Annotated in this window: 118 protein-coding genes and 5 tRNA genes (2 of these 123 cut by a window edge); 40 read left to right on the forward strand and 83 right to left on the reverse strand. The window is 63.1% G+C overall.

What is annotated here, in order from left to right:
* The 10 genes from B0E51_RS12110 to dnaE form a co-directional block, all read left to right on the forward strand.
* Positions 1-503, forward strand: the 3' portion of a protein-coding gene (locus B0E51_RS12110) for a 1-deoxy-D-xylulose-5-phosphate reductoisomerase (protein WP_077445160.1). It extends 673 nt beyond the left edge of the window; only the last 503 of its 1,176 coding nucleotides appear in the window; its start codon lies beyond the left edge, outside the window; it ends in the stop codon at positions 501-503.
* A gap of 36 nt (positions 504-539) precedes the next feature.
* Complete coding sequence (gene rseP, locus B0E51_RS12115; RefSeq protein ID WP_077445161.1) at positions 540-1,886, forward strand: RIP metalloprotease RseP; 1,347 nt, start codon at positions 540-542, stop codon at positions 1,884-1,886.
* Between the two features lie 201 nt (positions 1,887-2,087).
* Positions 2,088-4,505: an outer membrane protein assembly factor BamA gene (gene bamA, locus B0E51_RS12120; protein ID WP_077445162.1), complete on the forward strand. Its 2,418-nt coding sequence runs from the start codon at positions 2,088-2,090 to the stop codon at positions 4,503-4,505.
* Between the two features lie 127 nt (positions 4,506-4,632).
* Entirely contained in the window at positions 4,633-5,679 is a 1,047-nt protein-coding gene (gene lpxD, locus B0E51_RS12125; RefSeq protein ID WP_077445269.1) for a UDP-3-O-(3-hydroxymyristoyl)glucosamine N-acyltransferase, read from the forward strand.
* A complete protein-coding gene (gene fabZ / locus B0E51_RS12130; RefSeq protein ID WP_077445163.1) occupies positions 5,672-6,145 on the forward strand; it encodes a 3-hydroxyacyl-ACP dehydratase FabZ in 474 nt (157 codons plus the stop codon). Before lpxD ends, fabZ begins: the two co-directional genes overlap by 8 nt.
* Positions 6,142-6,915 (forward strand): acyl-ACP--UDP-N-acetylglucosamine O-acyltransferase, encoded by a 774-nt coding sequence (lpxA, locus tag B0E51_RS12135; protein ID WP_077445164.1) that lies wholly within the window; start codon positions 6,142-6,144, stop codon positions 6,913-6,915. The genes fabZ and lpxA overlap by 4 nt, the downstream gene beginning before the upstream one ends.
* Before the next feature lie 59 nt (positions 6,916-6,974).
* The gene (lpxB, locus tag B0E51_RS12140; RefSeq protein WP_077445165.1) at positions 6,975-8,192 is read left to right on the forward strand and encodes a lipid-A-disaccharide synthase; all 1,218 of its coding nucleotides are present in this window, start codon (positions 6,975-6,977) and stop codon (positions 8,190-8,192) included.
* Positions 8,182-8,844, forward strand: a complete 663-nt coding sequence (gene rnhB, locus B0E51_RS12145) for a ribonuclease HII (protein WP_077445270.1) — start codon at positions 8,182-8,184, stop codon at positions 8,842-8,844. Before lpxB ends, rnhB begins: the two co-directional genes overlap by 11 nt.
* 535 nt (positions 8,845-9,379) lie before the next feature.
* A complete protein-coding gene (locus tag B0E51_RS12150) occupies positions 9,380-9,925 on the forward strand; it encodes a TlpA disulfide reductase family protein (protein ID WP_077445166.1) in 546 nt (181 codons plus the stop codon).
* Positions 9,926-10,051: 126 nt separating this feature from the next.
* A complete protein-coding gene (gene dnaE / locus B0E51_RS12155) occupies positions 10,052-13,591 on the forward strand; it encodes a DNA polymerase III subunit alpha (RefSeq protein ID WP_077445167.1) in 3,540 nt (1,179 codons plus the stop codon).
* Between the two features lie 125 nt (positions 13,592-13,716).
* Here dnaE and B0E51_RS12160 read toward each other — a convergent pair whose 3' ends face one another.
* A complete protein-coding gene (locus B0E51_RS12160; RefSeq protein WP_077445168.1) occupies positions 13,717-14,094 on the reverse strand; it encodes a YajD family HNH nuclease in 378 nt (125 codons plus the stop codon).
* 161 nt (positions 14,095-14,255) lie between these two features.
* On the opposite strand from B0E51_RS12160, the gene B0E51_RS12165 reads away from it, so the two are divergent.
* From B0E51_RS12165 to B0E51_RS12185, 5 genes are all read left to right on the forward strand, one after another.
* A complete protein-coding gene (locus B0E51_RS12165) occupies positions 14,256-15,212 on the forward strand; it encodes an acetyl-CoA carboxylase carboxyltransferase subunit alpha (protein ID WP_077445169.1) in 957 nt (318 codons plus the stop codon).
* Positions 15,213-15,292: 80 nt separating this feature from the next.
* The gene (locus tag B0E51_RS12170; protein WP_077445170.1) at positions 15,293-16,033 is read left to right on the forward strand and encodes an NYN domain-containing protein; all 741 of its coding nucleotides are present in this window, start codon (positions 15,293-15,295) and stop codon (positions 16,031-16,033) included.
* A gap of 10 nt (positions 16,034-16,043) precedes the next feature.
* Positions 16,044-17,345: a tRNA lysidine(34) synthetase TilS gene (tilS, locus tag B0E51_RS12175; RefSeq protein ID WP_077445171.1), complete on the forward strand. Its 1,302-nt coding sequence runs from the start codon at positions 16,044-16,046 to the stop codon at positions 17,343-17,345.
* Between the two features lie 77 nt (positions 17,346-17,422).
* A complete protein-coding gene (locus B0E51_RS12180) occupies positions 17,423-17,680 on the forward strand; it encodes an exodeoxyribonuclease VII small subunit (RefSeq protein ID WP_077445172.1) in 258 nt (85 codons plus the stop codon).
* On the forward strand, positions 17,664-18,563 hold the full coding sequence (locus B0E51_RS12185) for a farnesyl diphosphate synthase (RefSeq protein WP_077445173.1): 900 nt from the start codon (positions 17,664-17,666) through the stop codon (positions 18,561-18,563). The genes B0E51_RS12180 and B0E51_RS12185 overlap by 17 nt, the downstream gene beginning before the upstream one ends.
* 65 nt (positions 18,564-18,628) lie before the next feature.
* On the opposite strand, the gene B0E51_RS12190 is transcribed toward B0E51_RS12185, so the two are convergent.
* Both B0E51_RS12190 and pmbA read right to left on the reverse strand, forming a co-directional pair.
* Positions 18,629-19,066, reverse strand: a complete 438-nt coding sequence (locus B0E51_RS12190; RefSeq protein WP_077445174.1) for a DUF4870 domain-containing protein — start codon at positions 19,064-19,066, stop codon at positions 18,629-18,631.
* Between the two features lie 114 nt (positions 19,067-19,180).
* The gene (gene pmbA, locus B0E51_RS12195; protein WP_077445175.1) at positions 19,181-20,548 is read right to left on the reverse strand and encodes a metalloprotease PmbA; all 1,368 of its coding nucleotides are present in this window, start codon (positions 20,546-20,548) and stop codon (positions 19,181-19,183) included.
* Positions 20,549-20,653: 105 nt separating this feature from the next.
* Between pmbA and B0E51_RS12200 the strand changes: the two genes are divergently transcribed.
* The 3 genes from B0E51_RS12200 to B0E51_RS12210 all read left to right on the forward strand — a co-directional run bounded on the left by B0E51_RS12200 (position 20,654) and on the right by B0E51_RS12210 (position 22,952).
* Positions 20,654-20,896 carry a DUF1653 domain-containing protein gene (locus B0E51_RS12200; RefSeq protein ID WP_077445176.1) on the forward strand — a complete coding sequence of 81 codons (243 nt, stop codon included), beginning with the start codon at positions 20,654-20,656 and terminating at the stop codon, positions 20,894-20,896.
* A 29-nt stretch (positions 20,897-20,925) separates the two neighbouring features.
* Positions 20,926-21,480, forward strand: a complete 555-nt coding sequence (gene yjgA / locus B0E51_RS12205) for a ribosome biogenesis factor YjgA (RefSeq protein WP_077445177.1) — start codon at positions 20,926-20,928, stop codon at positions 21,478-21,480.
* Between the two features lie 419 nt (positions 21,481-21,899).
* Positions 21,900-22,952, forward strand: a complete 1,053-nt coding sequence (locus B0E51_RS12210; RefSeq protein WP_254424511.1) for an alpha/beta hydrolase — start codon at positions 21,900-21,902, stop codon at positions 22,950-22,952.
* Between the two features lie 330 nt (positions 22,953-23,282).
* On the opposite strand, the gene tldD is transcribed toward B0E51_RS12210, so the two are convergent.
* Positions 23,283-24,722: a metalloprotease TldD gene (gene tldD, locus B0E51_RS12215; protein WP_077445179.1), complete on the reverse strand. Its 1,440-nt coding sequence runs from the start codon at positions 24,720-24,722 to the stop codon at positions 23,283-23,285.
* A 134-nt stretch (positions 24,723-24,856) separates the two neighbouring features.
* Between tldD and B0E51_RS12220 the strand changes: the two genes are divergently transcribed.
* On the forward strand, positions 24,857-26,056 hold the full coding sequence (locus B0E51_RS12220) for a sterol desaturase family protein (RefSeq protein ID WP_077445180.1): 1,200 nt from the start codon (positions 24,857-24,859) through the stop codon (positions 26,054-26,056).
* An 11-nt stretch (positions 26,057-26,067) separates the two neighbouring features.
* Here the strand turns inward: B0E51_RS12220 and B0E51_RS12225 are convergent, their stop codons facing one another.
* Both B0E51_RS12225 and rng read right to left on the reverse strand, forming a co-directional pair.
* Positions 26,068-29,967 carry a YhdP family protein gene (locus tag B0E51_RS12225; protein ID WP_168172636.1) on the reverse strand — a complete coding sequence of 1,300 codons (3,900 nt, stop codon included), beginning with the start codon at positions 29,965-29,967 and terminating at the stop codon, positions 26,068-26,070.
* Positions 29,968-29,994: 27 nt separating this feature from the next.
* Positions 29,995-31,482 carry a ribonuclease G gene (gene rng, locus B0E51_RS12230; RefSeq protein WP_077445271.1) on the reverse strand — a complete coding sequence of 496 codons (1,488 nt, stop codon included), beginning with the start codon at positions 31,480-31,482 and terminating at the stop codon, positions 29,995-29,997.
* 219 nt (positions 31,483-31,701) lie between these two features.
* Here rng and B0E51_RS12235 point away from each other — a divergent pair, with 219 nt between their 5' ends.
* Complete coding sequence (locus tag B0E51_RS12235; protein WP_077445182.1) at positions 31,702-32,424, forward strand: ATP-binding protein; 723 nt, start codon at positions 31,702-31,704, stop codon at positions 32,422-32,424.
* Positions 32,408-32,917 (forward strand): mismatch-specific DNA-glycosylase, encoded by a 510-nt coding sequence (locus tag B0E51_RS12240; RefSeq protein ID WP_174570658.1) that lies wholly within the window; start codon positions 32,408-32,410, stop codon positions 32,915-32,917. The genes B0E51_RS12235 and B0E51_RS12240 overlap by 17 nt, the downstream gene beginning before the upstream one ends.
* A 43-nt stretch (positions 32,918-32,960) precedes the next feature.
* On the opposite strand, the gene B0E51_RS12245 is transcribed toward B0E51_RS12240, so the two are convergent.
* Both B0E51_RS12245 and B0E51_RS12250 read right to left on the reverse strand, forming a co-directional pair.
* Positions 32,961-34,250, reverse strand: a complete 1,290-nt coding sequence (locus B0E51_RS12245; protein WP_077445184.1) for a cytochrome c — start codon at positions 34,248-34,250, stop codon at positions 32,961-32,963.
* On the reverse strand, positions 34,247-34,966 hold the full coding sequence (locus B0E51_RS12250; RefSeq protein ID WP_254424512.1) for a c-type cytochrome: 720 nt from the start codon (positions 34,964-34,966) through the stop codon (positions 34,247-34,249). Before B0E51_RS12250 ends, B0E51_RS12245 begins: the two co-directional genes overlap by 4 nt.
* 130 nt (positions 34,967-35,096) lie before the next feature.
* Here B0E51_RS12250 and B0E51_RS12255 point away from each other — a divergent pair, with 130 nt between their 5' ends.
* Positions 35,097-36,707 (forward strand): amidase, encoded by a 1,611-nt coding sequence (locus B0E51_RS12255; RefSeq protein ID WP_077445186.1) that lies wholly within the window; start codon positions 35,097-35,099, stop codon positions 36,705-36,707.
* Between the two features lie 153 nt (positions 36,708-36,860).
* Entirely contained in the window at positions 36,861-37,742 is an 882-nt protein-coding gene (gene bla, locus B0E51_RS12260) for a subclass B3 metallo-beta-lactamase (RefSeq protein WP_077445187.1), read from the forward strand.
* Positions 37,743-37,776: 34 nt separating this feature from the next.
* On the opposite strand, the gene B0E51_RS12265 is transcribed toward bla, so the two are convergent.
* The 56 genes from B0E51_RS12265 to B0E51_RS12540 all read right to left on the reverse strand — a co-directional run bounded on the left by B0E51_RS12265 (position 37,777) and on the right by B0E51_RS12540 (position 81,478).
* Positions 37,777-39,147 carry a 3-deoxy-7-phosphoheptulonate synthase class II gene (locus B0E51_RS12265; RefSeq protein ID WP_077445272.1) on the reverse strand — a complete coding sequence of 457 codons (1,371 nt, stop codon included), beginning with the start codon at positions 39,145-39,147 and terminating at the stop codon, positions 37,777-37,779.
* 29 nt (positions 39,148-39,176) lie between these two features.
* Positions 39,177-39,680, reverse strand: a complete 504-nt coding sequence (locus B0E51_RS12270) for a disulfide bond formation protein B (RefSeq protein ID WP_077445188.1) — start codon at positions 39,678-39,680, stop codon at positions 39,177-39,179.
* Positions 39,681-39,866: 186 nt separating this feature from the next.
* Positions 39,867-40,250 carry a 50S ribosomal protein L17 gene (rplQ, locus tag B0E51_RS12275; protein WP_077442351.1) on the reverse strand — a complete coding sequence of 128 codons (384 nt, stop codon included), beginning with the start codon at positions 40,248-40,250 and terminating at the stop codon, positions 39,867-39,869.
* Positions 40,251-40,560: 310 nt separating this feature from the next.
* Positions 40,561-41,559, reverse strand: coding sequence for a DNA-directed RNA polymerase subunit alpha (rpoA, locus tag B0E51_RS12280; protein WP_056714883.1), 999 nt, complete (start codon positions 41,557-41,559; stop codon positions 40,561-40,563).
* A gap of 15 nt (positions 41,560-41,574) precedes the next feature.
* A complete protein-coding gene (rpsD, locus tag B0E51_RS12285) occupies positions 41,575-42,201 on the reverse strand; it encodes a 30S ribosomal protein S4 (RefSeq protein WP_077445189.1) in 627 nt (208 codons plus the stop codon).
* Between the two features lie 11 nt (positions 42,202-42,212).
* Positions 42,213-42,599, reverse strand: a complete 387-nt coding sequence (gene rpsK, locus B0E51_RS12290) for a 30S ribosomal protein S11 (protein ID WP_007513384.1) — start codon at positions 42,597-42,599, stop codon at positions 42,213-42,215.
* A gap of 12 nt (positions 42,600-42,611) precedes the next feature.
* Entirely contained in the window at positions 42,612-42,968 is a 357-nt protein-coding gene (rpsM, locus tag B0E51_RS12295; RefSeq protein WP_077445190.1) for a 30S ribosomal protein S13, read from the reverse strand.
* Positions 42,969-43,095: 127 nt separating this feature from the next.
* The gene (gene secY / locus B0E51_RS12300) at positions 43,096-44,418 is read right to left on the reverse strand and encodes a preprotein translocase subunit SecY (RefSeq protein ID WP_077445191.1); all 1,323 of its coding nucleotides are present in this window, start codon (positions 44,416-44,418) and stop codon (positions 43,096-43,098) included.
* Positions 44,419-44,422: 4 nt separating this feature from the next.
* Complete coding sequence (gene rplO, locus B0E51_RS12305) at positions 44,423-44,854, reverse strand: 50S ribosomal protein L15 (protein ID WP_077445192.1); 432 nt, start codon at positions 44,852-44,854, stop codon at positions 44,423-44,425.
* A gap of 5 nt (positions 44,855-44,859) precedes the next feature.
* Positions 44,860-45,060: a 50S ribosomal protein L30 gene (gene rpmD / locus B0E51_RS12310; RefSeq protein WP_068095376.1), complete on the reverse strand. Its 201-nt coding sequence runs from the start codon at positions 45,058-45,060 to the stop codon at positions 44,860-44,862.
* Positions 45,053-45,562, reverse strand: a complete 510-nt coding sequence (rpsE, locus tag B0E51_RS12315) for a 30S ribosomal protein S5 (protein ID WP_077442651.1) — start codon at positions 45,560-45,562, stop codon at positions 45,053-45,055. Before rpsE ends, rpmD begins: the two co-directional genes overlap by 8 nt.
* Positions 45,563-45,672: 110 nt before the next feature.
* Complete coding sequence (rplR, locus tag B0E51_RS12320; RefSeq protein ID WP_174570662.1) at positions 45,673-46,032, reverse strand: 50S ribosomal protein L18; 360 nt, start codon at positions 46,030-46,032, stop codon at positions 45,673-45,675.
* Between the two features lie 87 nt (positions 46,033-46,119).
* Positions 46,120-46,647, reverse strand: a complete 528-nt coding sequence (rplF, locus tag B0E51_RS12325; RefSeq protein WP_077445194.1) for a 50S ribosomal protein L6 — start codon at positions 46,645-46,647, stop codon at positions 46,120-46,122.
* Positions 46,648-46,658: 11 nt separating this feature from the next.
* Complete coding sequence (rpsH, locus tag B0E51_RS12330) at positions 46,659-47,054, reverse strand: 30S ribosomal protein S8 (RefSeq protein WP_077445195.1); 396 nt, start codon at positions 47,052-47,054, stop codon at positions 46,659-46,661.
* A 221-nt stretch (positions 47,055-47,275) separates the two neighbouring features.
* The gene (gene rpsN, locus B0E51_RS12335) at positions 47,276-47,581 is read right to left on the reverse strand and encodes a 30S ribosomal protein S14 (RefSeq protein ID WP_077445196.1); all 306 of its coding nucleotides are present in this window, start codon (positions 47,579-47,581) and stop codon (positions 47,276-47,278) included.
* A 14-nt stretch (positions 47,582-47,595) separates the two neighbouring features.
* Positions 47,596-48,138 carry a 50S ribosomal protein L5 gene (gene rplE / locus B0E51_RS12340; protein WP_174570664.1) on the reverse strand — a complete coding sequence of 181 codons (543 nt, stop codon included), beginning with the start codon at positions 48,136-48,138 and terminating at the stop codon, positions 47,596-47,598.
* Between the two features lie 8 nt (positions 48,139-48,146).
* A complete protein-coding gene (gene rplX / locus B0E51_RS12345; protein ID WP_056386827.1) occupies positions 48,147-48,461 on the reverse strand; it encodes a 50S ribosomal protein L24 in 315 nt (104 codons plus the stop codon).
* A gap of 13 nt (positions 48,462-48,474) precedes the next feature.
* Positions 48,475-48,843, reverse strand: coding sequence for a 50S ribosomal protein L14 (gene rplN, locus B0E51_RS12350; RefSeq protein WP_007513359.1), 369 nt, complete (start codon positions 48,841-48,843; stop codon positions 48,475-48,477).
* 14 nt (positions 48,844-48,857) lie between these two features.
* A complete protein-coding gene (rpsQ, locus tag B0E51_RS12355) occupies positions 48,858-49,133 on the reverse strand; it encodes a 30S ribosomal protein S17 (RefSeq protein WP_077445198.1) in 276 nt (91 codons plus the stop codon).
* A gap of 12 nt (positions 49,134-49,145) precedes the next feature.
* Complete coding sequence (rpmC, locus tag B0E51_RS12360) at positions 49,146-49,331, reverse strand: 50S ribosomal protein L29 (RefSeq protein WP_077445199.1); 186 nt, start codon at positions 49,329-49,331, stop codon at positions 49,146-49,148.
* The gene (gene rplP / locus B0E51_RS12365) at positions 49,331-49,744 is read right to left on the reverse strand and encodes a 50S ribosomal protein L16 (RefSeq protein WP_056386829.1); all 414 of its coding nucleotides are present in this window, start codon (positions 49,742-49,744) and stop codon (positions 49,331-49,333) included. The genes rpmC and rplP overlap by 1 nt, the downstream gene beginning before the upstream one ends.
* Before the next feature lie 11 nt (positions 49,745-49,755).
* A complete protein-coding gene (rpsC, locus tag B0E51_RS12370; protein ID WP_077445200.1) occupies positions 49,756-50,511 on the reverse strand; it encodes a 30S ribosomal protein S3 in 756 nt (251 codons plus the stop codon).
* A 15-nt stretch (positions 50,512-50,526) separates the two neighbouring features.
* Positions 50,527-50,862 (reverse strand): 50S ribosomal protein L22, encoded by a 336-nt coding sequence (rplV, locus tag B0E51_RS12375; protein WP_077445201.1) that lies wholly within the window; start codon positions 50,860-50,862, stop codon positions 50,527-50,529.
* Entirely contained in the window at positions 50,862-51,134 is a 273-nt protein-coding gene (rpsS, locus tag B0E51_RS12380; RefSeq protein ID WP_007082178.1) for a 30S ribosomal protein S19, read from the reverse strand. The genes rplV and rpsS overlap by 1 nt, the downstream gene beginning before the upstream one ends.
* Positions 51,135-51,146: 12 nt before the next feature.
* The gene (gene rplB / locus B0E51_RS12385; protein WP_077445202.1) at positions 51,147-51,971 is read right to left on the reverse strand and encodes a 50S ribosomal protein L2; all 825 of its coding nucleotides are present in this window, start codon (positions 51,969-51,971) and stop codon (positions 51,147-51,149) included.
* Between the two features lie 17 nt (positions 51,972-51,988).
* A complete protein-coding gene (rplW, locus tag B0E51_RS12390; protein WP_077445203.1) occupies positions 51,989-52,282 on the reverse strand; it encodes a 50S ribosomal protein L23 in 294 nt (97 codons plus the stop codon).
* Positions 52,279-52,881 carry a 50S ribosomal protein L4 gene (gene rplD / locus B0E51_RS12395; protein ID WP_077445204.1) on the reverse strand — a complete coding sequence of 201 codons (603 nt, stop codon included), beginning with the start codon at positions 52,879-52,881 and terminating at the stop codon, positions 52,279-52,281. The genes rplW and rplD overlap by 4 nt, the downstream gene beginning before the upstream one ends.
* An 11-nt stretch (positions 52,882-52,892) precedes the next feature.
* On the reverse strand, positions 52,893-53,534 hold the full coding sequence (rplC, locus tag B0E51_RS12400; protein ID WP_077442333.1) for a 50S ribosomal protein L3: 642 nt from the start codon (positions 53,532-53,534) through the stop codon (positions 52,893-52,895).
* A 20-nt stretch (positions 53,535-53,554) separates the two neighbouring features.
* Positions 53,555-53,866 carry a 30S ribosomal protein S10 gene (rpsJ, locus tag B0E51_RS12405; protein ID WP_068095401.1) on the reverse strand — a complete coding sequence of 104 codons (312 nt, stop codon included), beginning with the start codon at positions 53,864-53,866 and terminating at the stop codon, positions 53,555-53,557.
* A gap of 454 nt (positions 53,867-54,320) precedes the next feature.
* A complete protein-coding gene (tuf, locus tag B0E51_RS12410) occupies positions 54,321-55,511 on the reverse strand; it encodes an elongation factor Tu (protein ID WP_077445205.1) in 1,191 nt (396 codons plus the stop codon).
* A gap of 49 nt (positions 55,512-55,560) precedes the next feature.
* Positions 55,561-57,678, reverse strand: a complete 2,118-nt coding sequence (gene fusA / locus B0E51_RS12415) for an elongation factor G (RefSeq protein ID WP_077445206.1) — start codon at positions 57,676-57,678, stop codon at positions 55,561-55,563.
* Positions 57,679-57,748: 70 nt separating this feature from the next.
* Entirely contained in the window at positions 57,749-58,216 is a 468-nt protein-coding gene (gene rpsG / locus B0E51_RS12420) for a 30S ribosomal protein S7 (RefSeq protein WP_072757771.1), read from the reverse strand.
* Positions 58,217-58,228: 12 nt separating this feature from the next.
* Positions 58,229-58,603, reverse strand: a complete 375-nt coding sequence (rpsL, locus tag B0E51_RS12425; protein WP_056386848.1) for a 30S ribosomal protein S12 — start codon at positions 58,601-58,603, stop codon at positions 58,229-58,231.
* A 177-nt stretch (positions 58,604-58,780) separates the two neighbouring features.
* Positions 58,781-62,995 carry a DNA-directed RNA polymerase subunit beta' gene (rpoC, locus tag B0E51_RS12430; RefSeq protein ID WP_077445207.1) on the reverse strand — a complete coding sequence of 1,405 codons (4,215 nt, stop codon included), beginning with the start codon at positions 62,993-62,995 and terminating at the stop codon, positions 58,781-58,783.
* A gap of 26 nt (positions 62,996-63,021) precedes the next feature.
* On the reverse strand, positions 63,022-67,185 hold the full coding sequence (gene rpoB, locus B0E51_RS12435; protein WP_174570665.1) for a DNA-directed RNA polymerase subunit beta: 4,164 nt from the start codon (positions 67,183-67,185) through the stop codon (positions 63,022-63,024).
* 235 nt (positions 67,186-67,420) lie between these two features.
* Complete coding sequence (gene rplL, locus B0E51_RS12440) at positions 67,421-67,789, reverse strand: 50S ribosomal protein L7/L12 (RefSeq protein ID WP_077445208.1); 369 nt, start codon at positions 67,787-67,789, stop codon at positions 67,421-67,423.
* 45 nt (positions 67,790-67,834) lie between these two features.
* Positions 67,835-68,368 (reverse strand): 50S ribosomal protein L10, encoded by a 534-nt coding sequence (rplJ, locus tag B0E51_RS12445; protein ID WP_077445209.1) that lies wholly within the window; start codon positions 68,366-68,368, stop codon positions 67,835-67,837.
* A 342-nt stretch (positions 68,369-68,710) separates the two neighbouring features.
* Complete coding sequence (rplA, locus tag B0E51_RS12450; RefSeq protein WP_077445210.1) at positions 68,711-69,418, reverse strand: 50S ribosomal protein L1; 708 nt, start codon at positions 69,416-69,418, stop codon at positions 68,711-68,713.
* A 3-nt stretch (positions 69,419-69,421) separates the two neighbouring features.
* The gene (rplK, locus tag B0E51_RS12455) at positions 69,422-69,850 is read right to left on the reverse strand and encodes a 50S ribosomal protein L11 (protein ID WP_077445274.1); all 429 of its coding nucleotides are present in this window, start codon (positions 69,848-69,850) and stop codon (positions 69,422-69,424) included.
* A 197-nt stretch (positions 69,851-70,047) separates the two neighbouring features.
* Entirely contained in the window at positions 70,048-70,608 is a 561-nt protein-coding gene (gene nusG, locus B0E51_RS12460) for a transcription termination/antitermination protein NusG (protein ID WP_077445275.1), read from the reverse strand.
* Between the two features lie 7 nt (positions 70,609-70,615).
* Positions 70,616-71,011 (reverse strand): preprotein translocase subunit SecE, encoded by a 396-nt coding sequence (gene secE / locus B0E51_RS12465; RefSeq protein ID WP_077445211.1) that lies wholly within the window; start codon positions 71,009-71,011, stop codon positions 70,616-70,618.
* An 81-nt stretch (positions 71,012-71,092) separates the two neighbouring features.
* Positions 71,093-71,168: transfer RNA gene (locus tag B0E51_RS12470), tRNA-Trp, on the reverse strand.
* A 93-nt stretch (positions 71,169-71,261) separates the two neighbouring features.
* Positions 71,262-72,452 (reverse strand): elongation factor Tu, encoded by a 1,191-nt coding sequence (gene tuf / locus B0E51_RS12475; RefSeq protein ID WP_077445205.1) that lies wholly within the window; start codon positions 72,450-72,452, stop codon positions 71,262-71,264.
* A 78-nt stretch (positions 72,453-72,530) separates the two neighbouring features.
* Positions 72,531-72,606, reverse strand: a tRNA-Thr gene (locus B0E51_RS12480).
* A gap of 23 nt (positions 72,607-72,629) precedes the next feature.
* A tRNA-Gly gene (locus B0E51_RS12485) sits at positions 72,630-72,703 on the reverse strand.
* An 18-nt stretch (positions 72,704-72,721) separates the two neighbouring features.
* Positions 72,722-72,807 (reverse strand) — tRNA-Tyr (locus B0E51_RS12490).
* Between the two features lie 103 nt (positions 72,808-72,910).
* Complete coding sequence (locus B0E51_RS12495; RefSeq protein ID WP_077445212.1) at positions 72,911-73,399, reverse strand: acyl-CoA thioesterase; 489 nt, start codon at positions 73,397-73,399, stop codon at positions 72,911-72,913.
* 30 nt (positions 73,400-73,429) lie between these two features.
* A complete protein-coding gene (locus B0E51_RS12500) occupies positions 73,430-73,936 on the reverse strand; it encodes a GNAT family N-acetyltransferase (protein ID WP_077445213.1) in 507 nt (168 codons plus the stop codon).
* Between the two features lie 99 nt (positions 73,937-74,035).
* The gene (gene ychF / locus B0E51_RS12505; protein WP_077445214.1) at positions 74,036-75,124 is read right to left on the reverse strand and encodes a redox-regulated ATPase YchF; all 1,089 of its coding nucleotides are present in this window, start codon (positions 75,122-75,124) and stop codon (positions 74,036-74,038) included.
* A gap of 82 nt (positions 75,125-75,206) precedes the next feature.
* Complete coding sequence (pth, locus tag B0E51_RS12510; protein WP_077445215.1) at positions 75,207-75,800, reverse strand: aminoacyl-tRNA hydrolase; 594 nt, start codon at positions 75,798-75,800, stop codon at positions 75,207-75,209.
* Positions 75,801-75,852: 52 nt separating this feature from the next.
* Positions 75,853-76,509, reverse strand: coding sequence for a 50S ribosomal protein L25/general stress protein Ctc (locus B0E51_RS12515; RefSeq protein WP_077445216.1), 657 nt, complete (start codon positions 76,507-76,509; stop codon positions 75,853-75,855).
* A 145-nt stretch (positions 76,510-76,654) separates the two neighbouring features.
* Positions 76,655-77,596, reverse strand: coding sequence for a ribose-phosphate diphosphokinase (locus B0E51_RS12520; protein WP_174570668.1), 942 nt, complete (start codon positions 77,594-77,596; stop codon positions 76,655-76,657).
* 51 nt (positions 77,597-77,647) lie between these two features.
* Positions 77,648-77,724: transfer RNA gene (locus B0E51_RS12525), tRNA-Gln, on the reverse strand.
* Between the two features lie 75 nt (positions 77,725-77,799).
* Positions 77,800-79,182, reverse strand: coding sequence for a 4-(cytidine 5'-diphospho)-2-C-methyl-D-erythritol kinase (gene ispE, locus B0E51_RS12530; protein WP_077445217.1), 1,383 nt, complete (start codon positions 79,180-79,182; stop codon positions 77,800-77,802).
* An 8-nt stretch (positions 79,183-79,190) separates the two neighbouring features.
* Positions 79,191-79,796, reverse strand: coding sequence for a lipoprotein insertase outer membrane protein LolB (gene lolB, locus B0E51_RS12535; protein WP_077445218.1), 606 nt, complete (start codon positions 79,794-79,796; stop codon positions 79,191-79,193).
* Positions 79,793-81,478 carry a tetratricopeptide repeat protein gene (locus B0E51_RS12540; RefSeq protein WP_077445277.1) on the reverse strand — a complete coding sequence of 562 codons (1,686 nt, stop codon included), beginning with the start codon at positions 81,476-81,478 and terminating at the stop codon, positions 79,793-79,795. Before B0E51_RS12540 ends, lolB begins: the two co-directional genes overlap by 4 nt.
* Positions 81,479-81,639: 161 nt before the next feature.
* Between B0E51_RS12540 and hemA the strand changes: the two genes are divergently transcribed.
* From hemA to ppk2, 3 genes are all read left to right on the forward strand, one after another.
* A complete protein-coding gene (hemA, locus tag B0E51_RS12545; protein ID WP_077445219.1) occupies positions 81,640-82,953 on the forward strand; it encodes a glutamyl-tRNA reductase in 1,314 nt (437 codons plus the stop codon).
* A 102-nt stretch (positions 82,954-83,055) separates the two neighbouring features.
* Positions 83,056-84,135 carry a peptide chain release factor 1 gene (gene prfA / locus B0E51_RS12550; protein WP_077445220.1) on the forward strand — a complete coding sequence of 360 codons (1,080 nt, stop codon included), beginning with the start codon at positions 83,056-83,058 and terminating at the stop codon, positions 84,133-84,135.
* Positions 84,136-84,243: 108 nt separating this feature from the next.
* Entirely contained in the window at positions 84,244-85,008 is a 765-nt protein-coding gene (gene ppk2, locus B0E51_RS12555) for a polyphosphate kinase 2 (protein ID WP_077445221.1), read from the forward strand.
* A 3-nt stretch (positions 85,009-85,011) separates the two neighbouring features.
* Here the strand turns inward: ppk2 and B0E51_RS12560 are convergent, their stop codons facing one another.
* The 3 genes from B0E51_RS12560 to B0E51_RS12570 are packed head-to-tail and all read right to left on the reverse strand — an operon-like array spanning position 85,012 to position 87,013.
* Positions 85,012-85,278 (reverse strand): acylphosphatase, encoded by a 267-nt coding sequence (locus B0E51_RS12560; protein WP_077445222.1) that lies wholly within the window; start codon positions 85,276-85,278, stop codon positions 85,012-85,014.
* Positions 85,278-85,751 carry a TlpA disulfide reductase family protein gene (locus B0E51_RS12565; RefSeq protein WP_077445223.1) on the reverse strand — a complete coding sequence of 158 codons (474 nt, stop codon included), beginning with the start codon at positions 85,749-85,751 and terminating at the stop codon, positions 85,278-85,280. Before B0E51_RS12565 ends, B0E51_RS12560 begins: the two co-directional genes overlap by 1 nt.
* Entirely contained in the window at positions 85,748-87,013 is a 1,266-nt protein-coding gene (locus B0E51_RS12570; RefSeq protein ID WP_077445224.1) for a YihY family inner membrane protein, read from the reverse strand. The genes B0E51_RS12565 and B0E51_RS12570 overlap by 4 nt, the downstream gene beginning before the upstream one ends.
* A 100-nt stretch (positions 87,014-87,113) precedes the next feature.
* On the opposite strand from B0E51_RS12570, the gene wrbA reads away from it, so the two are divergent.
* From wrbA to B0E51_RS12585, 3 genes are read left to right on the forward strand one after another with little or no spacing between them, the layout of a single operon-like run.
* A complete protein-coding gene (gene wrbA / locus B0E51_RS12575) occupies positions 87,114-87,710 on the forward strand; it encodes an NAD(P)H:quinone oxidoreductase (protein ID WP_077445225.1) in 597 nt (198 codons plus the stop codon).
* Entirely contained in the window at positions 87,707-88,078 is a 372-nt protein-coding gene (locus B0E51_RS12580) for a DUF2069 domain-containing protein (protein WP_077445226.1), read from the forward strand. Before wrbA ends, B0E51_RS12580 begins: the two co-directional genes overlap by 4 nt.
* A gap of 38 nt (positions 88,079-88,116) precedes the next feature.
* Positions 88,117-89,001: a hypothetical protein gene (locus B0E51_RS12585; RefSeq protein WP_077445227.1), complete on the forward strand. Its 885-nt coding sequence runs from the start codon at positions 88,117-88,119 to the stop codon at positions 88,999-89,001.
* Positions 89,002-89,013: 12 nt separating this feature from the next.
* On the opposite strand, the gene B0E51_RS12590 is transcribed toward B0E51_RS12585, so the two are convergent.
* From B0E51_RS12590 to B0E51_RS12605, 4 genes are all read right to left on the reverse strand, one after another.
* Positions 89,014-89,550: a DUF1697 domain-containing protein gene (locus B0E51_RS12590; RefSeq protein ID WP_077445228.1), complete on the reverse strand. Its 537-nt coding sequence runs from the start codon at positions 89,548-89,550 to the stop codon at positions 89,014-89,016.
* A 10-nt stretch (positions 89,551-89,560) separates the two neighbouring features.
* Positions 89,561-90,346, reverse strand: a complete 786-nt coding sequence (locus tag B0E51_RS12595; RefSeq protein ID WP_077445278.1) for a thioesterase family protein — start codon at positions 90,344-90,346, stop codon at positions 89,561-89,563.
* A gap of 81 nt (positions 90,347-90,427) precedes the next feature.
* Complete coding sequence (locus tag B0E51_RS12600; RefSeq protein ID WP_077445229.1) at positions 90,428-91,063, reverse strand: hypothetical protein; 636 nt, start codon at positions 91,061-91,063, stop codon at positions 90,428-90,430.
* Positions 91,064-91,208: 145 nt separating this feature from the next.
* Entirely contained in the window at positions 91,209-92,495 is a 1,287-nt protein-coding gene (locus tag B0E51_RS12605) for a DUF4157 domain-containing protein (protein ID WP_168172635.1), read from the reverse strand.
* A 513-nt stretch (positions 92,496-93,008) separates the two neighbouring features.
* On the opposite strand from B0E51_RS12605, the gene B0E51_RS12610 reads away from it, so the two are divergent.
* Entirely contained in the window at positions 93,009-94,649 is a 1,641-nt protein-coding gene (locus tag B0E51_RS12610; RefSeq protein WP_077445280.1) for an acyl-CoA dehydrogenase family protein, read from the forward strand.
* Between the two features lie 129 nt (positions 94,650-94,778).
* Complete coding sequence (locus tag B0E51_RS12615; protein ID WP_077445230.1) at positions 94,779-95,270, forward strand: asparaginase domain-containing protein; 492 nt, start codon at positions 94,779-94,781, stop codon at positions 95,268-95,270.
* Between the two features lie 126 nt (positions 95,271-95,396).
* On the opposite strand, the gene B0E51_RS12620 is transcribed toward B0E51_RS12615, so the two are convergent.
* Positions 95,397-97,553 carry a pre-peptidase C-terminal domain-containing protein gene (locus B0E51_RS12620; protein WP_077445231.1) on the reverse strand — a complete coding sequence of 719 codons (2,157 nt, stop codon included), beginning with the start codon at positions 97,551-97,553 and terminating at the stop codon, positions 95,397-95,399.
* Between the two features lie 491 nt (positions 97,554-98,044).
* Positions 98,045-98,602 carry a putative Fe-S cluster assembly protein SufT gene (sufT, locus tag B0E51_RS12625; RefSeq protein WP_077445281.1) on the reverse strand — a complete coding sequence of 186 codons (558 nt, stop codon included), beginning with the start codon at positions 98,600-98,602 and terminating at the stop codon, positions 98,045-98,047.
* Positions 98,603-98,791: 189 nt separating this feature from the next.
* Here sufT and B0E51_RS12630 point away from each other — a divergent pair, with 189 nt between their 5' ends.
* Positions 98,792-99,280 carry a hypothetical protein gene (locus B0E51_RS12630; RefSeq protein WP_254424513.1) on the forward strand — a complete coding sequence of 163 codons (489 nt, stop codon included), beginning with the start codon at positions 98,792-98,794 and terminating at the stop codon, positions 99,278-99,280.
* A gap of 1 nt (position 99,281) precedes the next feature.
* Here the strand turns inward: B0E51_RS12630 and B0E51_RS12635 are convergent, their stop codons facing one another.
* Together B0E51_RS12635 and B0E51_RS12640 are read right to left on the reverse strand one after the other, a co-directional pair.
* A complete protein-coding gene (locus B0E51_RS12635) occupies positions 99,282-100,760 on the reverse strand; it encodes an NAD(P)(+) transhydrogenase (Re/Si-specific) subunit beta (protein WP_077445233.1) in 1,479 nt (492 codons plus the stop codon).
* Entirely contained in the window at positions 100,760-101,065 is a 306-nt protein-coding gene (locus tag B0E51_RS12640; protein WP_077445234.1) for an NAD(P) transhydrogenase subunit alpha, read from the reverse strand. Before B0E51_RS12640 ends, B0E51_RS12635 begins: the two co-directional genes overlap by 1 nt.
* A gap of 240 nt (positions 101,066-101,305) precedes the next feature.
* Between B0E51_RS12640 and B0E51_RS12645 the strand changes: the two genes are divergently transcribed.
* The 3 genes from B0E51_RS12645 to B0E51_RS12655 are packed head-to-tail and all read left to right on the forward strand — an operon-like array spanning position 101,306 to position 102,846.
* A complete protein-coding gene (locus B0E51_RS12645; protein ID WP_077445282.1) occupies positions 101,306-101,890 on the forward strand; it encodes an RNA polymerase sigma factor in 585 nt (194 codons plus the stop codon).
* The gene (locus B0E51_RS12650; RefSeq protein WP_077445235.1) at positions 101,887-102,288 is read left to right on the forward strand and encodes a hypothetical protein; all 402 of its coding nucleotides are present in this window, start codon (positions 101,887-101,889) and stop codon (positions 102,286-102,288) included. The genes B0E51_RS12645 and B0E51_RS12650 overlap by 4 nt, the downstream gene beginning before the upstream one ends.
* Before the next feature lie 3 nt (positions 102,289-102,291).
* Positions 102,292-102,846, forward strand: a complete 555-nt coding sequence (locus B0E51_RS12655; RefSeq protein ID WP_077445236.1) for a DUF3106 domain-containing protein — start codon at positions 102,292-102,294, stop codon at positions 102,844-102,846.
* A 34-nt stretch (positions 102,847-102,880) separates the two neighbouring features.
* Here the strand turns inward: B0E51_RS12655 and B0E51_RS12660 are convergent, their stop codons facing one another.
* Positions 102,881-103,981 carry an NAD(P) transhydrogenase subunit alpha gene (locus B0E51_RS12660; protein WP_077445283.1) on the reverse strand — a complete coding sequence of 367 codons (1,101 nt, stop codon included), beginning with the start codon at positions 103,979-103,981 and terminating at the stop codon, positions 102,881-102,883.
* A 135-nt stretch (positions 103,982-104,116) separates the two neighbouring features.
* Between B0E51_RS12660 and cdd the strand changes: the two genes are divergently transcribed.
* The 4 genes from cdd to B0E51_RS12680 all read left to right on the forward strand — a co-directional run bounded on the left by cdd (position 104,117) and on the right by B0E51_RS12680 (position 106,720).
* Complete coding sequence (cdd, locus tag B0E51_RS12665; protein WP_077445237.1) at positions 104,117-104,533, forward strand: cytidine deaminase; 417 nt, start codon at positions 104,117-104,119, stop codon at positions 104,531-104,533.
* 61 nt (positions 104,534-104,594) lie between these two features.
* The gene (locus B0E51_RS12670; protein ID WP_077445238.1) at positions 104,595-105,164 is read left to right on the forward strand and encodes a nitroreductase; all 570 of its coding nucleotides are present in this window, start codon (positions 104,595-104,597) and stop codon (positions 105,162-105,164) included.
* The gene (locus tag B0E51_RS12675; RefSeq protein ID WP_077445239.1) at positions 105,161-106,066 is read left to right on the forward strand and encodes a 5'-3' exonuclease H3TH domain-containing protein; all 906 of its coding nucleotides are present in this window, start codon (positions 105,161-105,163) and stop codon (positions 106,064-106,066) included. The genes B0E51_RS12670 and B0E51_RS12675 overlap by 4 nt, the downstream gene beginning before the upstream one ends.
* 72 nt (positions 106,067-106,138) lie before the next feature.
* Positions 106,139-106,720 (forward strand): NUDIX hydrolase, encoded by a 582-nt coding sequence (locus B0E51_RS12680; RefSeq protein WP_077445240.1) that lies wholly within the window; start codon positions 106,139-106,141, stop codon positions 106,718-106,720.
* Positions 106,721-106,819: 99 nt separating this feature from the next.
* On the opposite strand, the gene B0E51_RS12685 is transcribed toward B0E51_RS12680, so the two are convergent.
* From B0E51_RS12685 to rsmD, 7 genes are all read right to left on the reverse strand, one after another.
* Positions 106,820-107,854 carry a TMEM43 family protein gene (locus B0E51_RS12685; protein ID WP_077445241.1) on the reverse strand — a complete coding sequence of 345 codons (1,035 nt, stop codon included), beginning with the start codon at positions 107,852-107,854 and terminating at the stop codon, positions 106,820-106,822.
* A complete protein-coding gene (locus B0E51_RS12690; protein WP_077445242.1) occupies positions 107,851-108,738 on the reverse strand; it encodes an MBL fold metallo-hydrolase in 888 nt (295 codons plus the stop codon). The genes B0E51_RS12685 and B0E51_RS12690 overlap by 4 nt, the downstream gene beginning before the upstream one ends.
* Positions 108,739-108,755: 17 nt before the next feature.
* Positions 108,756-110,480 carry a gamma-glutamyltransferase gene (gene ggt, locus B0E51_RS12695; RefSeq protein WP_077445243.1) on the reverse strand — a complete coding sequence of 575 codons (1,725 nt, stop codon included), beginning with the start codon at positions 110,478-110,480 and terminating at the stop codon, positions 108,756-108,758.
* On the reverse strand, positions 110,477-110,737 hold the full coding sequence (locus tag B0E51_RS12700) for a YfhL family 4Fe-4S dicluster ferredoxin (protein WP_077445244.1): 261 nt from the start codon (positions 110,735-110,737) through the stop codon (positions 110,477-110,479). Before B0E51_RS12700 ends, ggt begins: the two co-directional genes overlap by 4 nt.
* 152 nt (positions 110,738-110,889) lie before the next feature.
* Positions 110,890-111,393: a hypothetical protein gene (locus B0E51_RS12705; RefSeq protein ID WP_077445245.1), complete on the reverse strand. Its 504-nt coding sequence runs from the start codon at positions 111,391-111,393 to the stop codon at positions 110,890-110,892.
* A complete protein-coding gene (coaD, locus tag B0E51_RS12710; protein WP_077445246.1) occupies positions 111,386-111,925 on the reverse strand; it encodes a pantetheine-phosphate adenylyltransferase in 540 nt (179 codons plus the stop codon). Before coaD ends, B0E51_RS12705 begins: the two co-directional genes overlap by 8 nt.
* 39 nt (positions 111,926-111,964) lie before the next feature.
* Positions 111,965-112,525 carry a 16S rRNA (guanine(966)-N(2))-methyltransferase RsmD gene (gene rsmD, locus B0E51_RS12715; protein WP_077445284.1) on the reverse strand — a complete coding sequence of 187 codons (561 nt, stop codon included), beginning with the start codon at positions 112,523-112,525 and terminating at the stop codon, positions 111,965-111,967.
* Positions 112,526-112,620: 95 nt separating this feature from the next.
* Between rsmD and ftsY the strand changes: the two genes are divergently transcribed.
* Positions 112,621-113,024 carry the start of a signal recognition particle-docking protein FtsY gene (gene ftsY, locus B0E51_RS12720; protein WP_077445247.1) on the forward strand. The gene runs 703 nt beyond the window's last position, so the window shows 404 of its 1,107 coding nt (coding positions 1-404); the start codon lies at positions 112,621-112,623; its stop codon lies beyond the right edge, outside the window.

The raw sequence follows: 113,024 nt of genomic DNA on the forward strand, positions 1-113,024 counted from the left end.
AAGTGATCGAGGCGCATCATCTGTTCGGCGCACCAGCCGAGGCAATTGATGTGCTGGTGCACCCGCAGAGCCTGGTGCATTCGCTGGTCGAATACGTCGACGGCTCGGTGCTGGCCCAGCTTGGCAATCCGGACATGCGCACCGCGATCGCCCACGCGCTGGCGTGGCCGGAACGGGTCGAGACCGGTGTAGCACCCTTGAATCTGGCCGCCTGCGCACCGTTGCAGTTCGAGCCACCGGACCTGGCCACCTTCCGCTGCCTGGCATTGGCATTCCAGGCGCTACGCGCCGGCGGCGATGCCCCCGCGGTACTGAATGCGGCCAACGAGGTTGCCGTGGAGGCGTTTCTGACCGGTGCGCTGCCGTTTCTGTCGATCGCCGATGTGGTCGAAGCGGTACTTGCGGAACTGCCGCCGCAAGCCGTGGTCGATGTTGGGACCCTTGCTGAACGCGACCGGGTCGCCCGCGAGGCGGCCCGCCGTATTCTGCGCAATGCTTGCTGATATCCTTGTTCTGATGACTCTTCTTTACGGCGCTTGATGACTTCCTTTTTCGGCTCGGTGTTCTGGTTGCTGGTCACGCTTGGCGTGCTGGTGACCTTTCATGAATTCGGCCACTACTGGGTCGCGCGGCGCTGCGGCGTCAAGGTATTGCGTTTCTCGGTTGGCTTCGGCAACGCGATCTGGAAGCGCATCGGCCGCGACGGCACCGAATACCAGATCGCCGCGATCCCGCTGGGTGGCTACGTCAAGATGCTGGATGCACGCGAGGGCGAGGTCGATCCCGCTTTGCGCGACCAGGAGTTCACCAGCAAGCCGGTGTGGAAGCGTATCGCCATCGTGGCCGCTGGGCCCGGCTTCAATCTGATCTTCACTCTCGCTGCGTTCTGGCTGATGTTCATGCTTGGCCGGCCAGACGTCGCACCGATAGTCACTGCCGCACCGCACAGCATTGCCGCCGAGGCGGGTATCCAGCCGGGCGACCGCATTATCAGCATCGATGATCACGCGGTAGCTACCTGGAGTGACTCGCTCGATACCTTGGCCTACGCATTGCTCGGTCGTGTACCGCTGCCAGTCACGGTACGCGGCAATGACGGCCGTTCACGTCAGCTCGTGTTGCCATTGAACGAGCTACCTCCCGGGCAGTCCGTCGACAAATACATGGACAAACTCGGCCTGGACCTCAATCCCGTGCCGCCGATTGTTGCCACGGTGCTGCCCGGCAAGCCTGCTGCCGAAGGGGGCATGCGCGGCGGCGACCGCATCGTCAGCGTCAATGGCGAGCCTGTTGCCGACTACGTGCAGTTCCAGCAACTGGTTCCGAAACTGGCGGCCACGTCACCACAGCTGCACCTGGTGGTCGATCGCGGAGGTACCAAGCTGCCATTGACCATCACCGCACGCCATGAATCGCTCGACGGCCAACCGGTCAGCTGGGTCATTGGCGTGCAAGGCATGCCGCGGGAGCCAGCCATCATCCAATACGGGCCCTGGCGTGCCATGGGTGCCGCATTGCAAACCACCTGGGACGGCACCACACGCACATTCAACATGATTGGCCAGATGCTGTCCGGCAAAGCCTCGACCAACAATCTATCCGGTGTCATCGGCATCGCCCAGGTCGCCAACGCTTCGGCCAGCATGGGTTTGCCGTGGTTCCTCAATTTCCTGGCGATGGTATCGCTGAGCCTGGCTATTCTTAACCTGCTGCCCATCCCCGTCCTGGATGGTGGGCACCTGCTGTATTATGTCGTGGAGTTGATCAAAGGTAGCCCGGTCAGCGAACAGGTGATGATCGTCGGCCAATACATCGGACTGGCCTTGCTGTTCACCCTGATGGGGCTGGCGTTTTTCAACGACATTCACCGTACTTTTCTGTCGTGACAGGCATAGGCAGCGAATGTGGCTTGTCATCGACTTGCCTGCCTGTACTTGTCGCGGCATGGTGCGTTGGTGTGCAACACCCAAACGACGTACTTCTGTCGAGTACGAATTCTTTTTCGAGACAGGGTCAATCCCTGTTTCATGCGTTGATCGGGGCGGCCGCGCTGGCTGTTCCATCGAAATAACCCAACGGAACCGACGATGAAGCGTATCGCCGCGCTGATCCTGCTTGCCTCCCTCTCCGCCAATGCGTTTGCATTCGACCCGTTCGTGGTGTCGGACATCCGCATCGACGGCCTCAGCCGCATCTCCGCCGGTACCGTGTACAACTACCTGCCGATCAACAAGGGCGATCGACTGACCAACGACGAGGCCCAGCGGGCCATCCGTGCGTTGTATCAGACCAAGTTCTTCAGCGATGTGAAACTTGACCGCGACGGCAATATCCTGGTGATCAAGGTGGTCGAGCGCCCATCGATCGCCAAGCTGAACATTCGCGGCAACAAGGACATCAAGACCGATGATCTGAAAAAGGGCCTGAAGGAAATCGGCCTGATCGAGGGCGGAACCTTCGATCGACTGGCACTGGACAATGTGCAACAGGAACTGATTCGCCAGTACTACAACCGCGGCAAGTACAACGTGTCGGTAATCCCGCACGTGACCGAGCTTGACCGCAATCGCATCTCCATCGATCTCGAGATCCGCGAAGGCAAGGTCGCCACGATCAAGGAAATCAACATCCTTGGCAATCACGCATTCACCGACAAGCAGATCCGCAAGGGCTTCGAGTCGAATACCGCCAACCTGATGTCGTGGTATTCGAAGGACGACCAGTACTCCCGTGAAAAGCTTTCCGGCGATCTCGAGAAGCTGCAGTCCTATTACATGGATCGCGGCTATGCCGATTTTGGTGTGGATTCCACCCAGGTCTCGATCGCACCGGACAAACGCGGCATGTATATCGACGCCAGCGTGAAAGAGGGTGACATCTACAAGGTGACCGACGTCAAGCTGCTCGGCGAGTTGATCCTCCCGGAGGAAAGCCTGCGCCAGCTGATCTACATCAAGCCAGGCGACACCTTCAATCGCGGTGCGATCGAGGCAAGCTCGAAGTCGATCAAAGGCATACTGGCCAATATCGGTTACGCCTTTGCCAAGGTCACCCCGATCCCCAAACTGGACAAGGACAAGCGTACGGTCGATCTGACCCTGTACATCGAACCCGGCCAGCGCGTATACGTCCGTCGGGTCATCTTCCAAGGCAATACCCGTACCGAGGATGAGGTGCTTCGCCGCGAAATGCGCCAGCTTGAAGGTTCCTGGTATTCGCAGGCCGCGATCGACCGTTCCAAGATCCGCCTGCAACGACTGGGTTTCTTCAAGACGGTCGACATCGACAAGAAACTGGTGGCCGGCACGCAGGACCAGGTCGACATCAGCGTCAAGGTCGAGGAGCAATCTGCCGGCAGCCTGCAGTTCGGCGTGGGCTATTCGCAGCTCGAAGGCATCATCCTGAATGCCTCGGTGTCGCAGAACAACCTGTTCGGCACCGGTGACAGCTTCTCGGTGAGCGGTTCGCGCAGCTTTTACACCACCAGTTACGGTGTCAACTATTACAACCCGTACCTGACCGACAGCGGTGTCGGTATCGGTTACAGCGCCAATTATTCCAAGACCGACTACGGCAATACCGATTTCGCGGACTACTCCACCAGCCAGAAATCCTTTTCCAGCTATCTCGGTATCCCGATCACCGAAACCGACGCCATGCGCGTGGGCCTGGGCATCAGCAGCAACAAGGTCAACCTGATTCCGGGCTACAGCCCGCAAATGCTGATCGACTACCAGAACGAAATCGGCAACCAGACCATCCATTCATGGATCGGTACACTCGGCTGGAACCATGATACCCGCAACGGTTACTGGGCACCGACCCGCGGCGGCCTGATCTCTGCGACGACCGATATTGCCCTGCCCGGCTCGACCGTGCAGTACTGGAAGCTGACAACCGAAATCAACCACTACTGGCCAATCGGCAAGGGCTTCGTGCTGTATCTGGATGGTCAGGCTGGCTACGGCAAGACCTATGGCAGCAACGGCATCAGTGACCAGGCTTTCGACGCACTGAAAGCCGCCTACGCTACCGCCGGCCAGCCTGCTCCGACGGACATGCGCAACGACTTCCCGTTCTGGCAGAACCTCTACTCAGGCGGCGTGCGCGACGTGCGCGGTTTCCAGGACAACACGTTGGGACCGCGCGTCTGCATCGACGGCACCACCCCGGCCAAGAACGGCTACTGCGACAGCGGCAGCTATTACGCGCAGCCGATCGGCGGTGCGTTCAAGGTGCTTGGTACCGCCGAATTGTACCTGCCGCTGCCGTTCCTGAAGGACACCAACACCGCGCGCGTATCGGTGTTCACCGACGTCGGCAACGCCTACCAGAACATCCAGAGCTTCAGCGCCAGCACCCTGCGCGCATCGGCCGGCATCTCGCTGCATTGGCAGGCACCGATCGGCCCGCTGATCATCAGCCTGGCTGTGCCGTTCCGCACACAGCCCTCGGACAGCCATTACGAGGAGCGCATCCAGTTCACCTTCGGCAGCCAGTTCTGACCGGAGCCTGCGAACAATGTGCTGCAAAAAAGCGCGGCGATGCCGCGCTTTTTTGCTTTGAGGTATACAGAGGCCACGCATAATGGCTGGCTGCCGATACAATGGCCACCGTGTCACGGAGAGCATCTTGAGCGCGAACAGCACCTACTCCCTCGCCAAACTCGCCGAGCAGTTCGATCTGATCTGTCACGGCGATGCCGAGATCCGCCTCGACGGCGTCGGCACACTGGCAGGCGCCGGCCCCAGCCAGCTGAGCTTCCTCTCCAACAGCAAGTACAGCGCACAACTGGCTGCTACCCGTGCCGGCGCAGTGGTACTGCGTGAGGAGGATCTCGCCAACTGCCCCGTGGCGGCGCTCGTTGCGCGCGATCCCTACGTCGCCTACGCGAAAATCGCCGCGTTGTTCGAACGCCTGCCGGCCGCGCCCGCGGGAATCCACCCAAGCGCCGTGGTTGCCACCAGCGCGCAGGTCAGCAGCAGCGCCAGCATTGGCCCTTGCTGCGTGATTGGCGAAGGCGCGGTGATCGGGGACGGTGTCGTGCTTGGCCCCCATTGCATCATCGGCGAGGGTTGCACGGTTGGTGCGCAGTCGCGGCTGGTTGCCCGGGTGACCCTGGTCACCCGCGTCGCCCTGGGCAAGCGCGTGCTAGTGCATCCCGGTGCCGTGATCGGTTCGGATGGCTTCGGTCTTGCCTTTGATCGCAGCGCCTCCGAGCACGGCAGCTGGATCAAGCTGCCGCAGCTTGGCGGCGTGCGCATCGGTGACGACTGCGAGATCGGTGCGAATACCACGATCGACCGCGGCGCGCTGGACGACACCGTGCTGGAAGAGGACGTGCGACTGGACAACCAGATCCAGATCGCCCACAACGTCCACGTCGGCGCGCATACCGCCATGGCCGGCTGCGCCGCTGTAGCCGGCAGCGCAAAAATCGGTCGATACTGCATGATCGGCGGCAATGCGGGCGTGCTAGGCCATCTCGAACTGGCCGACCGGGTTACCATTACCGCCAAGAGCCTGGTCACGCATTCGATCCGCGAGCCGGGCGAATATTCATCCGGCGTGCCGCTGCAGGAAAACCGCCAATGGCGGAAGAATGCGGCACGCTTCAAGCATCTGGACGAGTACGCGCGCCGGTTGTCGGCGCTGGAGAAGGACAGCAACAATGAGTGAAAAAATCGGGACCCTGACGTTGCCGATCAATGTGGAGCAGATCCAGCAATTGCTGCCGCATCGCTATCCGTTCCTGCTGGTGGACCGGGTCATCGAGATCGTGCCCGATGTCAGCGTGGTCGGGCTGAAGAACGTGACCATCAACGAACCGTTCTTCCAGGGACATTTCCCCGGTCATCCGGTCATGCCTGGCGTGCTGATCGTCGAGGCGATGGCACAGACCGCCGGCCTGCTGACCCAGATCAGCCGGCATCTCAAGGGCGACAAGGGCAGTCCGCTGTTCTACCTGGTCAAGGTCGACAACGCGCGCTTCAGCGCGCCGGTGGTGCCCGGCGACCAGTTGCGTCTGGAGGTGACCCTGAAACGCCTGATGCGCGGCATGGGCCTGTTCGTGGCGCGGACCCTGGTCGATGGCAAGGAAGTGGCCAGCTGCGAACTGATGTGCGCGGCGAGATCCGACAAATGATCCATCCCACTGCGCAAATCGATCCTTCCGCGATCATCGGAGCCAACGTCAGCATCGGTGCCTTTAGCGTGATCGGTGCCGACGTGGAAATCGGCGATGGCACGGTGGTCGGACCGCACGTGGTGATCGAAGGACCGACCCGGATCGGCCGCGACAACCGCATTGCCCAGTTCGCCTCACTCGGTGGCGCACCGCAGGACAAGAAATTCGCTGGCGAGCACACCGAGCTGGTGATCGGCGACCGCAATCTGATCCGCGAATTCGCCACCCTCAACCGGGGTACCGGCGATGGCGGCGGTGCCACCCGCATCGGCAACGACAACTGGGTGCTGGCCTACGTGCATATCGCACATGATTGCCAGGTCGGCAACAACGTGGTTTTTTCCAACTACTCGGCACTGGCCGGGCATGTGGAAATCGGCGACTGGACGATCATGTCGGGTTATTCCGGCGTGCATCAATTCTGCAAGGTTGGTGCCCATGCGTTCATCGGGATGGGTTGCCTGGTCGGACACGACGTACCGCCATTCGTGATGATGGCCAACGAGCAGCAGGGTCGTCCACGCGGCATCAACAGCGAGGGGCTGAAACGCCGCGGCTTCGACGCCACGCGCATTGCCGCGATCAAGCGTGCCTACCGCACCTTGTACATGGCTGGGCTTTCACTACCCGAAGCACGCGAAAAGCTCACCGAGCAGGCACAGCAGAGCGAGGACGTGCGAGCCATGCTGGAATTTCTGAGCCGCAGCGAGCGAGCGCTCGCGCGATAAGCGCTTATCGCGCAATCAGGCATGCGCTCTTGCCCTGACTTCCTGCAGGAGACACCGATATGCAATCAGGCGACGTCTCTGCACAAGCTCCGCTGATCGCCATCCTTGCCGGCGAGGATTCCGGCGACCAGCTTGGCGCCGATCTGGTCGTCGCCCTGCGCCAGCGTTACCCGCAAGCCCGTTTCGTCGGCATCGGTGGCGCCCGCATGCAGGCGCAAGGCTTCGAGTCCTGGTACGACATCCACGAACTTTCGCTGTTCGGCTTCAGCGAAGTGATCAGCCACCTGCCACGCCTGCTGCGCCTGCGCAAGGCACTGGTGGCACGCCTGTTGAAGGCCCAGCCTGCCGTGGTGGTCGGCATCGATGCCCCCGATTTCAACCTCGGCGTCGAGCGGCGATTGAAACAGGCTGGTCTGCTGACGGTGCATTACGTCAGCCCGTCAGTCTGGGCATGGCGAGAGAAACGCGCGGAGAAGATCGGGCGCAGTGCCCGACGCATGCTTTGCCTGTTCCCGATGGAACCGGCGATCTACGCCAAACATGGCATCGATGCCCGTTTTGTTGGCCATCCGCTGGCCGACCGCTTCGCCCTGGTATCCGACCGCATCGGTGCACGTGACGTGCTACAGCTGCCGCAGCAGGCGCCCGTACTGGCCGTGCTGCCGGGCAGCCGGCTGTCCGAACTGGCGCGGCTGGGACAGATTTTCATCGACGCCGCAATGCAGCTGGCCGCAACCATCCCGGGATTGCGCATCGTGATCCCGGCCGCCAACCCGCAAGTCCATGCCAGGCTCAAGGAGTTGCTGGCGCGGTGCCCGCACGATGGGGCCGCACCGATGCTCCTGCTGGATGGTCACGCGCACGAGGCGATGCTGGCTGCCGACGTGGTACTGCTGGCCTCCGGCACCGCCACACTGGAAGCCATGCTGGCGAAGCGACCGATGGTCGTGGGCTATCGCGTGACCCCGATGAGTTATCGCATCGCGTGCGCCATGAAGATGCTGAAAACCGACATCTATTCACTGCCCAATATCCTGGCACGCGCCTGCGGTCTCGGCGATGACCGACTGGTCCCCGAACTGATGCAGGACGATTGCACGGCCGCGAATCTGGCCGCCGCCACACTGGACCTGTTTCGCGACAGCGAGCGCCGCAGCCATATCGTCGCAGCTTTCGAACAGCTGCATCAGGCATTGCGCGGAGACATGGAAGGGCATGCCGGAGATCGTGCCGCAGCAGCCATTGCGGAGTTGGTGGATCAGCGCGATGTCGGTTAGGCAACCCTTGGCAAGCACCCATCCCTTATCCCAACCTTCTTCCCAAAGGGGAGAAGGGGCAAACGCAAAAAGCATTTTCACGGCCGGAGTGGACGAGGCTGGCCGCGGCCCTCTGGCCGGGCCATTGGCGGTCGCTGCCGTGATCCTCGATCCCGATCGCCCGATTGCCGGGCTCAACGATTCGAAGAAGCTCAGCGAAGCAAAACGCGAGGCGTTGTATCCGCTGATCATCGAACGGGCACTGGCATATTGCGTGATCTTGATCGAACCGGACGAGATCGACCGCCTGAATATCTTCCAGGCCACCATGACCGGCATGAGCCGTGCCGTGAGCGGCCTTACCCCGGCCGCACATGAGGCGCTGATCGACGGCAACAAACTGCCCAGGGATCTGCCCTGTCGTGGTCGCGCCATTGTCGGTGGCGACGCGCTGGAGCCGGCGATCAGCGCCGCATCGATCCTGGCCAAGGTAAGCCGTGATCGCCTGATGGTGGCGATGGATGCTGTCCATCCCGGCTACGGCTTTGCGGTGCACAAGGGTTATCCGACTCCGGCGCACCTGACAGCCTTGCAAAAGCTCGGCCCTTGCGCGCAACACCGCTGCAGCTTTGCACCAGTTCGACTGCTGCTGGACCAGGCGAAACTGTTCTGATCCCGTGCTGCCGACCTGCGGCAGCATGTGCACTCCATTGCTGCGGCCGGTTGCCATATAGGCCATCCGTCCATGCAACTTTTTCCGGCGCTGGCGCATCCTTTACTGAAAGGATCCCCACATGCACGGATGCGCCAGCCATACCGGCCTGTCCTACCCAGGCACGTCGGTCAGCTGTCTCGGCACACGCATCAGATCGCAGGAGCCCCGCCATGACGATTCCAGGCCATCGCCCACCCAGGCCATCGACACCAGTCGTCGCCTCAACACCGCCATCGAGCACTTTCGAGCCGACAACTGTCGACGACAACAGCGCGTCGCATGCCGACTATGATCTCCGGCCCTTGGGGGTTCGCAGTCTCGACCATTACGTGGAATATGACGACGACGAACGCTTTCATATCCGCTGACGACAGCAGGCACTCGCGGGGACTGGCCTGCAGCACCACCTGCTGAGTGGATGAACACCCCGCCTTGCTTCCACCCTCCCGCGCCCGTTGCTACGCTGGCGACAACAATCAGGGGATGGAATGACATGCGCAGGATCGCTTTAGTGTTGCTCGGACTGATGCTCTGTTTTGCCGCCGACGCGAAAGTGCAGCGTGGCGACACGCCACCGGATGCGCTGGGCTCGACGCTGGGTGGGTCGGCATTGACCGTGTCCTCGCTGCACGGCAAGGTCGTGGTGGTCAGTTTCTGGGCGACCTGGTGCGGCTACTGCATGAAGGAGATGCCGGTGCTGGCCGGCCTGCAATCGGTGGCTACCCAACGTGGCCTGCCACTGCAGGTCGTGGCTGTCGACTCCAAGGAAGACCACGACACGTTCACGCACAGCGCCCGCCTGCTCAAAAAGCGCTTGCCTGGACTGCTGATCACCTGGGATCGCGACGGCGCGGTCGGCAAACCTTACGGTTCGAACAAGGGTATCCCGGTCATGTTGATGCTGCATCGTGATGGAACGGTCGCGCATGTCCATGTCGGCTACGGCGAAGACATGCTGGACAGCCTGATAGCCGAGATCAATGCCCTGCTTGTCGAGCCCGAGCCGCCGGCCGCTCCCGAAACAAGTGGCAGCCACTGATCATCAGCGGCCTCCCCGATAACCTGACTCCAGTCACGACACCGCGTCGCGCAAACTGCACGGAAGTCAATCTTGCCGCTCGGCGGAGCGCCGGTTAGCCTGCACAGACTCACCGCGCAAATCTGCATGACCGTCCGCTATACCCACCTGCACCTGCACAGCGAATATTCGCTGGTCGACTCGACCATCCGCATCAAGGCGCTGGTCGCCGCCTGCGTGCGTGACGGCATCCCGGCAGTGGCGCTCACCGACGAATGCAACATGTTCGCGCTGGTGAAGTTCTACAAGGCATGCAGCGCGGCCGGCATCAAGCCGATCGGCGGCTGCGACCTGTGGATCAGCGCACTGGATGACCCGCGCCCGTGGCGACTGACCCTGCTTTGCCAGAACCGCGAGGGTTACCTCAACCTGTCGCGGCTGGTCTCGCGTGCCTGGCAGGAAGGTCAGCACAGCGGCCGCGCGCTGGTCGAATCCGGCTGGCTGACTGCCGATGCAAGCAAGGGCCTGATCGCCCTGCTGGGTCGTGACAGCGAGATCGGCCGCATCGCGCTGAACCAGGGTGTCGAGGCAGCTCTGGTGAAGCTGCGTCCGTTGGCACGGCTGTTCCCCGAGCGGCTGTATCTGGAGCTGACCCGCTGCGGCCGCGACGGCGAGGAAAACTGGAATACCGCGGCGCTCGCGCTGGCGGCCGAACTCGGCCTGCCGGTGCTGGCCAGCAACGATGTGCGATTCCTGAAGCAGGACGACTTCAGCGCACATGAAGCACGCGTGTGCATCAATCAAGGTCGCGTGCTCGCCGATCCGAAGCGTCCACGCGATTACAGCGACCAGCAATACCTGAAGACGCCCGAGGAGATGGCCACGCTGTTCGCCGACCTTCCCGAGGCGCTGGAAAACAGCATCGAGTTGGCCAGGCGCTGCAACCTGGAACTGGAGTTCGGCAAGTACTACCTGCCTGACTTCCCGGTGCCGGCCGGCTACAACCTCGACAGCCACATCCGCGAGCTGTCGCGGCAGGGCCTGCAGGAACGCCTTGCGCTGGCGCCGCTCGCTGCCGGTTATGCGCTGGCCGACTACGAGGCGCGGCTGGAACGCGAGCTGGACGTCATCATCAAGATGGGCTTCCCCGGCTACTTCCTGATCGTTTCGGACTTCATCCGCTGGGGCAAGGACAATGGCATTCCGGTCGGACCGGGTCGTGGTTCCGGTGCCGGCTCGCTGGTCGCCTGGGCGCTGAAGATCACCGATCTGGATCCGCTGCAGTTCAACCTGCTGTTCGAGCGCTTCCTCAATCCCGAACGTGTGTCGATGCCCGACTTCGACATCGACTTCTGCATGGATCGCCGCGACGAGGTGATCGACTACGTATCGCACAAGTACGGCCGCGATCGCGTCAGCCAGATCATCACCTACGGCTCGATGGCGGCCAAGGCCGTGCTGCGCGACTCCGGCCGCGTGCTGAGCATGCCCTACGGCCAGGTCGATCGGCTGGCCAAGATGGTGCCGCCGCGACCGCTCGATCTCACCTTGTCCGATGCGCTCGGCCGCTCGGAGAAATCGAAGAAAGAGACCGACCGCGTCGTCAAGGAATTCTGCGAGGCCTACGAGCAGGATGAAGAGGCCCGCGCCCTGATCGACCTGGCGCTGAGCCTGGAAAACCTCACCCGCAACGCCGGCAAGCACGCCGGTGGCGTGGTGATCGCGCCGACGCCGTTGACCGACTTCGCGCCGCTGTACTGCGAAGCGGGCGGTGGTGGTGTGGTGACCCAGTACGACAAGGACGACGTGGAAGCGGTCGGCCTGGTCAAGTTCGACTTCCTCGGCCTGCGCACGCTGACCATCATCGACTGGGCAGTGAAGGCGATCAACGTGCGCCGCGCGAAAAGCGGTGAAGCGCCGCTGGATATTTCGCAGCTGCCGCTGGACGATCCGAAGCCGTATGAGCTGCTGAAGAAGGCGCAGACCGTCGCGGTATTCCAGCTCGAATCCTCCGGCATGCAGCGCATGCTGAAAGACGCGAAGCCCGACCGCTTCGAGGACATCATCGCGCTGGTGGCGCTGTATCGTCCCGGCCCGATGGACCTGATCCCCAGCTTCATCGCGCGCAAGCATGGCCGCGAGGACGTGGAATATCCCGACCCGCGCGTCGAGCCGATCCTGCAAGAGACCTACGGCATCATGGTCTACCAGGAGCAGGTGATGCAGATGGCGCAGATCGTCGGCGGCTACTCGCTCGGCGGCGCCGATCTGCTGCGTCGCGCGATGGGCAAGAAAGACGTCGAGAAAATGGCGAAGGAGCGCGCCAAGTTCCGCGAGGGTGCCGCGAAGGACGGTCTGGCCGGCGACAAGGCCGACACCATCTTCGACCTGATGGAGAAATTCGCCGGCTACGGCTTCAACAAATCGCACGCCGCCGCCTATGCGCTGGTCTCATACCAGACCGCGTGGTTGAAGGCGCACTACCCGGCCGAGTTCATGGCGGCGACGATCTCGTCGGACATGGACAACACCGACAAGGCGGTGACCTTCCTCGATGAATCGCGTGCGCTCGGCATCACCGTGCAACCGCCGGACGTGAATGCGTCCGAATACATGTTTGTCGCAGTCGAGCCGAAGACCATCCAGTACGGCCTTGGCGCGATCAAGGGTGTCGGTCAGGGCGCATGCGAAGCGATCGTCGCCGAACGCGTGCACGGCGCGTATACCGACCTGGCCAATTTCTGCCGTCGCGTCGACCCGACCAAGCTCAACCGCCGCGTACTGGAAGCACTGATCCTGTCCGGCGCACTGGATGCGCTGGCACCTACCCGCGCCAGCCTGATGCTGCAGTTGCCCGATGCGATCAAGGCCGCCGAGCAGCATCTGCGCGACAAGCAATCCGGCCAGAACGACATGTTCGGCGCCGCGACGGGCGCGCTGACGCCGGTAGTCCACATCAACCTGCCGACAGCGCCGGAATGGCCGCTGGAGCAGAAGTTGCAGGGCGAACGCGACACGCTCGGGCATTACCTGTCCGGCCATCCCACCGACCCGTGGAAGGACGAGCTGGCACAGCTGTCCACCTGCCCGCTCGGCGAGATCGCCGACCGCTACCAGCCGCCGAAACCGCGCAAGAACGACAACGACGACGGCAACCGCTTCCGCCGCGGCCCCGACACGCCCTGGACGGTCGCCGGCATGGTTACTGCCGTGCGCAAGCGTGGCGACAGCGACGCCTTCGTGCGGCTAGAGGATGGCAGCGGCATCATCGAAGTGAGCTTCTTCGGCGAGCTGTACCAGCAGGTCGCGCCACTACTTACCCGCGACCAGATGCTGATCGTCGAGGGTGGTCTGCGCATCGACGATTTCTCCGGCGGCGGCTTCCAGTTGCGCGCGCGCAACGCCATCTCATTGGCTGACGCCTGTCGCAAACACGCGCGGCTGCTGCAGCTGAAATTGAACGGCATCGGCCCCGGCTTCGTCGAACAACTGCAGCATGCGCTGGCCGGTTATCGCGGCGGCCGCGCCAGCGTGACCCTGCATGGCTATCGCAACCAGGGCGCCCAGGCCGACCTGGAGCTGGGTGAGGATTGGCGCGTGGATGCCATCCCCGAACTGCTGCGCGCCGTGCGTGCGCTGCCTGGCGTGCAAGCCGTGCGACTGCGCATCGTCAAGCAGCAGGATTGAACCGCGACATGTTCCCTCCCCTGCTTGCAGGGGAGGGTTAGGGTGGGGTCGCTCTTGATCTTTCCGCCAGTTCGGGTAACCCCCTCCCAACCTCCCCCTGCAAAGCAGAGGGAGGAGAAAAGCCCTCACTTCTTGCCACGCTCCATCATCGCCTTCAAATCGGCAAACGGATTGCCGGTGGCGGCCGGCGCATCTTCCACTTCCATCACGCCACCGCGCACATGGTCGATATGCCGCGAGTGCTCGTTATCGTGGCAATACACACACAGCAACTCCCAGTTGCTGCCGTCGGGTGGATTGAAATCATGATCGTGGTTGCGATGGTGCACGGTCAGTTCCTGCAGGTTCGCGCGGGTGAACTCGCGCGCGCAACGGCCGCACACCCACGGATACATCTTCAGCGCGCGCTCGCGATAGCCCAGCTCGCGCTGCTCGGCGTTGCGCCGTGCCTCGGCCACGATACGGTCGAGCTTGGCGTTGTCGATGGGTGGTTTGATCGGCATGGTCGGACCTGATGCAAGCAGTGCTGGATGGGGCGGACGATAGCGCAATCGGCCGATACTCGGCAGGTATCTGCCGAGCCCGTCACAGCCATACGGCGGCGTTCTCGCGTTTTCCTTCGGGACGGTATACTGAGCCGCTTCCGTGTCATGAAATGCAACGAATGAACCCAAACTTCCTCGATTTCGAACAACCGATCGCCGAACTGGACGCGAAGATCGAAGAGCTTCGCCATGCCAGCAGCGGCCAGGCGTTCAATATCGACGAGGAAGTCGGCCGGTTGCGCGAAAAGCTGAAGATCAAGACCGCTGACATCTTCCGCAACCTCAACTCCTGGCAGACCACCCAGCTGTCACGCCATCCGGCACGGCCGTACACGCTCGACTACATCGGCGTGATCTGCGAGGAATTCCACGAACTGGCCGGCGACCGCATGTACGCCGAAGACGCCGCCATTGTGGGCGGCCTCGGTCGCATCAATGGGCGGCCGGTGATGATCATCGGCCACCAGAAGGGCCGCAACACCAAGGACAAGGTCCGCCGCAACTTCGGCATGCCGCGCCCGGAGGGTTACCGCAAGGCGCTGCGCCTGATGAAGATGGCCGAACGCTTCGGCCTGCCGCTGCTGACCCTGATCGACACCCCCGGAGCCTATCCCGGCGTCGGCGCCGAGGAGCGCGGCCAGAGCGAGGCGATCGCCCGCAATCTCATGGAAATGGCCGAACTGAAGGTGCCGATCATCTGCACCGTGATCGGCGAAGGCGGCTCCGGTGGCGCGCTGGCGATCGGCGTGGGCGACCGCACCCTGATGCTGCAGTATTCGACCTATTCGGTGATCTCGCCGGAAGGCTGCGCCTCGATCCTGTGGAAGAGCCCGGACAAGGTCAAGGACGCGGCCGAAGCACTCGGCATGACCGCGCCACGTCTCCTTGAGCTCGGCCTGATCGACAAGCTGGTGCGTGAACCGCTCGGTGGCGCCCATCGCAATCCGCGTTCAATGGCGGTACGCCTGAAGGCCGTGCTGCTGAACCAGCTCGATGAGCTGGAGGCGATGCCACTGCCCGACCTGCTCGAACAGCGCTACAAGCGTCTGCGCAGCTACGGCGCCTACCAGGAATAACCGTCTACGCAACCCACGCGGCGACAGCCGCGTGCTTGGCGTTACCATCGGCATCACCTTCCTGCTGGCGGTATCCCGTCATGGCTCACGACACCACCAAACTCGCCGTCCTGATCGACGCCGACAACGCGCGGCCGGCGATCGTCGAGGGCCTGCTCGCGGAGATCGCCAAGTACGGCACCGCGCACGTCAAGCGCATCTACGGCGACTGGACCAAGCCTGATCTCAATGGCTGGAAGGAAGTGCTGCTGCGCCACTCGATCCAGCCGATCCAGCAGTTCCGCTACACCGTCGGCAAGAACGCCACCGACTCGGCGATGATCATCGATGCGATGGACCTGCTTTACGCCGAACGCTTCGATGGTTTCTGCATTGTCTCCAGCGACAGCGACTTCACCCGGCTCGCCTCACGCATCCGCGAGTCCGGTCGGATCGTCTACGGCTTCGGCGAGAAGAAGACGCCCGAACCGTTCCGCACCGCCTGCGACAAGTTCATCTACACCGAGGTGCTGGCCGCCTCGACCGCCGCCGAGGCCGAAGCCGCGCCGAAGCAGCGCTCGGCCAAGGAGCTGCGTGGCGATACCCACCTGATGAACATGCTGCGCAACGCGATCGAAGCGGCATCGGATGACACCGGCTGGGCCGGGCTCGGCGCGATCGGCAGCATCATCAACAAGCAGTCGCCGGACTTCGACTCGCGCAACTACGGCTTCGCCAAGCTGAGTGGGCTGATCAAGGGCGTCGGCCTGTTCGATACCGAGGAACGCCTTATCGGCAACGGCAAGCATATCTACGTGCGGCCTCGCGTCCCAAAGAAATGAGCGGTTCGAAGTGAGCGACGCGCTGCACCAGCACCTGCTTGCCGCCTTGGCTGAAGCGCCTGTGGTACCGCTGTGCGTCGCCTTCAGCGGTGGCCCGGATTCCACTGCGCTGCTGCACTCGCTGGCGCAACTTCCCGCCGCGCGTTCGCGCGGTCTGCGCGCGTTGCATGTCGATCATGGCCTGCACGCCGACAGCAACGCATGGGCCGAGCATTGCCAATGTTTCTGCGTCTCGCTGGCGCTGCCGTGCGACGTTCTTCGCGTGCAGGTCGACACCAGCAAGGGCGATGGCCTGGAAGCGGCCGCACGCCGCGCGCGTTACGACGCACTCGCCACGCACCTGCACGAAGGTGAATGGCTGTTGCTCGGCCACCACCGCGACGACCAGGTCGAGACGGTCCTGCTCAAGCTGCTGCGCGGCGCCGGCCCCGATGCCTTGGGCGGCATGCGTGCCTTGCGCCCGTTCGGTCGCGGCCAGTTATGGCGGCCACTGCTGCATCTGTCGCGACAGCAGCTGCGTGATTACGTTGAGGTGCATGCGCTGGACTGCATCGACGATCCTTCCAACGCCGATACCAAGCTCGCGCGCAACCACCTGCGCCACGCGATCCTGCCGCAACTGACGCGGCACTGGCCGCAGGCAACCGATTCGATCCTGCATAGCGCCGCCCTCTGCCGTGCTGCTGCCGACACCTTGCGGACGCAATGGCTGACGGCGTTCGACGTGCTGCACGATCCCGCCATCGGCAGTCTGGATGCCGCCGGCTGGCTGGCGCTGGATTCCGCGTTGCGTGAACCGCTGCTCGACCACTGGCTGCATGCACGCAACCTGCCGGCACCCACCACCGCACAGCGTCGGCAGATCGAGCGCCAGTGCAGCGCACGCGCCGGGCAGCTGCCGTGTATCCGCTGGGCGGGCGCCGAGCTGCACATCTGGAAGCAGCGGCTGTGGGCCTTGCCGCCGGCACAAGCTGCTGATTCCGACTGGCAGGCCAGCTGGCACGGTGAGCCATTGCCCCTGCCTGACGGCGGCCAGCTGTCGCTTACCGAGACTGGTGCCCGTCTGGCCGAGCCGCTGACCGTGCGCCTGCGCCGAGGTGGCGAGCGGATCAAGCCAGCCGGCGATGCGCACACCCGCGAGCTGCGCCACCTGTTCCAGCAGAGCCAGTTGCCGCCCTGGCAGCGCAACGTCTGCCCATTGCTGTATGCCGGCGACGAACTCGTTACGGTGGCCGACCGCTGGATCACCAGCCGTGGCATGGCGATTTTCCAGAAGGCCGAGGCCTCCCCACACTGGCTGCCGGCACGTTGATCCAGGTCACGCCGACAGCCCTCCTGCGACCTTGCGCCGATTGATTCCGGGCGGCCGCTGCGTTAGCGTTGCGGGCCATGGCCAAGACCGCTCCCGCATCCAGCAAGACCCCGCCCGCTGTCGACTTCGAACACTCCCTCGACGAGCTGGAGCAACTGGTTGCACGGATGGAAGGCGGCGAGATGAGCCTGGACGAATCACTGACCTCGTTCGAGCGTGGCATCGGCCTGTATCGTCATTGCCAGCAGTCGCTGCAACAGGCCGAATTGCGCGTCCGCCTGCTGCTTGACCCCGATGCTCCCGAAAACGCCGAACCGTTTGAACCCGAACTCTGAGCTTGGCCCCGCCCTGCAGGCGCTGATCGTCCGTGCCGAACAGGCGCTCGATCGTTGCCTGCCACCGGCCGAACAATCTCCCGCTGAACTGCACCATGCCATGCGCTATGCCGTGCTTGGCGGCGGCAAGCGACTGCGCCCGCTGCTGGTGTACGCCGCAGCGCATGCGCTGGGCGAAGATGGCGTGTCGCTGGATGCGGCTGCCTGCGCGGTGGAGCTGATCCACGCCTACTCGCTGGTGCATGACGACCTGCCGGCGATGGACGATGACGCGCTGCGCCGGGGCCGGCCGACCTGCCACATCGTGTACGGCGAAGCGATGGCGATCCTCGCCGGCGATGCGCTGCAGGCGCTGGCATTCGAGATCCTGGCAAACGACACGACGGGCCATGTCGATGCGGCTACCGCCATCGGCATGCTGCACGCGCTTGGCCGCGCCTGCGGCGCCGAAGGCATGGCCGGAGGCCAGGCGCTGGACCTGGCAGCGGTCGGTCGCAAACTGACGCTGGCCGAGCTGGAACACATGCACGCCTGCAAGACTGGCGCGCTGATCCGCGCCTCGGTGCAACTGGGTGCGCTGGCAGCCGGTACCGATACGGCCACGCTACAGGCGCTGGATCGCTACGCCGATGCGATCGGCCTGGCGTTTCAGGTCCGCGACGACATCCTCGACGTGGAAGGCGAATCCGCCGTGATCGGCAAGACCGCCGGCAAGGACGCTGCCGCCGACAAGCCCACCTTTCCCTCGATCATCGGCCTCGACGCCTCGCGCGCGCGGCTGGCCGAACTCACCGCCACCGCGCTTGCCGCGATCAAGCCACTGGGCGAGCGCGGCGTACTGTTGCAGGAACTGGCGCATTACGCAGCGCATCGCGCGTACTGACCATGCATGCAGTGCAAGCACGAAAGCCGCCGGATGGCGGCTTTCGTGTCACCACAAGCTCGCGATTACTTGATCAGGCGCAGCGTGAACGGATAGCGGTAACGCACGCCCTCGTTGGCCTTGATCGTCGCAATGATGGTCAGCACCAGCCATGCAAGGCCGATGATCACCCACAACGGAATCGCGATGATCAGGCCGATCCCGAGCGTCATGATCGACAACAACAACAGGATCAGGAACGCGATCGCCACCGTGATGTTGAAGTTCAGTGCTTCCTTGCCCTGGTCATTGACGAACGGCATGGTGTCCTTCTTCACCAGCCAGATGATCAGCGGGCCGATGAAGCAGCCCCAGCCATGACCGAAAGGTGCGGTGAGAATGGCACCAAGCAGCGAGGACAGGTGCGCGAACATCGCCCACTGACGTTCTTCGGCTGAGGGCACGCCAGCCAGCGAAGGATCGCCCGGCGCGGGCGGAATGACAGACTCGGGCGGAACGCTCATGCGTATCTCCTCAACGTCGACACATCGCCGGCCCAGCGCCGGTGGCACGGATGCTAGCAAGGCTTGCGCGGTTTTCCGAGTGAACTTGCGGCAGGGGTGGAACCTTGCGGCAGGCTACTCGCCGGCCACCGTCATCCGCTCCAGCAGAATCGAACCGGTGAGCAGATGCGAACGCGGATCGACGTCCGCACCCACCGCCACGATGCCGGCGAACATGTTGCGCAGGTTGGCGGCAATGGTGATCTCCTCGACCGGATAGGCAATGACGCCGTTCTCGACCCAGAAACCAGCCGCACCGCGCGAATAATCGCCGGTGATGGTGGACACGCCCTGACCCATCACCTCGGTCACCAGCAGGCCGGTACCCATGCGGCGCAGCATGCCGGCAAAGTCGTCCTGAGCATGATCGGCGCTGCCCGCTTCGACGATCAGGTTGTGGATGCCGCCGGCATTGCCGGTCGATTCCAGCCCCAACTTGCGCGCCGAGTAGCTGCCCAGCACATAGCGCGCCAGCACGCCGCCGTCGATCAAGGTGCTGTCGCGGGTAGCCACGCCTTCGGCGTCGAAGTTGCCGGAGCCCTGGCCGCGCTGCAGATGCGGCCGCTCATGGATGTTCAGCCACGCCGGCATCACCGGCTTGCCGATGTGGTCCAGCAGAAAGCTGGCCTGGCGATACAGCGCACCGCCACTGACCGCGCCCAGCAGATGGCCGATCAGTCCACGCGCCAGCTCCGGCACAAACAGCACCGGGCACTGCCGCGTCGACAGACTGCGCGCGCCCATGCGCGCCAGCGTGCGTTCGGCGGCCCTGTCGCCCAGCGCCTTCGCACTCATGAAATCACCGGCCGCGCGCACGCTGTCATACCAGTAGTCGCGCTGCATGCCGTCCTCGTCACCGGCGATCAGCGCCAGTGACAGCGAATGCCGCGTGCCGCGCTCGCGCCCGACGAAACCGTGCGAATTCGCGTAGACCGACACACCCTGCCCGGCCTGCACGCTGGCACCGTCGGAATTGCTGATGCCGGCATGTGCACGGCCGACATCCTCGATCTCGATGCCCAGCTCGATCGCACGCGTAGTGTCGATATCCCACGGATGCCACAGGTCGAGATCGGGAAACGATGTGGCCATGCGCGAAGCATCGGCCAGACCCGCCGCCGGATCAGCCTCGGTATAGCGTGCAATCGCGCAGGCCTGGTCCAGCGTGGCCTGGATCGAATCCGGATGCAGGTCGGCGGTGCTGGCCGAGCCCTTGCGCTGACCGAAGTACACGGTGAGGCCGAAGCCACGGTCACGCGTGTGCTCGACCGTCTCCACCTCGCCCATCCGCACGTTGACGCTCAGCCCGGTGTCGATGCTGGCGGCCACCTCGGCGTGGCTGGCACCGGCGGCGCGGGCGCGGCGGATCACGTCCTCGGCGAGCTCGGCCAGTCGGTCGAGTTCCTGAAGGCTGCGATCCTGGCTGATGACAACTTCGCTCACGTTGGGCTTTCCTGGGGGTTAGACGGGTAGAATAAGCGGTTCGCGACCGCTGGACCTCCGAAATGGGGCCGCGGCGACGAAATGCAAAGAGCTGCGGAGAACGCCATGCAACTGACCGCCGGCATCTATCGCCACTACAAGGGCCAGCGCTACCGTGTGCTGGGCACCGCCCATCACAGCGAAACCCTGGAGCCACTGGTGGTCTACCAGGCGCTCTATGGCGATCACGGCTTGTGGGTACGCCCTGCAGCGATGTTCAGCGAAACCATCGAACTGGATGGCGAGCCGATCGCCCGTTTCGCGCTGGAGCAGGCCGAGCCCGTCAGCGATGCCGACACCCATGTCTGATCCACGCACCACCTTCTGGAATTGAAACCGTGAGCCCGAGCCGCAGCCGCAATCAATACGAACTCGAAGAAGAGGAATACGGCCCCAGCCGTACCCAGCAGCGCCGCGAGGCACTCGCCGTGCTGGTATTGGCGCAGCAGCTGGTCGATCTGCAGCCAAGCCGACTGGCCAAGCTCGCGCTGCCGGACGACGTGCGACACGAGATCGACGTCACCCGCCGCACCTCTTCGCACGGCGCGAAGAAGCGCCAACTCGCCTTCCTCGCCAAGGTCATGCGTCGCTACGGTGACGATGACTTCGCCGCCGTGCGCGCCGAACTCGGCGAGAACCGCGAGAAGCAGCGCCAGGAAAACGCCGCGATGCATCGCCTCGAAGCGATGCGCGATCGCTTGATCGCCGAGGACGAGGGCGCGTTGTCGGAATTGATCGCGGAGCATCCGCAGGTCGATCGGCAGCATCTGCGGTCGCTGGTGCGGCAGGCGCGCATCGAGAAGGAAGTCCCGAACAAGCCGCCAAGGGCGTACCGGGAGATTTTTCAGTTGTTGAAGGATCTGAATCAGAAAGACGATTCGATCGAGCCGTAGTTTAAGCGTCGACTATCGACCCGCGTCGAACATCTCGGCGTCTTCCCGGCGTGCATTGGTCGGACGTCCGCGAACCTGTCCGCGGACGCTGTGGCGTATCCGCAACCAGTCATCAAACTCTTGAATTGACTGGCTTCAGCCACGAATCTCCCGTTGGCACATGGCTTGCTCTATCTGGCTACAGCGGCGTCGTATTCGCTTGCGTGCACGAACTGCTGCCACTCCCACGTTCGCCATGTTCGCTGAGCACTGTGGGCTACCAGATATCCGTACCAGGAGGGTTAACTATGTTCCGCACGCATCTTCTTTTCATACTGGCCGTGGTCATCGGAATGGCCTCGACCCATGCATCTTCTGCCACAGCATCCGCTGCTGCATCCAGCGCGGCGGCCACACCGGTCCGGGACAAATCGCCCCTGATGTCGCGTGACGAGGTCACCCGAATCCTCGAGAGCAATCGCAAGATCGTGTCACCGAATGGTATCGATGAGACGGTCAAGGTGCGTATCAATGGCATCGACCAATGGCTGTCGATTCGCGGCAAGGACCGGCGCAATCCGATCCTGCTATTCCTGCATGGCGGCCCGGCCTCACCGGCCATGCCGGAGGCCTATACATTCCAGACGCCCTGGGAGGATTACTTCACTGTGGTGCAGTGGGATCAGCGCGGCGCGGGCAAAACCTATGCGGCCAATTCGGAACAGGCAATGGCGCCAGGCATGACCGTCGATGGCATGACGGACGATGCTGCACAGGTCGTCCAATACCTGCGTCAGCACTACGGCAAACAGAAAATCTTCCTGCTGGGTCATTCCTGGGGCACCGTGCTTGGCGTCCATCTGGCCCAGCTGCATCCGGATTGGTTCTACGCTTATATCTCGGTGGGCCAGGTCGTGAATGGACGTCGCAACGAAGAGGTCGGTTACGCCTTCGCCCTGCGTGAAGCATTGGCACATGACAATGCACAGGCGGTGCGCGAGCTGAAAGCCATGGCCCCCTACCCGGGCCCGAAGCTGACCCTCGACAACATTGGTGTGCGCAGCAAATGGGAAATGTATTACGGCGGCCTCGCCTATGGTCGTCAGGACTACCAGTTCGAAGACGATGCAGAATCGTTGTCGCCCGATTACGGCAAGGCGGACCTCGCTGCGATCGGCAACGGTAGCCTGTATTCACTGAATCACTTGCTGCAGCCGCTGCTAGCTGTCGACTTCGATCACACCACACAGTTCGATTGCCCGGTGATCGTGTTCGTGGGACGGCACGACTACACCACGGCACACGAGCTGACGGAAAAGTGGTTCGGGGATATCCATGCACCGTCGAAGCGACTGGTGACGTTTGCCGACTCGGCCCACATGATCATGCAGGAGCAGCCGGGGCGATTCCTGATGCATCTGGTGACCGACGCGTTGCCGCTGGCTCAGAAAGCAGGGGACGCGGCGCCAGCAGAAGTTACGCGCGATCAGTAATGCAGAGCTATGGGACGTCCACGGACATCCCGATGCCTGAATCCATCTTGTGCGTGTTAGCTATCAGCCGAAAGCGAATGTTACGGCTGAGGGCTGGGACGTCCGCTTTACGTCGACGCGTCTGTACGAGCACATCCTATGCGCGATGCTTTTGCCGCATTCGGAGCAAGAGCCTTCTTCCTCCTGCGGCAGCCGAAAGCCCTTTGCCTTGATGCATAAGTGCAGAAAGGCAAAAGCGATTCGGGCCTTCGCCGGAATGACGATTGGTGGGGGTCTGACGCAGCCTTCGCCGGAATGACGAGGGCGTGAGTTTGGTGAAAGTACCCAGACTTACGAGGCGGTGCCGCCCACCGTCATCGAATCAATCTTCAACGTCGGCTGACCCACACCCACCGGCACACTCTGCCCATCCTTGCCGCACACACCCACACCTTCATCCAGCGCCAGATCATTACCAATCATCGAGACACGATTGAGTACTTCCGGGCCGGAGCCAATCAACGTGGCGCCCTTCACTGGACGGGTGATCTTGCCGTCCTCGATCAGATACGCCTCACTGGCCGAGAAGGTGAACTTGCCGTTGGTGATGTCGACCTGACCACCGCCGAAGTTGGGCGCATACAAACCCTTCTTGACCGAGCGGATGATCTCCTGCGGATCGTGTGATCCGGCCAGCATGTAGGTGTTCGTCATGCGTGGCATCGGCAGCGACGTGAATGACTCACGCCGGCCGTTGCCAGTGGGCGCCATGCCCATCAGGCGCGCGTTGAGCTTGTCCTGCATGTAACCCTTGAGGATGCCGTCCTCGATCAGCGTGGTGCACTCGGTGAGCGTACCTTCGTCGTCGATGCTGAGCGAGCCGCGACGGCCCGGCAGGGTGCCGTCATCGACGATGGTGACGCCCTTCGCGGCGACGCGCTGGCCGATGCGGCCGGAAAACGCGGAGCTGCCCTTGCGGTTGAAGTCGCCTTCCAGGCCGTGGCCAATCGCCTCATGCAGCAGCACGCCGGGCCAGCCCGGGCCGAGCACGACGGTCATGCTGCCGGCAGGCGCATCGACGGCGTCGAGGTTCACCAGCGCCTGGCGCACCGCCTCGTCGGCGAACGCCAGCGCGCGGCCGTTCTCGATCAGCTCGCGATAGCCGTAGCGGCCGCCACCGCCGGAATTGCCCTGCTCGCGCCGACCATTCTGTTCGGCGATCACCTGGACGCTGAGCCGTACCAGCGGGCGCACATCGGCGGCGAGCGTGCCGTCGGAGGCAGCGATCAGGATCGTGTCGATGGTTGCGCTCAGACTCACGATCACCTGCTTCACGCGCGGGTCGCGCGAACGCGCATAGGCATCGACCTCACGCAGCAGCGCGATCTTGTCCGGATTCGGCAGGCTCTCGACCGGGTCGATTGCCGGATACAGCTGGCGCGCGCCGTTCAGTGCCAGCGGCTTGCCAGCGCCGTTGCCGTCATGCGCGATCGCGCGTGCGGCTTTCGAAGCTTCCAGCAGCTGCGGCAGCACGATCTCGTCGGAATAGGCGAAGCCGGTCTTCTCGCCACTGATGGCGCGCACACCCACGCCCTGCTCGATCGAGTGGCTGCCGTCCTTGACGATGCCCTCCTCCAGCAACCACGATTCGCTGCGCGAATGCTGGAAATACAGGTCGGCAGCGTCGATCGACGGCCCCATCAACTGGGTGAACACGCGATCGAGGTCACCGGTGGCGATGCCGCCGGGGGTCAGCAACTTGCTCTGCGCTAATGCGATCAGGGAGTCCATGGAGTTTCGTTCGTCTACGGTCGATCAGGAACTATCACATATGGGGCTACCGCCGGCTGCTTTAAAGCGTTGGCAAGGATGTCTGAGCTACCATGCGTGGCAGCACAAGCCGGCGTCGAAGGGGAAGCCACAGCATGAGCGAACAATCCAGGCGCGGGGCGGCCCGCGAGGCCATCGGTCGCGCGGTGAAGGCGCCAGTGGCGGAAACCCGCGCGTTACTGCATGACGACGGCGAAATGAAGCCGGGGCTGGGCTGGATAAGCAGCACGATCGCGCTGTCACTGGGTTTCCTGTGCCTGCTGGCGGTACTGGCGTTCCACTTTCCGCAATACCTGACCACGCCGGATCTACGCCACAAGTATTCGGTCGACGTACTGCGCCAAGTATTGCTGGTTGGACTGCTGGTCGCCGGTGGCATCTCGCTGGGCAATCTGGTGCTCAACCGCCAGCGCAACATCAATATCGTGGCGTTCCTGCTGGTGTTCGCCGCGGTCACGCTGGGCGGCTCGCGCGTGCCGGTGGGCAACTTCCCCGATCACACGCCGTATATCGGGCTGGACTGGTTCATCCTCGACCTGCTCGGCTCGACGTTGATCTTCGTGGTGATCGAGAAGCTGTTTCCGCTGTACAAGGGACAGGCGATCTTCCGCAAGGAATGGCAGACCGACCTGAAGCATTTCGCGGTGAACCACTTCATCGTCGGCCTCGCGCTGCTGACGGTGAACTTCCTGCTGCATCACCTGTTCGGCTGGCTGGTCAGCAGCAATTTCCAGCAGACGGTGCGTGACATCCCGTTCCTGCCGCAGCTGCTGCTGTGCGTGCTGGTCGCGGACATGGCGCAGTACTGGACGCATCGCGCGTATCACGAGGTACCGTTCCTGTGGCGCTTCCACTCGGTGCACCACAGCGTGAAGACGATGGACTGGCTGGCCGGCTCGCGCCAGCACATGCTGGAGCTGATCTTCACCCGCGTCTGCGTGCTGGCGCCGCTGTACATCCTCGGCTTCAGCGAGGCGGCGATGAACGGCTACATCCTGATCGTCGGCTTCCAGGCGGTGTTCAACCACGCCAACGTGCACCTGCCGTGGGGTCCGCTGCGCTACGTGCTGGTGACACCGGATTTCCACCACTGGCACCACGCCTCCGATGACGAGGCGATCGACAGGAACTACGCCGCACATTACGCGTTTATAGACTACCTGTTTGGCACCGCCGTGAAATCGAAGAAAACCTTTCCGGAACACTACGGCGTGGTCGGCGACTACATGCCGGATGGTTTCATCAAGCAGCAGATGTTTCCGTTCCGGCGGCACCGTTCAACCACGGAATCCTGAGCGCCGCTCCCTCAGTGGCTGCCCGCGCTGCCAGCCGGTGCAGGAGCGGCCAGCGGCGACAGTACACTCGAGGCAGGTGCCGGCGATAGTGACGGTGCGGCCAGGGGCGACTTGAGCTGGATATCGCGCTTCTCCACCAGGATCATCACCGGTTTATCCCAGGTGCCGGTGATGTGGTAACGCCGGATCGCCGCATGATTCAGGCCCTTGCCGAGCAACCCCTGTACGGCAAATCCGGCCGCTGCGCCGATCGGACCACCCACCACCGCGCCGACGATGGGCAGGCTGTTGCCGACATGCGGGATCTCCAGCATCTGCTGGTCGTAGTCCTTTGCACGAAGGCCGGTGCGACCGGTGATGCGGATGTTCGCCGCCGGGCCATTGATCTCCATATTGCTGGTGGTGGCATTGCCATCGGCAAGCTTGAAGTCACCGGTAATCGAATCGAACGCAAACCCCTTGCCGAACACGTCGCCGAAATCCAGGCTGAGCCGGCGCGGCAATTCGCCCAGTGAGACGAGCCCAAGCAGCCGCCCGGCACCGGGCGATGCATCCGGGATGTGGCCGTCACTGACGTGGATGCTCAGCGTGCCGTTCATCGTGGCCAGCGACAGTGCGATGGGTGAACCGGGCCAGCTTGCGTCGAGCTCGTCCTGCGTTTTGCCACCTTGCACGAGCCCGTCGTAACCCAGGGCGCTCAGCATCGCACCAAGATCCTCGGCCGAAAAACTGATCTTCATCTGCGTATGGCTGTCGGTGGCGCTGCCGTTCCAGTCGCCGCTGGCATTGATCTGTACCTGGCTGGACAACGCGCGCAGTTGCTCGATGTGCTGGCCGCTGGCTGTCGGCCAGGTTTCCAGACGCGCCTCGCCAAGCTTCGCATCACCTACGCGCAGATCGCTCACCCACAGATGAAAGGGCGGCAGCGCAGCCGGATTGATGCCGGTATTGGCGGGATTGCCTGTGGGCGCACTCGCGGCAGACGGAGCCGCCGTGCCGACCGGCGCCGGCGAACTCTTCGGCCAGTACAGCCGCTGCAACCGCGCCGTGATGCCACGCTTGTTCATGTCCTGCGTCGGCACACTGAAATTGCCGGCGAGAGCGGCGCCATCCACGTCCACACTCAGCGTATCAACCTGTGGCGTGGCCTTGATCTTCATCACCCCCACCGATTGGCCGAACAATTGCGCCTGATCGGTACTGACATCGATGCTTTCCAGCCCCGGGCCGCTGCCACCGCTGCCGGCAGCGGCGCGTTGCACCCAGCCAGTGACATCCAGCTCGCTGGCATGGCCGCGAATGCGCAGGTCGTGCACCGGCAGCACATCCGGCATCTGACTGCCGAACGCGAGGGTGCCTGTCAGCGGAAGTTTCGAATCCGCGGCGGACAGACGGAAATGCGCGCGCATCACCTGCCCCAGTGCTACCTGCAGGTCGCTGCCGCTGACCGGCAGGCTCATCGTCAGATGCAGTGGCAGGCTGACCGGCGCCGGTTTGTGCAGCGGCGTCGGCAGGTCGAGCGCAATACCGCTGAGCGGTGAGTCGACACTCAGTGTTTGCGCCACCTCGCTCCGGCCGGGTATATGCGCAATCGCAAAGCCGATGTTGAAATCGCTGCGTCCATTCGCCAGCTGGCCCAGCCAGTTCAACGACGGATAGTCCTGTACCAGTTCGGCCACCTGGTAACTGCCCTGCAGTTGCGCCGACAGCACCGTGCTCGGATCGCTGTTGGCACCGGCAATCGCCAACTGCAGTTTGGACGGCTGACCGTGAAAACCCGCGTCCAGCGGACCGGCCTGCATGCCGTGCAAGTCGAAGTGCAACGGGCCGTTGAGCTTGTCCAGCTTGAGGTTCCAGTCCGCTGCGCTGAGGTCGGCATCCTTGAGTTGGGCAGTGCCGCTCAGCTGGGCGTCCTGGATCTTCTTCAGCGGCAGGCTGAGATGGAAGTCGAACGTGCCGTTGCCGCCCACGCTCAGCTTGGCCAGCGTGTCGGCCTGCTGGCTGGCGATCGGACTCTTGCGCACGAAGTTCATCAGGCTGGCGCCGCTGCCGCTGCCCTGCACATTGAGGTCGAGCAGTCCCTCGCCGAAATCCGGAATCAAGGCCACCGCCTTGTCTGCTTTCACGCCGAGCGACTGGCCGCCATCGACCTCGATCAGCATGCCGCTGTTGATGAAATTGGCCACCGCGTTCACGCCCTCGGCACGCGGCCACGCATCGCCGTAGTTGAACGTGAGGTCACGGATCTGCGCGCGCGCCTCGAAACGGCCTTCGTTGTGATGAAACGGCCAGTCCGCCATATCACCGCGCACCAGCACCTGCGCCTGGTCAATCTGGCCTGCCACCAGAGCCCGATCCAGCCACGCAACGGTCTGTGGCGGCATCACGCTGACCGGCCAGAACAACCTGGCCGCCGGCACATCGGCATGGTCCACCGAGGCATACAGGTTCAGGAACGGAGCGCCGCCCTGTGCCGGCAGAATCGCCTCGCCACGTGCCTGGCCGGCGTAGCCGGTACCGACGAAATCGAGCGCATCGGCACCGATGTGCCAGCCATCATCCTGCTGCCAGAATGCCAGCGTGCCGGCCAGCTTCGACAGCACGAACGGCTGGCGGAACAGATGGGCGAACTGCAACGTGGCAGGTTGATCCGGCAATTCCAGCGAGACAGCCTCGGCGTCACCGCGGAATTCGCCGTGCAGATCGTTCAGACCCGGCAGCTTGCCGACCGGGTCGATGCCCAGATCCTGAAAAGTCACATGCAGTCCACGCAGCCCACTGGCGCGATCCCACTGCAGTGCGACCTGGCTCAGGTCACCGTGCGGCTGTCCGCCGCCCAACCAGTGCGCAAGACCCGGCGGCAGATTCGGCGCCAGCGCCAGCCAGGGCAGCAGCGGGGCCAGTTGCAGCTCGCGCGCGGCAACGCCAACGCTCATCTGCGGACTGTCGGGACGATGCAGACTGAGTGCCAGCGCGCTGCCATCGTCACCGACCCAGCGTGCGTCGTAACCATCGCTTGTCTGGCGCAGCCCGGCCAGCCCGTGCAGAGTCGGCACGCTGGCCGTGGCGCCCGCCGGCGAAGACACCGCCAGTGCATCCAGATCGAAGCGGATCAGACTGTTGGTCAACCTGCCCTTGCGCCAGTCCAGCCATGCCGACAATCGGCCATGCCCCTGGTCGGCCGTATAGCCGTCCATATCGATACCGTCCAGCAGTGGCTTCAGCTCGACGTCCTCGGCGCCCAGCCAGACCTGTCCGCTACTGCCGTCTTCACGGAAACGTCCGGCCATGCGCAGTGCGGTGTTCACGCCGCCACGCTGAAGCCGGCCGCCGAAACGGATCTGGCTGCCCTGCCGGCTCAGCCGCAGTTGCGGGGCCAGCAGCGTGTAATGCTTGCCGCGGATGGTGTCAGTGACATCCACCCGCAGATCCTCCAGCCACAGATCCAGCGAAAGCCGGCCCGGTGAGAACGGCTGCTTGTTGGTACCGCCAGCGACGCCGATGCCGTTGACATGCCAACCGTTGGCATCACGCGCCAGGTCCAGTTGCATGCCTCGCACATGCAGGTTGAGCAGGTGTCGCGTCGGCAGCAGCCAGCCACCGAAATCCAGTTTCAGTTCGGATTCCGGCAGCTGCAGAACGCTGCCCTGCTCGCCCGGCGCCATGCCGACCGTTACGTTGTGCATGACGAACAGCGGACCGGACGGCGTCCAGCGTCCTTCCAGCGAGGCAAAGGTGACCGGGCGCTGTACACGCTGACTGAGTTGCGCGGCCACCCACGCCGGATGCCGCGCCAGCAACGGCAACAGCAACTGCGCCAAGGCCATCAGCACGGCCAGCAGGATCACCGTGACGCCGGCGACCCAGCCCAACGCACGGGCGCAAAAATGCGGCCATCGCAGCCACAGCATGTTCACGCGCAGCGATCCAGGCGGGATTTACAGCAAGACGACATCAAACTGTTCCTGCGAATAATGCTCTTCAGCCTGAAAGCGTATGCTTTTGGAGATGAACTCTTCCAGTTCGGCCACCGCGCCGGACTCTTCTTCAAGGATGCGGTTGACCACCAGCGGGTTGGCCATCACCAGCAACTGCTGGGCGTTGAACTGGCGCACCGCGCGGGTGATCTCGCGGAAGATTTCGTAGGTCACCGTTTCGGCGGTCTTCAGCACGCCACGGCCGTTGCAGGCCGGACACGGTTCGCACAGCTGCCGCGCCAGACTTTCGGTAGTGCGCTTGCGGGTCATCTCGACCAGTCCCAGTGCCGACATCGGGTAGACGGTGGTCTTGGCATGATCGCGTGCCAGCCCCTTGCCGAGCATGCGCAGTACCTGGCGCTTGTGCTCCTCATCGTTCATGTCGATGAAGTCGATGATGATGATGCCGCCCAGGTTGCGCAGCCGCAGCTGGCGTGCCGCCGCCTGCGCCGCCTCCAGGTTGGTGCGGTAGACCGTCTCCTCCAGATTGCGCGAACCGAGATAGGCGCCGGTGTTGACGTCGATCGTAGTCATCGCCTCGGTCTGGTCGACGATCAGGTAGCCACCGGATTTCAGCGGCACCTCCTTCTTCAGCGCGCGCTGCATCTCGTCCTCGACCCCGTACAGGTCGAAGATCGGCCGCTCGCCGTCATAATGTTCGATGCGGTCGTCCAGGCTCGGCATGAACTTGTGCACGAACTTGACCACCTTCTCGTAGGTCGCGTGTGAATCGATCCGCACCTTCTCGATGTCGTCGTTGAGCATGTCGCGCAGACTGCGCAGCGGCAGCGACAGTTCCTCGTAGACGCGCTCGCCTACCCTGGCCTTGGCGATGTTCTCCTGCACCACCCGCCACACCTTGGTGAGGTAGGCCACATCGAAGGCCAGCGATTCGGCACTCTGGCCCTCGGCATTGGTGCGCACGATATAGCCCAGGGGATTTTCACCGATCAACGGACCCAGCACGTCCTTCAGCCGCTGGCGCTCGGTCTCGTCCTCGATGCGCGCGGAGATACCCAGCGTGCGCGCATACGGCAGCAGCACCAGATAGCGCGATGGGATCGACAGATGCGCCGACAACCGCGCACCCTTGGTACTGATGGGATCCTTCACCACCTGCACCACGATCTCCTGACCCTCGTGCACCAGCTCGCTGATCGAAGGGATATGACCGTTGCCGTTACCGTTCGATTCCACGCCTTCGGCGGTGGCCGCCGGTACCGGGCGCACGATGTCCGAGGCATGCAGGAACGCCGCACGTTCCAGCCCGATCTCCACGAACACCGCCTGCATGCCGGGCATCACCCGCTGCACCCGGCCCTTGTACACATTGCCGACATAACCCCGCTTGGAGGCCCGCTCGACGTGAACCTCCTGCAACATGCCGTTTTCGACCACCCCGACCCGTGTCTCGCGTGGGGTCACGTTGATCAGTATTTCTTCGCTCACCACATACTCCCCCGGACAAGTCATCTTTATAGCGGCTGCAGCCACAGGCTGTCGATGAACCATGACGGCGAATCGGCATTCCCGTGCCTGATACCGCAAAATAAGCTGTCTGCACCCATGCTGTGCGCTGGCAACAGCATCCGCCGGCCATGCCGACTGCGATGGCCACCATCGGGCGAGCTATCGTGACTCAATCGAAAACCCGGGAGTTCAGGAATCATGACCACGCCGATACTGCTGGCCTGGAGCGGTGGCAAGGACTGCCTGCTGGCGCTGCAACGCCTGCTTGCCGACCCGCAATGGCAGGTGGTCGGCCTGCTCACCACGGTCAACCGCAACTACCAGCGCGTGGCGATGCACGGCGTGCAGCGCGAGGTGCTGCTGGCGCAGGCCGCCGCACTCGGCCAGCCACTGCTCGAAGTCATGCTGGACTGGCCCGGCAGCAACGAAGCCTACGAGCAGGCCCACTCGCAGGGGCTGGTCGAGGCACGCATGCGCTGGCCCGGCATCCGCCACTGCGCCTTCGGCGACCTGTTCCTGGAAGATGTACGCGACTACCGCGTGCGCCAGCTCGGCCGCGACAACTGGCGCGCGGTGTTTCCGCTATGGGGTGAGGACACCGCCGCGCTGTCGCGGCGCTTCGTCAGCGAAGGTCATCGCGCCATGCTGTGCTGCGTGGATACCCAGCAACTCGACGCAAGCTATTGCGGCCGCGATTACGATGCCGCCCTGCTTGATGCGCTGCCGGCCGGCGTCGATCCCTGCGGGGAACGCGGCGAATTCCACACTTTGAGTTACGGCGGCCCGCTGTTCCGCGAGCCGCTCAAGCTGCGCCGCGGTGAATCGGTCCTGCGCGACGGACGTTTCCAGTTCACCGATTTCATACTTGATAACAGCCGGCTCGATAACAGCCGGCCCGATGGCCATGCCAAAGTCGACTGAAAACCACATCCTGCCCGACGTGCTGCGGCCCGGATTGAAACTGGTGTTCTGCGGTACTGCGGCCGGCAAACGCTCGGCCGCGGAACGCGCCTACTACGCGCATCCCGGCAACCTGTTCTGGCGTGCGCTGTTCAAAGCCGGGCTGACGCCGCGCCAACTGGCACCGTCGGAATTTCCGCAACTGCTCGACTACGGCATCGGACTTACCGATCTGGCGAAACGTCACAGCGGCAACGATGACGAACTGCCGCGCGATGCCTTCGATGTGCCGGCCTTGATCGCCAAGATCGAACGCTACGCGCCGCGCTTGCTTGCGTTCACCAGCAAGAATGCAGCGCGTGCTGCACTGAGCCAAGCAGTCAGTTATGGCTTGCAGTTTGGAATCATCGGCAACACTCAGTTGTTCGTGCTGCCATCACCTTCCGGACAGGCGCGCGGCCACTGGGATCTGACGCCATGGAAAACACTTTCAGATCGCGTCAGCAAGCTTTGATCGTTTCGCGACTGTCCAAAAATGCACGGCCTCAAACGCGTGCTCAATCAACCGGCGTCTGCCGGTATTTGCTGACGTCACGCTCCAGCACCGCGGGTGCCTTGTTCGCCCACGAGCCGCGGATATAGCTGACCACCGCTGCAACCTCGCCATCACTCAGTTTCTGCGCGAATGGCGGCATCGAATATGGCCGTGGATTGGCCGCGGTCAGCGGCGCGAAGCCGCCCAGCAGGACCGCACGGGTCGCGTTGATACCGCTCGGTTCGGTGACTGAAGAATTGCCATTGAGCGGCGGGTAGATACCAGCGACACCGTTGCCATCCTTGCCGTGACAATCAGCGCAATGCTGCGTGTAGACCTTCTCACCCTGTTGCACGAGCGTTGTGGCGTTGAATGGTGATGGTTCCGCTGGTGCTGACGGTCGCGCCGGCAGCGAACCGAGATAGGTGGCCATCGCGCGCAGATCGTCGCCGCTCATATGCTGGGTGCTGCTCGTCACCACATCGGCCATCGGACCGAACGCAACGCCCTTCGACGACTGCCCGGTTTTCAGCAGATCGACGATGTCCTGTTCGCTCCAGCCCTGCAGGCCGCCGTTCTGCCGCGTGCTCAGATCCGGCGCGTACCAGTTCTGCTGCGGGATCTGGCCGCCGGTCAGATGCACGTCCTGCGGCGTGCCGCCCAGCGAGTCGCGCGCGGCATGGCATTCGTTGCAATGCCCGAGCCCCTGCACCAGATAAGCACCGCGATTCCACTGCGCCGACTGGTTCGGATCAGGCTTGAATACACCTTCCTTGAAGTACAACGCACGCCACGCCGCCAGGCTGTTGCGCACGCTATAGGGAAATTCCAGCGTCGGTGCGGTCGATGGCAGATGGACCGAGGGCAACGACTGCAGGTAGGCGAACATCGCCAACGCATCGTCATGCGTCACCTTGGTATACGAGGTATAGGAGAACGCCGGATACAGCAATTCGCCATGCCGTCCTTTGCCATCGTGCAAGGCCTGCCAGAAATCCTCGAAGCTCCAGTTGCCCAGACCGGTGTCGCGATCCGGTGTGATGTTGGGCACCGGGATATTGCCGAACGGCGTGGCCAGCGAGCGGCCGCCGGCAAACGCAGCGCCACCCTGCGCGGTATGGCAGCCCGCGCAATCGCCGACCGTGACCAGATATTCGCCGCGCGCGATCAAGGCAGGATCGTGCAGCGGGGCGGCAGTCACCTTGCTCATCGCCGGTGACGTCGGTTGATGACCACCGCCGAAAAACAGCCGGCCCAGCAGCAGCAAGAGCAGCACCGCGATCAACAACAGCAGTCGACGCAACCACTTCATGTGCCGTCTCCCGTTGCGCCCAATACACCGCACGGCAGCGGTGGCGTCACCGAGCCGGCGGCCTGTGCATGTGTGTCGTCCGGCAACTGGCGGCTGGCCAGCGCTGCCGCCACCGCGGTGATGTCCGAATCACCCAGCCGGTTGGCGATCACCGCCATGCAATCCGGCGCCACCGTGCCGCGGGTGTGCGTGCGCCACGAGCCCAGCTGCGCGCTGAGGTAGTCATACGGCAAACCGACCAGCCCTGGCGTGGACGGCTGCACGCCGGTCAACTGGCTGCCATGGCAACTGGCGCAGGCGGGAATCTTGCGCGCGGGATCACCCTTGCTGACCAGTTGCTCGCCGCGCTGCAGGGTTGCCGCGGAAACCGGCGGCAGCGGGGAACGGCTGTAGGGCACCTGCTGCGCTGCGAAGTATTCGGCGATCTCCTGCATGTACGCCGGGCTCAGCTGACGCACGGTGTATTCCATCGGTGCGTACTTGCGCAGGCCATTCTGGAAATCCTGCATCTGACGCGCCAGATAGGCCGCCGGCTTGCCGGCCAGACGCGGGAAATAACCGCTGCCAGGCGTCCCTTCGCCATGCACGCCATGGCAGGTGGTACAGGCGACGATCCGTTGCTGCAAGGTGTCGGAGATCTTCGGTGCGTCCGCGGCGTTGGCGGCTGTGGCAAACAGCATCGTTGCGGCCAGCAGCACAGCAGCACCGATGGGCATGGCGAAGCGCAGTCTGGCGTTCGTGTTCATCGCCGAAGTATAGGCGCGGCCGACCTGGGCGATTCATCTGTCATGCGGCTAAGCTGGGCCATCGCGACAACATGCCGCATTCGTCGAACCGGGGGATACCGTGAATCGCTCATCCGTCTGTCTCGCTGCGCTCGTCACCGTACTGCTTGCCACGCCGGCCATCGCCGCTGATGAAACACCGCCCGCCACCGCCTGGGCGTCGATCGCACAGCTGCAACAGCGCATGGATGTCGGCACGCTCGATAGTCGGCAGCTGACGCAGCAGTTCATCGAACGTATCCAGCTGATCGACCAGTCGGGACCCACGCTGCGTGCGGTGCTGGAGACGAATCCGGATGCATTGAAACTTGCCGGCGCGCTCGATGCGAAACACCGGAAGACACATGGTCCGTTGTACGGCATCCCGGTACTGCTGAAGGACAATATCGACACCGGCGACCGCATGCTCACCACCGCCGGCTCGCTCGCGCTCACCGATGCGCCGGCGCCACACGATGCCGCGCTGGTGGCGCGCCTGCGCAAGGCCGGGGCATTGATCCTAGGCAAGACCAACCTCAGCGAATGGGCGGACATGCGTTCCGATCACGCCAGCAGCGGCTGGAGCGGCGTCGGAGGCCAGACACACAATCCGTACGCGCTCGATCGCAACCCCTGCGGATCGAGTTCCGGCTCGGCGGCCGCGGTGGCGGCAGGACTCGTCACGGTGGCGATCGGTACCGAGACTGACGGCTCGATCATCTGCCCCGCTTCGATGAACGGCATCGTCGGGATCAAGCCCACGCTGGGGCTGGTCAGCCGTAGCGGCATCGTGCCGATCAGTCACAACCAGGACACCGCCGGTCCGCTGGCACGCAACGTGGCTGATGCCGCCGCGCTGCTGAGCGTGATCGCCGGCAGCGATTCGCGCGATCCCGCCACTGCTGAGGCGAACAAACATGCCACTGACTACACCCGCTCCCTCGATGCGAATGGTCTGAAGGGCAAGCGCATCGGCGTGGTGCGCCAGCTGGCCGGCGACGAACCGAATGCAGATCGCGTGCTCGAGCAGGCAATCGCCACGATGAAGGCGCAAGGCGCGATCATCGTCGACCCCGTCACGCTGCCGCATCTGAGCGAACTGAACACGCCGGAAAACACGGTACTGCAGTACGACCTCAAACACGACCTCGACGCCTACCTGGCCACGCGGACCGGACTGAAGGTGCATACGCTGGCCGACCTGATCGCGTTCAATCAGCGCGAGGCGGCGCGAGAGATGCCATGGTTCGGCCAGCAACTGTTCGAGCAGGCCCAGGCCAAGGGTCCACTTACCGACCAGGCCTATCTCGATGCACTCGCCAAGTCGAAACAGCTGGCCGGCCCGGAGGGCATCGACGCCGCCCTCGCGAAGGATCATCTCGACGCTCTGCTGGCGCCGTCGTGGGGTCCGGCCTTCGTCACCGATCTGGTTCTAGGCGACCATATCGTCAGCGGCGACCCGAACATCGGCGGTGCTTCGCAACCCGCCGCGGTCGCCGGTTATCCGTCGATCACCGTACCTGCCGGCTGGGCACATGGCCTGCCGGTCGGCATCGTGTTGTTCGGCGCAAAGTGGAGCGAGCCTATGCTGATCTCGATCGCCTACGGCTTCGAGCAGCACACCCATGCCTGGCAGCCACCGCGGTTTCTCGACACGGTGGATGGCAAGTCGCAACTCGCCGATAGTCCGTAACTGCCCCAACTCGGCCACATGGGTGACCGGCTGACCGCCCGGTTTAGCCCCGTCGGCAGGACAGACTGTGGAAGTCGTTGGCGTAAATGGCGCCATGCGTCGTCGCGACCGCTACCTTCCCTCGACTCACGGACTATGCGTATGGATAACCACATGAAGCGATTCGTCTGCCATCTGCTTATCGGCGTGGCCGCCATCACCGCATTGTCCGCCCGTGCCGAAGAACCGAGCTGGCGCCAACCGCAGAAGCCATTCCAGGTCTATGGCAACACGTACTACGTCGGCACCCAGGGTCTCAGCGCGATCCTGATCACCTCGCCACGGGGAAATATCCTGATCGACGGCACCTTGCAAGGTAATGCGCCGCTGATCGAAGCCAATATCCGTGCCCTCGGATTCCGAGTCGAGGATGTTCGCGTGATCCTGAACTCGCATGCGCATTCCGATCATGCCGGCGCCATCGCCGAACTGGCCGGTGCCAGCGGCGCGCAGGTGCAGGCCAGCGCGGCGGGTGCACGCGCCCTGATGGCTGGCGGCAACGATCCGGAAGATCCGCAATTCGGCGAAGCACTGCGCTATCCACCCGTCGCGCACGTCGGTGTGGTACCCGATGGCGGCACGGTACGCGTGGGCAATATCGAACTGACGGCGCACTACACGCCAGGACACACTCCCGGCAGCACTTCGTGGACATGGCGTTCGTGCGAACACGGGCGCTGCCTGCGCATGGTCTACGCCGACAGCCTCTCCTCTATCAGCGCGGATGGTTTCCGTTTCAGCGACGACGCTGCGCATACGCATCGCGTGGAGGATTTCCGTCACTCCCTGGCGATGGTTGCCGCGCTGCCCTGCGACATCCTGATGGTTCCGCATCCCGACGCCATCGGCTTCATGGACAAGGTGGCAGCACGCGATCGGGGGCAGCAGCCGAACCCGCTGATCGACTCGCATGCCTGCCGGGCTTATGCCGCCGCGGCAGGTCTCAAGCTCGAAGCGCGCCTTGCCAGGGAGCAGCAGGATCACACCGCGCATTAGGCACGCGGCGAACCTGCCTTAACACCATACGCCGTCAGGCCATCCCGCCGGACTTGCGCACGATCAGCATCGCCAGTTCCAGCGACTGCTCGTAGTTGAGGCGTGGATCGACCATCGACTTGTACGCACGATCGAGATCCGTCTCGGACAGATCGCGCGCGCCGCCCATGCACTCGGTGACGTCTTCGCCGGTCAGCTCCAGGTGCACACCACCCAGACGGGTGCCAGCCGCAGCGTGGATGTCGAACGCCTGCTCCAACTCGCCGCGGATGTTGTCGAAGCGGCGGGTCTTGTAGCCGTTCGAGGTGCTCTCGGTGTTGCCGTGCATCGGATCGGCCACCCACAGCACGCGGCGCCCCTCGCGTTTTACCGCATCAAGCAATGGCGGCAGTGCGCTGGCGATCTTGGCGTTGCCCATGCGATGGATCAGGGTCAACCGCCCCGGTTCGTCGTGCGGATTCAGCGCATCGATCAGCGGCAGCAGCTGCGCCGGCGTCACCGAGGGACCCACCTTCACCGCAACCGGATTGCGGATGCCGCGGAAATATTCCACGTGCGCGCCGTCCAGCGCCGCCGTGCGCATGCCGATCCACGGGAAATGCGTGGACAGGTTGAAGAAGCCGGGATGGCGTGGCACCTGCCGCGTCAGCGCCTGCTCGTAGTGCAGCAGCAACGCCTCATGTGAGGTGAAGAAATCCACCTTGGAGAACCCGGCGATCGGCCCGGCCAGCGTTTCCATGAAGCGCAGCGAATCGCCGATACCGGCCACCATCTGGCGATACTCGGCGGCCAGCGGTGAATGCTCGACCCAGGCCAGGTCCCAGTATTCCGGGTGATGCAGATCGGCGAAGCCACCGTCGATCAGCGCGCGCACGAAGTTCATGGTCAGCGCTGAATGCGCATGCGCCTGGATCAACCGCTGCGGATCGGGACGGCGGGCCGCTGCGGTGAACTCGGGGCCGTTGACCACGTCACCCCGAAAGCTGGGCAAGGTCTGCCCGTCGCGGGTCTCGGTATCGGTCGAGCGTGGCTTCGCATACTGGCCGGCGAACCGGCCCACGCGCAGCACCGGCTTCTTCAGCCCGTGCACCAGCACCAGGCTCATCTGCAGCAGCACTTTCAGCCGGTTGGAAATGATCGGGCTGGTGCAATCGGCGAAGCTCTCCGCGCAATCGCCACCCTGCAGCAGGAAGCGCTGGCCCTCTTGTGCCTCGGCCAGCGACTGCTTCAGCGCCAGCACTTCCCAGGAGGTCACCAGCGGCGGCAGCTGGGCGAGCTGGGCACCGGCGGCGGCCAGCTCGGCCGCATCGTCATACTGCGGCTGCTGCAAGGCCTCGTGCTGCTGCCAGGAATCGGGAGCCCACTGACTGGGAACGATGGCGTTGGTGGACAAACCGGCATTCATGGGTACGGCCTTGATCACGGTGGAAGCATTCATTTCTGGGGGACCCTGGGCCGCGTGGCCACGATCGCCAGCACGGCCAGCACGATGAACCAGAGCAGGGTCCAGGCCGGCATCGGCAAGCCGAGGATCGGCTCAAGCTTGGCGCATTCGCCGGAGCCGGTGAATACCAGCTGCAACACCTTGGCGAAGGGAAACGCGCTGAACAGGTAATCCAGTGGTGGGCCGCAGGAGGGAACCTGGTCGGCCGGCAACGACTGGATCCACAGATGACGGCCAGCCACGGCGATGCCGAAGATCGCCCCCAGCAGCGCGCCACCGGTATATACCCAGCGCCCACCGCCGCGTGGCGCATGCAAGGCGCCGAGCAGGAAGAACAAGGCCATCACGAGAAAGCCCACGCGCTGGAAGATGCACAGCGGGCACGGGAACATGCCCCAGTGATATTCGGCGAACAGCGCGAAGCCAAGCAGACCGGCACAGATCAGGAAACCGGCGAAGAAACTGACGCGATACGACCAGCGGAATGGATTCATGGCACTTTGCTGCGTTGCGGAACAATGACATTACCTGTTCGTTGCCGCGCTGTCAGCAGGGCAGCGGCATTCCGTGGGAAATTTGCAGTCCGTCACGCGCACAAAGCAAAAACCCGGCAGGTTGCCCGGCCGGGTTCTTGTGTATGGACGTCTGAACACCTGTCCGTACGGGTTTCCCCGAACGGCTTATTCGGCGTCGACTGCCTCGACCTGCGGGCGACCGACCAGCTCGACATACGCCATCGGCGCGTTGTCGCCAGGACGGAAGCCGCACTTGAGGATGCGCAGGTAGCCACCGGGACGCTCGCTGTAACGCGGCCCCAGTTCGACGAACAGCTTGCCGACCGCTTCCTTGTCGCGCAGGCGCGAGAAGGCCAGGCGGCGATTGGCGACGCCGTCGGTCTTGGCGAGCGTGATCAGCGGCTCGGCCACACGACGAAGTTCCTTCGCCTTGGGCAGGGTGGTACGGATCAGCTCATGCTTGATCAGCGAGGACGCCATGTTCTTGAACATGGCTTCGCGGTGCGAGCTGGTGCGGTTGAGTTTGCGTCCGGATTTTTGGTGGCGCATGGCAAAGGTCTCTGATGTCTGTTGTTATGAAAAACCGGCGCTTGTGTCCGGCTTCCCGCGGTTACCCGCTATGAGGAGCCTTTTTAGAACAGGCTCTTATTTGAAGTGCAGCCATGGATGGCCGCCTATGGCGGTTGGCAAAGCGGATAAACGCATACTCGCCAAACCGAAATGACACAGCGATCAAGGAGGATCGCAAAAAACACAATCGCGGCCATGGATGGCCGCTTCTGGGGCCTGGCGAGAGAGCTAGGCTCAAACTCGCCAGTCCACCGGTACTACTGCGATCGCGGACGATCGCGAAAAACGATCAACCCAGCTGCATGCCGTGCGAAAGGCCCGGCGGCGGCCAGTTCTCAAGCTTCATGCCGAGTGCGAGACCACGCCCGCCCAGCACGTCCTTGATTTCGGTCAGCGACTTCTTGCCCAGGTTCGGCGTCTTCAGCAGCTCGACTTCGGTCTTCTGTACCAGATCGCCGATGTAGTAGATGCTCTCGGCCTTCAGGCAGTTGGCCGAACGCACGGTGAGCTCGAGATCGTCGATCGGACGCAGCAGCAGCGGATCGAAACCGCTCTTCTCTGCCTTGTCGGTAGCGCTCTCGCGACGCGAGAAATCACCGAACACGGACAGTTGGTCGTTGATGATCTCGGCGGCCTTGCGAACCGCGTCTTCCGCACCGATCGTGCCGTTGGTCTCGATGTCCAGCACCAGCTTGTCGAGGTTGGTGCGCTGCTCGACACGGGCGGCGTCCACTTCGTAAGCCACGCGCAGCACCGGTGCAAACGACGCATCCAGCTGCAGACGACCGATCGGACGTGCCTCATCATCCGGATGCTGGCGCGTGCTGGCCGGCTGGTAGCCGACGCCGCGACGCACCTTCAGACGCATGTTGAGCGCGATGTCCTTGGTCAGGTGGCAGATCACGTGCTCGGGGTTGATGATTTCCACCGAGTGGTCGACGACGATGTCGCCGGCCGTGACCACGCCCTTGCCCTTCTTGGACAAGGTCAGGGTGACTTCATCACCCGTATGCTGACGGATCGCCACGTCCTTGAGGTTGAGCAGGACTTCGATGACGTCCTCCTGCAGACCTTCCAGGGTGGTGTATTCGTGCAGCACGCCATCGATTTCAACCTCGACGATGGCACTGCCAGGGATCGAGGAGAGCAGTACGCGACGCAGCGCGTTGCCCAGGGTGTGACCGAAGCCACGCTCGAGCGGCTCGACCACCACCTTGGCGCGGTTGGCTCCGAGCTGTTCGACGCTGAGGCCTCGGGGCCGCAGCACACTAGTTGACGAAACTGCCATGCAGAACTCCGGTGATTACTTCGAGTAAAGCTCGACGATCAATGCTTCATTGATGTCGGACGGCAGGTCACCGCGATCCGGCACCGACTTGAAAGTGCCTTCGAACTTCTTGGCGTCGACTTCGACCCAGATCGGACGCAGATCCATGGTGTCGAAAATGGTCGCCGCTTCCTGTACGCGCAGCTGGGCACGCGCCTTCTCGGTCAACGCAATCGCGTCGCCGGCACGGACCTGGTACGAAGGAATGTTCACCTTCTTGCCATTCACCAGGATCGCCTTGTGGGCAACCAGCTGACGGGCCTGGGCGCGGGTGACCGCAAAGCCCATGCGATAGACGACGTTGTCCAGACGGCTCTCGAGCAGGCGCAGCAGGTTCTCGCCGGTGTTGCCCTTGAGGGTCGACGCCTTGGCGTAGTAGTTGCTGAACTGACGCTCGAGCACACCGTAGATGCGCTTGACCTTCTGCTTCTCACGCAGCTGCACGGCGTAGTCGGACATGCGCATGCGCTTGTTCGCGCCATGCTGGCCGGGCTTGTTTTCCAGTTTGCACTTGGAGTCCAGCGCACGCGCCGGGCTCTTCAGGCTGAGATCTGCACCCTCACGACGGGCGAGTTTGCAGGTAGCTCCACGATAACGGGCCATGGGTATGCTCCTTAGACTCGACGCTTCTTGGGGGGACGGCAGCCGTTGTGCGGAATCGGCGTGACATCGATGATGTTGAGCACCTTGTAGCCCAACGCGTTCAGTGAACGCACCGCCGACTCGCGCCCCGGGCCTGGGCCCTTGATGCGCACTTCGACAGTCTTCACGCCGTAGTCGCCGGCAGCACGGCCAGCCTTTTCGGCGGCCACCTGCGCAGCGAACGGGGTCGACTTGCGCGAGCCACGAAAACCGGCGCCGCCGGCAGTAGCCCACGACAAGGCATTGCCCTGGCGATCGGTGATGGTGACGATGGTGTTGTTGAAGGAGGCCTGCACGTGCGCCACGGCATCCGTGACAACGCGCTTGATCTTCTTCTTGGTCTTGACCGGCTTAGCCATATTCGGAATCCGTTACTTCTTGATCGCGCGACGGGGACCCTTGCGGGTACGTGCGTTGGTACGCGTGCGCTGGCCGCGCACCGGCAGGCCGCGACGATGGCGCAGGCCACGGTAGCAACCCAGATCCATCAGACGCTTGATGGCCATACCCACCTCACGACGCAGATCGCCTTCGACGGTGTACTTGGCGATTTCGTGGCGGATCTTCTCCACCTCGCCTTCACTGAGGGACTTGATCTGGGTGGTGGGAACCACGCCAGCATCCACGCAGACCTTCTTGGCTCGGCTGCGGCCGATACCGAAAATGCTCTGCAGACCAACCCAGACATGCTTCTGGACCGGCAAATTGACACCCGCGATGCGCGCCATGATGTACTTTCTCCGATGCTTTTCGTGCGCGGTAAACGCGCAATTCTAACCTGAATTACCCTGACTGGAAAGCCCTGCGACACCGCGGTGTCGCCACTTCCCCACTATGACCGATCCGTTGACAGCCTCAGCTGCGACGCAGATTGGCCTTCTTGAGCAGACTCTCGTACTGGTGACTGACCAGATGCGCCTGCACCTGAGCCGTGAAATCCATCACCACCACCACCACGATCAGCAGCGACGTGCCACCGAAATAGAACGGTACATGCCAGGCCTGCTGCATGAACGATGGCACCAGACACACCAGTACCAGATACAACGCGCCGACACCGGTCAGGCGGGTCATCACCGAATCGATGTAACCAGCCGTGGCCTTGCCCGGACGAATGCCCGGAATCAGCGCACCCGACCGCTTGAGGTTGTCGGCCGTCTCGTCGGCGTTGAACACGATCGCCGTGTAGAAAAACGCAAAACCGATCACCAGCACCGAAAACACAATGTCATACAGCGGATTGCCCGGACTCAGCGACTGCGTCAGATCCTGCAACCAGCGCGACTGCTGACCAGTGCTGAACCAGCTGATCGCCGTGGCCGGAAACATCAGCAGACTCGAAGCGAAGATCGGCGGGATCACGCCAGCCATGTTGATCTTCAACGGCAGGCTCGAGCTCTGGTTCATGTAGGCCTTCTGCCCACCCGAACGCCGTGCGTAGTTCACCGTGATGCGCCGCTGGGCACGCTCCATGAACACCACGAAGGCAGTCACGGTCAGCACCAGGCCGAACACCATCAGCAGCTTGATCAACGACAGCTCACCGTTGTTGGCCATGCCCAGCGTATGCACTACCGCAGCGGGCAGACCGGCAACGATACCGGCGAAGATCAGCAGCGAGATGCCGTTGCCGATGCCGCGTTCGGTCATCTGCTCACCCAGCCACATCAGGAACATCGTACCGGCGGTCAATCCGACCACCGATGACATGATGAAACCGAAGCCTGGCGTGTAGACCACCGGCGCACCGCCTGCCGCGACCTGATTCTGCAACGCCACCGCAATGCCGAACGACTGAAACGCTGCCAGACCTACCGTGGCGTAACGCGTATACATCGTCATCTTGCGCTTGCCGGCCTCGCCTTCCTTGCGCAGCCCCTGCAATCCGGGAAGGACCGAGCCCATCATCTGGAACACGATCGACGCCGAAATGTAGGGCACCACGCCGAGTGCGAACACCGAGAAGCGAGCCAGCGCACCACCCGAGAACATGTTGAACATGTCCATCAGGCCGTTGCCGTTGACCAGATTGGTCATCGCTTCCGGATTCACGCCCGGAACCGGGATGAACGAGCCAAGCCGGAACACCATCAACGCACCGATCACGAAGAAGATGCGCTGACGAAGCTCGGTCAGCTTGCCGAGTTTGCCGAGTGCATTGCCCTTGGCTGCTGCCACCTGATTACTCCACGCTGCCGCCGGCCGCCTCGATGGCTGCCTTGGCGCCGGCGGTAGCCAGCAGACCCGACAACTTCACCGCGCGACCGATTTCACCCTTCAGAACCACCTTGACCTTCTTCGCGCGGCTGCTGATCAGGCCAGCCTGATGCAGCGCGACGACGTCGATCACGTCGGTCTTGAGGTTGGCCAGCTGGTACAGGAACACTTCCTGGCTCTCGGCCTTCTTCAGCGAACGGAAGCCGACCTTCGGCAACCGGCGCTGCAGCGGCATCTGGCCGCCCTCGAAACCGTACTTGTGGGTACCACCGGCGCGGGCATGCTGACCCTTGTGTCCGCGACCAGCGGTCTTGCCCATACCCGAACCGATACCGCGACCGACGCGCAGGCGCGTCTTGTGCGAACCGGCGTTCGGCTGAATGTCATTAAGACGCATGATGCTTACTCCTCGACCCGGACCAGGTAATAGACCGTGTTGATCAGGCCACGCACCTGCGGGCTGTCCTTCAGTTCACGGACGTCGTTGATCTTGCCCAGACCCAGCGCTTTCACGCTCAGGCGGTGACGAGCCTGCACGCCGCGCAGGCCCTTGACCAGGCGCACGCGCACGGTCTTGTCGGCGGTTTGTTGAGACTTAGCCATTGCCGAGCACCTCATCCAGGGTCTTGCCACGCTTGGCGGCGATCTTCTTGGGCGAGGCAACCGCCTGCAGACCCTTGATGGTGGCGCGCACCAGGTTGATCGGGTTGCGCGAACCGACGGCCTTGGCCAGCACGTTCTTCACGCCGACCACTTCCAGCACAGCGCGCATGGCGCCACCAGCGATCACGCCGGTACCTTCCGAAGCAGGCTGCATGTACACGCGGGCTGCACCATGGTTCGCCTTGATGGCGTACCACAGGGTGCCGTTGTTCAGCTCGATGTTCACCATCTGGCGGCGGGCACGCTCCATCGCCTTCGAGATGGCAACCGGCACTTCGCGTGCCTTGCCATAGCCGAAGCCGACCTTGCCCTCGCCATCACCGACCACGGTCAGTGCGGTGAAGCTCATCTGGCGGCCACCCTTGACGGTCTTGGCCACGCGGTTGACGGCGATAAGCTTCTCGAGCAAGCCGTCCGAATTTTCGCGATCGTTAGAAGACATGTTCTTTTCCATGTGCCCGACAAAGTCGGGACTTTACTTGCGGCTGAGCCGCTTGGAGTTGTAGGTGGAGCAACGGGAATCAAGACATGCCTGATTCCCAGGTAGTGCTTTTAGAACTTGAGACCCGCTTCGCGTGCGGCATCGGCCAGGGCCTTGATGCGGCCGTGGAAGCGGAAGCCGGAGCGATCAAACGCCACCGACTCGATACCCGCTGCCATGGCGCGCTCGGCGACAGCCTTGCCCACTGCGGCAGCAGCGGTCAGATTCTTGGTGCCCTTGAGGCCTTCGGCAACCGACTTCTGCACGGTGGAAGCAGCAGCCACCACGTTCAGGCCGGAAGCGTCGAACACCTGCGCATAGATGTGCTGACCGGTACGGTGCACCGACAGGCGGGCCACGGCCAGCTTGCGGATATGGCAACGCGTGGACTTGGCGCGACGCAGGCGATTTTCGTTCTTGTTCATCGTGATATCTCCAGAAAGCGGATCGGCGGGTAGTTTGGGGCTCTTTTGAAGAGTCTGGCCATGGATGGCCAGTCTTTCGCGGAGGGACCCGCATTACGCCTTCTTGGCTTCCTTCAGCGTGATCTTCTCACCGGCATAGCGCACACCCTTGCCCTTGTAGGGCTCCGGCGGACGGAAGCCGCGAATCTTGGCCGCCACCTGACCCACAACCTGCTTGTCGGTGCCCTTGATCAGGACCTCGGTCTGCGTCGGGGTTTCGATGCTGATGCCTTCCGGCGCCTCGAACACCACCGGGTGCGAGAAGCCCAGGCTCAGGTTCAGCGACTTGCCCTGCATGGCGACGCGGTAACCCACGCCGACCAGCTCAAGCTTGCGCTCGTAACCGGTGGAAACGCCGGTGACCATGTTGGCCAGCAGCGCGCGAGCGGTACCGCCGAACTTGTCGTCGGTGCCTTCGGCGAGACTGATGGTGGCAACACCATTGTCCACAGCGACAGTGACGCCCGGCAGGTGATGCACGGACAAGGTGCCCTTCGGGCCCTTCACGGAGATCGCGTCGGCGGCGACGGTCAGCTCCACGCCCTTCGGCAGGGAAATCGGTTTCTTGGCTACACGTGACATTGAATGACTCCTTATGCCACTTGGCCGATGACTTCGCCGCCCAGACCCTTGGCACGGGCCTGCGCATCGGTCAACAGACCAGCGGAAGTCGAGATGATCGAGATACCCAGGCCGCCGAGGACCTTCGGCAGTTCGTCCTTGCCGCGATACACACGCAGGCCGGAACGGCTGACACGGGAAATGGTCTCGATGGCCGGCTGGCCCTCGAAATACTTGAGCTTGAGCTCGAGTACCGGCTTGCCTTCCTCGGTGGAAGTCTTGGCGTCGAGGATGTAGCCCTCGTTCTTGAGAAGATTGGCGATGGCCAACTTCAGTTTCGACGACGGCATACGCACGGTCGGCTTGCCCATCGACTGGGCATTGCGGACGCGCGTGAACAGATCGGCGATGGGATCAGTCATGCTCATGAAAACATCCTTCAGAGTGCACCGATATCCGATAAAACCGGAAATCAATCAGATTGTGAGCCGACAAAACGTCGGCCTGCCTTACGCAGACCGCCGACTATATCAGCCTTTTCAGGTTTTAGCGAATTTCGATGCGATAGTCACATCAGCGGCTGCGTAAACGTGCAGCCGGGTGAACCGATTGCGAAGCCTCGACTTCGCGAACCGGTCCGTGTCGGGTATTACCAGCTGGCCTTGCGCAGACCAGGCACGTCGCCGCGCATGGTCGCTTCACGCAGCTTGTTGCGGCCGAGGCCGAACTTGGCGTAAACCGCACGCGGCCGACCGGTCAAGGCGCAGCGGGTGCGCTGACGCGACGGGCTGGCGTCACGCGGCAGCTTCTGCAGCTTGGACTGAGCTTCCATCTTCTCCTCGTAGGAGGCCTTGGGGCTCAGCACGATCGCCTTCAGGCCGGCGCGCTTGGCGGCGAACTTCTGGACGAGCTTGGTCCGCTTGATATCGCGGTTCACCATTGATGTCTTGGCCATGGATTACGCGCCTATCAGTTGCGGAACGGGAAGCTGAATGCAGTCAACAAGGCCTTCGCCTCGTCATCGGTCTTGGCGGTGGTGGTGATGGAGATATCCATGCCACGCAGCGCGTCAACCTGATCGAAATCGATCTCAGGGAAGATGATCTGTTCCTTGATACCGAAGTTGTAGTTGCCGCGGCCATCAAAGGCACGCGCCGATACACCACGGAAATCGCGGACGCGCGGCAACGAGATGTTGATCAGGCGATCCAGGAATTCCCACATCTGTGCACGGCGCAAGGTGACCTTGCAGCCGATCGGCCAGCCATCACGGATCTTGAACGAGGCCACGGAAACGCGCGCCTTGGTCGTGATCGGCTTCTGGCCGGAGATCTTGGCCATGTCGGCCACGGCGTTCTCGAGCACTTTCTTGTTGCCCGCAGCTTCGCCCACGCCCATGTTCAGCGTGATCTTGGTGATGCGGGGAACCTGCATCACGTTCTGGTAGCCGAACTGCTCGGTGAGCTTGGCCACTACCTGGTCTTTATAAAAATTTTCAAGGCGCGTCATGATCGTGTTCCTTACGCGTCCACGACCTCGCCAGTCGAACGGAACACGCGGACCTTGCGCCCATCTTCGAGCGTTTTGGTGCCGACGCGTTCACCCTTGTTCGTGGCGGGGTTGAACAGCTGCACATTGGAGAGATGGATCGAGGCCTCACGCTCGACGATACCGCCAGCCTGGTTGGCCTGCGGATTCGGCTTGGTGTGGCGCTTGACCAGATTCACGTTGGAGACGAATACACGATCGTCTGCAACACGCAGCACATCGCCGCGCTGACCCTTGTTTTTGCCGGTGATCACGAGGACCTGATCACCTTTGCGGATACGGTTCATGTCTTGACTCCGCTCAGAGCACTTCGGGAGCAAGCGAGACGATCTTCATGAACTTCTCGCTGCGCAGCTCGCGGGTAACCGGTCCGAAAATACGGGTGCCGATCGGCTCGAGCTTGTTATTGAGGAGCACCGCTGCATTGCCGTCGAAACGGATCAGCGAGCCATCGGGACGGCGCACACCCTTGGCGGTACGAACCACCACGGCGTTGTACACCTCACCCTTCTTTACCTTGCCGCGGGGAATCGCATCCTTCACGGTGACCTTGATCACGTCACCGATCGCGGCGTAACGGCGCTTGGAGCCGCCGAGCACCTTGATGCACATCAGTTCCTTCGCGCCGCTGTTGTCCGCTGCGGAAAGCGTGCTTTGCATCTGGATCATGGCTGCACCCTCCCTTAGACGTTGGCGCGCGTGATGATTTCAACCACGCGGTGATGTTTGGTCTTGGACAACGGACGGCACTCGGCGATACGCACGAGGTCACCCTCGTTTGCACCGAGGTCGTCCTGCGCATGCAGCTTGGTCGAACGGCGGATGATCTTGCCGAGCAGCCAATGCTGTACCTGACGCTCGACCAGCACGGTGACCGTCTTGTCCATCTTGTTGCTGGTAACGCGACCTTCGAGGGTACGCGTCTGCTTCTTTTCTGCTTGAATCTGGTTGTCGCTCATGTCGGCCGTCCCTTACTTCTTGCCGCCGAGCACGAACTTCGTGCGGGCGATGTCACGCCGAACGCGGCGGAGCTGGTGCGGCTGAGTGAGCTGGCCGGAGCCTTTCTGCATGCGCAGATTGAACTGCTCCTTGCGCAGATCCAGCAGGTGCTGGTTCAGCTCTTCGGCCGACTGGTTATTGATATCTTTGGTGGCCATCACATCACCGCCCGGGTAACAAACTGGGTCTGCACAGACAGCTTCGCTGCCGCCAGACGGAACGCCTCGCGTGCCGTCAACTCGTCGACGCCCTCGATTTCATAGAGCATGCGGCCAGGCTGGATCGGGGCGACCCAGAACTCGACGCTACCCTTGCCGGCGCCCATTCGCACTTCGATCGGCTTCTTGGTGATCGGCTTGTCCGGGAACACGCGGATCCACAGCTTGCCACCACGCTTCACGAAACGGGTGATGCAACGACGGGCGGCTTCGATCTGACGCGCGGTGAGCGCACCGTGGGTCGTTGCCTTCAGGCCGTACTCGCCAAAGCTGACAAGATTGGAGCACTGTGCCAGACCGTCGTTACGGCCCTTGAACTGCTTGCGGTATTTGGTTCGCTTGGGTTGCAACATGGCAACTCTCCTTACTTCGCAGACCGCTCGCGACGGCCGTCACCGGCCTCGCGACGCGAATCGTTACGACGACCTTCGCCACCTTCGCGGCGCGGCTGCGATGACGGCTCTTCCTTCGACTCCTGGGATGCTGCCGCCAGATCGAAGACTTCGCCCTTGTAGACCCACACCTTGATGCCGATGATGCCGTAGGTGGTCTTCGCCTCGGCAGTACCGTAGTCGATGTCGGCGCGCAGCGTATGCAGCGGCACGCGGCCTTCGCGGCTCCACTCGGAACGGGCGATCTCGGCACCGTTCAGACGACCGGACACGTTGATCTTGATGCCCAGCGCGCCCAGGCGCATCGCATTGCCGACCGAGCGCTTCATCGCGCGGCGGAACATGATGCGACGCTCGAGCTGCTGCGCGATCGACTCGGCCACCAGCTGGGCGTCCAGCTCGGGCTTGCGCACTTCATTGACATTGATGTGCGTCGGGACGCCCATCATGTCGCTGACTTCCTTGCGCAGCTTCTCGATATCCTCGCCCTTCTTGCCGATCACCACGCCCGGACGGGCGGTGTGGATCGTCACGCGTGCGGTCTTGGCCGGACGCTCGATCTGGATCTTCGAGATGCCGGCGGCCGCCAGCTTCTTCTTGAGCATGTCGCGGACCTTGATGTCGGCCACGAGATACTTGGCGTAATCGCCCTTGTTGGCGAACCACTTCGAGTTCCAGTCCTTGGCAATGCCGAGGCGGATACCGGTGGGATGAACTTTATGACCCATCGTCTATATCCTCGGTCAGTTACCAACAACCACAGTGATGTGGCTGGTGCGCTTGAGAATGCGCGAACCGCGGCCTTTGGCGCGGGCGTGCATGCGTTTCATCGCCGGACCTTCATCAACGAAGATGCTGGCCACTTTCAGCTCGTCGACATCGGCGCCGAGATTGTTCTCGGCGTTGGCGACGGCCGACAGCAGCACCTTGCGAACAAGGACCGCAGCCTTCTTGTTGGTATAGGTGAGCACGTCGCTGGCCCGGCCCACGGGAAGCCCGCGGACCAGATCAGCCACCAGGCGTGCCTTTTGCGCCGAGATGCGGGCGCCACGCAGGATCGCTTTGGCTTCAGTGCTCATCACTTGCCCTTCTTGTCGCCGACATGGCCCTTGAACGTACGGGTCACCGCGAACTCGCCGAGCTTGTGCCCGACCATGTTCTCGTTGATCAGTACGGGTACGTGCTGACGGCCGTTGTGAATAGCGATGGTCAAGCCAACCATTTCCGGCAGGATCATCGAGCGGCGCGACCAGGTCTTGATCGGGCGCTTGTTGTTGGCGGAAACCGCAGCTTCCACCTTCTTTACGAGGTGAAGGTCGACGAACGGACCTTTCTTCAGAGAGCGAGGCATGTCGGTTTCCTGTTACTTCGTACGACGACGCACGATGAACTGCTGCGTGCGCTTGTTGTTACGGGTCTTGTAGCCCTTGGCCGGCGTGCCCCACGGGCTGACCGGATGACGACCACCTGAAGTCTTGCCTTCACCACCACCGTGCGGATGGTCGACCGGGTTCATCACCACACCGCGAACGGTCGGGCGAATACCCAGCCAGCGCTTCGCGCCAGCCTTGCCGAGCTTCTTCAGGCTGTGCTCGCCGTTGCCGACTTCGCCGATCGTGGCGCGGCAATCGACCGAGACGCGGCGCATCTCGCCGGAGCGCAGACGCAGCGTGGCGTAACCGGATTCGCGGGCCACCAGCTGCACCGAGGCACCGGCGCTGCGGGCGATCTGCGCACCCTTGCCAGGGCGCAGCTCGATGCAATGAACCGTGCTGCCCATCGGGATGTTGCGCAGCTGCAGGCAGTTGCCGGCCTTGATCGGCGCATCGCGACCGGACACCAGGCGATCGTCCACCTGCACGCCCTTCGGCGCGATGATGTAACGACGCTCGCCATCGGCGTAGCACAGCAGCGCGATGTGCGCGGTGCGGTTCGGATCGTATTCGATGCGCTCGACGCGGGCGGCGATGCCTTCCTTGTCACGCTTGAAATCGATGATGCGGTATTGCTGCTTGTGACCGCCGCCACGGTGACGCACCGTGATGCGACCATGATGATTGCGACCGCCCGTCTTGGACTGCGACTCGGTCAACGCCGCGTACGGCGCGCCCTTGTACAGACCTTCCGTCTTGACGCTGACTGCGTCACGACGGCCCGGCGAGGTCGGCTTGTGGTTGATTAATGCCATCTCACAAAACTCCTGGCTCAGGCCTTGGCGGACACGTCGATGGTCTGGCCATCGGCAAGACGCACATAGGCCTTGCGCTTGCCCTGGCGGCTGCCAGCGCGTTGACGAAAGGCTTTGACCTTGCCCTTGGTGTTGACGAGGTTCACCTGCTCGACCTTGACGTCGAACAACTTCTCCACGGCAGCGCGGACATCGGACTTGGTTGCCGCGGGGGCAACGACGAATACGTACTGGTTATGCTCGGCCAGACGCGCCGATTTCTCGGAGATGTGCGGCGCGCGCAGCGTATCGAGAATGCGTTCGTTGTTCATGCCAGCCACTCCTCGATCTTCTTCACCGCCTCAACCGTGACCACCACATGGTCGGAACCGACCAGGCTGACCGGGTTCAGGCCCATCACATCCAGCACATGGATATAAGGAATGTTGCGGGCGGCCAGGAATACCGACTCGGAAGCATCTTCCGACACCAGCAGCACGCGACCGGATACTTCGAGCTCGGCCAGCTTGGCCACCATCGCGGAGGTCTTCGGCGTCTCGACGCCAAAGCTCTCGACGACCTTCAGGCGACCCTGACGAACCAGCTCGGAGAAGATCGAGCGGATCGCGACACGGTAAGCCTTGCGGTTGACCTTCTGCTCATAGCTGCGCGGCTTGGCAGCGAACGTACGGCCGCCACCGACAAAGATCGGTGCACGGTAATCACCGTGACGGGCGCCGCCGCCCTTCTGCTTCTTGAATTTCTTGGTGGTACCGGACATCTCGCCGCGCGACAGCTGCGACTGGGTGCCGGCACGGCCGGCCGCCTGATAGGCGATGACGACCTGGTGAACCAGGGCCTTCTTGTACTCACCGCCGAACACTTCGTCCGACACGCTGAGCGACTTGGCGCCAATAACATTGAGTTCCATGGCGTCTCTCCTCAGCTCTTCGTCGTCGGGCGGATGATGACGTCGCCACCGGTTGCACCCGGTACCGCACCCTTCACCGCGATCAGATGACGCTCGGCGTCGACCTTGACCACTTCCAGACCTTGCTGCGTGCGGTTGACCGCACCCATGTGGCCGGACATCTTCTTGCCCGGAAACACGCGACCCGGGGTCTGACGCTGACCGATAGAACCCGGCGCGCGATGCGACAGCGAGTTACCGTGGGTAGCGTCACCCATCTTGAAGTTCCAGCGCTTGATCGTGCCCTGGAAGCCCTTGCCTTTCGATACGCCGGCAACGTCGACGATCTGGCCGACGGTGAACACGTCGTCTGCCTTGATCTCGCTGCCCACGGTGTACTTGCCGAGATCGTCGGCAGACACGCGGAACTCCCACAAGCCACGACCCGGCTCAACCTTGGCCTTCGCGTAGTGACCTTTCAGCGGCTGCGTCAGCAGGTTCGCGCGCTTGCTGCCCGCGGAAACCTGGACGGCGCTGTAGCCATCGTTATCGTCCGTCTTCAACTGGGTCACGCGGTTCGGCGTCGCTTCAATCAGCGTCACCGGAATCGAGCGGCCATCTTCAGTGAAGAGTCGGCTCATGCCGCATTTGCGGCCAACCAATCCGATACTCATCTTCGTATCCTGTCTGTCGCTCAACCGAGCTTGATCTGAACATCGACGCCAGCGGCGAGATCAAGCTTCATGAGCGCGTCCACGGTTTTGTCGTTCGGGTCGATGATGTCGAGCACACGCTTGTGCGTACGGGTCTCGTACTGGTCGCGTGCATCCTTGTCGACGTGCGGCGACGTCAGGATGGTGTAACGCTCGATTTTCGTCGGAAGTGGAATCGGGCCGAGTACCGTTGCGCCAGTGCGCTTGGCCGTCTCGACGATCTCACTAGCCGAGCGGTCGATCAGACGATGATCGTACGCCTTCAGCCGAATCCGAATCTTCTGGTTCGCCATAACCGTGTCCTGTTGTCGAAAGAACGTAATGTGAAACGAAACGGCTTCTCACCGCCTCGCACAACCCTTTACCACCACATCGGCAGCCGCAAACCAACTCCGCGACCCCAAATTCGAAAAGACCAAGCGAGCGCTAGGCGGCTCGCTTGGACGTAATTGCGTATCACGCAAAAAAATGTAATCAGCAGGGCTGCACCCTGTGATCACATTGAATTGCGAGGGCCATCCCGGCCTGCGAACTCGAAGCGCATCCTGCGCCTCATTTCGCGGTAGATCGACCGAGGACTAGCCTCGATCGATAAGCAAGCTGCGAAGTATACATGCAAATATCGGCTTAGTGAAGTGCCCCGATGAAAAACATCGCAAGCTGTCTCACTTGTCCGGCGTTATCCGACAAACAGGTCGGATCAACGCCGGGAGTTATCCCGGCAGCTAGCTGCCGGGATAACAGGACTTACTTGATGACCTTGGCCACGACGCCGGCGCCGACGGTACGGCCGCCTTCGCGAATGGCGAAACGCAGGCCTTCGTCCATCGCGATCGGGTGGATCAGGCTCACCACCATCTTCACGTTGTCGCCCGGCATCACCATCTCCACGCCTTCCGGCAACTGGCAAGCGCCGGTCACGTCGGTCGTGCGGAAGTAGAACTGCGGACGGTAACCCTTGAAGAACGGCGTATGACGGCCACCCTCGTCCTTCGACAGCACATACACCTCAGCCTCGAAGTCCGTGTGCGGGGTGATCGTGCCCGGCTTGGCCAGCACCTGGCCACGCTCCACGTCGTCACGCTTCAGGCCGCGCAGCAGCAGACCGGCGTTGTCGCCTGCCTGACCCTGATCCAGCAGCTTGCGGAACATTTCCACGCCGGTGACCGTGGTCTTCTGCGTGTCGCGGATACCGACCACTTCGATTTCGTCGCCGACCTTGATGATGCCGCGCTCGATACGACCGGTCACCACGGTGCCGCGGCCCGAGATCGAGAACACATCTTCCACCGGCATCAGGAACGGACGGTCGATGACGCGCGTCGGCTCCGGGATGTAGCTGTCCAGCGCGTCGACCAGCTTGATGATCGACGGCACGCCGATCTCGCTCTGGTCGCCTTCCAGCGCCAGGCGGGCCGAACCATGGATCATCGGGGTGTCGTCGCCCGGGAAGTCGTACTTGCTCAGCAGCTCGCGCACTTCCATCTCGACCAGCTCAAGCAGCTCGGCGTCATCCACCAGGTCCGCCTTGTTCAGGTAGACGATGATGTACGGCACGCCGACCTGACGGCTCAGCAGGATGTGTTCGCGCGTCTGCGGCATCGGGCCGTCCGCGGCCGAGCACACCAGGATCGCGCCGTCCATCTGCGCCGCACCGGTGATCATGTTCTTCACATAGTCCGCATGGCCCGGGCAGTCGACGTGCGCGTAATGGCGGTTCGGCGACTCGTATTCCACGTGCGCGGTCGAGATCGTGATGCCGCGCGCCTTCTCTTCCGGCGCCGCGTCGATCGAGCTGTAATCCTTGAACTCGCCACCAAAACGTTCCGCACCGACCTTCGTCAGCGCTGCCGTCAGCGTCGTCTTGCCGTGATCCACGTGACCAATCGTGCCGACGTTGACGTGCGGCTTGGTGCGTTCGAATTTACCCTTTGCCATGACTCAAACCTCTAGAAAAGAACGATATTTATTGAAGAAGTCGGCCTTATCAGGCCTTCTTCATGACCTGCTCGGCGATGTTGTTCGGCGCTTCGGCGTAATGATCGAATTCCATCGTGAACGTGGCGCGACCTTGGGTCAGCGAACGAATCGTCGTCGCGTAACCAAACATTTCACCGAGCGGAACCATCGCATCGATGGTCTTGCCCGACGGCGTATCGTCCTGGCCCTGGAGCAGACCACGACGACGGCTCATGTCGCCCATGACGTCACCGACGTACTCTTCCGGCGTCACCACTTCGATCTTCATGATCGGCTCAAGCAGCACCGGCGACGCCTTCGCGAAGCCCTGCTTGAACGCCATCGATGCGGCGAGCTTGAACGCCATTTCGGACGAGTCGACGTCGTGGTAGGAACCGAACACGAGCTTCACCTTGACGCCCACGACCGGGAAGCCGGCCAGCGGACCGCTGGTGATGGTCTCGCGCAGACCCTTTTCGACCGACGGAATGAATTCCTTCGGGATCACGCCACCGGTGATGTCGTTGATGAACAGGAAGTCATTCTTCACGTTCGGATCGGCACGATCGGCCTCGGTCATCGGCGACAGCTCGATCACGACGTGACCGTACTGACCCTTACCACCGGACTGCTTGGCGTGCTTGTAATCCGACTTGACGTCCGACGAGCGGATCGTCTCGCGGTAAGCCACCTGCGGCTTGCCGACATTGGCCTCGACATTGAACTCGCGGCGCATGCGGTCCACCAGGATATCCAGGTGCAACTCACCCATGCCCGAGATGATCGTCTGGCCCGATTCTTCGTCCGTGCGTACCCGGAACGACGGATCTTCCGCAGCCAGACGGCCGAGGGCGACACCCATCTTTTCCTGGTCCGACTTGGTCTTCGGCTCAACCGCCATCGAGATCACCGGCTCCGGGAACGTCATGCGCTCCAGAGTGATGATGTGATCCTGCGCGCACAGCGTGTCACCGGTCGTCACGTCCTTCAGGCCGACCGCTGCGGCGATATCGCCCGCACGGACTTCCTTCAGTTCCTGACGCTCGTTCGCATGCATCTGCAGGATGCGCCCGATGCGCTCCTTCTTGCTCTTGACCGGGTTGTACACGGCGTCGCCGGAGTTCAGCGTGCCCGAATAGACACGGAAGAACGTCAGTGAACCGACGAACGGATCGGTCATGATCTTGAACGCAAGCGCGGAGAACGGCGCCGCATCGTCAGCCTTGCGCGTAGCTTCGTTGTCGTCTTCGTCGATGCCGGCAACCGGCGGACGGTCGGACGGCGACGGCAGCAACTGCACTACCGCGTCGAGCATCGCCTGGACGCCCTTGTTCTTGAACGCGGTACCGCAGTAGACCGGAATGATTTCGTTGGCGAGCGTGCGCAGACGAAGACCGGCAACGATCTCGCTCTCGCTGAGGTCACCCTCTTCGAGATACTTGGTCATCAACTCTTCGGTGGCTTCGGCAGCCGACTCCACCATGTAGCTGTGCGCCTTGGCAGCCTGATCAGCTAGATTGGCCGGAATCTCCCGGTATTCGAACTTCATGCCCTGGGATTCCATGTCCCAGATGACCGCTTTCATCTTGAGCAGGTCGACCACGCCCTCGAAACCGTCTTCGGCACCGATCGGCACCTGCATCGGCACCGGATGCGCGCCGAGGCGCGCCTTCAGCTGGGCGACGACCTTGTCGAAGTTGGCGCCGGTGCGGTCCATCTTGTTGACGAACGCAAGACGCGGCACCTTGTACTTGTTGGCCTGGCGCCACACCGTCTCGGACTGCGGCTGCACACCACCGACCGCGCACAGCACGAACACCGCGCCATCGAGCACGCGCAGCGAACGCTCGACTTCGATCGTGAAGTCAACGTGTCCGGGGGTGTCGATGATGTTGAAGCGGTGCTGTTCCAGCGAGCCATCCATGCCCTTCCAGAACGCCGTCGTTGCCGCCGACGTGATGGTGATGCCACGCTCCTGCTCCTGCTCCATCCAGTCCATCGTGGCCGCACCGTCGTGCACCTCGCCAATCTTGTGACTGACGCCGGTGTAGAACAGGATGCGCTCCGTGGTGGTGGTCTTGCCGGCATCGATGTGGGCCATGATGCCGAAGTTGCGGTAGCGCTCGATGGGAGTGGTGCGTGCCACGTGAATAACCTCGTGAGTTTCTAGTACGCGGCGGACGAGCGGTAATCCGGCTCATCCGCGCGGACGATGCTTACCAGCGGTAATGCGAGAAGGCCTTGTTGGCCTCGGCCATGCGATGCGTCTCTTCACGCTTCTTGGCGGCACCGCCGCGGCTTTCCGAAGCTTCGAGCAGCTCGGCAGCCAGCTTGCGCGGCATCGACGTTTCGCCACGCTTGCGCGCAGCATCGATGACCCAGCGCATCGCCAGTGCCATGCGGCGACCCGGACGCACTTCAACCGGCACCTGATAGGTGGCGCCACCGACACGACGCGACTTCACTTCGACCGCCGGAGCGATGTTGTTGAGCGCCTTCTCGACCAGAGCCACCGGCTCGGCATTCTTTTCGCCAATATGCTGCAACGCACCGTAGACAATGCTCTCGGCGACGGACTTCTTGCCGCTCTTCATCACCATGTTGATGAAGCGGGCAATCAGCTGACTGCCATGCTTGGGATCCGGCAGAATCAGACGGGCGGGATGTGAACCTTTACGCGACATGTTTCGAGTCCTTTACTTCTTCGGGCGCTTGGCGCCGTACTTCGAGCGCGATTGACGACGCTTGGTGACACCAGCGCAATCGAGGCTGCCGCGCACTGTGTGATAACGCACACCGGGCAGATCCTTGACGCGACCGCCGCGGATCAGCACCACCGAGTGCTCCTGCAGATTGTGACCTTCACCACCGATGTAGCTGATGATCTCGAAACCGTTGGTCAGGCGCACTTTGGCAACCTTGCGCAAGGCCGAGTTCGGCTTTTTCGGGGTGGTCGTGTAAACGCGCGTGCAGACGCCGCGACGCTGCGGGCTGCTCTGCAAGGCCGGCGACCCACTCTTGTAGGTCTTGGGGCTGCGGGATTTGCGCACCAATTGGTTGACTGTCGTCATGCGAAGCTGTTCCTGAAAACATAAAGGCAGCCCGATCAAGCTCGGTCTGCCAAGAAGCGGGAATTTAACATGAGCAGCCTGCCATAGGCAAGCTGACGCTCTGCCGTCCTGGGCCCGAACACGAGGTGCATCCATGCACCTCATTTCGTATGTCAGCGAGTAAAACCCTGGACGGGTTTACTCGACACCGTTATCACTACCGGCCGACGCCTCGGCAAACGAGGCTGCGGACGCGGTGCCGGAGAGAGTCTCCAGCTCCGAGGCGGTCAAACCACCCTGACGACGACGCGATGCGTGGTACGCCAGGCCCGTGCCTGCCGGAATAAGACGGCCGACAATAACATTTTCCTTCAAACCACGCAAGCCATCACGTGTGCCACGAACTGCCGCCTCGGTAAGGACGCGGGTGGTTTCCTGGAACGAGGCTGCCGAGATGAACGACTCGGTGGCCAGCGACGCCTTGGTGATGCCGAGCAGGATCGACTGGTATTCGGTCGGACGCTCACCCTTGGCGATCGCACGGTCGTTTTCACGGTTGATCCGCACGCGCTCGATCTGCTCGCCACGCAGGTAATGGCTGTCACCCGGCTCGACGATCTCGACCTTGCGCAGCATCTGGCGAATGATTGCCTCGATGTGCTTGTCGTTGATCTTCACGCCCTGCAGGCGATACACGTCCTGGATTTCCTTGACCAGGTACGAAGCCAGCGGCTCCACACCCAGCAGGCGCAGGATGTCGTGCGGACTCGGCTCGCCGTCGACGACGGTTTCGCCCTTCTCCACATGCTCGCCCTCGAACACGATGACCTGACGCCACTTCGGAATCAGCTCTTCGTGCTCGTTGCCGTCGACGTCCTTGATGATCAGGCGCTGCTTGCCCTTGGTGTCCTTGCCGAAGCTGATGATGCCGGAGCGCTCGGCGAGGATCGCCGGTTCCTTCGGCTTGCGCGCCTCGAACAGATCGGCCACGCGCGGCAGACCACCGGTGATGTCGCGGGTCTTCGAGGTTTCCTGAGGAATACGCGCGACCACGTCGCCCACGCCCACTTCGGCACCGTTCTGGATCGACACGATCGCACCAGCCGGCAGGAAGTACTGCGCGGCAATGTCGGTACCCGGCAACTTGAGCTCGCGGCCCTTGCTGTCTTCCAGGCGCACGATCGGGCGCAGATCCTTCGCCTGCGTGCCGCGACGCTTCGGATCGGTGACCACCGCCGACTCCAGGCCGGTCAGGTCATCGGTCTGGCTCTGCACGGTGACGCCGTCGAGGAAGTCGATGAAACGCACCACACCGGCCACTTCGGTGACGATCGGATGAGTATGCGGATCCCAGCTGGCGACGGTCTGGCCCGGCTTGACCGGCGCACCGTCCTTGACCGAGATGTTGGCGCCGTACGGCACCTTGTAGCGCTCGCGCTCGCGACCGTTGGTATCGATCACGCTGACTTCGCCCGAACGCGACACGGCAACCAGGTGGCCCTGCTTGTGCTGTACCGACTTCAGGTTGTTGAACTTCAGCGAGCCGGTGGTCTTCACCGTCACGTTGTCCACCGCCGCCGCACGCGAAGCCGCACCACCGATGTGGAACGTACGCATGGTCAGCTGGGTACCCGGCTCACCGATCGACTGCGCGGCGACCACACCCACGGCCTCGCCCATGTTGACCAGATGGCCACGGGCCAGATCGCGGCCGTAGCAGAGCTTGCACACGCCGTGTTCGGCGACGCAGGTGATCGGCGAACGGACCTTGAGGATCTGCACGCCGGCCTTGTCGAGCTTCTCGACCAGTGCCTCATTGAGCAACGTGTCGCGGGTAACGATCGGCTGATCGTCGTCGCCGGGGGCGTAGACGTCCTCGACCACCACGCGGCCCAGCACGCGCTCGCGCAGCGGCTCGACCACATCGCCGCCTTCGACGATCGGCTGCATGATCACGCCTTCCTCGGTGCCGCAGTTGTCCATGGTAATCACCACGTCCTGCGCCACGTCGACCAGGCGGCGGGTCAGGTAACCCGAGTTCGCCGTCTTCAACGCCGTATCCGCCAGGCCCTTACGAGCACCGTGGGTGGAGTTGAAGTACTGCAGCACGTTCAGGCCTTCACGGAAGTTGGCCTTGATCGGAGTCTCGATGATCGAGCCGTCCGGACGCGCCATCAGGCCACGCATGCCGGCCAGCTGACGAATCTGCGCCACCGAGCCACGGGCGCCGGAGTCGGCCATGATGTACAGCGAGTTCATCGACTTCTGGCTGACCATCTTGCCGTCGGCATTCATCACCTTCTCGGTGCCGATGCCGTCGATCATGGCTTTCGCCACCAGTTCGCTGGTACGCGACCAGATGTCGACCACCTTGTTGTAGCGTTCGCCGGCGGTGACCAGACCCGACTGGTACTGCTGCTGGATCTCGACGACTTCCTTTTCGGACTCTTCAAGGATCGGCTTCTTCTCGGCCGGGATCAGCATGTCATCGATGCCGATCGAGATACCGGCACGCGTCGCAAAACGGAAGCCGGTGTACATCAGCTTGTCGGCGAACACCACAGTCTCTTTCAAACCCAGCAAACGGTAGCTGGAGTTGATCAGGCGCGAGATGTTCTTCTTGGTCAGCTCGGTGTTGGCCAGCTCGAACGGCAGGCCTTCCGGCAGGATTTCCGCCAGCAGCGCACGACCCACGGTGGTGTCGACGATCTTGGTTTCGTGCGTACGGGTGCCGTCCTCGGCAATGTGCACGAGTTTCAGACGCACCTTGACCTGGGCGTGCAGTTCGACCGCACGGTTGTCGTAGGCACGGCGAACTTCGGCGATGCCGGAGAACACCATGCCGGTGCCCTTGACGTTGATCAGCTCGCGGGTCATGTAATACAGACCCAGCACCACGTCCTGGGTCGGCACGATGATCGGCTCGCCGTTGGCGGGGCTGAGGATGTTGTTGGACGACATCATCAGCGTGCGCGCTTCCAGCTGCGCCTCGATCGACAGCGGCACATGGACGGCCATCTGATCGCCGTCGAAGTCGGCGTTGAATGCCGTACAGACCAGCGGATGCAGCTGGATCGCCTTGCCCTCGATCAGCTTCGGCTCGAACGCCTGGATACCCAGACGATGCAGGGTCGGCGCACGATTCAGCAGCACCGGATGCTCGCGGATCACCTCTTCGAGGATGTCCCACACCTGGGCCTCTTCGCGCTCGACCAGCTTCTTCGCCGCCTTGATGGTGGTGGCTTCGCCACGCGCCTGCAGCTTGGCGAAGATGAACGGCTTGAACAGCTCAAGCGCCATCTTCTTGGGCAGACCGCACTGGTGCAGGCGCAGGGTCGGACCGACCACGATCACCGAACGACCGGAGTAATCCACGCGCTTGCCAAGCAGGTTCTGGCGGAAACGGCCCTGCTTGCCCTTGATCATGTCGGCGAGCGACTTCAGCGCACGCTTGTTCGTGCCGGTGATGGCACGACCGCGACGGCCGTTGTCGAGCAGCGCATCGACCGATTCCTGCAGCATGCGCTTCTCGTTGCGCACGATGATGTCGGGCGCATTGAGCTCGAGCAGACGCTTCAGACGGTTGTTGCGGTTGATCACGCGACGGTACAGATCGTTCAGATCGGAGGTGGCGAAACGGCCACCGTCCAGCGGTACCAGCGGACGCAGGTCCGGCGGCAGCACGGGCAGAACGGTCAGCACCATCCACTCCGGCTTGTTGCCGGATTCCAGGAACGCCTCGATCAGCTTGACGCGCTTGGTGAGGCGCTTGAGCTTGGTCTCGGAATTGGTGGAAGTGATCTCTTCCTTCAGGCGGATCACTTCGCCCGGCAGGTCGAGCGACTTCAGCAGTTCATAGACAGCCTCGGCACCCATGCGGGCGTCGAACTCGTCGCCATGTTCTTCAGTGGCTTCGAGGTACTGGTCTTCGCTGAGCAGCTGACCACGCTCGAGCGCGGTCATGCCCGGATCGATCACCACGAAGGCTTCGAAGTACAGGATGCGCTCGATGTCACGCAGCGTCATGTCCAGCATCAGGCCGATGCGCGAGGGCAACGACTTGAGGAACCAGATGTGCGCGGTCGGGCTGGCCAGCTCGATGTGGCCCATGCGCTCACGGCGCACCTTGGCCAGCGTCACTTCCGTGCCGCACTTCTCGCAGACCACGCCACGATGCTTCATGCGCTTGTACTTGCCGCACAGGCACTCGTAGTCCTTCACCGGTCCGAAGATCGCGGCGCAGAACAGGCCGTCACGCTCCGGCTTGAAGGTGCGGTAGTTGATGGTCTCCGGCTTCTTCACTTCGCCGTACGACCACGAACGGATCAGCTCCGGCGAGGCCAGCGCGATCTTGATCGCGTCGAAATCCGGCGTCGCGCGCTGCTGATTGAACAGGTTGAGCAGGTCTTTCATTGCTTAGGCTCCTGTGACTGCGCGGGTCACTTGATCTCTTCCAGGTCGATGTTGATGGCAAGCGAGCGGATTTCCTTCACCAGCACGTTGAAGGATTCCGGCATGCCAGCCGACATCTCGTGGTTACCGTCGACGATGTTCTTGTACATCTGGTTGCGGCCCAGCACGTCATCGGACTTCACCGTCAGCATTTCCTGCAGGGTGTAGGCCGCGCCGTAGGCTTCCAGCGCCCACACTTCCATCTCGCCAAAGCGCTGACCGCCGAACTGCGCCTTGCCGCCCAACGGCTGCTGGGTGACCAGCGAGTACGGACCGGTGGAGCGCGCATGCATCTTGTCGTCGACCAGATGGTTGAGCTTGAGGTAATGCATGTAGCCCACGGTGACCGGGCGATCGAACGCTTCGCCGGTGCGACCGTCGAACAGCGTGGTCTGACCCGACTCGGGCAGATCGGCCAGCTTCAGCATCGCCTTGATCTCGGTTTCCTCGGCACCATCGAACACCGGCGTCGCCATCGGCACGCCTTCCTGCAGATTGGTGGCGAGCGTGAAGATCTCCTTGTCGGTGAGCGACTTGAGATCGACGTGCTGCACGGCACCGGCCACATGGGTGTTGTAGATCTGGTCGAGGAACTCGCGGATCTTGGCGACCTTCTCCTGTGCCTCGAGCATCTTCTGGATCTTCTTGCCCAGGCCCTTCGCGGCCCAGCCCAGATGGACTTCCAGAATCTGTCCGATGTTCATGCGCGACGGCACGCCCAGCGGGTTCAGCACGATGTCGACCGGCACGCCGTCAGCGGAGTACGGCATGTCCTCGACCGGCACCACGTTGGAGACCACGCCCTTGTTGCCGTGACGGCCGGCCATCTTGTCGCCCGGCTGGATGCGGCGCTTCACGGCCAGGAACACCTTGACCATCTTCAGCACGCCCGGTGCCAGATCGTCGCCCTGGGTGATCTTGCCCTGCTTCTCCTTGAAGCGCTTGTCGAATTCCTCCTTGTGGCGTTTGACCTGATCGGCCGCACGCTCGAGGAACTCGGTGACTTCCTCGTCCTTGACGTTGATCTTGAACCAGTCGTCCTTCTTCAGGCCGTCCAGATAGGCGTCGGTGATTTCCGTGCCACGCTTCAGGCCACCCGGACCGCTCATCGCGGACTTGCCGAGCAACTGGGTGCGCATGCGGCTGTAGATCGCGCCTTCGAGGATACGGAACTGGTCATCCAGATCCTTGCGGACCCGCTTGACCTCGGTTTCCTCGATCTGCTTGGCGCGCTTGTCCTTCTCGATGCCGTCGCGGGTGAACACCTGCACGTCGATGACGGTGCCGTCCATGCCCGGCGGCACACGCAGCGAGCTGTCCTTAACGTCGGACGCCTTCTCGCCGAAGATCGCACGCAGCAGCTTCTCTTCCGGGGTCAGCTGGCTCTCGCCCTTCGGCGTGACCTTGCCGACCATGATGTCGCCAGCCTTCACCTCGGCACCGATGTAGACGATGCCCGACTCGTCCAGGCGTGCGAGCGCCTGCTCGCCCACGTTCGGGATGTCGGCGGTGATTTCCTCGGCACCCAGCTTGGTGTCACGCGCGATGCAGGACAGCTCCTCGATGTGGATCGAGGTGTAGCGGTCTTCCTGCACGACACGCTCGGACAGCAGGATCGAGTCTTCGAAGTTGTAACCGTTCCACGGCATGAACGCGATCAGCATGTTCTGGCCGAGCGCGAGCTCGCCCAGATCGGTCGACGAACCGTCGGCCAGCGTGTCGCCCTTCGCCACCACGTCACCGACGTTCACCAGCGGACGCTGGTTGAGGTTGGTGTTCTGGTTGGAGCGGGTGTACTTGGTCAGCGTGTAGATGTCGACGCCGGCGTCGTTGTCGCCGACCTCTTCCTCGTTCACACGCACCACGATACGTGCCGCATCGACCTGGTCGATCACGCCACCGCGCTTGGCGGAAACGATGACGCCGGAGTCACGCGCCACCGCGCGCTCGATGCCGGTACCCACCAGCGGGGTCTGCGAACGCAGGGTCGGCACGGCCTGACGCTGCATGTTCGCGCCCATCAGGGCGCGGTTCGCATCGTCGTGCTCGAGGAACGGCACCAGCGCCGCCGCAACCGACACGGTCTGCATCGGCGAAACGTCCATGTAGTCGACTTCGCTGGACGGGCGCAGTTCGGATTCGCCACGGAAGCGGCAGGACACGAAGTCCTCGATGAAACCGCCATGCTTGTCCAGCGGCGAGTTCGCCTGCGCGATCACGTGGTCGCCTTCCTCGATCGCCGACAGATAATCAACCTTGTCGGTGACCTTGCCGTGCGCCACCTTGCGGTACGGCGTCTCCAGGAAGCCGTAGGCGTTGGTGCGTGCATACACGGCCAGCGAGTTGATCAGGCCGATGTTCGGGCCTTCCGGCGTTTCGATGGTGCAGACGCGGCCGTAATGGGTCGGATGCACGTCACGCACTTCGAAGCCGGCGCGTTCGCGGGTCAGGCCGCCCGGCCCGAGCGCGGAGACGCGGCGCTTGTGCGTCACTTCCGACAGCGGATTGTTCTGATCCATGAACTGGGACAGCTGCGAGGAGCCAAAGAACTCCTTCACCGCAGCCGCGACCGGCTTGGCGTTGATCAGATCCTGCGGGGTCAGGCCATCGGCCTCGGCCAGCGACAGGCGCTCGCGCACCGCACGCTCGACGCGCACCAGACCGATGCGGAAGGTGTTCTCGGCCATCTCGCCGACCGAACGCACACGACGGTTGCCGAGGTGATCGATGTCATCGACGGTGCCATGACCGTTCTTGATGTCGATCAGCACCTTCAGCACGTCGAGGATGTCGGACGTCTCGCCCTGCTCCTTGACCAGCCGCTGCGACTCTTCTTCCTTGCGCTCGCTGAAGTACTTGTGGTCATACAGCACGCCCGGGCCAAGGATTTCCTTGCGGCCGACACGGCGGTTGAACTTCATGCGACCCACGGCCGACAGGTCGTAGCGGTCGAAGGTGAAGAACAGATTGAAGAACAGGTTCTGCGCGGCATCCTTGGTCGGCGGCTCGCCCGGACGCATCATGCGATAGATTTCCACCAGCGCCTCCAGCGGCGTCTTGGTGTTGTCGATGCGCAGGGTGTGCGAGATGTAGGCACCACGATCGAGATCGTTGACGTACAGCGTCGGCACGGTCTCGATACCAGCCTTGCGGAAGTTCTCCAGCTGCTCGGCGGTGATCTCGTCATTCGCCGAAGCCAGCAGTTCACCGGTCTTGCTGTCGACGATATCGGCGGCCAGGATGCGGCCGACCGGATAGTCGTCCGGCACTTCAAGCGCGGTGATGTCCTCGGCTGCCAGCTGGCGCACGTGGCGCGCGGTGATGCGCTTGCCGGCTTCCACCAGCACCTTGCCGCCCACTGCCAGATCGAAGCTCAGCGTTTCGCCGCGCAGACGCTCGGCAACCAGCTCCAGCGTGGTGCCACCCTTCTTGCCGAGGTGGAACACGTTGTGCTCGAAGAAGATGCCCAGCATCTCCTGGTTGTTGTAGCCGAGCGCACGCAGCAGCACGGTCACCGGCAACTTGCGGCGACGATCGATACGGGTGAACAGCGCATCCTTCGGGTCGAACTCGAAGTCCAGCCACGAACCGCGGTAAGGAATCACGCGCGCCGAGAACAGCAGCTTGCCCGAGCTGTGCGTCTTGCCGCGGTCGTGGTCGAAGAACACGCCCGGCGAACGATGCAGCTGCGAGACGATCACACGCTCGGTGCCGTTGATGATGAAGGTGCCGGTGTCGGTCATGAGCGGAATCTCGCCCATGTAGACCTCCTGCTCCTTGATGTACTTGACCACCTTCTTCGAGGCCGGGCTGTCCTTGTCATAAATGACCAGGCGCACGGTGGTGCGCAGCGGCGCACCGTAGGTCATGCCGCGGTTGCGGCATTCACGCTCGTCGAACGCCGGCTCGCCGAGGCGATAGTCGACATATTCCAGTGCGGCATTGCCCGAATAGCTGGTGATCGGGAATACCGACTTCAGCGCAGCATGCAAACCCTTCTCGCCGCGCTGTTTGGGCGCGACATGCTCCTGTAGAAACTCCCGGTAGGAATCAGTCTGGATGGTCAGCAGGTTCGGCACGCCCAGTACGGGCGGACGCTTGCCAAAATCCTTGCGGATGCGTTTCTTCTCGGTAAACGAGTAGGCCATGATCGGTAGCGCCTCGGTTCGCAGTGACGCCGGTGGTGCACACACCGGCTGAATGAAAAATCAGGTGTTCACAAATCCGTGGATCTGGGAATCGAGAATGTGGAATCGACCGGCGAATCCCTATTCTCCATTCCCCTCCGCGTTCAACTCTTTCGCGCCTAAGCAGGCAAAGCCCGGGAGCTCACGCCCCCAGGCTTGCTTGACGCTAGATCAAACTGACGACGCGCAAGGGCGCCGATTACTTCAGTTCGACCGTGGCGCCGGCAGCTTCGAGGTCCTTCTTGAACTTCTCGGCGTCTTCCTTCGATGCGGCTTCCTTCACGACGCCACCGGCCTCGGTGAGGTCCTTGGCTTCCTTCAGGCCCAGGCCGGTGATCGCGCGGACAGCCTTGATCACTTCAACCTTCTTGTCGCCGGCGCTCTTCAGCACGACGTCGAATTCGGTCTGCGCTTCGGCAACCGGGGCAGCAGCAGCCGGACCAGCCGCGGCGACCGGGGCGGCGGCGGACACGCCAAACTTCTCTTCGATGGCCTTGACCAGGTCCATCACTTCCATCAGTGACTTGGCGGCTACGGCTTCAACGATTTGTTCGTTGGACAGGGACATTTGATTTACCTCTGGAAATGGATTCGGTTTAGATAGACGTCGAACTTAGGCGGGCTCGGCTTCGGCCGGGGCTTCGGCGGCGACTTCGCCACCACCCTGCTTGTCGGCCACAGCCTTGACGGCGCGGGCAAACATCGCAGCGGGTTCGGCCAGCACACGGGCCAGCATGGCCAGAGCCTGTTCGCGAGTCGGTAGCGACGCCAGTACATCGACGTGCGCAGCCGGCAGCAACTTGCCTTCCACCGAGACGATTTTCGCCTTCAGCTTGTCGTTGCCCTTGGCGAATTCCTTGATCAGACGCCCGGCAGCGCCGGGTTCTTCCATCGAGAATGCGTACAGCAGCGGACCGACCAGGGCGTCCTTGACGACCTCGAAATCGGTACCGACCACAGCGCGCGAAGCGAGTGTGTTCTTGACAACCTTCAAGTACACGCTGGATTCACGAGCCTTCTTGCGCATCGCGGTCATCTGCTCGACCGTGGTGCCCGCATACTCGACAGCAACCAAGGAGTGAGCCTTCGCGGCAACTTCTGCCAGTTCGGCAACTACTTCATGCTTCTGAGACAGATTTAGAGCCATTGCACTCCTCCAAATGAACTCCGCTTACGGCTCCTGCCGCTTGCGGTCCTGGGCGACGCCATCCGTGACGTCGGGGACACCGGGTGTCCCGGGTGTTGGCCTTTCCAGAACAGTCGAACAATTCCAGATCGGGCAGCACCATCTGCGCAGGCCGGATTTGCAAGAAACCCGATTAAGCGGTCCCGCTGGCGACGACGGCGATTCCATGCCAGTGCGAGCTTCCTGCCCGTCGTCATCGCGCGCTGACCGCGCCTGCGGTCTTTGACGGCTGCTCCGGCCGATGGCCGGGGCTGCCTTCAAAAACTTGCCTGCACCGACTACCGCCGATGCAGGACTTGATTCTTACTTGGCCGCGATGTTCAGCGACGAGGTATCGACGGCAACGCCGACGCCCATCGTGCTGGACAGGGCAACCTTCTGCAGGAACTGACCCTTCGCCGTGGACGGCTTGGCCTTCAGCAGGTCGGCGATCAGCGTGTTGAGGTTGTCCGCGAGCTGGGACGCCTCGAAGCTGGCCTTGCCGATGGTGGCGTGGATGATGCCCGCCTTGTCGTTGCGGAACTTCACCTGGCCTGCCTTGGCGTTCTTGACGGCCGTGGCGACGTCGGCGGTGACCGAGCCATCCTTCGGGTTCGGCATCAGGCCACGCGGACCAAGCAGCTGACCGAGCTTGCCGACGACGCGCATCGCGTCCGGCGTGGCGATCACACGACCGAAGTCGAGATCACCAGCCTGCATGCGCTCGGCCAGGTCATCCATGCCGACAGCATCGGCTCCGGCGGCCTTGGCGGCCTCGGCCTTCTCGCCCGGCGGGCAGAACACGGCAACCTTGACGGTCTTGCCGGTGCCGTGCGGCAGCAACGAAGAACCACGCACACCCTGGTCGGACTTCTTCGCGTCGATGCCCAGACGCACAGCCACGTCCACCGACTCGGCGAACTTCGCCGTGGCGTTGTCCTTGACGATCTTCAGGGCTTCTTCCAGACCATAGAACTTGCCCGGCTGCACTGCGGCCGTGGCCGACTTCATACGCTTCGTGAGCTTTGCCATGTCTTAACCCTCCACTACCAGGCCCATGCTGCGAGCGCTACCAGCAATGGTGCGCACCGCTGCGTCCAGATCCGCCGCCGTCAGATCCGGCTCTTTCTGCTTGGCGACATTCTCAAGCTGAGCACGGGTGACCTTGCCGACCTTGTCGGTATTCGGCTTCGGCGAACCCTTGGCCACGCCGGTGATCTTCTTCAGCAGGATCGTGGCAGGCGGGGTCTTGGTGATGAAGGTGAAGCTGCGATCGGAGTACGCGGTGATGATCACCGGAATCGGCAGGCCCGGCTCCATCTTCTGCGTGGCGGCATTGAACGCCTTGCAGAATTCCATGATGTTCAGGCCGCGCTGACCGAGGGCAGGGCCCACCGGCGGCGACGGGTTGGCCTGACCGGCCTTGACCTGCAGCTTGATGTAACCAGTAACTTTCTTTGCCATTGGATTTTCCTCGCGAGTCCAGGCGCCTTGCGGCTCCTCGCTGTGCACCGGTCCGTGGATGGAAGGAACGGGTCCGCCTCATGCAGACCCTGAAACACGGGCACGCCGGATCGAAAAAGATCCAGCGTGAACCGCGCAGTATAGAGATTGGTCAGGCTTTCAGCAAGCCCCGTGCCAAGATGATGAAACTGTCCGGGTCAGGCCTTCTCGACCTGGCCGAATTCCAGCTCGACCGGGGTCGAACGACCGAAGATCAGCACCGCGACGCGCAGGCGGCTCTTCTCGTAGTTGACTTCCTCGACCACGCCATTGAAATCGTTGAACGGGCCCTCGGTGACGCGCACCATCTCGCCCGGCTCGAACAACACCTTGGGCTTGGGCTTCTCGACACCCTCGCGCACGCGGCTGAGGATGGCATCGGCCTCGCTGTCCTTGATCGGCAATGGGCGATCGGCGGTGCCGCCAATGAAACCCATCACCTTCGGGGTTTCCTTGATCAGATGCCAGCACTCGTCGTCGATCCGTGGCGATTTGCCCTCGGTATTCGTCTCGATCTGCACCAGCACGTAACCCGGGAAGAACTTGCGATCGCTGCGGCGCTTCTGGCCGCCACGCATCTCGATCACTTCCTCGGTCGGCACCAGCACTTCGCCGAACCGCTCTTCCATCTCGGCGCGCTTGATACGCTCGTCGAGGGATCGCTTCACCTGATTCTCGAAACCCGAATAGGCGTGCACCACATACCAGCGCTTGCTCATGCTCACCTCAGGCACCCAATTTCAGCAGCCAGTCGAGAATGACCGACTTCAGGATCAGGTCAATCAGGCCGAGCAGCAATGACAGCACGATCACCACCACGATGATGATGCCGGTCGTCTTGATCGTTTCGTCGCGCGTCGGCCAGACCACCTTGCGCATTTCGAACTGCGACTCGCCGATGAAGTTCCGGACGCGACGCCCCAATGCGGTGAACGCGGCAATCGCCAGGGCGATCACCAGCGCGGCCAGCACGCCAAGCAGGCGTACCGACGGGGAAATGCTGCCGTCCCGCCCGAACCAGGAGTAAGCGACGATACCGGCAACCAGCACCAGCAACGCCAGTACCAGCTTGGCGATGTCGGCGGCGTTCGTGCCCTTGGGCTGTTCTACCTTGGTATTCATGCACTAGTGATCGGATGTCAGCAGCATGCCGAACCTTGCGGTCGGCCTTGCCATCGTCACCCGTCTCGATCCTCGGGGAAGTGGCACGCCAGGAGGGACTTGAACCCCCAACCTGCGGTTTTGGAGACCGCTGCTCTGCCAATTGAGCTACTGGCGTACATGACTTGAACTTTAAACACGACGGCGAGCGGCATTGAGTCCGCTCGCCCCGTGAGCTTTGAACGTCACGCCGAAGCGCGATGCCCGTATCTTACTTGATGACCTTGGCCACGACGCCGGCGCCGACGGTACGGCCGCCTTCGCGAATGGCGAAACGCAGGCCTTCGTCCATCGCGATCGGGTGGATCAGGCTCACCACCATCTTCACGTTGTCGCCCGGCATCACCATCTCCACGCCTTCCGGCAACTGGCAAGCGCCGGTCACGTCGGTCGTGCGGAAGTAGAACTGCGGACGGTAACCCTTGAAGAACGGCGTATGACGGCCACCCTCGTCCTTCGACAGCACATACACCTCAGCCTCGAAGTCCGTGTGCGGGGTGATCGTGCCCGGCTTGGCCAGCACCTGGCCACGCTCCACGTCGTCACGCTTCAGGCCGCGCAGCAGCAGACCGGCGTTGTCGCCTGCCTGACCCTGATCCAGCAGCTTGCGGAACATTTCCACGCCGGTGACCGTGGTCTTCTGCGTGTCGCGGATACCGACCACTTCGATTTCGTCGCCGACCTTGATGATGCCGCGCTCGATACGACCGGTCACCACGGTGCCGCGGCCCGAGATCGAGAACACATCTTCCACCGGCATCAGGAACGGACGGTCGATGACGCGCGTCGGCTCCGGGATGTAGCTGTCCAGCGCGTCGACCAGCTTGATGATCGACGGCACGCCGATCTCGCTCTGGTCGCCTTCCAGCGCCAGGCGGGCCGAACCATGGATCATCGGGGTGTCGTCGCCCGGGAAGTCGTACTTGCTCAGCAGCTCGCGCACTTCCATCTCGACCAGCTCAAGCAGCTCGGCGTCATCCACCAGGTCCGCCTTGTTCAGGTAGACGATGATGTACGGCACGCCGACCTGACGGCTCAGCAGGATGTGTTCGCGCGTCTGCGGCATCGGGCCGTCCGCGGCCGAGCACACCAGGATCGCGCCGTCCATCTGCGCCGCACCGGTGATCATGTTCTTCACATAGTCCGCATGGCCCGGGCAGTCGACGTGCGCGTAATGGCGGTTCGGCGACTCGTATTCCACGTGCGCGGTCGAGATCGTGATGCCGCGCGCCTTCTCTTCCGGCGCCGCGTCGATCGAGCTGTAATCCTTGAACTCGCCACCAAAACGTTCCGCACCGACCTTCGTCAGCGCTGCCGTCAGCGTCGTCTTGCCGTGATCCACGTGACCAATCGTGCCGACGTTGACGTGCGGCTTGGTGCGTTCGAATTTACCCTTTGCCATGCGCGCTAAACCCCGATGGAGTCAATGAGTTGAAGGAACTTGCCCTTGCGGGGCGGTAACCGTAACGGTCGAAAAAGATGGTGCTCATAACAGGAATCGAACCTGTGACCTCTTCCTTACCAAGGAAGTGCTCTACCGACTGAGCTACATGAGCACTGAACGCAACGCGAGAGCCAATGGAGCGGAAGGCGGGAATCGAACCCGCGTAATCAGTTTGGAAAACTGATGTTCTACCATTGAACTACTCCCGCCCTGCGCGGAACTCTTGCTGGTGGAGGGAGGTGGATTCGAACCACCGAAGGCGTAAGCCAGCAGATTTACAGTCTGCCCCCGTTGGCCGCTTGGGTATCCCTCCAACAAAGAACGCGTATTGTGTGGATCGGGCTCCAAACTGTCAACACCTCGCGACACCAAATTCGCATGCCGGAGCGATTTTCCGGCGAAATTCGGCATCCATTTCAGCCCAGTGATGCAGCGCGCAGGTCGACCAGTTTCTCCATTCCCTTGGACAGCTCCAGCAGTTGCTTCGCCTGCGCCTGCAACTGCCGTTCGCCGTCATTGCGCGGCTCCCAGTGCGGCACCGGCGTGGGCTTGCCATCCGGGCTGTCGAGAGCCACGAACACCATCACGCAACTGGTCGCCAGCCGGTGCTCATCCTTGCGCAGGTCACGCGCCAGTACGTCCACGGCCAAATGCATGCTGGAGGTACCGGTGTGGATCAGGCGAGCACGCACCGTGACCATGTCGCCGATCAGGATCGGCGCCACAAACTGGATGCCGCTGACCGAGGCGGTGACGCAATACGCCCCGCTCCAGCCCACCGCACAGGCATAGCCGGCCTGGTCGATCCACTTCATCACCATGCCGCCATGCACCTTGCCGCCGAAATTGACGTCGGTGGGCTCGGCGAGAAAGCGGAACGTCACTTCACTCTGCTGACCTGGCATGCGGACTCCGGCGGACGGGATGAATTCGCATTATGCCTGCTTGCGTCGCGATACCGGCGGCGGCACAAGCTCCAGCAACATCGGCGTAGTGATCACTCCGTTGGGGGACAGACCTTCCGGCCCGGTCTCGACGAAACCCAGATGCCGGTACACCGGCACGGCACATCGTGTGGCATTGAGCGTGAAGCGGCGCGTGTCAGCACGATGCAACGCGTCACGCATCGTGCGCAGCCATAGTTGGCGGGCGATGCCCTGGCCCTGATAGCGGGTGCTCACGAAAAACTGGGTCAGGTGGCAGTCGTCACGCATCGCCGAAACGCCGACCAGCACATCGCCCACATAGCCGAGATGGAAACGCTGGCCGCCAGCCATCTTTTCGCGCAGCACCTGCGCGCTGAGGCGTTCCAACAGCGCCATCGCGGCATCATGCGGCTGGTCAGGCACGACCCAGCGACGCACCACGCGACGAATCAGGACGCCAATGGCGCGGGCATCGTCAGGGCGTCCCAGACGCATGCGCAAAGCGGGCCGGGACATGCCATGCCTCGTTGCCTTCAATAGCGGCAAGTTTGACAAGAATTCAGGGTAAAAAAAGCCCCGCCGGGGCGGGGCTTTTGGGGTCACCAGCAACAACGCTCATACGTTGAACAGGAAGTGCAGCACGTCGCCGTCCTTGACGATGTAGTCCTTGCCTTCCTTGCGCAGCCGACCTGCCGCACCGGCACCGGCCTCACCCTTGTACTGGATGAAGTCGTCGTAGCCGATCGTCTCGGCGCGGATGAAACCACGCTCGAAATCGGTATGGATCACACCTGCCGCCTGCGGCGCGGTGAAACCGCGCTTGATCGTCCAGGCGCGTACTTCCTTGACGCCAGCAGTGAAGTAGGTCTGCAGGTCAAGCAGACGGTAACCAGCGCGGATCACCCGATTCAGGCCCGGCTCGTCGAGACCCATGTCCTTCAGGAATTCGTCGCGGTCGGCGTCTTCCAGTTGCGCCATCTCCTCCTCGATGGCGGCGCACACCGGCACCACCTCGGCGCCTTCAGTGGCCGCACGGGCGCGCACCACGTCAAGCAGCGGATTGTTCTCGAAACCGTCGTCGGTGACGTTGGCGATATACATCAACGGCTTCAGGGTGAGCAGGAACAGGTCGCGCACCAGCGCCTTCTCCTCCTCGTCCAGGCCCAGGCTGCGCGCGGACTTGCCCTCATTGAGGCCGGCGGACAGCTTCTGCAGCACCGGCTTCCTGGCCAGCGCCTCCTTGTCGTTCGCCTTGGCTGCACGCTCGGCGCGATTCAGCGCCTTGTCGACCGACTCCAGGTCGGCCAGCGCCAGCTCGGTGTCGATCGTCTCGATGTCGGCGATCGGGTCGACCTTGCCGGCGACGTGGATCACATCGCCCTCGAAACAACGCACCACATGAGCGATCGCGTCCACTTCGCGGATGTGCGCGAGGAACTTGTTGCCCAGCCCCTCGCCCTTCGACGCGCCAGCGACCAGGCCGGCGATGTCGACGAACTCGACCGCGGTCGGAATCACCTTCTGCGGATTGACGATGGCGGCCAGCGCGCCCAGGCGCGGATCGGGCACCGGCACCACGCCGACGTTCGGCTCGATCGTGCAGAACGGGAAGTTGGCCGCGGCGATGCCTGCCTTGGTCAGCGCATTGAAGAGAGTGGACTTGCCGACGTTTGGCAGGCCGACGATGCCGCATTTGATGCCCATGGTTTTTCCGGTGGGGAAATGTCAGTCGCAAACCGGCCAGCGGATCGGCTTGCGACTGACATTTGCCGCTGTAATTGTGGTGTTACTTGCGCTTGAGGTCTTCGGGTGTATGCAGCTGCTGCATGGCCTTCTCGAACTGGCCATCCACTGCCAGTGGCAGCACGTCCAGCGCGCGGGCGATGCCATCAATGATCGCATTCTCGTCCTGCGCCGACGGCCGGCCCAGCACCCACGGCGTGACCTGATCGCGATGCCCCGGATGACCGATGCCTACGCGCAGGCGATGGAACTTGCCGTGATCCAGATGGGCCATGAGATCGCGCAAACCGTTCTGGCCGCCGTGACCGCCATCGAACTTCATGCGCACGGTACCGGCAGGCAGGTCCAGATCATCATGCGCGATCAGACACTCCTCCGGCTCGATCTTGTAGTAGCGCAACGCCGAAACCACGGCGATGCCGCTCTTGTTCATGAACGTGGCCGGCTTGAGCAGCCAGACCGGTTCCCCGCCTATGCGCACCTTGCAGGTTTCGCCATGCAGCTTGCCGTCGAAACCGAAGCGCTCACCCTGCCCACTGGCAAGGGCGTCAACAAACCAGAACCCGGCGTTGTGCCGGGTTCTGAGGTATTCGGCACCGGGATTGCCCAGCCCGACAATGAGTCGCAAACCAGCCATGCGGACAGAGCAGTGACGCCCCGCGCTCCGATGGAGCGCGGGGCGGCGCGGCTTACTTCTTGTCGTCTTTCTTGGCCGGAGCAGCGGCCGGAGCAGCAGCGGCGTCGGCCGGAGCTTCCTCGACCTCTTCCTGCACGGTGTTGGCCGTGACCACCGCGATATCGTGGCTCACGCCCAGGTGCAGGGCGGGAACCTCGACGCCCGCCGGCAGCTTCAGCTGCGACAGGTGCACGATGTCGCCCGGCTTCAGGTCGGCCAGATCGAGCTCGATGAACTCCGGCAGGTTCTTCGGCAGGCAGGAGATTTCCACTTCGGTGAGGTTGTGCGAGATCACCACGCCCGAGGTCTTGCCGGCAGCCGACTTCTCCTGGTTGAGGAAGTGCAGCGGCACGCTGACGCGGATCGCCTCGTTCTCGTTCACGCGCAGGAAGTCCATGTGCATCATCAGCTGCTTGAACGGATGCTTCTGCCAGTCGCGCACCAGCACCTTCTGCACGCTGCCGTCGACGTTCAGGTCGAGCACCGAGGAGAAGAACCACTCGTGCTTGGCGGCGAGCAGGATGGTGTTGTGCTCGATCTGGATGCTCTGCGGAGCCTGACCGGCGCCGTAGACGACGGCCGGCACGAAGCTCGCATGACGCAGGCGGCGGCTCGCACCTTTCCCCTCGTCCTTGCGGCTCTGTGCCTTGATTTCATGAGTCTTGATCATTTCAGTACTGCCTTAGGTTTGTAGTAACCGCTTCGCAGCGGTCGAATGACTTTCCCGCGACCAGAAAAGTCCGTTACTTCCACACGGCATCCATGCCGGGAAAAGCTGAACATCAAACCGCCCGTCCTGGGCGGACTTTCAACTATCAATCCACGTACAACGAACTCACCGACTCGCCAAAGGCGATCCGGCGAATGGTTTCTGCCAGCAGCTCGGCGACCGAGAGCTGGCGGATCTTGCTGCATGCCAGCGCTTCCGCGCGCAACGGCAAGGTATTGGTGACCACCAGCTGGTCGAGCTGGGAGCCCTCGATATTGCTGATCGCCGCGCCGGACAGCACCGGATGCACGCAGTAGGCGACCACCTTGCGTGCGCCGCGCTCCTTCAGCGCCGCAGCTGCCGCGCACAGCGTGCCGGCGGTGTCGACGATGTCGTCGACCATCACGCAGGTCTTGCCGTCCACGTCGCCGATGATGTTCATCACCGTGGCCACGTTCGCCTTCGGGCGACGCTTGTCGATGATCGCCAGATCGGCGTCGTCCAGCCGTTTGGCGATGGCGCGCGCGCGCACCACACCGCCGACGTCCGGACTGACCACGATCAGGTCGTCCATGCTGTGGTTGCGCCATATGTCCGCCAGCAGGATCGGCGAGGCATAGACGTTGTCCACCGGAATGTCGAAGAAACCCTGGATCTGGTCAGCGTGCAGATCAACCGTCAGCACCCGGTCCACACCCACCGTACCAATCAGCTTTCCCACCATCTTCGCCGTGATCGGCACACGTGCCGAACGCGGGCGCCGATCCTGCCTGGCGTAACCGAAGTACGGGATCACCGCCGTGACACTGGCCGCCGACGCGCGCTTCAGCGCATCGACCAGGGTCATCAGCTCGAACAGGTTTTCCGCGCTCGGCGCACCCGTCGGCTGGATGACGAACACTTCCTGGCGACGGACGTTCTCCTCGATCTCGATCTGCACTTCGCCATCGCTGAACTTGCCGACCAGCGCCTTGCCGAGCGGCACGCCCAGACGGTGGGCGACATCCTCGGCCAGGGCACGATGGGCGTTACCGGTAAACAGCATCATCGGTGTAGACGTGTCCACGGTTGTTTCCTCGAAACCAACGACCATCATGAGTGGCTGGGGCGGCAGGATTCGAACCTGCGAATGCGGGAATCAAAATCCCGTGCCTTAACCAGCTTGGCGACGCCCCAGAATTTGTATCCGCTCGTATCTGTATCCGTCGACCGCCGTCATGCCCCTTGGCAAACGTCGGCTTGTCGCATTCTTCAATCCATGCCGCGATGACGCGACAACGCATCCTGCAAGGGTGAAACCTCGACACCTGAGGCCATCCAGGCCGTGAATCCCGTCGGACACTGCGCAGCTATCGCCACGATCCGATCGAATGATTTCGCTTCCAGAAATACACAACCGCCACTGCCGGAGAGCTGCGCCTCACCGAACCGGCCCAGCCAGTCCAGTGCTGCAGCCACCCGCGGATGCCGCGCGCGCACCACTGGCGCGAAGGCATTTTCCTTCGTTTCGCCGGAAGCAAAGGATGAAATTGTCGCCCGCGGAGCATTTCGTGTCAATTCAGCGGCTTGAAAAAGCGCTGCAGTGGGCACCGCCTCGTGCGGATCGAGCACCACGTAATGACGCCGCGGCAGGTCGATCGGGGTGAGCTTTTCACCGATGCCTTCGGCCCAGGCCGAACGGCCGCGCACGAACACCGGCACATCGGCACCCAGTTGGCGACCGAGTTCGGCCAGCGCATCCTCGCCCAGATCCAGCTGCCACAGCCGGTTCAACGCCACCAGCACGGTCGCCGCGTCGGAACTGCCACCGCCCAGCCCGCCACCCATCGGGATGCGTTTCTCCACCTCGATCTCGGCGCCGGCTGCGACACCTGCATATGCCTGCAGCAGCAGCGCCGCCCGCACCATCAGATCAGTCGATTCGGGCACGTTGGGCACCTCCCGGGTACGCCTGATCGCACCGTCGTCGCGCACGCGCAGACGGATTTCATCGCCCCAGTCGAGCAGGCGGAACACGGTCTGCAATTCGTGATAGCCGTCCGGCCGACGCCCGGTGATGCGAAGGAACAGATTCAGCTTCGCCGGCGCCGGCCACACCGTCCACTCGCCCCGTGCCAGCGGCAACAACGGTCGGCTCATGAATACCCGCAGATGCCCGGGAAAGCCGTTTTCACGATCGCGCTGGCGCGCAAAGGCAAATAGCGGGTCGTTCTTGTCGACCACCACGAAACCGTGCCGCGCATAGAACGGCGCATTCCACGGTACATCGGCCAGCGTGCCCAGATCGACGCGACGGTAACCCGCCGCACGCGCCCACTCGCAGGCATGCTCCAGCAGCGCCGCGCCAATGCCACGCCGGCCATGTTCCGGCAGCACGTCAAGTTCGGCGATACCGATGCCGTCGTTACCTACATCGGTATCCAGCCAGACGAAACCGACCGGCACAGCCGCCGCATCCAGCGCCACCCAGACCAGCCCGCGACTGATCGCCCGCTGCAGCAACTCCGGCGGGATCGACATCGCCGCATACGACGCCCACGCCGGATGGCCGCGGAACATCTGCACGCAAGCACGCTCGATCGCGCACAGCGCATCGGCCTGGGCCGGGCCGGCCCGCTCAATGGAAAACGTCATGCGCGGGCTCAGTTGAAATGCCACGACTCGATCGAAAGCCGCACCTTGTATGGCGACTTCCCGGCGAATACCACGACCGGCAGCGGCGGCTGGCGCGACTCATCCCACTTGCGATAGTCGACTGTCCAGCCATCCTGCTGCAGCAGCGAAGGCAGACGATTGGTGCCGAAGCTCAGTTCGGCCTCTCCGCTGTCGGCACGCAGACCAAGCACCCATGCACGCAGGTCGCGCAACGGGACTTCCCAGCCCAGTGCCTTGTGCATCAGGAGTTCGGCATCCGATCCATGCAACGGACCGCCGTTCAGCCCTTCGAGCGAGGCGCCGTCGGGACCACCGCTGAGACGAAAATTCATGCCTGAGATCGCCGGCCCACGCAGCACGAACTCGTACTGCTCGCCGTTTTGCGTCCAGCTGAAACTTCCGCTGCCACCCGTCTTGCCGTCGGAAACCCCGAGCCGCCCTTCCAGCGTCCAGTGATCGGCATGCGCCAGCGCCTGCTCGCGCATGGCCTGTGCGTCGAGCAAGCCGGCATCGCCCTTGACGCGCACAGCCGGCACACAGGCAGCAAGCAACAGCGGCAGGATGGCCGCGAGAATTCGCAGGTTTCGTTTCATGGATGCAGTCGCTTCAGGGTTTCCTGCAGGCTGGCGCTGTGCGGATCGAGCTTGCGCACTTCGTCGAAGATCTGCTGCGCATCCTGCCGGCGGCCCTGCTTCCACAGCACCTCGCCCAGATGCACGCCCACATCGGCGTCCTTGTGCACCAGCCATGCTCCGCGCAAGGTCTGCGCAGCCAGATCGAGGTGGCCCAAACGATATTGCAGCCAACCCCAGGAATCGGCGATCGCCGGATCGTCCGGCTTGGCCTTGCGTGCGGCCTGCAGCAGCTTTTCCGCCTCGGGCAAGTCACGGTCGGCATCGGCCAGGGTGAAGCCAAGTGCATTGCTGGCATCGACATCGCCCGGTTTGAGCTTCAGCAGATGCTGGAAATCCTGCACGGCCTGGTCGATCTGGCCTCCCTCGGCATAGGCCAGGCCACGGCTGTAGAGCAGTTCCGGATTGTCCGGCGCCACCTGCAGCGCGCGGCTGAATGCCTGCTCGGCCTGCGCATATTTCAGTTCGCGCAGATACAGCTCGGCATCGACCTGATAAGCCTCTTGCAACTGCTCGGGCTGGTCGAGGTAATCCACCTGCAGCTGATCCAGCAACTGATGCGCCTCCGCCACCTTGCCCTGCGTGTGCAGGATCAGCGCACTGCGCAGATCAGCATCGAACGCATGCGGATCGTTGTCCCCAACCTGCCCGTACCAGGTCAATGCCTCGGCATCACGATGCTGCATCTCGGCCAACTGGCCAAGCAGGTAGGCGCTCTGCTCGCGCACATCCTCGGGCGCCTGCTGCAATTGCCGGTACAGCGCCGCCAAGGTCTTGTCGTCGTTGTTCCGCGCGGCCAGCGCTGCACGCAGGGAATAGGTGTCGCCGTTCTGCTGGCCATGCTCAAGCACTTTGGCGGCATCTGCATAATCGCCGTCCTGACTGAGCATGCTGGCGTAGGCCACGCGCAACTGGACGTTCTGCGGCGCCTTGTCGAGCGCCTTCTGCAGCAGCGTGCGTGCGCCGGCGCGATCGCCGTCCCTGAACTTCATCTGTGCTGCCCAGACATAGGTTTCAACGCTCTTGAAGCGCTGCATGGCAGCCTCGGCGATCTGCATGGCGTAGGCATGCCGACCGAACTTGTCGCCCAGTTCGCTCATCGCCAGCCATGCCTGCGGATCAGCAGGCAGTCGCTGCAGTGTCGCCAGCGCCTCCAGCAGCCGGGCCGCCTGGGCCTGATCGCGGGCGCCCACCAACACGCGCCCGAACTGGCGCCATGCATCCTTGTCGCCGCTGCCGATCAGCAGCTCCAGCTGGCGACGTGCCTCGTCGGCGTCACCGCGATCGAGTGCCAGTTCGGCGCGCGCCTCGGCCATCACCACCGGTTTCGCGCCCAGCGCCTGCCAGCGATCCAGCGCACGCTGGGCCGCGATGTCGTCATGTACCGCGATCGCCAGCCTGGCCGCACGCTCGGCCACCTGCGGATCGTTGCTCAGCGCCATCGCCTTGTCGTAATAACCGGATGCAGTCTTCAGATCGGTACGACCCAGCGCCATCTCGCCAGCCAGCAACTGCGCCAGCACATCGTGGTCGGCATCCGGTGTGACCACCACCACTCGCTCCAAAGGCTGTGCCGAGGCAGCAGCCTGCAGTTGCCGCGAGGGCGCACTGGCACAGGCTGCCAGACTCAATCCCAGCGCCATCGCTGCCGTAAAATGCCGCAGTTGCTTGAACTTGGCCGCCCTGCTCCGCACACTACTCTCCGTCAATTCGTCTGTTTCGGCGGTACCGACCATCACAATCGGGCGCCTGATCAAGCTTAGCCTACGCCGCCGACACCTGCCGCCGGGATGTTCCTCACACCATGCCGCTGATCGCCCTCGGGCTCAATCACCTCACCGCGCCGGTCAGCTTGCGCGAGCAGGTGGCGTTCGATGCGGACGCCGCCGGCGAGGCGCTGCTCGAACTGACCCGCGAGCCCGGTGTGGAGGAGGCGATGATCCTTTCCACCTGCAATCGCACCGAACTGTATGTCGGGGTGAGCACTGGTGCCGAGGACATTCCGCAGACATGGCTCAGCCGTCATCATCATCTGACCCCCGGCAAGCTGGACGAGTTCCTGTACCGGCACGATGAACAGGATGCCGTGCGCCACATGTTCCGCGTCGCCACCGGACTGGACTCGATGGTGCTCGGTGAGCCGCAGATCCTCGGCCAGGTGAAGGATGCCTACCAGCAGGCACGCGAAGCACAGGCACTGAAAGCTCCGCTGGACCGCCTGCTGCAGCACACTTTCGCGGTGGCCAAGCGTGTACGCACCGACACCCGCATCGGCGCGCACACGGTATCGGTCGCGTACACCGCAGTAAGACTGGCCGAACAGGTATTCGCCGACTTGCGACAGGCGTGTGTGCTGCTGATCGGTGCCGGCGACACGATCGAGCTGGCCGCACGTCATCTGGCCGAGAAGCAGGCACGCCGGCTGATCGTCGCCAACCGTACCCTGGAAACTGCGCAGGAACTGGCTGGCCGTTATGGTGGCTACGCGATCGCCCTGGCCGACCTGCCGCAGCATCTGGCCGAAGCCGACATCGTGATTTCCTCGACTGCAGCGCGACAGCCAGTCGTGACCCGCGGCATGGTCGAGCATGCGATGGCGACACGCAGGCGCAAACCGATGTTCATGGTCGACATTGCCGTGCCACGCGATATCGAAGCCGCCGTCGGTGAACTGCCCGATGTTTACCTGTATGGCATCGACGACCTGCGTCAGGTGATCGACGACAACCGCCGCTCGCGCGCGGCCGCCGCCCAGGAAGCCGAGGCAATCATCGATCTGCAGGTGGATCGCTACATGGCTTGGCGCCGTGCGCTCACACTGCGCAATCCCGCACTGGACATGCGCCAGCACGCGGAACTCTACCGCGACGAAGTGCTGGACAAGGCCCGTGCCATGCTCGCCCGCGGCAAGCCGGCCGACGAGGCGCTGGCGTTTCTCGCCAACACGTTGACCAACAAGCTGCTGCACCACCCCAGCGCACGCCTGCGCGAGGCGGCGCTGAGCGGCGACCTGGATCTGCTGCACGCGGCCGGGCGGCTGTACGGACTCGATGAAGAGGAAACGGGAAATAGGGACGAGTCACGAAACGGGGATAAATCCCCAAACGGGAACAATTAGCGAGAGCGGCTGGCTGCCGCTAGTCGAGTCCCTGCTGCCGCGGTGAAGCTGCTCCCGCTTCGCCACTCACCCCTCGCCACTTGATCTTTCCTTCCCCAGCCCATGACCCCATCGATCCGCCGCAAGCTCGAAACACTCGCCGAGCGCCACGAGGAAATCGGCCTGCTGCTGTCGCAGCCGGACGTGCTCGCCGACAACACCCGCTTCCGCGAACTCTCGCAGGAATACGCCCAGCTCGAACCGATCGCTGCGTCCTTGCGCGAGCACGACCAGGCCGAGCATGAGCTGGCCGAAACGCGCGCGATGCTGGACGACCCCGAACTGCGCGAGATGGCTGCCGACGACGTATCCCGGCTGCAGCAGCGTCTGCTCGATCTCGATGGCGAGTTGCAGTTGCTGCTGCTGCCGAAGGATCCGCGCGACGAGGCCAACCTGTATCTCGAAGTACGCGCCGGTACCGGTGGCGACGAAGCGGCGATCTTCGCCGGCGACCTGTTCCGCATGTACCTGCGTTACGCCGAAAGCCGGCGCTGGCACGTCGAGGTGCTCAGCGAGCACGCCGGCGAACACGGCGGCTACAAGGAAGTCGTCGCCCGCGTCGAGGGCAACGGTGCGTACTCGCAACTGAAGTTCGAATCCGGCACCCATCGCGTGCAGCGCGTGCCGGAAACCGAATCGCAGGGACGCATCCATACCTCGGCCGCGACCGTGGCGATCCTGCCGGAACTCGACGAGATCGACGAGATCGAGATCAACCCGGCCGATCTGAAAACCGACACATTCCGCGCGTCGGGAGCTGGCGGCCAGCACGTCAACAAGACCGACTCGGCCATCCGCATCACCCACCTGCCCACCGGCACCGTGGTCGAATGCCAGGAAGAGCGCAGCCAGCACAAGAACCGTGCCCGCGCGATGAGCCTGCTCAAGGCGCGCCTGCTCGACGAAGCACAAAGCAAGCAGAATGCCGTCCAGGCCGAATCACGCCGACTGCAGGTCGGATCGGGTGATCGCAGCCAGCGCATCCGTACCTACAACTATCCACAAGGGCGGATCACCGACCACCGCATCAACCTGACCTTGTACCGGCTACCAGAAGTCATGCAGGGCGATCTGCGCGAACTGGTCGACACGCTGACCCGCGAGCATCAGGCCGACCAGCTGCAGGCGCTTGGCGGCGTCTGAACCTAGCCGTCACAGGAGGCTGGGTTACCCTGCAGCCACCTCTCCCGTTATCGTCATTCCGGCGAAGGCCGGAATGACGAGGTTGAGAGGTTTGGAGGCTGGACACTCATGGGCAAGCACTACCGCAAGACGATGAAGCAACTGCAGATCGAGCTGATCAGGCTGCAGCACGGCCTGCGCAGCGGTGGCAAGCGATTGCTGGTGATCTTCGAAGGTCGCGACACCGCTGGCAAGGGCGGCACGATCAAAGCCATTACCGAGAGCCTGGACACGCGCGATTACCGGGTCGCCGCGCTGCTGAAACCGAGCGAGCAGGAAACCACGCAATGGTATTTCCAGCGCTACGTCGCTCACCTGCCCAGTGCGGGCGAGTTCGTGCTGTTCGACCGCAGCTGGTACAACCGCGCGGTGGTGGAACCGGCGATGGGCTTCTGCAGCCAGAAGGAATATGAGGCCTTCCTCGACGCAGTTCCCGCGTTCGAAAAGCTGCTCGCCGACGACGGCATCATCCTGCTCAAGTACTGGCTGGCGGTGGATCAGGCAGAACAGGAAGAGCGCTTCGCCGAGCGTGCCAGCAATCCGCTGAAGCAATGGAAACTCTCGCCGGTCGATCTGGCTGCGCGACAGAAATACGCCGAAATAGGCAAGCTGCGCGACGTGATGATCGAGCGCACGCACACCGTCAGCGCGCCATGGTTCGTGGTTGATTTCAACGACCAGAAGCGCGGTCGCATCAACCTGATCCGGCATCTGCTGCAACAGGTGCCATTCGATGACAAACCGCTCGCCGAGGTGAAACTACCCAAGCTCAAGGGCAAACCGAAAACCGAGCACGTCACCGACAAAGCCGTGCTGGTACCGGATACGTTCTGACCTTCAACCGGTATGGAAACCGCGCAGGCTCTGCTCCGGCAGATCCTCGCGACTTACCCCATCAACCCTTGCCGCTGGTGGCCCCTGCTGCAGCCAGCGCTCCAGCGCATCCAGCGCTTCAGCTTCGCCGCTGGCCAGCACTTCGACACTGCCGTCCGGCCGATTCCTCGCATAACCGGTCAGCCCCAGTCGCAGCGCCTGCTCGCGGGTACTGGCGCGATAGAACACGCCCTGAACCTTGCCACTGACGATGAACCGTGCCGTCGGCATTACTTGCCGTTCATCGCCGCCGAGAGCAGGGCTTCGGTCACCGGACCGACGAACGGTTTGGCCACCTTGCCGTCCGGACCGATCAGCCAGGTGGTCGGCAAGCCGCGCGGTTCGTCAAAATCCTTCACCGGTTTGTCCAGTGGGACCTGGGCAATCGGGTACACCACCGGATGCTTCGCAATGAAGGCCTTGATGTCGGCCGGATCGCTGTCGTCGTACGCCAGCCCGATCGCTGTCACATTCTTGTGCGTGGCGACGAAATGCGAGATGTCCGGCATTTCCTTGATGCATGGCACACACCAGGTCGCCCAGTAATTGACGATTACCCACTTGCCGCGCTGCGCAGCCAGATCGAAGGTCTTGCCGTCCAGCGTGGTGACCTTGAGCGTGGGCTGCAGCGGCATCGCCGCATGCACGGGAGCGGCAAGCACCAGCGCGAAGGCCAGCGCAGCAAACGTTTTGAACAGTGTCATGCAGTTTCCTCGGATTCAATGGATGCCGGCGCCGGAAACGCCTGGTGCAGTCGGGTACCCAACTGGATGTCCAGTGCAGCGGCCACCCTGGCGAGCAGACCGATCAATTCAGCAGGCAGTTCAAGACCCAGCTGCGCCACTTCTTCGGCCGGCTTCAGCGGCAGACGATAACCGGTATGGGCATAGATCCGCAGCAGATCGGTACTGTCGAGACTGCGGCAGAGCAGCCAGCCACCCGTCTCGCCTTGCCGGATCAACTGGGCACGCCGCAGGTCATCGAAATAGGCTGCGATCAAGCCGCTGCGCAGATACGGTTCGCGCATGCGCACGACAACAGGATCCACACAGGTGCCCGCGCGCTGCGCCTCCACGAAATACCGCAGTACCACCATCAGTCCGAGGAACTCCGATCCTTCCGGCAGGATTTTGTCAGGTGCCTGATATTCGAAGGACGAGATCGACGCAGCAATCGACGCCCCCAGGATCACGATGATCCATGACAGGTAGATCCACAGCAGAAAGATCGGCAGTGCCGCCAGTGCGCCATAAATCTGCTGGTAGGTATGCGCGCTGTGCACGAACCAGCGAAAACCCCAGCGCGCGAATTCGAACAGCACAGCGCCGAGCAGCGCACCGATCGTCGCATCACGCTTCGCCACATGCCGGTTCGGCACCACCACATACAGCAGCCACAAGGTGATGAAGGTGACCACGAATGGCAACCCCCGCAGCAGGCGCCCGCCCAGCCCTAGCTGAACCGCTGTGCCCTGAATCATTGGCAGCGCAGTGATGTAGGAACTCACCGCAAGGCCACCGACCACCAGGATCGGCCCCAGCGTCAGAGCGGCCCAATAAAGCAGCAAGCGCGAGACCCATCCGCGTGACCGCTGCACGCGCCATATGCGGTTCAGACGATCCTCGATGCTGACCATCATCGATACGGCACTGAACAGCATCACCAGGATGCTGATGCCTGTGAGCCCGCTGGCATTGCTGGCAAAAACATTCAGCGCGTCCTGCACGTGCCGGCCGGCCGCCGGCACGAAGTTGCGGAACACGAAGTCGAGCAAGATGTCGCGAGCACTCGCAAACACCGGAAACACCGAGAACATTGCAAGTACCGCCACCATCAACGGCACCAGCGACACCAGCGTGGTGTAGGACAGTGCACCGGCCGTCTCGAAGCACTTGTCGTCGACGAAGCGCTGCCAGAGGAAGCGGCTGAAGTTCGACGTGCGGTCGCGATCGTAACGCAAGGCCATGGATATCCCTTCGTGGATTGCCATTCCGCGACAGGCGCGACGGCAATATCGGCGGCATCACTCGTTACACTAGCGCATCGCCACTGAACGCCCCAAATGCATGGACATCCTCGTTCTGTACTACAGCCGCAGCGGCCACACCGCCCAGATGGCACGACTGATTGCCCGCGGCATCGAGGAAGTACCCGGCATGCGCGCGCGCCTGCGTCAGGTGCCGCCGGTGGCTCCAGTGACTGAAGTGGCACAACCGCCCGAGCCAGAGGATGGTGCGCCGTATGTGCAGAAACAGGACCTGCTTGACTGCGTCGGACTCGCCATGGGCAGCCCGACCCGCTTCGGCAACATGGCCGCACCGCTGAAATATTTTCTCGACTCGACCGGCGCCGAATGGGCCAGCGGCGCACTGGTCGGCAAACCCGCCGCGCTGTTCACCTCGACCAGCACGATGCATGGCGGTCAGGAATCCACCCTGCTGACGATGGCACTGCCGCTGCTGCATCACGGCATGCTGCTGCTGGGCGTGCCGTACACCGAGCCGGCACTGACCGCCACCCAGAGCGGTGGTACGCCGTACGGCGCCAGTCATGTCGCCGGCGCCAAGGGCGACAACCCGATCAGCGAGCACGAACGCGAGCTGGCCCGCGCCCTGGGCCGCCGACTCGCCGACACCGCGCGCAAACTGGCGGGCGCCGCATGAGTACACGCGTCGCCCTACCGACGGAACAACGACTGGGGCTGCTCGCCTGGGCCGCGCTGGTCGTGCTGCAGCTGGTCTGGCATGCGTGGCTGTTCCCGCCGCAGACCATCCCGGTATGGCTGGTGCTGGCGATCACGGTGATTCCGCTGCTGCTGCCATTGCTGGCGATCCGCGATCCGCGCCGTGCCCTGCTCTGGGTCGGCATTCTCAGCCTGTTTTATTTCTGCCATGGCATCGCCGAAGGCTGGAGTTCCTCCAGCGAGCGGTGGCTGGCGTTGGTCGAAATCGTGCTGACCGTGTTGCTGATCGGCACTCTGGGTGCGGGTGTGCGGCGGCCGCGTGGGCCTGGAACAACGACGTCGCTTTAAGCTGCAACATCTACTTTCGTTTGACATTGGGGATAACGATGGGTGCGAGACAGTTCGTTGCGGTTGGTTTCAGGCTATTTGCCATCTGGCTCTGTGTGGGCGCTTTTCAACTTTTTGCGATTACTGCGGCTCTCAAGAACATGACCACGACCTGGAGCAATCCTTGGTGGATGGGCGTCCTAATCGTCGGTGTTTGCGTAGGGATGGCACTAATCATTTGGGCGCTAAGCGGAGCGATGGCTCGCGGATTGATGTCAGGCCTTACTAAAGTTCCGGAAGTCAGGTTTTCGCCGTTCGACATCGTGGTCGTCGGTTGCGTTCTGATGGGTTTGTGGTGGCTCAAGGAGTCCATCGTTCCTTTAGTAATTCTTTGGCTGAGAGCAGTCGCCCTTTCATCCGACGCTGGACAGTCTGCTTTCACTTGGCTGGGAGTAGGAGGCAAACTGGCCGCCGCGATGAATTTGATGCAAATCGGGATTGGCTTGTTCTTCGTCTGCCGCCCTTACAGCATCGCCAAGTGGGTACTACGACATGTACCCGTGGTTCCTGATCCGGTAGTCGAGCCATTCGATCTGCTTCTGCAACGTACGAGGGAGTTAGGCGTTCGGCAAGTTGCCAGACCGGACATTGTCGCCAAGCTGGCCAACCTCATCGCTACACATCCAGATGCCTTTGGTCGATTGCCCGAATTGCAGGATTTGTTGCAGTACAAACTTAATCCATCCACACGAAGCACAGCAGCGAAAACGATTGCTTTGATGGGTCCAAAAGCTGCCATACAGGCAAAAACCATAGCTGCGCGGCAACTCCTTGAGGAGGATGTCCCAGAGGTGGTGAAGAACCTCACAATATTGATTGCGTTTGCCGACGAACACCCTGTAGCCAGCTTTACTGGAGCCGCTGCCTCGCCGGCAGAAAATTGACTTGAGGATGGCTCAGGCATGCCGCTCGACGAGGCGAACGACCGTGTTCCACGCGCGTGTAGTGACGGGCTGCCCAAATAATTTCTCTAGAAAGGCGTTCGGGCTCCCGGGAGTGTTGCCGACTTTGCGGCTGAGGCTCAATGCCTCGGTGCCGGTGCTGCGAAATACCTCGACATCGCCTCGCCGGGATTCCAGTGGCAACGCTGGCAGTGCGATGCCCTGCGGCAGGAACGATACGCAACACTCATGGACGCTGCTGCGCTCGACGGAAACAAAAGGATCGAGGGCCACGAGTTCCGCCAGATAGTCGATGGTGCGGATAAACGCCGGCTCCCTGAGCCCGCATGCAACCTGCAATCTCTGGTGCGCCGCAGCGAGCACATTGCGTGGTTCGATACCCGCCGCGACGACGAACGCGATAGTGCCATTGGTGAGGAACGACACGGCGGACTCAGCACCTGCACTCACGAACGCCGCCTCAAATTGTACTTTCGACGGGCAGTTTGGACGTCCCAGGTTGACGTTGCGGAAGAACGCAACGTATTTCATTTCGCCACTCTCACCCGAACACCACCATGCTCTGCCGGCTCAGCGCCACCGGCTCACCGTGCGGCCCCCACAGCATCACGCTCTGGTTGGTGTAGCCGTCGCGGGCAGCGATGAGTTCAGCATCGACGCGCCAGTCGTCCATGCCCAGATCGTCGTAGCGGTCGCGCAGCAGTTCGATCATCCAGGTGAGCGAGCTGCCGGGGGTTGGCGCATCGAACATCGACAGCGCGATCGGCGGAATGAAATCGGCGAAGGCTAGCACGTGGGTTTCGTCGGGCTGGCCGTCGTCGCGCAGGGAAAGCTGCAGCGCGCTGTCACGCTGGTGGCCGCCGCTGAATGGCAGGTCGCCGCGCAGCCAGCGTGCGCGGAAGTGCTGGGTGAAGGCGGGCATCTGGCCTTCGACGTAGCGCAGTTCTTTCGATGTCGCGCCCCTGAAGGGTGGTTGTTCGGGCTGGAAGTCCAGCACCGAGGGACGTGCGCTGCCGAACACGCCGAGCAGCCGGCACAGGGTCTGTTCGCCATCGCACAGGCTGGCCTCGATCTGAATCACGCTGCGCCCCTTGCGCAGGCATTGCGCCCGGATGGTCACGCTGCCGGCGGCCACCGGAGCGATGAAGGTGGTCTGCAGGCTGCGTAGCGGCATGTCCGGCGGCACCAACTCGCGCATGGCACGAAGCGCGAGTGCCGCCTGCAGTCCGCCGAACGCACTGCGGCCCTGCAGCCAGTCGTCGGTGACGGTGGCCTGCCAGCTGTCGCCGTGACGCGTGACGCCCTGCATCGCTTCGGAAAATCGCATCGCTTGACCTGGGTGGATGGAATCGCCCTCGATGATGCCATGCACAGCGTACCCGTACGCACATGCAATCCATCTGGCCCGTTAGCCTTCCAGTGCAGCCAGGACTCCTGGACCTACATCCAGCATCCACTGCGCAGCGCCCGGCGATACCTCAGCCCCATGAGCCGCCTGATTGCAAAGCGCAAGAAGCTCGGCAAGCCCCGAAGCAACCGCAGGTGTAATCGCCTGATTGACCTGCAGCTGACGAAGTAGTTGGCCGGCATCTTGGCGTTGCGTAGCCAAGCCATGCCGTTGTGCAAGCGATACAAGACAGCGCTCGAGCTCGATGCGAAAAGCCACCAGGGCGAGATTCGGATCGGTCGCGGCAAGCTGCCGGATCGCGATGAAAGGTTCAACAGACGCCGGAGCGTGCTGCGATTGTTGTGGCCGATATTGTTGTTGCTGTTGTGGCGGTGCCGCGTCGACGCGTGGCGAATGCTCTGGCTCAGCCACCATGCCTGTCAATTTGTCGGTGATTTCCTTCAGATCCTGCACTTCGATCTTGAAGCCACCGGGCAATTCAACCGACTTGATGACCGGAGCGAGCCAGGGAATGAATGCGATGACCAAGGCAATGATGTAAGTGGTGTCCAGACTGAAGGACGGCCACACAAAATGACCGACGGCGATCAATACGGCCACGGCCGAAATGAGCCAGCGTATCCCGGCGAATTTCATGGGCACGTGCCAGCGAGGACGGCGATGAACATCGTGGCGATATTCCGCATCTCACCGTCTCCTTCGATTCGACTCAAGATGGATTACAAGCGCGGTGCAATCCCTGCAAGCTGACCCGCATCCACGCCACCGCCTGTACGAACGCTCACGGCTTGGGCAGGTATGTCACCTTGTTCTTGAAGTACCACTTGGCATGCAACTGCAACTCTTTTTCCTTCTCGGCCTCGAAATCCGGGTCAGCGGGATCGTGGGCCTGGTTGAACAGTTTCCAGTAGTACTCGGCAGTCTTCCAGTTGAACCAGATCTGCCCGTAGTCCGATCGAGGCTTGGCGACACGGGAACCGACCAGGAGGTCGAGCTCTTCCCTGATCTTCTGCGCAGAGGCATCGTCGAGCTTTTCGGTGGCCTGCGCGTCTTGCAGTTCGCGCGCGAAGAAGAACGATTCCAGATAGGTCGTGCCCAGGCCCGGACTGAAATCCCTCTGCACTTTCCAGGGGTCGGTCGTACCCACCGTACTGACTTTTGCCTGAACTGCTCGATCGTACTTGCCGACCTCGCCCAGGATGGTGGCCTCGGACTGGCGCGCATGGATCTCGTCCTTGATGCCGGCATCGATCTCCTGCGCCAGCGTCTGCCCGGCCGGCGCCGGGGCACCGACGAATGCCGCCGCGTGAGTGGCCTCGTGCGCGATGTTCTGGATGAAGGTGGGCGTGTCGGGAGCGTCGAGGATGATACGATCGCTGCCGGGGTAGCTCGATGCCGAACCATAGGGCTCGAAACGGGACCCGCCGCCCATCGTCACGGTCAGGGAGCGTTTGCCGGCGGCGACCGAGGGCGAGGTCACCACGCCATCCGGACCCACCTTGAGCATGAGGTCGTGGTAAGTCTTGGCAGGACTGGAAGTCTTGAGTGTCCTCGTCACCATGAATGCCGGGTCCAGCGACCAGACGTAGTGCTTGTCCAGGATCGACGCCAAGGCATTGAAGCTCCTCGATTTCACCAGCAACCCTACCGCGCTGTCCTCTACGGCATGCGTGCTGGTGAAATCCTCCAGCGCCTTGCCAAATCCCCCGCTCGACACTTTGAGGAACTGCACCGACGGCCCGCCGCGAGCGGTCGAAACTTGCGCATTTCCGCCGAGTGCCACGCGCATGCCCGTCTGTTCGGCCTCGCTTTCCAATGCGCCCGCACCCGACCCGCTTTCCGACACCGAGCCTTCCCGCTGCTGGACGACATGGGCAAGTTCATGGGCAAGCAACCAGCGGCCGGGAATGGTATCCGGCTGGTATTGCCCCGCCCCGAATACCACGTCATGCCCGGTCGAATATGCCATCGCACCTTCCGCCGCAGCCGACGCCTGCGCGGCCGCATCCACATGCAACCGCACTTTGGAAAAGTCGTTACCAAAGCGTGGCTCCATGTACGCGCGCATCGATGCATCCAGCGCCTGTCCTGGCGAGCGCAGAGCTGCCTGCATCGTGGGTGACATTGCCGCACGCACATCGCGTGGTGTGTCGTCCGCATGCTGCAGTGGCAATCCGGACCTACGCGCTGTGCGTTCCGCTTCCGGCTGCATCGATGCTGCTGCAACATGCACGGGTATCTCGGTCAAATCGCGTCCGCGACTTTGCGATATGGAAAACTCGGCAGCGCGCGTCTGGCAGCGATCAACCGACTGCTGCTCTGTCGCGACTGGCCGGACAAAGCCTGAGGGTTTCGGTTGGGTCTGGTGCTGATTCGGCACGAAAGTCTGCATGCTCGATCTCCTGTCCCAGGACAGCGGTATTGCACAACGCGTGAGGCAAGCGTGGAATAGCCGGAATTTGCATCCGTACTTTAAACCCATTGACCCTCGGGAATCAGCCTGCTGGGAACCTTCGCCCCGGGCGCGTTGGACGGGTCGCTCATGCTTATACTCGGCACCTGACTCCGAATGAAGAGCGTCATGTATTTCCTGCAGGATCCGCCGCATCTGTCCCATCCGTATCGCGGCGACCGTTTGTTGCTGGCCCTGCTCGAGCGCGCGCTGCCCGCCGTCTGCCGTGCCGCACTGGACGATGATCTCGATGCGCTGGGTGATTACGCACAGATGGCATGGCGTCGCACCTGCACGACGACGCGACGCAAACCGGTACTGACGCAATGGGATGCGTGGGGGCAGCGCGTCGATCGAATCGAGTTGACTACCGCATGGCAGGAAGGCGCGCAGCTCACCACGCAACATGCGGTGCTTGCCGCCGGTCACGGCAAAAACGAGCATGCGCGGCTGGAAGAGTTTGCCCGCGTCTATCTGTATCACGTTGCCAGCGAATTCTATACCTGCCCGTTGGCGATGACCGACGGCGCGGCCACGGCGATCAGGGCGTCCGGCAATCGCGAGCTGATCGAGCGCGCGCTGCCGCATTTCCTCAGTCGCGACGCTTCGACGTTCTGGCTCAGCGGCCAGTGGATGACCGAGAACACCGGCGGCTCGGATGTCGGCAACACCGAGACGATCGCGAGGCAGGATGCCGACGGCCGGTGGCGTCTGTACGGGCGCAAGTGGTTCAGCTCGGCGGTGGTCGGTGAAGCCGCTCTGGCGCTGGCACGACCGGAAGGCGCAGGGACAGGCACGGCGGCGCTGGCACTGTTCTATGTCGAGACGATGGACAGCCAGCGGCGCAAGCCTGAGCTTGTGATCGACCGGCTGAAGGACAAGCTTGGCACGCACGAGCTGCCCACCGCGGAAATCCATCTGGAGGGCCTGCCCGCGTGGCCGCTCGGCGAGCTCGCCCATGGCGTGCGCCAGGTGGCACCGATGCTCAACGTGACCCGCACCTGGAACGCGATCTGTGCGATCGCCAGCATGGCGCGCGCGATCAGCCTGGCGTGCGATTACGCCACGCGGCGGCAGGCGTTTGGACGTCCGTTGATCGAACAGCCGCTGCATGCACAGACGTTGGCCGACATGCAGGCCGAATTCGAGGGTGCATTTGCACTCGCGTTCGAAGTTGCGCATCTGCTTGGCCGGGTCGAACACGGTGCTGCCGCACCGCATGAGGCAGCGTTACTGCGCTTGCTCACGCCGTTGGCCAAGCTCTGGACCGGCAAGCTGGCGGTGAAACTTTGCTCCGAAGCACTGGAATGTTTCGGTGGCGCCGGCTACATCGAAGACACCGGGCTGCCCCAGCTTCTGCGCGACGCTCAGGTGTATGCGATCTGGGAAGGCACCACCAACGTGCTGTCGCTGGACAGCCTGCGTGCGCTGGCCGGCGACACCTTCGCCGCACTGCGCACGGCAGTCCACGACTGGTCAGCCAGCGCCGATGATGCCTCGGCGATCGGCACCATCGTTGCAACTTTGGACGCAGCTGCCGCGCATCTCGACGCGCATGGTTCGAACCGCGATTCGCTCGAAGCCGGTGCACGCGGTCTCGCCTTGACGCTGGCCCGTTGTGCGAGTGCCGCCCTGCTGGTGCGCCAGGCGACCTGGTCGAGCCGTCATGGCGATTCGCGTCCAGCAGCGGCGCTGCAACGCTTTGTCAGCCACGGCCTCAACCGGCTGATTGCACCCGACGCCAACAACACCGCCTTGTTGCTGGGTTAGTCACCCTCCTTGCAAAGATGGCTGCATCCGCGATGCCCTTCTGCATCTCGCCTGCGCATCACGGCCGAAGCCGCTATTACGAACCCAACCCGGGCTAAAATGCCCCGTCCCCTTCTTCGGCCAACCCACATGCAGCATCTGACCATCGTCACCACCGGCGGCACCATCGACAAGATCTACTTCGACGACAAGTCGGACTACAAGATCGGTGCGCCGCAGATCGGCGAGATCCTCGGCCAGCTCGGCGTGGCGTTCCAGTTCGACGTGATTCCGATCCTGCGCAAGGACAGCCTCCACATGGGCGCCGAGGACCGCGCACTGGTGCGCTCCACGATCGAGGCACAACCGCATCGCCACGTGCTGGTCACCCACGGCACCGACACCATGGTCGAAACCGCGCGCGAGCTGGCGAACATCCAGGGCAAGGTGATCGTGCTGACCGGCGCGCTGAATCCGGCGCGCTTCCAGGGCTCCGATGCCGTGTTCAATATCGGCTGCGCGGTCGCCGCGGTTCAGACCCTGCCCGATGGCGTCTACATCACCATGAACGGGCGCGTGTGGGATCCGGCCAAGGTACGCAAGAACCGTGATGCGAACCGCTTCGAGGAAACCGCCGGCTGATCATGTATCCACGTTGAGCAACTCCCACTATCGACTGAAAAAGGAAGGCCCGGTCACTGCGACCGGGCCTTCTCTTTTGCGGTCATTTACTCATGAAGACGAATCATTCCTGATCCGCCACAGGACTTACCAGGTCGCCTTCAACGACACGCCGGAGAACGCCGAATAGCCACGCAGTTTGATGTAGTACGTGGCGGCTGCGGGTGCATTGAACGTGCAGGTTTCCGCGTTGCCGCTCAGATACGGACGGCAGTCGTAGCTGCTGGTGGTCGGCGCAGAGCCCTTCTTGACGTAGAGATCCGCGTCGCCCGTGCCGCCCGAGCTGGCAATCGTCAGCATGGTGCGGCCCGCCGGGATCGTCACGGTGTAGCTCAGTTCCTGGTTCGCGGAACCCGCCTGCCCGGTCACCGGCACGCCGTTCTGCAAACCGCTGCCACCGCCCCCGGTGCTGTAGCTGGCCGTGAGTGACACACCCGAGAAGGTGCTGTAACCGGTCACGTTGACGAAGTAGACGCCGGCCTGCGGCGCAGCGACCGTACAGCTCTCGTTGTTGCCCGACTGGTACGGACGGCAGTCGTAACTGCTGCTGGTCGGTGCCGAACCGAACTTGGTGTAGAGATCGGCGTCGCCGGTGCCGCCTGACATGGTGAACACCAGATTGGTGGCACCCGCCGGCACGGTGATCTTGTAGGCAAGAGTCTGGCTCGCGCTCCCGGAGATGCCGGTCACCGGTGTGCCGTTCTGCAGATCGGTGGTGGTGCCACCACCGCCTCCACCGCCGCCACCCGGGCAGGTCACGCCGACACCACTGAATGCCGTCGCCACGTCGCTGGCGCTGTAACCCAGATCGGTGGCCGCCGACTGCACACCGCAGGCGCCGGAGTTGAACGTCGAGGTTGCCGTCCAATACGACTTGTTGGCCAGCGCATAGACCTGGAACGCCTTCTTGACGTTCCAGCCACTGGTCTTGGCCAGCAGGCAGAACGACTTGTTGTAGACGCCGCTGGTGTAATGCACGTCGAGGCTGGACTTGTAGTTGGCTGCGTTGTCGATCGAGCCGCCGTCCTGCGGTGGATTGCACATGTAGCGCAGTGCGTTGCCGATACCGGCGCTGGTCTTGACGATATCCGCACCGACCAGGAAATCGGCGGCGCCACGGTCGTAGTATTCGGCCGCTTCGCCGGCGATATCCGAATACGCCTCGTTCATGCCGCCGGACTGGCCGGTGTATTCCAGGCCCGAGTTCTGCTCGGTATAACCGTGGCTGATCTCATGGCTGGTCACGTCCAGCGACACCAGCGGATAGAACGTGCTGGCGCCATCGCCGAAGTACATCGCGGTGCCATCCCAGAACGCATTCTCGTAGTTCGACTTGTAATGCACCTTCATCACCAGCTGCATGTTCAGCGGCGCAGCACCGGTGTAGGCGGTGTACATGTCGTGTACCACGCCGCCGAAGTGGTGCGCGTCGTTGACCGGCGAATAGGCACCGTTGATCGCATCGGTATTGCTGGTCGGACAGGTGAAGCTGACCACCGAGCCACCGCTGCTGGCCTGTTTCAGGTTGTAGGTCTTGACGTTGGTATTGACCAGCGTGCAGGTGGTGCCCGACTGGGTCACGTCGAGCGCGGCGTAGTCGGTGCCATAGGTATATTTGCCGGTCTTGGTGTTGCCGCCGGGGCCATTGGCGGAAGCATCGGTCAGGCCATCCCAGCTCTTGATCACTTCACTGGTATTGGCATCGACGATCGCGGTCGGCCGGCTCGGATTCGCGCCATTGACGAAGTAGGAAACGCGATAGACCAGTCGGGTCGGGCCGTTGTCCTGCGGATACACGAACAGATCGGCCTGCTGGTTCTGCAACGTCGCACCGCCGACCAGCATGGTATGCACATGTCCCTTCAGCGCCATGATGGCCTTGTCGGAAGTCAGTTTCGGCACGACCGACAGCTGGTCGATCTGTGTGTCCTGCAACAGTTCACCGGAAGCACGCAGCGCATTGCCCTGCGCATCCTGCACCACGGCGATGCTGCGCCCATACACGGGCACGCCGCGGAACAGCTGCTGGTGACGCACGACCTTCTGGCCGCCGGCGATGGCCACCGAACTGCGTGGCGCCAGCGACATGTTCTGGTCGAGATTCAGGCGAGCCGCCAGCGAGCTGGCCGGCACCGCACCGAGATTCTGCGCGTGCAGGGTCTGGGTGGTGGCGGCCGTGGTGGCCGAGGCGGTAGCCATGCCGATCGCGGCCACCAAGAGTTTGAGACGGAAGTGATTGGGCATTCCAAAGCTCCTAGACAAAATCGGGGACAAACGGGCCCGATGCGGCCACGTGGACCCCATGCAAGAATTGCCGTGCAGAACACGGCTCCATATTCGTCAGCTGTCTAGCGATCCCAAAATACGTCCGGACTCGGCTGCCTTCCCCCTGGCACTCCATGCAGGGGCAACACGTGGACGCGTAGCTGCAAGACGGCCATCACGCCGCCAAAGGATCATCCGTCAACCTCTCCGATGACGGATCGAGATACGATATTTCTTGCGAATGCCTGGCGCAACACGACTTTTTCCTACGCCAAATGACGCCGATCACAGCCCGCGGCATTCCGCCACAGACCCAGCCGAACAAGTCATGTCAAGGAAAACAATCCGCATAGGCATTTCGAACCGGTGCTGGCGGCTACATGTTTTTGCGCCATGGCGTCCACCCGAAGCCTGCCAGCCCGAAAAATATTGCGTCAACTCATGCCGGCATCACGCCAGTACGACCGACTTCAGAGCATGCCGGTTTCCAGCTTGGCCGCGTCGGACATCATCGAGTGGCTCCACGGCGGATCGAACACCAGATCCACATCCGCCTCGGTAACCGTGGGAATCATCTCCAGCTTGGTACGCGCGTCGTCGACCAGGATATCGCCCATGCCACAGCCGGGTGCGGTCAGCGTCAACTTCACGTAGACCTTGCGTTCGCCCGATTCAGTCTGCTCAAGGCTGAGGTCGTAGACCAGACCCAGCTCGACCACATTGACCGGGATTTCCGGGTCGAACACGGTGCGCAGCTGATCCCACGCCAGTTTCTCCACATCCGCATCGGTGGCGTCGGCAGCCACCTCGATCGGCGCGGGCGGTTCCTTGCCCAGCGCATCGGCATCCTTGCCTGCAATGCGGAACAGGTTGCCTTCCACGTACACGGTAAAGCTGCCACCCAGCGCTTGCGTGATGTAGCCGATCTGGCCTGCCGGCAGGCTCACCACGTCACCCTGCGGCACCATCACGGCCGCGCAATCGCGCAACAGGGTGAAAGGTTCACTGCTCAGACTGAAACCACTCATGCCACTCGCCAATCCGTATCTGCGGGTGCGACCGTACGTCGAACCCAGGTTGTCTATTATGCCGCCCGCCGACCGCGCCCGCTTGTCCAAGATCAGGTCGGAACCATTGAAGTCAAGGATTGACGCTGCATGTGCGCCGCGGCCACCGACCTGATGCAAGTTATGATGGCCGCTTTGCCCGATGGACAAATGCATGTTCCCAGCCTCCCTGCCCTGCAGTCGCCGATGAGCGCGCGCGCGCTGTTGCTGTTCGTGTTTACCCTCTTCATCACAACCATGCTGGGGTTGGCTGCTGGCGCTACATGGATGGTCGTGACGCTGTACCTGGGCCGTCCGATGCCGTGGCTGGCACTGCTGTTCGGTGCATTGCTGGCCTGGACGATACGAAATGGAGTACGGCCGCCGGGCATCGCTGCCGCACTGCTGGCAGCCTTCGCCACCGCGCTGGCAACGGTCTACGTCAATATGCTGATCGCCGCCGTGCAGATCGCCGGCAACATGGGCATGGGCCTGATCGAGGCACTGCGCACGGCCGGCATCGAGATGCTGTGGCAACTGGCGCGACTGGCACTGACGCCGGCCGACATCGGCTGGGCTACGTTGGCCATGCTGCTGGCGGCATGCCTGGGCTGGCGTGCGCCGCGCAAACGCGAACGCGTCGACTCAGTCAACCGTTGACTCAGGTTTCCAGCGTCTTCAGCTCGGTCACCAGCTGCCCGGCGGCAGCCTGACCGTCGCCGTAAAGCATGCGGGCATTGTCGGCATAGAACAGCGCATTCTCGATGCCGGCAAAGCCGGTACCCTTGCCGCGCTTGACCACAATCACGTGCTTCGCATTGCTGACATCGAGGATCGGCATGCCGAAGATCGGCGAGGCCGGATCGGTCTTTGCCAGCGGGTTGACCACATCGTTGGCACCGATCACCAGCGCCACGTCGGTGGTCGGAAACTCGGGATTGATGTCGTCCATGTCGGCAATCAGGTCGTACGGCACACCGGCCTCGGCAAGCAGCACGTTCATGTGGCCCGGCATGCGGCCGGCGACCGGGTGTATCGCGAACTTCACCTTCACGCCGCGCTCGATCAGCAGTTTGGCGAACTCCCACACCTTGTGCTGTGCCTGCGCCACCGCCATGCCATAGCCGGGCACGATCACCACGCGCTCGGCATAGGCCATCATCACCGCCGCATCGGCCGCGTCGATCGGTTTTTGCGCACCCTCGATCGCCTGCGCCTCGCCAGCGGCGGCTCCGAAGCTGCCGAACAGCACGTTGCCGATCGAGCGGTTCATCGCCTTGGCCATCAGCTGGGTCAGCAGCGTACCGGCCGCACCCACCACGGTGCCGGCGATGATCATTGCCTCGTTGCCCAGCACGAAACCTTCCAGCGCCACCGCCAGTCCGGTGAACGCGTTGTACAGCGAGATCACCACCGGCATGTCGGCGCCACCGATCGGCAGCGTCATCATCAGTCCGAACAGCAATGCCAGGACAAAGAACGCCGCGATCAGCGGCAGGCTGGCATGCCCGCTCGCCAGCAGGATGCCGATCACCACCGCCGCGGCCAGCAACAGCATGTTGACCGCGCGCTGGGCCGGAAACACGAAACGCTTGTCCAGCCAGCCCTGCAGCTTGGCGAACGCGATCAGCGAGCCGGAGAAACTCACCGCGCCGATCAGCGCACCGAACACGCCCAGCACCAGTTCGACCGGGGACAAGGTGACCACGGCCGGCACCGGCGTCAACGCGTTGATCGCCCAGCTTTCGGGACGCAGTGGCGAGGTATCCGGAATGCCTGGCGGATGCAGTAGCGCCAGCCTGCGCACATAGCCGATCAGCTCGACCGCACCGATCGCCGCCGCCGCACCGCCGCCCATGCCGTTGTACAGCGCCACCATCTGCGGCATGGCGGTCATCGCCACGCGCCGGCCGCTCCACCAGGCCGCACTGACGCCGATCAGCACCGCCGCGATGATCAGACCGAGGTTCTTCATGTCCGGCAGGAAGAACGTGGCGAGCACCGCCAGCAACATGCCGTAGCCCGCCCACACGATGCCGCCGCGCGCGGTGCGTGGCGAACTCATGCGTTTCAGGCCCAGGATGAACAGCAGCGCGGCGAGGAAATAACAGGCCTTGATCAAGGTCGGCAGCCAGCTCATCAGTGGGCTCCCTTGCCGGCATCCGGCTTGCTGGACTTGAACATCTCCAGCATCCGCTCGGTCACCACATAGCCGCCCGCGGCGTTGCCGGCCCCCAGCAGGACGCCAATGAAGCCGATCGTGATCTCGAACGACGTCTGCGCATGCCCTAGCGCAATCATCGCCCCAACCAGCACAATGCCGTGCACGAAGTTGGAACCGGACATCAGTGGTGTGTGCAGGATCACCGGCACCCGCGCGATGATTTCATACCCGGTGAATGCGGCCAGCATGAAGATATACAGCGCCAGGAAACCGTCGATCATGACCCCACCCCGCCAGGACTCAGTTGTTCCTGCATCATACGGGAACCTCGAAAAACTTCGAGGCTCCCATGCGGACCACGGCAGAGTCGCCGCCACCAGCTCGAAAAATCGCCCGGGTGGCGGTTTTTCTAGGTTCGGATACTTGTGCCAGTCAACCCAGGCAGGTCTGCCGCGTTGATCACGGGAACCGAACCGATGGAGCCCGACGATGCGTCACCCGACGATGCGGATGCGGCGGCCATGATCAGCGCAATCGGCACGCTCGATACGGACCTGCTGAGCGACATACGTGAAACGCCCGCCACGCTGGATGCGTTCCTGACCCAGGTGGAACGCCGTGCGTTCCGCATGGCCGAGCTGCAGCTGCGCCAGCGCGAAGACGCCATGGACGCTGTACAGGACGCCATGTTGCGACTGGTCAAGCATTACCGCGACAAACCCGCGACGGAGTGGGCGCCGCTGTTCTGGGGCATCCTGCGCCGGCGCATCGTCGATCTGCAGCGCCGGCGCAAGGTGCGCTCGATCGTGGTGGGCTGGCTCGGTGGCGGTCGCGACGACGATGGCGACGAGCTGCCCGCCTGGGAACCCGCCGACCAGGGCCCAGGCCCGCTCGACCGGTTGCATGACGCGCAATCGTATGCCGACATGGCCACTGCAGTGAGGCAGCTGCCGCAACGCCAGCGCGAGGCATTCATGCTGCGCATGCTGGAAGGGCTGGACGTGGCGGAAACCGCGTTGGCCATGGGCTGCTCCGAAGGCAGCGTGAAAACCCATCTGTCGCGCGCGATGCACCATCTGCGCGATCAACTGGAGGATTGGCGATGACTACGCCTGACAATCGGCCTGACAAGCCATTTGAACAACGTGCCCGCGAGCTTTATCTCGAGGCCGCCCAGCGCATCGACCCAGCCACCATCGGCCGTCTGCGTGCGGCGCGACGGCGGGCACTGACGACCGCCCAGGCACCACGGCACCATACCGCCCGCTGGCTGATTCCAACCGGCGCGTTCGCGGCCATCGCCCTGGCCACATTGATGGTATGGCAGCCGTTGCCGCACCGCACACCGAGCCCGGCGACCCAGGTAGCCAACGCCACGGACGCGGGCACCGATCTCGACAACGAACTGCCGCCCGACGCCGACAAGACCGACCCGAACCTCTACCAGAATCTCGACTTCTACGGCTGGCTGGCTGCCAACAACAGCCAGCCGGCAAACCGCTGAGCCATGACCCGACACCTTCGCTCCGTCCTGCCCCTGCTGTTCGCTGCGCTGCTCGGTGGCGTCATCACTGCGCCCCTGCGTGCGCAGGAGATGCCACCACCACCGCGTGACATGCCGCCACCGCCGCCGCGCCCGTGGAGCAGTCTCGATCCGGCGCAGCGCGAGGTGCTGGCACCGCTGCGACAACAGTGGAACACGCTGCCACCGCGCCGGCAGGAGCGCATGCTGCAGCGGGCCGAGCACTGGGCCACCCTGCCGCCGGAAAGGCGCGCACAGATCCGCGAGCGTATTACCCAATGGCAGCAGATGACACCGGAACAGCGCCGGCAGGCACGCGCAAACGAGCAGAAGTTCCACGAACTCTCCCCCGCACAGCGCGAACAGCTGCATGCCACGTTCGAGCGTTTCCAGCAGCTGCCACCGCAGCAGCGCGAGCGACTCATGAAGGAATGGCAGAATCTGCCACCCGCGCAACGTCAGCGCTGGATGCATCCACCGGGCCACCCTGGCATGCCGCCTCCACCGGGGCACATGCCACCACCGCCTGATGGAGCTTGATTCAGCCGCCCGCCTTGCGCGGGTGGTTTGCTTTTCAGGCGCTGAAACGTGCCTCGCCAGCGTGACTCAGGCAGCTCTTCGCGACCAGCTCGTCGGCAAAATCCGGCTGCAACACGCCGTCGCGAACCAGCAGTTCGATGAAATTGAACACGTTGCGCGCGTACATTTCCGAGGCATGCAGCGGCGTGCCGGCCGGCAGGTTGAGTGGACCGAGGATCGTCACCCCGCCATGCTCGACCCGCTCGCCCGGCCGGGTCAGTTCGCAGTTGCCGCCGCCCTCGGCGGCCAGGTCGACGATCAGCGCGCCTGGCTTCATGCCGTCGACCATCGCCGCGCTGAGAATTTTCGGTGCAGGTCGCCCCGGTACCGCCGCGGTGGTGACGATCACGTCGATCGATTTCAGATGCTCGGCCAGCGCCTGCTGCTGGGCCGCACGCTCCTCGGCTGACAGCTCGCGCGCATAACCGCCACTGCCAGCCGCACTCACGCCGAGGTCGAGAAACTTCGCACCGAGCGATTCCACCTGCTCGCGGGTCTCCGGACGCACGTCGTAGCCCTCGGTCTGCGCACCGAGCCGGCGCGCGGTGGCAATCGCCTGCAGGCCGGCGACGCCGGCACCTATTACCAGCACCTTCGACGGGCGGATCGTGCCGGCGGCGGTGGTCAGCATCGGGAAGAATTTCGGCGAGGCTTCTGCGGCTATCAACATCGCGCGATAACCGGCCACCGCCGCCTGCGAGCTCAGCACGTCCATCGCCTGCGCACGCGTGGTGCGCGGCAGCAGTTCCAGTGAGAACGCAGTGAGCCTGTGTGCGGTCAGCGCAGCAACGCGCTCGGCTGCGCCATACGGCCGCAGCTGACCGACCACCACGCTTCCTTCGCGCAGCCCGGAGAAAACCGCATCATCGGGCGGCAGCACGCAGGTCAGCACGTCGGCCTGCGCCAGCACGCCGGCGGCATCGGCAAACTCGACCTCGGCATAGGCACCATCGGGAAAGCCGGCGGCGCGACCCGCGTCGTGCTCCAGCAGGACACGCAGGCCTTTGCCTCGCAGTTTCTTCGCCATCTCGGGCGTGATTGCCACACGCCGTTCCCCGGCGGCGGTCTCACGCAAAGCGGCTACGGTGATCGGCATGGTGCAATCCCCTTCGAATGGTTCGGACATCTTAGCGGTACTTCAAGAAGCTTTGATCCGGACAAGCCCGAAAGAGTAAGCTGGCCCGCCGGCACACGTGGCTCACGTCGCCCGGGGTCATCGCCGGAGATCCCGATGCCCGCAGAACCCAACACTTTCGATGACTTGCTGGCGCTGGCGCGCAGTGCGCGCGAACAAGCCTATGCGCCGTATTCACGTTTCCAGGTCGGCGCGGCGCTGCTGACCCGCGACGGCCGCCAGTTCCAAGGCTGCAATGTGGAGAACGCCGCCTACGGCCTGTGCAACTGCGCCGAACGCACTGCGCTGTTCAGCGCGATCGCGGCCGGCTGCCAGCCCGGCAACTTCGCTGCGCTGGCGGTGATCGCCGATACGGACGGCCCGGTCAGCCCCTGCGGCGCCTGCCGCCAGGTCATGTCAGAACTGTGCAATGACGCCATGCCGGTGTTGCTGACCAACTTGCGAGGCGACATGCAGGAAACCACCGTGGCGGCATTGCTGCCCGGCTCGTTCAAGCTCCCGCAGACAGCCTGACTGTTCGCGTGCTGTCGGACAGCCGGTTAGCATGAGCGTCCTTGCATCATCGAGTTCGTCCATGTCTGCCGCCCTTTCCCTGCTCCAGCAACGCCATTCCGTGCCCTCACGCCAGCTGGGCGAGCCGGCACCGGACGAGGCGACCCTGCAGGCACTGCTCGAAGCGGCGATCCGCGTGCCCGATCACGGCAAGCTGGTGCCGTTCCGGCTGATCCGCATGCAGGGTGACGCGAAATTGCATTTCGGCGAGCAGCTGACGGCGATCGCGAGCCGCAACAATCCCGACATGTCCGAGGCCAAGCTCGAGAAGGAGCGCCTGCGCTATACCTTCGCACCGCTGGTGCTGGTCGTGGTGGCGCGGGTCGACTCCGACAGCAACGTGCCGGAGATCGAACAGAAGCTGTGCGCCGGCAACGTCGCCTACAACATCCTGCTCGGCGCCTATGCGCTGGGCTTCGGCGCGCAATGGCTGACCGGCTGGGCCGCCTATGACGGCGAGGTGGCGGCGATCCTCGGCTTGGCGGAGCACGAACACATCGTCGGTTTCGTGCATCTGGGCACGCCGCAGATCGACGTGCCCGATCGCGATCGCCCGGCGCTGGCCGACCTGCTCAGCACCTGGGCACCATGAGCACGTCGGCAAACGGACGTCCAGCCGTCCACCTGGTCGACGGCAGCCTGTACGTGTTCCGCGCCTGGCATTCAATGCCGGACGAGTTCTTCGATGCGGACGGCCATCCGGTCAACGCGGTGCACGGCTATACCCGCTTCCTGTGCGAACTGCTGGAACGGGCCCAGCCCGAGCACATCGCGGTGGCGTTCGATGCCTCGCTGACCAGCTCGTTCCGCAACGCGATCTATCCACCCTACAAGGCCAACCGCGAACTGCCTCCACCCGATCTGGAACGGCAGTTCATGCAGTGTCGTGCGATCACCGAAGCACTCGGTGTACACCTGATGATCGACCACAGCTTCGAGGCCGACGACCTGATCGGCAGCACGGTGTGGAACCTGCGTGCCGCGGGCTGGCGCAGCGTGATCGTCTCCGCCGACAAGGACTTCGGCCAGCTGCTGGGCGAGCACGACGAACAGTGGGACTACGCGCGCGGCCTGCGCTGGGGGCCAGCCGGCGTACATGAGAAGCTCGGCGTGCACCCGCACCAGGTGGCCGACTATCTTGCCCTGTGCGGCGACGCGGTGGACAACATCCCCGGCGTACCCGGCATCGGTGCGAAGACCGCCGCCGCCCTGCTCAGCCATTTCGGCAGCCTGGACACCCTGCTCGACCGCATCGACGAAGTGGCCTTTCTGCGCCTGCGCGGCGCGGCGACCTGCGCCGCGAAACTGCGCGAACACGCCGAGCAGGCCCGGTTGTACCGTCGACTCACCCGGATCGCACTGGATGCACCAGGTGCAACGACAATCGACACGCTGCTGCGTCGGCAACAGGGACCCGATCAACTCGACAACCTGTGCGAACACCTGCGCTTCGGTGCGTTCACCCGCAGCCGCCTGCGCGCCCTGCTGCGCTGAACCGGACAGACCTGTTGTGACGCTGGGCCGGGCACGTCAACATGTGGGTTGCCTTCGCAGCCGTGGCCACTCATGAGCAACCCCGCAAACCGTATCCCCGATGACGCCGACGCTCCGGTGGAAACCCTGTGCGAAGGCCGTTGGCTAAGCCTGCGCAAGCGCGGCCGCTGGGAATACGCCGAGCGCAACAACCCCGGCGGCGCGGTGATCATTCTCGCGGTGACGCCTGAGGACAAGGTGCTGTTCGTCGAGCAGTACCGCGTGTCGATCCTGCAGAACACCATCGAAATGCCGGCCGGCCTGGTTGGCGACATGGCGGATCAGGCCGACGAAAGCGCCCTGGTGGCCGCACAGCGCGAGCTGGAAGAGGAAACCGGCTACCGCTGCCAGCGCGTCGACTTCGTCCACCGCGGCCCCTCGTCGTCCGGCATGAGTACCGAGATGATCGTGTTCGTGCGCGCGTGGGATCTGCAAAAGGTCGGCCCCGGTGGCGGCGACGAGACGGAGAACATCGTGGTGCACGAGGTGCCGCGGCGCGAGGCCGGTGCCTGGCTGTTTGCGCGCGCCGCCGAGGGCTATTCGATCGATCCGAAGCTGTTTGCCGGCCTGTGGTTCATCGAGCACACCGGTTCAGGTGGCCTCGACTCGCACTGAATACCCGTGTCTGCAGTTGAACCTCGCGGCGCACGGTATCGTCCATCCACGCCCGTCCTTAAACTGCGATCCTCGTGACCCTGCCGACTCCGGCGACGCTCAGCTCGTGCGCTGCAGGCGCCAGATCGCGACGCCGAAGCCAAGCAGTGCGACTGCCAGCCACGTGCACAGCATCAACGCATCGTGACCCAGCCACAGCACACAGGCCACGGTGCCTACCGTCAGCATTCCCAGCGCCGGTGCCAGCAGCACGTCACGGCGATCGCGATGCGTCAGCAGCAACAGGAATGCACCCAATGTAGCCAGCAGCACCGCCAGCAACTGCTCGATCATCACGTACTTCGGCGGCACCGGCAGATCGGGGAACACATCGATCAGTGGCACGTTGCCGATCTCCACGTCATAGCCCTTGCCATCGGCAGCATCGATGGCAGGCACCAGTCGATCCCCGTCGATGCGGGCAACGATCGTGACCTCCTGCAGCGGTACCGCCTCCCAGCTGACCCGCAGATCGCCAAGCCTCGGGTCGCCCGGGTGCGCGCTGGTCACCAGATAATCCTGGTACGCGCTGAAACTGGCCGCCAGGTTTTCCGGCAAAAGCTTCGGATCCGGCGTGACCTGCTCCGACCCGGGCAAGGCATGCAGCAGCTGCGGTGAAAACTTGAATCCGCCCAGCTGCACCAGGCCTGCGTCAAACTGCTTGCCACTGAGCGGAAAACTCACAGGGTTGAGGTGGCCGGCGGGCTGCTCGAAATGGCTGGAGTCGAGCGGTCGATCCACCCAGTCCTGTTCGTAGTGCACGACGTCCCCGATGCGGATCTCGCGCCACTGGAACATCTCCACGTGGCGCACCAGCACCGATGTGCTTGCCCGCAGATTGAAATCAGGATCGCGTGGAGCCTCCACCACCTGCGGCGTCCCGACCAGCCGCACCATGGTGCCGTGCTGGCCAGCCTGCGGACTCGCATCGCGATCGAGGTTGACCACTTCACCACCATGCCGCTCGGCGGCCACGCGATAGCCGAGCTGACTGCGTGTCGTCATCGCCACCAGCCCGATGCCTGCAAGCACCAGCAACGCGCCGACGATATTGCACGCCATGCCACGCACGGATATCCCACGGGTCAGTTTCATCGAACGGCTCCTGACATGGCTGGTGGCATTCCGCGCAACTCGCGCTGTTCGTCGGCGGTAGCAAAGCGACCGCGCTCGTCACGCGTCACCCGCGCCAGTGCACAGTCGTGATCGTGGGTGAAGAACAGCTGCACCTCGCGCGCCAGCTTGTCGTCCAGGAACGCACGCTTCTCGTCGATCAGCTTTTCCGGCCAGCGGTCATAACCCATGGTGATCGGCAGATGAACCCAGAAACGGCCCGGTATCAGATCGGCGCAGAACACCACACCGGCGACCTCGGCCAGCATCAGGCCGGGCGTATGGCCGTCTGAAAAACTGAAACGGACGGCGTTGCCCAGCGTCTGCGAATACTCGCCGTCGACCAGCTCCATCCGCCCACTGTCCTGCAGCAACTGCTGCAGCTCGGGAACGAACGAGGCGCGGTCGCGCGGATGCGGATTGAGAGCGCGGCGCCAATGCTCGGCACCGACCACGAAGCGCGCGTTCGGGAACAGCAGCCGCGGCGGCTGGCCTTCCTCCCATGCCGCCAGCAGGCCACCGGCATGATCGAAATGCAGATGCGAGAGCACTACCACGTCGATGTCTTCGTGACTCAGCCCCACTGCAGCCAGCGAATCCAGCAGCACATGCTGCGCTTCGACCACGCCGTAACGCTCACGCAGCGCCGGCTCGAAAAACGCGCCGATGCCGGTCTCGAACAACACGTTGCGTCCATGCACGCCGTCTGCGAGCAAGCCTTTCACCAGCAGGCAACGGCAGGCCAGCGGAATGCGGTTCTCGGCATCCGGTTTGATCCAGCGTGACCACAGCGCCTTGGGTGCGTTGCCGAACATGGCGCCGCCATCCAGTTGCTGTGAGTTACCAAGGAGCGAGAACAGTTCCATGCGCCGACCTCAACTAGCTACTGCACCTTGCCCAGACCCGATGGCCGGCGCGGATCGCTGGCTGCGTCGAGCTGGTTGGTCTTGCGATCCCAGGTGACCACGTTCATGAAACCCCACGATTCGCGCTGCTTGAGCATGTAGCCCATTTTCGTCAGCGCATCGCTGGTCGTCGGGTCGAACGTACCGTCCTCCACCATCACCTCGTCCGGCATGTACTGGTGATGGAACCGCTTGTGCGCAGCGATCTGCAGCGCGCTCTCGCCGTCGATGAAATGCAGGATGCCTTCGAGCACCTGGGTGATGATGGTCGAGCCGCCGGGCGAACCGATCACCGCGGTGCGGTCGGCACCGATCACGATGCTCGGCGACATCGAGGACAGCATGCGCTTGCCCGGCTGCGGCGCGTTCGCCGAACTGCCGAGCAGGCCGTAGACATTCGGCTTGTCCGGTACCAGTGCGAAATCGTCCATCTCGTCATTGAGCAGCACGCCGGTGCCTTCGGCGACGAAGGTAGAGCCGAGGATGTAGTTCACCGTGGAGGTGATCGAGGCCATGTTGCCGTCGGCATCGATGATCGAGAAATGGGTGGTATGCATGCCCGGCTCGGCAGCCTCGGCCCGCGGCAGCATCGACGAAGGCGTGGCCTGATCCGGCAGGATGCCCTGGCGCAGGCCGTCCGCGTAGTACGGCGACAACAGCATGTCCAGCGGCATCTTCACGAAGTCCGGATCGCCGAGGTAGTCGTTGTGATCGCGGAACGCGCGACGCATCGCCTCCACGATGGTGTGCACGCGATGTGCCTGGTCCATCTTCGACAGATCGAAGCCGGACAGGATGTTGAGAATTTCGGCAATCGCCACGCCACCGGACGACGGCGGTGGTGCGGTGACGATGCGGTAGCCGCGGTAGTTCACCACGATCGGCGTACGCTCCTTCGCCTGATAGCCGTCGAGGTCGGCCAGCGTCCAGTTGCCGCCGGACGCACGCACTGCGTTCACCAGCTTCTGCGCCGTCTCGCCGCGATAGAAGCCGTCGTTGCCATGCGCGGCAATCAACTCCCAGGTGCGTGCCTGATCGGGATCACGCCAGATCGCTCCCTCGGCGGGCGGCTTGCCGCCTGGCAGATATTTGGCGGCCGAGGCCGGCCAGCGCTGCAGATCCTGCTGCACGTCGGCAATCGTTCCGCGCAGACGCGCATCCGGCTTGAAGCCGTCACGCGCAAGCCGGATCGCAGGCGCCAGCGACTGTTGCAACGGCAGCCGGCCGTAGCGCGTGGCGAGCAGCACCAAGCCAGCCGGTTCGCCGGGAATGCCGGCCGAGAGTGGTCCCTTCAACGCGGTTTCACGGTTCGGGCTGCCGTCCGGGTTGAGATAATCCTTGCTGTTCACCGCAGCCGGAGCCGTCTCGCGGGCGTCGATGAAGACATCGTGGCCATCTTTCGCCCGATGCAGCACGGCCATGAAACCGCCACCGATGCCGGAGCTTTCCGGCTCCACCACCGACAGCGTGGAAGCCACGGCGACCGCCGCATCGAATGCATTGCCCCCCCTGGCCAGCACTTCGAGGCCGGCGTTGGTGGCAAGGTAGTTCGCACTGGCAATCGCCGCGTGCCCGGGGCGCTGCTGCAGTTGCAAGGAAGGATGCGTCGGCGCCAGCTTCGGCGAACCGTCGGCCGCAAACGCCACACCGCCAACCAGCAGCAGACTCAGCAGCAGCACTCGTCCGTGCAGGGAAACACTCATGCCGCAGACTCCTTGGCCATCAGGTGGCGATACTTGAGGTCGAGCTGCTCATGCGACTCGACGTGTGCGGGATCGACGATGATGCACTCGACCGGGCACACCTCGATGCACTGCGGCTCGTCATGGTGGCCGATGCACTCGGTGCACAGCGCCGGATCGATCACGTAGAACTCCTCGCCCAGCGAGATCGCCTTGTTCGGACAAACCGGTTCGCAGACATCGCAGTTGACGCAGGTGTCGAGGATTTTCAGGGACATGGCAGTCGATACTACACGCCGGGCACGCAGGGCCCGTGACAGAGGGACGAAAGTGCATCCCGATGCGACTCTTCGCGGGAATGAACCCTCACCCTGCCCTCTCCCCGACGGGGAGAGGGGAAATGCGGCCGCGCCAGGCGCGGCCGATACCTTTACATGGCAACGAAGCGGATGGTGGCGCCGGTCGGCTTCAGGGTGTCGCTGACGCGCTGCTCGTCAGCCTTGTCGCCGATGAACAGGACAATCACGTCCTTGAACGAACCCGGCTTGGCATCCTTGAAGGCAGCCACGATCAGGTCAGCGGTCTTGCCCGAATCCGGGCCGCCGAAGGCCAGCAGGTTGCCCGGCAGCACACCACGGGCCACGGTGTCCTGCACGCTCTGCAGCTGGCGGTCGTTCTGCGCCTTGGCGTCGTCGGTGACGCCAGCCGTCACCATGTAGGCATACGGCTGGTTGGCGCTCATGCCCTGCATGTTCTTCTGCACGATTTGTCCGAGGTAGTTGTTCCACCCCTTGGAATCGTTCGGATCGGTCGGCTTCGGCGCCTGCTGTACCTGCGCCTGGGTGTCCTGCTGATCGTCCTGCGATTTGTTGCAGGCGCTCAGGCCCAGGCTTGCGGTCAGCGCGACGATGGCAATGAGAACGAACTTACGCATGGTTATCACCTTCTGTTTCGGGTTGCTTGTTGAAGCCGGTGCGGCTTTTCTGCCAGCGCTGACGCATGGCCTGTTGCACCGCCGGATGCACGAAACCCGAGATATCGCCACCAAGGCGACCGATCTCGCGCACCAGCGACGAGGATATGAAACTGTATTGTTCCGCCGGCGTCAGAAACAGCGTTTCCGCCTGCGGGATCAGATGCCGGTTCATGCTGGCCAGCTGGAATTCGTATTCGAAATCCGACACTGCACGCAGACCGCGGATGATCACCCCTGCGCCGACCTCTTCGATGAAGGTGGCCAGCAGGCAGTCGAAACCGCGCACTTCCACGTTCGGCAGATCGGCCAGTGCCAGCCGCGCCAGGGTGATCCGCTCGCTGATGCTGAAACCCGGCCCCTTGCTGGAACTGTCGGCCACCGCCACGATCACCCGGTCGAACAGCGGCGCGGCACGTGTCACCAGGTCGGTGTGACCGTTGGTGATCGGATCGAACGTGCCCGGATAGATGGCCAGGCGCGGATTCCCCAAAGGTTTGCTCACGGGTCGAGGGCGGCAGTCAAAGTAGGCCTAGCTTAACGGAACCGCGCGCCGATAGAGCGCAAAACGCACCTCGCCGGCCTGTCCCTCCCGATGCAGCTGCCAGTTCGGCGGCAGCGCCGGAGCGCCGGCTCGCGGCGACTCCACGTAGATCCATGCCGGCAAGGCCAGCCAGCCGCTGGCCTCCAGCTGTTGCGCCAGCCCCGTCCACATGCCGAGTGCAAATGGCGGATCGAGGAACACCAGATCCACCGGCTGCACAGCCCCCTGCAGGAACGCCCCCGCCTCGACGGCCGCCACCCGGCCACCGTCGGCCTTCAGCCGACCGAGGTTGTCGCGCAAGGCACGCGCCGCCTGCGCATCGCGCTCGACAAACTGGACACTGGCCGCGCCGCGCGACAGCGCCTCGATCCCGAGCGCCCCGGTGCCGGCGCACAGGTCCAGGCAGCGTGCACCGTCAAGCACCGGTGCCAGCCAGTTGAACAAGGTCTCGCGCACCCGCTCGGCGGTGGGCCGCAAGCCCGGCAGATCCGGCACGTTGAGCCGCGAATTGCGCAGGCTGCCGCCGATGATGCGGATCCGTCCCGGCATGACGTTGCGTCCGCCGCTCAAGACACCGGGCCCTCAGCGGCCAGTACGGATGGGAGTGTTAGCATGCCGCCCATTGTCTTTGAATCACGCCTGCAATGCTCAAGTTCTGGAAGAAGAAGCCTGCCGAGACGGCTCCGCCGCAACCTGCAGCCGCAGCCGCGGACGATGTGGCTGCGCCCGAAGCTCCCGAGACGGTCACCACCGCCCCGATCGACGACGGGCAGACCACGGCAGCTGTCGCTGAACCGGTCGCGCCGGAGGCAGCAGCTCCGGCCCGGCGCAGCTGGCGCGAACGGCTGTCCGGCAATGCATTCGCGCGCGGCCTCAGCTCGCTGTTCGTGCGCCATCCCAAGCTCGACGACGACCTGCTCGACGAACTGGAAACCACCCTGATCACCGCCGACGTCGGCGTCGAAGCCAGCACCGAGCTGGTCGAGAGCCTGCGCAAACGCATGCACAAGCGCGAGTTCGCCGACGCGCCAGCCTTGCTGGCCGCACT

The sequence above is a fragment of the Rhodanobacter sp. C05 genome (assembly GCF_002001165.1).
Taxonomy (GTDB): domain Bacteria; phylum Pseudomonadota; class Gammaproteobacteria; order Xanthomonadales; family Rhodanobacteraceae; genus Rhodanobacter.

Bases quoted from the DNA above. Each gene is read 5' to 3' on its own strand.
- rseP (WP_077445161.1), top strand. From the start codon at position 540: ATGACTTCCTTTTTCGGCTCGGTGTTCTGGTTGCTGGTCACGCTTGGC.
- bamA (WP_077445162.1), top strand. From the start codon at position 2,088: ATGAAGCGTATCGCCGCGCTGATCCTGCTTGCCTCCCTCTCCGCCAAT.
- fabZ (WP_077445163.1), top strand. From the start codon at position 5,672: ATGAGTGAAAAAATCGGGACCCTGACGTTGCCGATCAATGTGGAGCAG.
- lpxA (WP_077445164.1), top strand. From the start codon at position 6,142: ATGATCCATCCCACTGCGCAAATCGATCCTTCCGCGATCATCGGAGCC.
- lpxB (WP_077445165.1), top strand. From the start codon at position 6,975: ATGCAATCAGGCGACGTCTCTGCACAAGCTCCGCTGATCGCCATCCTT.
- rnhB (WP_077445270.1), top strand. From the start codon at position 8,182: ATGTCGGTTAGGCAACCCTTGGCAAGCACCCATCCCTTATCCCAACCT.
- B0E51_RS12150 (WP_077445166.1), top strand. From the start codon at position 9,380: ATGCGCAGGATCGCTTTAGTGTTGCTCGGACTGATGCTCTGTTTTGCC.
- dnaE (WP_077445167.1), top strand. From the start codon at position 10,052: ATGACCGTCCGCTATACCCACCTGCACCTGCACAGCGAATATTCGCTG.
- B0E51_RS12160 (WP_077445168.1), bottom strand. From the start codon at position 14,094: ATGCCGATCAAACCACCCATCGACAACGCCAAGCTCGACCGTATCGTG.
- B0E51_RS12165 (WP_077445169.1), top strand. From the start codon at position 14,256: ATGAACCCAAACTTCCTCGATTTCGAACAACCGATCGCCGAACTGGAC.
- B0E51_RS12170 (WP_077445170.1), top strand. From the start codon at position 15,293: ATGGCTCACGACACCACCAAACTCGCCGTCCTGATCGACGCCGACAAC.
- B0E51_RS12180 (WP_077445172.1), top strand. From the start codon at position 17,423: ATGGCCAAGACCGCTCCCGCATCCAGCAAGACCCCGCCCGCTGTCGAC.
- B0E51_RS12190 (WP_077445174.1), bottom strand. From the start codon at position 19,066: ATGAGCGTTCCGCCCGAGTCTGTCATTCCGCCCGCGCCGGGCGATCCT.
- B0E51_RS12200 (WP_077445176.1), top strand. From the start codon at position 20,654: ATGCAACTGACCGCCGGCATCTATCGCCACTACAAGGGCCAGCGCTAC.
- B0E51_RS12210 (WP_254424511.1), top strand. From the start codon at position 21,900: ATGTCGCGTGACGAGGTCACCCGAATCCTCGAGAGCAATCGCAAGATC.
- tldD (WP_077445179.1), bottom strand. From the start codon at position 24,722: ATGGACTCCCTGATCGCATTAGCGCAGAGCAAGTTGCTGACCCCCGGC.
- B0E51_RS12220 (WP_077445180.1), top strand. From the start codon at position 24,857: ATGAGCGAACAATCCAGGCGCGGGGCGGCCCGCGAGGCCATCGGTCGC.
- B0E51_RS12225 (WP_168172636.1), bottom strand. From the start codon at position 29,967: ATGCTGTGGCTGCGATGGCCGCATTTTTGCGCCCGTGCGTTGGGCTGG.
- B0E51_RS12235 (WP_077445182.1), top strand. From the start codon at position 31,702: ATGACCACGCCGATACTGCTGGCCTGGAGCGGTGGCAAGGACTGCCTG.
- B0E51_RS12240 (WP_174570658.1), top strand. From the start codon at position 32,408: ATGCCAAAGTCGACTGAAAACCACATCCTGCCCGACGTGCTGCGGCCC.
- B0E51_RS12245 (WP_077445184.1), bottom strand. From the start codon at position 34,250: ATGAAGTGGTTGCGTCGACTGCTGTTGTTGATCGCGGTGCTGCTCTTG.
- B0E51_RS12250 (WP_254424512.1), bottom strand. From the start codon at position 34,966: ATGCCCATCGGTGCTGCTGTGCTGCTGGCCGCAACGATGCTGTTTGCC.
- bla (WP_077445187.1), top strand. From the start codon at position 36,861: ATGAAGCGATTCGTCTGCCATCTGCTTATCGGCGTGGCCGCCATCACC.
- B0E51_RS12265 (WP_077445272.1), bottom strand. From the start codon at position 39,147: ATGAATGCCGGTTTGTCCACCAACGCCATCGTTCCCAGTCAGTGGGCT.
- B0E51_RS12270 (WP_077445188.1), bottom strand. From the start codon at position 39,680: ATGAATCCATTCCGCTGGTCGTATCGCGTCAGTTTCTTCGCCGGTTTC.
- rplQ (WP_077442351.1), bottom strand. From the start codon at position 40,250: ATGCGCCACCAAAAATCCGGACGCAAACTCAACCGCACCAGCTCGCAC.
- rpoA (WP_056714883.1), bottom strand. From the start codon at position 41,559: ATGGCAGTTTCGTCAACTAGTGTGCTGCGGCCCCGAGGCCTCAGCGTC.
- rpsD (WP_077445189.1), bottom strand. From the start codon at position 42,201: ATGGCCCGTTATCGTGGAGCTACCTGCAAACTCGCCCGTCGTGAGGGT.
- rpsK (WP_007513384.1), bottom strand. From the start codon at position 42,599: ATGGCTAAGCCGGTCAAGACCAAGAAGAAGATCAAGCGCGTTGTCACG.
- rpsM (WP_077445190.1), bottom strand. From the start codon at position 42,968: ATGGCGCGCATCGCGGGTGTCAATTTGCCGGTCCAGAAGCATGTCTGG.
- rplO (WP_077445192.1), bottom strand. From the start codon at position 44,854: ATGCGTCTTAATGACATTCAGCCGAACGCCGGTTCGCACAAGACGCGC.
- rpmD (WP_068095376.1), bottom strand. From the start codon at position 45,060: ATGGCTAAGTCTCAACAAACCGCCGACAAGACCGTGCGCGTGCGCCTG.
- rpsE (WP_077442651.1), bottom strand. From the start codon at position 45,562: ATGTCTTCTAACGATCGCGAAAATTCGGACGGCTTGCTCGAGAAGCTT.
- rplF (WP_077445194.1), bottom strand. From the start codon at position 46,647: ATGTCACGTGTAGCCAAGAAACCGATTTCCCTGCCGAAGGGCGTGGAG.
- rpsH (WP_077445195.1), bottom strand. From the start codon at position 47,054: ATGAGCATGACTGATCCCATCGCCGATCTGTTCACGCGCGTCCGCAAT.
- rpsN (WP_077445196.1), bottom strand. From the start codon at position 47,581: ATGGCCAAGACATCAATGGTGAACCGCGATATCAAGCGGACCAAGCTC.
- rplX (WP_056386827.1), bottom strand. From the start codon at position 48,461: ATGAACCGTATCCGCAAAGGTGATCAGGTCCTCGTGATCACCGGCAAA.
- rplN (WP_007513359.1), bottom strand. From the start codon at position 48,843: ATGATCCAGATGCAAAGCACGCTTTCCGCAGCGGACAACAGCGGCGCG.
- rpsQ (WP_077445198.1), bottom strand. From the start codon at position 49,133: ATGAGCGACAACCAGATTCAAGCAGAAAAGAAGCAGACGCGTACCCTC.
- rpmC (WP_077445199.1), bottom strand. From the start codon at position 49,331: ATGGCCACCAAAGATATCAATAACCAGTCGGCCGAAGAGCTGAACCAG.
- rplP (WP_056386829.1), bottom strand. From the start codon at position 49,744: ATGTTGCAACCCAAGCGAACCAAATACCGCAAGCAGTTCAAGGGCCGT.
- rpsC (WP_077445200.1), bottom strand. From the start codon at position 50,511: ATGGGTCATAAAGTTCATCCCACCGGTATCCGCCTCGGCATTGCCAAG.
- rplV (WP_077445201.1), bottom strand. From the start codon at position 50,862: ATGAGCACTGAAGCCAAAGCGATCCTGCGTGGCGCCCGCATCTCGGCG.
- rpsS (WP_007082178.1), bottom strand. From the start codon at position 51,134: ATGCCTCGCTCTCTGAAGAAAGGTCCGTTCGTCGACCTTCACCTCGTA.
- rplB (WP_077445202.1), bottom strand. From the start codon at position 51,971: ATGGCATTAATCAACCACAAGCCGACCTCGCCGGGCCGTCGTGACGCA.
- rplW (WP_077445203.1), bottom strand. From the start codon at position 52,282: ATGAACAACGAACGCATTCTCGATACGCTGCGCGCGCCGCACATCTCC.
- rplD (WP_077445204.1), bottom strand. From the start codon at position 52,881: ATGGAACTCAATGTTATTGGCGCCAAGTCGCTCAGCGTGTCGGACGAA.
- rplC (WP_077442333.1), bottom strand. From the start codon at position 53,534: ATGAGTATCGGATTGGTTGGCCGCAAATGCGGCATGAGCCGACTCTTC.
- rpsJ (WP_068095401.1), bottom strand. From the start codon at position 53,866: ATGGCGAACCAGAAGATTCGGATTCGGCTGAAGGCGTACGATCATCGT.
- tuf (WP_077445205.1), bottom strand. From the start codon at position 55,511: ATGGCAAAGGGTAAATTCGAACGCACCAAGCCGCACGTCAACGTCGGC.
- rpsG (WP_072757771.1), bottom strand. From the start codon at position 58,216: ATGTCGCGTAAAGGTTCACATCCCGCCCGTCTGATTCTGCCGGATCCC.
- rpsL (WP_056386848.1), bottom strand. From the start codon at position 58,603: ATGACGACAGTCAACCAATTGGTGCGCAAATCCCGCAGCCCCAAGACC.
- rpoC (WP_077445207.1), bottom strand. From the start codon at position 62,995: ATGAAAGACCTGCTCAACCTGTTCAATCAGCAGCGCGCGACGCCGGAT.
- rplL (WP_077445208.1), bottom strand. From the start codon at position 67,789: ATGTCCCTGTCCAACGAACAAATCGTTGAAGCCGTAGCCGCCAAGTCA.
- rplJ (WP_077445209.1), bottom strand. From the start codon at position 68,368: ATGGCTCTAAATCTGTCTCAGAAGCATGAAGTAGTTGCCGAACTGGCA.
- rplA (WP_077445210.1), bottom strand. From the start codon at position 69,418: ATGGCAAAGCTCACGAAGCGTATGAAGTCGGCCACGGCCGCAGTGCAG.
- rplK (WP_077445274.1), bottom strand. From the start codon at position 69,850: ATGGCAAAGAAAGTTACTGGTTACATCAAGCTGCAGGTCAAGGCCGGT.
- nusG (WP_077445275.1), bottom strand. From the start codon at position 70,608: ATGAGCAAGCGCTGGTATGTGGTGCACGCCTATTCGGGTTTCGAGAAT.
- secE (WP_077445211.1), bottom strand. From the start codon at position 71,011: ATGAATACCAAGGTAGAACAGCCCAAGGGCACGAACGCCGCCGACATC.
- tuf (WP_077445205.1), bottom strand. From the start codon at position 72,452: ATGGCAAAGGGTAAATTCGAACGCACCAAGCCGCACGTCAACGTCGGC.
- B0E51_RS12495 (WP_077445212.1), bottom strand. From the start codon at position 73,399: ATGCCAGGTCAGCAGAGTGAAGTGACGTTCCGCTTTCTCGCCGAGCCC.
- B0E51_RS12500 (WP_077445213.1), bottom strand. From the start codon at position 73,936: ATGTCCCGGCCCGCTTTGCGCATGCGTCTGGGACGCCCTGACGATGCC.
- ychF (WP_077445214.1), bottom strand. From the start codon at position 75,124: ATGGGCATCAAATGCGGCATCGTCGGCCTGCCAAACGTCGGCAAGTCC.
- pth (WP_077445215.1), bottom strand. From the start codon at position 75,800: ATGGCTGGTTTGCGACTCATTGTCGGGCTGGGCAATCCCGGTGCCGAA.
- B0E51_RS12515 (WP_077445216.1), bottom strand. From the start codon at position 76,509: ATGATCAAGACTCATGAAATCAAGGCACAGAGCCGCAAGGACGAGGGG.
- B0E51_RS12520 (WP_174570668.1), bottom strand. From the start codon at position 77,596: ATGATGCTGTTTACCGGTAACGCCCATCGTGCCCTGGCCGAGGATGTC.
- ispE (WP_077445217.1), bottom strand. From the start codon at position 79,182: ATGACGTTTTCCATTGAGCGGGCCGGCCCGGCCCAGGCCGATGCGCTG.
- lolB (WP_077445218.1), bottom strand. From the start codon at position 79,796: ATGAAACGAAACCTGCGAATTCTCGCGGCCATCCTGCCGCTGTTGCTT.
- B0E51_RS12540 (WP_077445277.1), bottom strand. From the start codon at position 81,478: ATGGCGCTGGGATTGAGTCTGGCAGCCTGTGCCAGTGCGCCCTCGCGG.
- hemA (WP_077445219.1), top strand. From the start codon at position 81,640: ATGCCGCTGATCGCCCTCGGGCTCAATCACCTCACCGCGCCGGTCAGC.
- prfA (WP_077445220.1), top strand. From the start codon at position 83,056: ATGACCCCATCGATCCGCCGCAAGCTCGAAACACTCGCCGAGCGCCAC.
- ppk2 (WP_077445221.1), top strand. From the start codon at position 84,244: ATGGGCAAGCACTACCGCAAGACGATGAAGCAACTGCAGATCGAGCTG.
- B0E51_RS12560 (WP_077445222.1), bottom strand. From the start codon at position 85,278: ATGCCGACGGCACGGTTCATCGTCAGTGGCAAGGTTCAGGGCGTGTTC.
- B0E51_RS12565 (WP_077445223.1), bottom strand. From the start codon at position 85,751: ATGACACTGTTCAAAACGTTTGCTGCGCTGGCCTTCGCGCTGGTGCTT.
- B0E51_RS12570 (WP_077445224.1), bottom strand. From the start codon at position 87,013: ATGGCCTTGCGTTACGATCGCGACCGCACGTCGAACTTCAGCCGCTTC.
- wrbA (WP_077445225.1), top strand. From the start codon at position 87,114: ATGGACATCCTCGTTCTGTACTACAGCCGCAGCGGCCACACCGCCCAG.
- B0E51_RS12580 (WP_077445226.1), top strand. From the start codon at position 87,707: ATGAGTACACGCGTCGCCCTACCGACGGAACAACGACTGGGGCTGCTC.
- B0E51_RS12585 (WP_077445227.1), top strand. From the start codon at position 88,117: ATGGGTGCGAGACAGTTCGTTGCGGTTGGTTTCAGGCTATTTGCCATC.
- B0E51_RS12590 (WP_077445228.1), bottom strand. From the start codon at position 89,550: ATGAAATACGTTGCGTTCTTCCGCAACGTCAACCTGGGACGTCCAAAC.
- B0E51_RS12595 (WP_077445278.1), bottom strand. From the start codon at position 90,346: ATGCGATTTTCCGAAGCGATGCAGGGCGTCACGCGTCACGGCGACAGC.
- B0E51_RS12600 (WP_077445229.1), bottom strand. From the start codon at position 91,063: ATGAAATTCGCCGGGATACGCTGGCTCATTTCGGCCGTGGCCGTATTG.
- B0E51_RS12605 (WP_168172635.1), bottom strand. From the start codon at position 92,495: ATGCGCGCGTACATGGAGCCACGCTTTGGTAACGACTTTTCCAAAGTG.
- B0E51_RS12610 (WP_077445280.1), top strand. From the start codon at position 93,009: ATGTATTTCCTGCAGGATCCGCCGCATCTGTCCCATCCGTATCGCGGC.
- B0E51_RS12615 (WP_077445230.1), top strand. From the start codon at position 94,779: ATGCAGCATCTGACCATCGTCACCACCGGCGGCACCATCGACAAGATC.
- B0E51_RS12620 (WP_077445231.1), bottom strand. From the start codon at position 97,553: ATGCCCAATCACTTCCGTCTCAAACTCTTGGTGGCCGCGATCGGCATG.
- sufT (WP_077445281.1), bottom strand. From the start codon at position 98,602: ATGAGTGGTTTCAGTCTGAGCAGTGAACCTTTCACCCTGTTGCGCGAT.
- B0E51_RS12630 (WP_254424513.1), top strand. From the start codon at position 98,792: ATGCATGTTCCCAGCCTCCCTGCCCTGCAGTCGCCGATGAGCGCGCGC.
- B0E51_RS12635 (WP_077445233.1), bottom strand. From the start codon at position 100,760: ATGAGCTGGCTGCCGACCTTGATCAAGGCCTGTTATTTCCTCGCCGCG.
- B0E51_RS12640 (WP_077445234.1), bottom strand. From the start codon at position 101,065: ATGATCGACGGTTTCCTGGCGCTGTATATCTTCATGCTGGCCGCATTC.
- B0E51_RS12645 (WP_077445282.1), top strand. From the start codon at position 101,306: ATGATCAGCGCAATCGGCACGCTCGATACGGACCTGCTGAGCGACATA.
- B0E51_RS12650 (WP_077445235.1), top strand. From the start codon at position 101,887: ATGACTACGCCTGACAATCGGCCTGACAAGCCATTTGAACAACGTGCC.
- B0E51_RS12655 (WP_077445236.1), top strand. From the start codon at position 102,292: ATGACCCGACACCTTCGCTCCGTCCTGCCCCTGCTGTTCGCTGCGCTG.
- B0E51_RS12660 (WP_077445283.1), bottom strand. From the start codon at position 103,981: ATGCCGATCACCGTAGCCGCTTTGCGTGAGACCGCCGCCGGGGAACGG.
- cdd (WP_077445237.1), top strand. From the start codon at position 104,117: ATGCCCGCAGAACCCAACACTTTCGATGACTTGCTGGCGCTGGCGCGC.
- B0E51_RS12670 (WP_077445238.1), top strand. From the start codon at position 104,595: ATGTCTGCCGCCCTTTCCCTGCTCCAGCAACGCCATTCCGTGCCCTCA.
- B0E51_RS12675 (WP_077445239.1), top strand. From the start codon at position 105,161: ATGAGCACGTCGGCAAACGGACGTCCAGCCGTCCACCTGGTCGACGGC.
- B0E51_RS12680 (WP_077445240.1), top strand. From the start codon at position 106,139: ATGAGCAACCCCGCAAACCGTATCCCCGATGACGCCGACGCTCCGGTG.
- B0E51_RS12685 (WP_077445241.1), bottom strand. From the start codon at position 107,854: ATGAAACTGACCCGTGGGATATCCGTGCGTGGCATGGCGTGCAATATC.
- B0E51_RS12690 (WP_077445242.1), bottom strand. From the start codon at position 108,738: ATGGAACTGTTCTCGCTCCTTGGTAACTCACAGCAACTGGATGGCGGC.
- ggt (WP_077445243.1), bottom strand. From the start codon at position 110,480: ATGAGTGTTTCCCTGCACGGACGAGTGCTGCTGCTGAGTCTGCTGCTG.
- B0E51_RS12700 (WP_077445244.1), bottom strand. From the start codon at position 110,737: ATGTCCCTGAAAATCCTCGACACCTGCGTCAACTGCGATGTCTGCGAA.
- B0E51_RS12705 (WP_077445245.1), bottom strand. From the start codon at position 111,393: ATGCGTAAGTTCGTTCTCATTGCCATCGTCGCGCTGACCGCAAGCCTG.
- rsmD (WP_077445284.1), bottom strand. From the start codon at position 112,525: ATGCCGGGACGGATCCGCATCATCGGCGGCAGCCTGCGCAATTCGCGG.